Here is a 115,343-nt window from a genome sequence, read left to right as displayed (position 1 = left end):
CCTAAAAAAGTAAGCAATAAAGTGGCAATCACCATTTTCCTGTATGGCTTAACAAAAGGAGTTATTTTTTTATATAATAATGATATCTGCATTTATTTTTATTTCATGTCGTCTATCAAATATAAGAATTCTAAATTTGTGTTTTAAAGTACTCTTAATAATAATCTCTTAAAATATATCATCATGCAATTGGTTTTCGCGTCAAACAATCTTAATAAAATCAAGGAAATTCAAAGTATCCTAAACGGATCGATACAATTGTTAAGTTTAGAAGATATTGGCTGTCACGAAGAAATTCCTGAAACTGCAGATACAATCGAAGGAAATGCCATTTTGAAAGCCAATTATGTAACTGAAAAGTATGGTTATGATTGTTTTGCAGATGATACCGGATTAGAAGTTACGGCTTTAAGCGGAGCACCTGGCGTTTATTCTGCACGATATGCGGGAGAACAACGCAACGCCGATGATAATATGAACAAACTTCTGGAAGCTTTAGTTGATAAAGAAGACCGCAGCGCTCAATTTAAAACTGTTATCGCATTAAATTTAAAAGGGAAACAGCATTTATTTACCGGAATTGCAAAAGGAAGTATTATTCTTGATAAAACAGGAAATCATGGTTTTGGTTACGACCCTATTTTTCAACCGGAAAATTATACTGAGACTTTTGCTGAACTGGCCTCAGACGTTAAAAATAAAATCAGTCATCGTGCGAAAGCTACTCACCAACTAATTGATTTTCTGAATGCAGCAAAATAATTGTTTAGAATACAACATTTTACAGTCCAAAATTTATATTTCACGACGTATTTTTCCCGAATTTTCTGGATTGTCAGATAAAAATCATGCTACATGAAACATAACTTTTTGATAATCAAATCATAACAAATACATAATTCTTAAAATAGCATTAGTTTATCTGAATAATTAACAGTAATTTTGCACCCTATTTTAAATACATATATGAATAAATTTGAACAATTAGGATTGAATGAATCGTTACTGAAGGCGATTTTAGATCTAGGATTTGAGAATCCGTCAGAAGTACAGGAAAAAGCGATTCCCCTATTATTGGAAAAAGACACGGATATGGTTGCGTTGGCTCAGACAGGGACAGGGAAAACGGCAGCTTTCGGTTTTCCGCTAATTCAAAAAATTGATGCTGACAACAAAAATACACAAGCATTAGTTTTATCGCCAACACGAGAACTTTGTTTACAGATTACCAACGAACTTAAAAACTACTCAAAATACGAGAAAGGTATTAATGTGGTAGCAGTTTACGGCGGGGCTAGTATTACAGAGCAAGCTAGAGACATTAAAAGAGGGGCACAAATTATTGTGGCTACTCCGGGGAGAATGCAAGACATGATCAACAGAGGTTTAGTAAACATTAAAAATATAGATTACTGTATTCTTGATGAAGCTGATGAGATGTTGAACATGGGATTCTATGAAGACATCGTATCTATTTTATCAGATACTCCAGATCAAAAAAACACATGGTTGTTCTCTGCAACTATGCCACAAGAGGTTGCCAGAATTGCAAAACAATTTATGAGCGACCCGGTAGAAATTACTGTTGGAGCTAAGAACTCAGGTTCTGCAACAGTTTCTCACGAGTTTTACTTAGTAAATGCACGTGACCGTTACGAAGCTTTGAAACGTTTAGCCGATGCAAATCCAGATATTTTCTCTGTGGTTTTCTGTCGTACTAAAAGAGATACACAAGCTGTAGCAGAAAAATTAGTTGAAGATGGATACAGCGCTGCTGCATTGCACGGAGATTTATCTCAGGCGCAACGTGATGGTGTAATGAAATCTTTCCGTGGAAGACAAATTCAGATGCTTGTCGCTACTGACGTTGCTGCACGTGGTATTGACGTTGATAATATTACTCACGTAGTAAATTACCAACTTCCTGACGAGATTGAAACTTACAATCACCGTTCTGGACGTACTGGTAGAGCTGGAAAATTAGGAACTTCTATTGTAATTGTTACAAAAAGTGAGCTACGTAAAATTTCTTCTATCGAAAGAATCATCAAACAAAAATTCGAAGAAAAAACTATTCCTTCCGGAATCGAAATCTGCGAAATCCAGTTATTACACTTAGCAAACAAAATTAAAGATACTGAGGTTGATCACGAAATTGACAACTATTTACCAGCAATCAACAATGTTCTTGAAGGTTTATCTAAAGAAGAGTTGATCAAGAAAATGGTATCTGTAGAATTTAACCGTTTTATTGCTTACTACAAAAAGAACAGAGATATCTCTACTCAATCTGGAGAAAGACGTGAAAGAAGCGATTCTGAACCAAGAGAATTCAATAATAACGGAGCAGTTCGTTATTTTGTAAACATCGGTTCAAGAGACAACTTCGATTGGATGTCACTTAAAGATTATTTGAAAGAAACATTAGACTTAGGTCGTGATGACGTTTTCAAAGTAGATGTAAAAGAAGGTTTCTCTTTCTTTAACACTGATCCTGAGCACACTGAAAAAGTAATGGAAGTATTAAACAACGTACAATTAGAAGGACGTCGTATTAATGTTGAAATTTCTAAAAATGATGGTGGCGGAAGACGTGACCATAACGGACGTTCTGGTGGCGGAAGAAGCTCTGGAGGACCAAGAAGAGAAGGTTCTGGCGGTGGAAGTTTCGGACCAAGACGTGAAGGTTCTGGTGGCGGAGGTTTTAGAAGCGACAGAAGCTCTGCTCCTAGAGAAGGTGGTTTCAGAAGCGACAGAAACTCATCTGCTCCAAAAAGAGAAGGTGGTTTTAGAAGCTCAGCTCCAAGAAGCGAAGGTAGTTCAGACAGAGCTCCAAGACGTTCTGAAAGCTTTGGTGATTCACCAAGACCAAGAAGACCAAGAAGAGACTAATAAGTCAATATCTTAAAATATAAAATCCCAAATTCCAGACATAATTGGAATTTGGGATTTTTTTATATTAGAATCTTCCTCTCAATTGATGTGTCTTCTAATTCAAAACAATTTAGTTTAGATCTCCTTACTCCTTTTTAGTTGAATACCAAAGTAACACTTCTTGCTTTGTTAATTTTCTGATAATTATATTCGAAGACTGCGAAATATTTAATCCCTATTTAGTACTTTTAGTGCTTTAAATCAGGATATGAAATATTTCGCAGTTTTCTTTTTTACACTACTATCTACAATTGGTTTTGCGCAAGACAATGAGTCTACAGTACCTCAAAGAGTATCTGGTTACATTATCAACGATAATAGTAAACAACCTCTTGCTAATGTAAACATCATCAACACCAACAAAGTTCGTGGTGCAAAATCTGATGCCAAAGGATATTTTGAGATAGACGTTCAGCTTAATGACACGATTCACTTTTCGATTTTAGGATTTCAATCTCTTAGAATCAGAGTAACGAATGACTGGATAAAAAATAAAGTAACCAGAATTCAGCTTACAGAAAAAGCAATTGCCCTGGAAGAAGTTATCATTGCTCCTTTTAATTTAACAGGATATCTTGAAGTCGATTCTAAATTGATTCCAACTAAAGAGAACTATCGTTATAGTATTTCAGGTCTTACACAAGGTTATGAAGCGGGTGAATATTCTCCAAATGCTTTTGGAAAAGTATTAGGATCTATTTTTAATCCTGCCGATGTGCTCTATGGTTTCTTTGGAAAAAATGCGAAAGAACTCAAGAAATTAAAAGAAATGAGAAAAGACGATACTGTTCGAAATCTGTTAGAATCTAAATACGATCGCGAAACTGTCTCAGTATTGTTAGGCATTAGCAAAGATGAAATTCCTGAAATTTTACAGCGATGTAATTATTCTGAAGCCTTTATACAATCAGCAAATGATTTACAGATTATGGATGCAATTAATGGCTGTTACGAACAATATAAAGTCCTGAAACGAAATTAAAATTTAGCATTCTCTAATAAATTAATCCCTGATTACTCTAAGTGATCAGGGATTTTTATTTTAAAGTGTTTTTTATTTTTAAAAGCGTAGAAAAGCCGACCTTATAGCTCCCACACGTTATTGCGAAAAGTAATCAATAATATTAAGGTTCTGCTTAATTATCTGTAAGACAAATATGTTATATTTGATTTTTACTAAAACAGATATTTTCATACAAAGGCATCCTATTTAGTGGCTATCCTCTATTAAACAAAATTCGAATATAATGACAACATTTCCAGTATTAGCATCAACATTATCTGAAAAGGAATTGGGACTCTTTATAACTGAAAAATACCAACTAAACGAAAATTTTATTTGTAAATTATTTAGAACAGGTTTAAATCATACTTATTTTATTTCGGATAATGAAACTAAATTTGTTATAAGAGTTTATTGTTACAAATGGAGAACAAAAAAAGAAATTGAACAAGAATTAGAATTATTAATTTTACTCAAAAATAATTCCTTATCTGTTTCTCATCCAATTGTCGACAAAAACGGAAATTTTATTCAAGAAATTAATGCCCCAGAAGGAATTAGATATGTTGTTGTATTTTCTTATGCTAAAGGAGAAAAAATTCGCTTTATGTCTAATGAAACTTGTTATTCTATTGGTTCATTAATGGCTAAAATTCATAATATAACCGAAAATAAAAAAATTGACAGAGTAAACTATGATTTTGAAATGTTTTTAAATAGTTCATATAATTATTTAAAAACATTTTTTACCGAAGATTTAGATGAAATGAAATTCTTAAAAGAAATTGGTAGTAAAATACCAAAAAGAATAAAAGAATGTAATTTATTAGAAGATCAAAATGGAATAGTTCATTTGGATATTTGGTATGATAATTTGAGCGTTAATAATGAAAATGAAATCACTATTTTTGACTTTGATAATTGTGGAAATGGTTTATTAATTTTGGATGTTGGCTATTTTTGCAAACAATTATTTTTTATAGAATCCGACAAAAATGAATATGAATTAAAGGCTAAAAGTTTTTTAAATGGATACCAAAAAATAAGACATTTATCAGAAAATGAAATAAAGTTAATTCCAGAAGCGGGTGCGTCAATTTTTGTGTTTTATCTTGGAGTACAAGCACAAAGATTTGATTGGTCGAATATATTTTTGAGTGAAAATTATCTAAAAATGTTTGTCGGAAGAATACGGAATTGGTTGGAATACTATGAAACAAAGAATTAACTTTAACTAACAGCCACTACAACTGATTTTAGCAATAGACTTAATGGAAATTTGGGAAATCTGAAGAATGGGCGTAATTAATCGCAAAACCGTTGTACTACCGAAAATTTACAAACCATTTATGAAAAAACTGCAAAAAGTAACATTTTTATTTTTTTTACTTCTTATTTCTTGTAAGAACGATAAACCAGATTTATTCTTTGACAAGGAGCACGAAAAGATGCATCAAGAAGATGAAAAAATTTCAGAAGCATTTACAAATTTTGAAAATCTTTTAAATAAATTATATATTGAATCTGAAAAAAATCCAGATAAAGTTCTCAGGAAAGTAGACAGTTTATTAATCGTAAATAAGAACGAAAAAGATAAATACATATCACAAATTAAACCTAACATTAACCGTAGCTTACACAGTTTTAAAGCAGAATTATTTTATAAGATTGGTAAATACAAGGAATCAATCAACGAATTAAATACTGAAGATAACAAAACTGGAGATGCAGCTATCGCCTATGCTGCAAACTATGTTAAATTAAAAGACTTCAAGTCTGCTAAATCATTTATCGACAGCATTGGTACTTGTAATGGCAACTATTATGCGCTCGGAAATTATTATGAAAGCATAGGAGACAAGATCTCCGCTCTTAAAACATATAAATACAATCTTGAAGAAGACAAATCGAGAAAACATTTTATTTATTACATATGGACTCAAAAAAGAGTTGAAGAGCTTGAAAAAAATAAACCTCTACTCAATGAAGTTTTTTTCCCTACTGGAAATCCAAGTTTTGAAATTTGCGAGATTTGTAATGTCGACAATAAAAAACGACACAAGATTACACAATTATTGATAAAGATGCCTGAAAATCAAGATTGGTCTTCAACGGCCATTTTAGAATCTCCATACGACACTGGAAAAGGTTATTATTGGATTAGAGTAGAAGCTGGAAATAGAGAATTAAATTATTATGTAGACCAAAAAACTTTTGAAATAAAATACTTCAATCCAAAAACCAAAACTGTAATGACATTGGAAGACTGGCGGAAAGGGAAATAAAAACAGCATATCACAGCCACTACAACGAATTTGAACAATAAGCTTAATAGAATTGGTTTTGTATTTGAGATAACTTGACAATCAGAAGAATGGGTTTAACTTAGTCCCAAACCCGCTCTATAACAGCAAAACGTTGATAGCAATACCAAATAAACCTCAAAAATCATTAAAATGGGCGATTGGAATACTCTACATCACTTTGACGATAAAAAATTCTATTCAAAAATTGTTACTGACTTTAAAAGTAATGGAGAATTAATTAAAAAATATTTTAATTCAGAATTCGGAAAATATATAGCCTATGGAAATGATAAAAATGATGAACGAATTGCTGAAATATTAAGATTTAGTCAAGATTTAGACGAAGACTTTAAATCACACAAAACCTTACTCAATATACACACACGAAAAAAGGGAACAAGCGAAGAATATTCTATTTTTATTAAAAAACGCTATCAAGACGAAGAAGATTTTCAAAAAGCAAATGGGCAAGTAATAGAAGACATCAACCTCATTTTGACGTTAATGATTTTTTCAGAATGTGCTGCTTTTAACCCTCATTTAATTTTAGGCAGAAGTATATTTACCGGACGTGTTAATGCTAATCCAAATTCTGTTGCAGGAGAAATTATTTTCAATTTTACTGATAGCAATTTGGGAAGTATATTTTATAGTTCCCGTTCAAATTGTACCGGACTTATAAATTTGGTGACAAATGAAGATTTAAAACTTTTGTGGTTAGACAAAGAAAACTTATACCCTACTAACGAAGACGCAAAAAAATACTTTACAGATTTTTGTAAGTTCATAGAAATTGCTATCGAAAACAACTTAGGTGTCGTTTCTTGTACGAACATGAATGAAAGTATTTTGAAAATGATCCAATCCCCTTTATCTTTAAAAATAGACTTAGAAGCATTAGGACTGGAAAGCGTAATAAATTATGAATAAAAATCACTGCCATCAACAGCGACCATAACAGATTTGGGCAATAGGTTTAATGGGAAAATAATTTTGTCTTTGAGATGATTTGGAAGATCCGAAGAATGGGCTTAATTTAGTCCCAAACCCGCTGTAATGCCAAAACGTTATAGCACATTTTAAATACGTAACTTACAAATGGAAGAAATAGCAGAAAGAAAATTAATCGTAGATCTTGATCTTGCACCAATTGTAAATGATATTTACACGGGAAAGTGTGTCGTAGCAAACTCTGAAATAGTTATGCTTCTTAATTTTGACGAAGAAAACGAAAAGTTTGACGGATATACTATTGTGAAAAACAGTGATATTGAAAAATATAGAACATGGGAAGAAAACGATTATGCAGAATTGAAAAATGACAACTCAGAAAGTTTATTAGCTAATATTAATTTGAATGACTTTAAAGATTTAGAAAAATCATTGAAAAGCTTAGTATCCGAAGTAGTTTCAATTTTTACCTATGATAATGAAGATTCATTTTTTGTTGGTAAAATACTATGGGTAACAAATGATTCAGTTGAATTACATTTAATTGATGAAGATTCCAATTGGAGTGAAAACGAAATTATAAAACTAAATGATATTAGTTATCTTGGTTTTGAAACAGAATATGAAAGAAAAATAAAAAAAACCTTGTTATAACAGCCGTTGCAGCGAACAACTAAAAAAAATAATGAAAAAAATTTTACTTACTCTGTTAGTATGCTGCGGCATATTACAACATATAAATGCGCAAAGAATAGAAGAAAATAAGTTTGATTTTTCAGATGGCGTAACATATAGCATAAAAAGATTTTACAGCTCTAAATCTTCTGCATATGGAGATGCAGGATTTTATCAAACTAATTATTATCAAAAAGGACATAAATTTAAAACAGTATTGATACAATTCTCCAATACTACTAACTCAGACGTAGAAATAGATTTTCAAAAATTTTTCCTTATTGACAAAAACAACAAAAAATACGATATTCATCAAGTGGTACAAGGAATGAAGATAACTACAACTACCGAGAATTACAAAATGATTTTAAAAGCAGGAAAGACCAGATCTTTTATGGCTAAATTTTGGCCACTATTCCCAAATGATGAAAAAATAGAAAGAATGGAAGTAAATGGAAAACCCATACTTTTAAAAGAAATATAATTGATAAATTTCCAACTTAGATTGAAATTTATCTGAAATTATTTTGTTTTACTCTGCAGTAACACCAAAACATAATAATCAATACTTTCTTAAACTCAAATCCTTAATTTTATAAATTGGGGATTTTTTTATGCCTTTAGGATTATAAAAAACCTTACATTTACTATTAAAATAAATAATACAAACTAAATCAAGATATTATGGCTAAGAGTCAGGATGCTAAAAAAACAGCAAAAAAAGAACCGTTAAAAACGGCTAAAGAAAAGAAAGAAGAAAAAAGAGAGAAGAAAAATAGTCCTAAGAGAGATTAGTTTTCAGTCGCAGTCGCAGTTTTCAGTCTCAATGAGAAACTGAAAACTGTGACTGAAAACTGATTACTTTATTTAACCGGAATATTCGAAAGAATTTCTAACACAAATTTCCAATATTTTTGAGCCGAAGAAATACTTGCTCTTTCATCTGGTGAATGCGCACCATGGATTGTTGGTCCAAAAGAAATCATATCCATATCAGGGTAATTTGTTCCTAAGATTCCACATTCTAAACCTGCGTGACAAGCTACCACTTTTGGCTTTTCATTATTTTGTTTTTCGTAGATTCCAACCAAAGTATCTAATATTTCAGAATTTACATTTGGCGTCCATCCTGGGTAAGAACCAGATAATTCTACTTCGCAACCTACCAATTCAAAAGCAGAACGCAATGCATTTGCCAAATCAAATTTTGAAGTTTCTACAGATGAACGTGTTAAACATCCAATAGATATTTCACCATCTTTTACAATAACTCTGGCAATATTATTTGAAGTTTCAACTAAATCTTCCATATCAGCGCTCATTCTGTAAACTCCATTATGAGCAGCATAAATAGCGCGGATGATTCCTTCCTGAACACCTAAATCCATTACTTTTTCAGGTAAATCGCATTTTACGATTTCGATCGATAAATTAGGTTCAGTCGTTTTATATTCCGCTTTGATATCATTGATGATTTCCTGCATATCAAAAATATACGCTTCATCAAACATTTCAGAAATAATTACTTTTGCAACGCTTTCTCTCGGAATAGCATTTCTTAAACTTCCTCCGTTGATTTCAGCCACTTGCAAACCAAAGTTTTCAAAAGCATCAAATAACAAGCGGTTCATGATTTTATTGGCATTACCTAAACCTTTATGAATATCCATTCCTGAATGACCTCCATTAAGCCCTTTTACGGTAATAATATGTCCAACTGATCCTTCCAGAACTTCTTCTTCGTTATAGCTTCTTGTAGCCGTTACATCGATTCCACCAGCACAACCTATATCAATTTCATCATCTTCTTCTGTATCTAAATTCAAAAGAATTTGCCCCTGAAGAATTCCTCCTTTTAAATTTAAAGCTCCCGTCATTCCGGTTTCTTCATCAATAGTAAACAAAGCTTCGATTGCAGGATGCGGAATATCTTTACTTTCAAGAATAGCCATAATTGTAGCCACTCCTAACCCATTATCAGCTCCTAAAGTTGTACCACGGGCACGAACCCAGTCACCGTCTACATACATGTCGATTCCCTGAGTATCGAAATCAAAAACTGTATCTGCATTTTTTTGGTGCACCATATCAAGATGCCCTTGCATAACGATTGCTTTGCGGTTTTCCATCCCTGGAGTTGCCGGTTTTCTGATGATTACATTTCGAATTTCGTCTTCAAAAGTTTCTAAACCTAAGCTGCTTCCAAAGTTTTTCATAAACTCGATTACTCGTTCTTCTTTCTTTGACGGACGCGGAACAGCGTTTAAATCAGCGAATTTATTCCATAGCGCTTTAGGTTCCAGATTTCTTATTTCCTGACTCATTATATTTTGTTTGAAGTTTAACAATTAAGAGTTCCAAAGTTACAAAGTTTATATTTTTTTTCGCCACGAATTTCACGAATTAGCAATAATCTTCTTGAAATTAAAATACAATTTCACAAATACTATCTTATTTTGTAAAATTATAAACTAATAATTAGTGAAAGTTCGCGGAATTCGTTGCTAACTTTTTTTATAAATCAATATTGTATTTATATTTACGTATACAAAATTTAAACTGTGAAATCAAAATATCTTCTTCCTTTATTCCTGTTAATTCAAATTATCCTCTTAAAAATTCTGCGCTTTTTCCCTGAATTTATCGAACGATTTTACAGCAACGGATTGTACTCGAAAATCTCTCATTTTTCAAGAATTGTTTTAGGCAGAATTCCGTTTTCTGTGGGAGATTGCATTTATTCTATATTGATCATTTTTTTGATTCGATGGATCTGGAAAACCCGAAAAACCTGGAAACTGCAATGGAAAGATAATCTTCTTAAAGCTTTGAGCGTATTATCTATATTCTACTTTTTCTTTCATTTGCTTTGGGCATTCAACTATTACAGAGAACCTCTTTTCGAAAAAATGAAAATTCAAAGAGAATATACTGATGCTGAATTATTGGCTTTTACCAAAAAACTTATTGTAAAAACAAATGAAATTCAGTTCCAAATTAATAAAAATGACAGCACAAAAATCGTTTTCCCCTATTCACAGGAACAAGCCTTTCAGATGAATCTTAAGGGATATGAAAATCTTGCAAAAGAACATCCTTATTTTAAATATGAAATCATTAGCGTAAAAAAATCTCTTTTCAGCCTGCCTTTAACTTATATGGGATTTGGCGGATATTTGAATCCCTTTACGAATGAAGCTCAGGTAAATGATTTACTACCAATGTATAATTTCCCGCTTACAAGCTGTCATGAAATGGCACACCAAATGGGATTTGCCAGTGAAAGTGAGTGCAACTTTATAGGCGTTTTATCATCTGTTAAAAATGATAATTTATATTATCAATATTCAGGATATAGTTTTGCTTTGCGTTATTGTTTAGGCATCTGGCAAGCGAAAGATGAAAAAATATTTAAACAATTAAAGAAAACCGTTCATGTTGGAATCTTAAAAAACTATCAGGAAAGTCAGGATTTCTGGAAACAATATGATACTTTTATAGATAAAGGTTTTCATGTTTTTTATGATAATTTCCTAAAAACAAACAATCAAAAGGACGGAATGGAAGGGTATAGCAAATTTGTAGACCTAATGGTGAATTATTACAAAACGCGTGAATTATAAAAATTAGCTCACGGATATTACGGATTAAACGGATTTTTATAATTTAAAAACAAATTTTAAATATTCTATTAATTAATAAGCTTGCTATAATTCGGGAAATTTGTGAATTCGTGGCAAAAAAGCAAAAGAGTTTGTAACAAAAGTGATTTCAACACTACTAATACTTTATGAGCGAAAATCTAGAACAGTCATTTGTTGCGCAATTGCAGGCAAATCAGAATATAATCCACAAGATTTGTAGGTTATATACTGCCGGCGAAGATGCTCATAAAGACTTGTTTCAGGAAATCACCATTCAGTTATGGAAAGCTTATCCTAAATTTAGAGGCGACAGTAAATTTTCGACCTGGACGTATCGCGTTGCCTTGAATACCGCCATTACCTTATATCGAAAAACCAAACGAACCGTACCGACTGTAGAGTACGAGAGTCATCAGCATTTTATAAAAGATGTCGATTACAATTATGAAGAAGAAGAACAGATTAAACTGATGTACAAAGCGGTATATCAGCTTAATGACATCGAAAAAGCATTAGTTTTTATGTATTTAGAAGACAAAGATTATCAGGAAATAGCCGAAACTCTCGGAATCAGCGAAGTGAATGCACGTGTGAAAATGAACAGAATTAAAGGGAAACTTAAAAAAATATTAAATCCTTAAAAATTATTATGAAAGAACTGGATTTACTAAAAAAAGACTGGAAAAAGAACTCGGATTCTTTTCAACAAATTTCTGAAAAAGAGATTTATAAAATGATTCACAAACAATCTTCTTCAACCGTGAAGTGGATTTTGGTTATTAGCATTTTGGAATTTTTATTGTGGTCGCTCTCGAACGTATTTATCAATACCGATGATTTGTTGCGAAAAATGAATCATCCCGAAATAGTATTGGCTCTTGATATTTTAACCTATTTCAATTATATAGTTGTACTATTTTTTGTGATTAATTTTTATAAAAACTACAAAACAATTTCAACAACTGTCGCTACAAAAATGTTAATGAGTGCCATTCTAAGAACAAGAAAAACAGTTCAGTATTATGTATGGTATAATTTAGGAATGCTCGTGATCATATCTATATTCAGTTATTTTATCACCTTTGTTTACAATCCAGATATGAGCTTTTTAAGAGAAAAATTAGCCGCAGACGGAAAAGCAATGTTCTTTACTATGGGAATTTTAATCCTCACAATATTGGGCTTATTGGGTATATTCTGGTGTATTTACAGATTAATTTACGGAACTTTATTACGCAGATTATACGCTAATTATAAAGAATTGAAGAAAATTGATTTCTAAGAAAGGGACAAAGCTTTTTTTAAGTTGCTAAGATTCTAAGGCACTATCCCGAGGCTTCGGGACTAAGTTTTTTTTTAAAAACACTTTAACCTGAAACTTTTTTAATGTTCGCTTTCAGAAGCTTTATAACTCCATCTTCTCATTTCATTAAGCTCTTCTTCTACCTTGATTTCTTCGGCTGGAATGACTTTTAAAAATGACGGATGCTGTTCGATAGCGTATTCTACTTTTTCTACGATTTCATCAATTGTATCGTTTTCATAATCAATATCGAGAGGTTCTTTGATGATAAAGGATTGTAGAATTCCTTTTTTCTTCATTCTTAAACCTTTTTTATCAAACGAACGACGGAAACCATCAATAACAATAGGAATTACAATTGGTTTATGCTGTTTTATGATATGCGCTGTTCCTTTACGAACCGGTTTAAACGATTTTGTAGTTCCTTGCGGAAACGTAATTACCCAGCCATCTTCGAGTGCGATTCTAATATTCTCCGTATCATTTGGGTTAACATCACGTTTTTCTGTAACATCGACACCTTTTGAGCGCCAGGTTCTTTCTACAGTAATAGCACCAACATAAGCTAAAATTCTTGGCAATAAACCCGCTTGCATCGTTTCTTTGGCCGCCACGTAATAAATATTCATTTTGGGCTGCCACAGATAGCCAATATTCTTAATAGTATCTTGACGTCCGCTTAAACTTGCGTTAAAGACATGAAACATCGCGACAACGTCGGCAAAATAAGTTTGGTGATTTGATATAAACAAAACATTTGTATCCGGAAGCGTTTTAATGATTTCAGATCCTTCAATCTGTAAGTCATTAAAACCTCTATATCTTCGGTGGGTCATGGCTCCTAAAATTCGGATTAACCATTTCTTGATGAATAATATATGTCCAAAAGGATTTCGTTTAAACAATCCCATAGCTGTTTATTGTATTTTTATGTTAGAACGCAAACATACAAAAATTATTCTTTTAGCAGAACTATAAAGCAATTTCGGAAATAAATTGTTATTATAATGAATATCAAATTGTTAAATTTACTCTTTTACGAGTTTTCTTCAAAAGTAATTTTCAGGACATCTCTCAATTCACTTAAAATCATAGCAGTCGCACCCCAAACAATATGATTTTGAATATTAAACGCAGGAACTAAAATATTATTAGCATAAGAAGTTGACAATGTGGCTTCGACAATAATCTCATCGTTTAAAAATACAGACAAAGGTAATTCTATTATATCGGCTACTTCTCTAATATCCGGATAAAACGAAAGTTCTTCTTTGGCAATGCCTAAAAATGGATGCACCAAAAAATTACTTGGCGGAATATACATTGGGGTAAAATGCTTTACTACCTCTATTTTCTCGGGAGAAACACCCACTTCTTCATGAGTTTCCCTCAGCGCTGTTTCCTCGTAACCTGAATCGGTTGTTTCGTACTTTCCTCCTGGGAAAGCAATTTGCGAAGAATGAACTCCATTATAAGCATTACGAACAATTAGCACTAAATGTGTTTTTCCTTCTTTTGGATAAAACAACATCATTACGGCAGCAATTCTTGGATTCTCTATTTTTAAATCTAAATTCTTTAAGGCTTCTATGCGCTCTTTTGGAGCCATTTTTATATGTGAGGCGACTGCCGGTAGTTCAACTGGAATTAAATTAGGAACATATTGTAAAAAATCTTGAAAATCCATATTCAAAGTTTATTTTTGTATTTTCAAATAAAATATAAATATAGTTTAGAAAACGCGTTTCTACAAGCTTTCTAAAATCAAAGCCATAAAAATGTACAGTAAAGAAGAATCACAAAGAATAAAAAGAGAATTTTGGGTGGCTTTCGCCGAAAAATATCCTCGTAAATGGGTATTGTATGATACCAAGATTAAAGATTTCTCTTTTAAATTTTATGTAGACAATAAAAAAGCTCAGGTTTTAATTGACATTGAACAAAGAAGCGATGAAAAAAGAAATGCTTATTTTGAAAAATTAGAAGCTCTAAAAAATATTCTCGAAGAAGAATTTATTAAAGATTTGGTTTTCGAAAAAAATTATACTCTGGAAAGCGGAAAAACCATCAGCAGAATCTGGACTGAAATACAAGGTGTAGGTTTCAGCAATCGCAATAATTGGGATACTATTTTTGATTTCTTTTTCGAAAAAATGAATGCTCTGGAAATGTTTTACCTGGAGTATGATGACTTTATCAAGGATATTGATTCTTAGAGAAAGGTACTAAGGTGCTGAGATGCTAAGGCTCTAAGTTTTACAACAAACCAGATAGATTTAGAAATTTGTCGGGTTTATTGTTTTTAAATAATTTAAGACTATTATTTACCAACCCATTTTTTGAAATAATAACGTGAGAATAAAAATCGTTCCTATTAAGTAATAATTATTCCAGCCTTCTTTTTTTTTCTGATCTGCAGAAGCCTTTTTATTGTACTTATACCAGAAATAACCATTCGCTATTAAAATCAAAACATAAATTCCAATTAATAAATTACTCCAAATCATGATATTCGTTTTTTAATGTTTCTTCTTATCTACAATGCTTTATTTATATTTTTAAAGATTATTCAATTGAATCTTAAAGTATATAAATAACGTATTAGCATCAAATTTATAGCATTGTAGAAATTTATCATACTCTAAAAACGGGTAATATCAGTTTATTTTTAAAACCTAAACACTAAAAACATTATAAACAATAATATGATCGTCGTAATTAATATATAATTGCTTTCTGTAATCTTGCTTTTTTCGGGTAATAATAGATAGTTTACAGTCTCGCCCATCATTATCTTTACACATAAAAGAGTAAACAATATCAGTATCATTTTCCTCACGTTCGATATAATCAAGTATTTTAAAAAGCTGGATTTCCTGAGAATAAACTACAATTCTATGCTTATTGGTATCCAGAACAACTGATAAATTGACCAGATCAAGATTGGACCATTCGCCCCATTTACCTCTTTCATTTTTTTCTAAAACACTAAATCCCGAAGTTTTAAACTGATACGTTTGGCTGTAAGCTTGTTGCGAACAAAGCCCTAAAAAAAATAGTACTATATAGGTGCGGATAGAATTCATATTGTATTTTATGCAGATAATTAAAACTCAAATTTAGCCTTTTCCTGACGAGCAATTTCAAATTCGGTGATCATTTCTTGAATAATTTTTTCTACAGGTAATATTTCATGAATCAATCCTGCAATTTGTCCAATTTCGAGTTCGCCTTCTTCAAGATCGCCTTCAAACATTCCTTTTTTGGCTCGTGCTCTTCCTAAAAGCTGCACTAAATCTTCTTTGGATGGACATTTTTCATACAATTCCTGAACATCATTGTAGAACTTATTTTTGATCAAACGCACCGGAGCTAATTCTTTCAATGTCAATTGTGTATCACCTTCTTTAACCTTAACTATCGTTTCTTTAAAATTATTGTGCGAAGACGATTCTATCGATGCCGCAAAACGACTTCCTACCTGAACACCATCTGCACCAAGAATCATTGTAGCAAGCATTCCGCGTCCGGTTGCGATTCCGCCTGCCGCAATAATTGGGATCTGAATTTTTTCTTTCACCATCGGGATCAAAGTCAAAGTTGTGGTTTCATCGCGGCCATTGTGTCCACCAGCTTCAAAACCTTCGGCAACAATGGCGTCAACTCCGGCTTCTTGGGCTTTTAATGCAAAAACACTGCTACTCACCACATGTACAACTGTAATTCCTTTTTCCTTTAAAAAAGAAGTCCAGGTTTTAGGATTTCCAGCCGAAGTAAAAACGATTTTCACACCTTCTTCGATCACGATATTCATTATTTCTTCGATATTGGGATATAACATCGGAATATTAACCCCAAACGGTTTATCAGTTGCTTTTTTGCATTTCTGGATATGTTCCCTTAAAACTTCAGGATACATCGAGCCAGCACCAATTAAACCTAAACCTCCCGCATTACTAACTGCCGAAGCTAATTTATAACCGCTATTCCAGATCATTCCGCCTTGAATAATGGGATATTTTATATTAAAAAGCTGTGTAATTTTATTCATTCAAAAATGTAATTATTGTTTGATAATCTTTCCTGTTTTGTGCAAACCATCAGCATCAAAAGTATAAAAATAGAGTCCGCTTTTTAAAGCTTCAACAGAAAGAATCGGATTTTGACTGGTAATTTGTTTTTCGATTATTTTTTGACCCAAAACTGAGTAAATTGAAACAGAAGCTGCATTATTTTCAAACAAAAAAGAAACTGTAGTTTGAGCCGGATTAGGAAATACAGAAAAAACAGAAACTGAGGTTTTATAGTCTTCTACTCCTAAAGTCATCCCAAAATTTGGAATTCCGTAACCATAATTATTATCAGGATTAGCATATCGGTCTGAAGATTGCAGCACCATTTGCCTGATTTCTTTATTCGTTTTCGACGGAAAAGCCTGCCATAAACAAGCAATCATTCCCGCCATAATTGGGCACGAAAACGAAGTTCCGTTCACCGTTGTGATATTTCCTGCGATATCAGAGATTACAGCAGCAGTTCCCTGCGCCATAACATCGGGTTTAATTCTTAAGTCATAACTTGGTCCAATAGAACTAAAAGGCGACTTTGTTTTTGACCCCGTAACAGCACCAACTGTAATCACAGAAACAGCATCTGCCGGAGCACCTACATGAGGTTCTGCTGTATTTCCTTCATTTCCTGCCGAAGCCACTACTACAATTCCTTTACTAAAAGCAATTTCGGCACCACGCGAAATAAAATTCGTCGTACCATTCATATCACTGTAAGTATGACTATAATTGGCATTATCAAAACCAAAATACCCTAAAGAAGTCGTAATAATATCAACTCCCAAACGATCTGCCTCCTCTGCCGCTTCGACCCAATACGATTCTTCTACAGGGTTTTCTGTAGGATCGTATTCCGTAATAAATAAGTAATAATTAGCGTCAGGAGCAGTACCTACTAAAGCATTTTCTTTGTAACCGCCCATTGTAGAAAGTACCATTGTCCCATGGTCATCGCCAGTATAGAAATCATTGTTTCTATTCACAAAATCGTAACCGCCTAAAATTTGATGGTTATCGATAAGTTTCTTGAAAGGCTGAGCCGTATTCACTCCCGGAAAACCAGCATCCAAAACGGCTATTATTTTTCCTGAACCAGTATAATTTTGTTGATGCAAAACCTGACCGTTAAGCATTTGAATCTGGTTGGAAGAAGATCCGTAACTATAATTGATTGTTGTTTTGAGATTATCTTTTGATTGAAAGACCTGATTTTCTGAAACTTTTTTAGAAGTTGTATTGAGGTTTTTATTCGCAAAAACTACTTTATCTACAAATGATAATGTTTTTAAAGATAAAATATTGTTTTGAGTTCCGCGAATATGAAGCGCATTCAACCATTTCGATTGTGCCATTACAGTTATTCCTGAACTTAGTTTGACCTGATTGACATAGGTCGCTTCTAAAGGAACATCGGTAAGATTTAAGGGAATATTCTGATTGGTTCTTCGATCCAGCGCACGTTGCGTAAGCATCGTTAATGGATTATCTAAATACGTTTGTGCACTTGGCTTATCTTTAAAATAAACCCACGCATCTTCTTGCGAAAACATCACAGAACAAAACGCCAATAAAAGAAACGTAAAATAACACTTCATAGTTTACTTTTTTAAAAGGCAAAACCTTTGTAAAAAAGTATAAAGCTAAGAAATTACTCCCGAACCAACTAATTCATTATCGAAATACCAAGCCGCAAACTGACCTTCAGTAATTGCTGATTGTGGCTCTTCAAATTCAATATACATTCCGTCTTCAAATTGGTGTAAGGTTGCTTTTTGTAAAGGCTGGCGGTAACGAATTCTCACCATTACTTCCATAGTTTCACCAACTTGCAAAGCCAAATCAGTACGAATCCAGTGTACTTCAGATTTTTCTATAAACAAAGCTTTTTTAAACAATCCAGGATGCTGACTTGTTAGACCTGTATAAATGGTATTGGTTTCAACGTCTGTAGCGATGATAAATAACGGATCTGTTGTTCCGCCTACATTCAAACCTTTACGTTGTCCCACTGTAAAATAATGCGCTCCCTGATGTTTGCCCACTACTTTACCCATTGTTGGAAGATAATCACGTTTTTTAGCTTCTAATTTCAGTTCTTCCTGCAACGATAATCCAGCAGGTTTTTCGATAGCGTAAATTGGATCGTTTTTATCAATCTGAACAATTTTACCGTCTTTAGGCTGCAATTTTTGTTGCAGGAATTCCGGTAAACGAACTTTCCCAATAAAACATAATCCTTGTGAATCTTTCTTTTCGGCTGTTACTAAATCCATCTCGGCAGCGATTTCACGTACTTCAGGTTTTGTTAAAGCACCAATTGGGAATAAAGATTTCGCCAACTGATCCTGAGACAACTGACATAAAAAATACGATTGATCTTTGTTATTGTCAGCACCGGCAATCAATTGGTAAACAGGTTTTCCATCTACTTCGATTTCATTTTTTTGACAATAATGACCCGTTGCTACGTAATCAGCACCAAGACTTAAAGCAATTTTCATGAATACATCAAATTTGATTTCGCGATTACAAAGTACGTCAGGATTTGGAGTTCTCCCTTTTTCGTATTCGTTGAACATATAATCAACGATTTTTTCTTTGTATTCTTCGCTTAAATCGACAGTTTGAAACGGTATTCCGAGTTTTTCAGCTACTAATAAAGCATCATTACTATCCTCTAACCAAGGACATTCATTAGAAATAGTAACCGAATCATCATGCCAGTTTTTCATAAAAAGGCCAATAACTTCGTATCCTTGCTGTTGCAATAAATAAGCAGCAACACTCGAATCTACTCCACCGGAAAGTCCAACAACTACACGTTTCATTCTAAATCGTTTATATTTTTACAAGGGTGCAAAGATAAGTCCTATTTTTGATAATAGCGGTAGTTTTCATTAGTTTATATAATGGCATGGTAGATAAAATTGATTGCTTTTTTTAATTACTTTTAATGATCAATAAAAATGTCATGTACAAATACATTTGTAGTTTTATTTTTTTGCTTATCGTAACTTCTTTAAATGCACAAAGATACAGCGCTACTTTGTCTAATTATGAAGCTTATAAGGCGTTTAGAGGTAAACCGTTATCAGACAAATTTTCGAATATCGAATCGGTAAAAATTGTTTACGATCTAAAAAAACAAAAAATGTATTACTTCGATAGTACATTGATTCCGCTACATTATGATTTTGTCACCAACTACTTAAGCTACAGCCAGGATCTTGAAATTTTTAATAATGAAAATTACAGTGATACCGATAAAAACAGGAATTATTTGCTGGGAAATCTAAATCATATTAAAGGAACTGATAAGTGGGTTTTCGAATTGGCAGCTTCAGATCATATGCCAATTGCCCTGATTGAGCGCTTTTATAATTTAATCGTACAATCGACTTTTATAGGTTCTAATTTGAAATTCTATTTGAATAATCCCGAAAAGATGGAATGGTTTCAACAGAATAAATTTAAAATTCCTTGCGTGAAATCAGATTTTATTTTTAATGAAATAACCTATCAGGAAGTAGTTTCCGGAAGCAATGTTGGAATCCTGAAACAATATAAACTAAAGGATCTCGAAAGTACAAAACCAAATTCTGACGAAATTATAATTGTAGACGGAACACCGGATATTTTGCCTAATGTAAGAGGAATAATTGTTAATGAACTTCAGACACCCTTAAGCCATTTGGTACTTTTGGGCAAAAACCGAAAGATTCCGATTATGGCTTATACAAATGCATTAAAAGACAATAACCTTAAAAGATTATTGGGTAGAAAAGTAGAGCTAAAGATAGAAATCGATACTTTTTACGTTAAAGAAACCAATAAAAAAATTGTTCAAAAAGCCAATACAAAAAAGAAAAAACTCATTATTGACACCACTGTAACTTCGATGGTAGATCTCAGTAAAATACCTAAAAACGGAATTAATTATATTGGTTCAAAAGCGCAAAACTTAGCGTATTTAATTGCAATTTCTAAAGATATTCAATTCAAAACACCTGAAAACACGCATGCAATTCCCTTTTATTTTTATATAAAGCACGTTCAAAGTAAATCTATTTCACCTTTGATTAATGAGCTTTTAGCAAACACACATAAAGATTCGGCAGTTTGGGTAAAGCAACAATTAAAAAAAATCAGGGATGCCATAAAAAAAGAACCTATCAATCCTCAATTAATAGCAAAGCTAAATGAGACCTTTAAAAATGCTTCTTTCAAAAACTTCCGATTCCGTTCTTCAACCAATGCCGAAGATTTAGATGATTTTAATGGCGCAGGTTTATACGACTCAAAAACCGGAATTGTAGGCGACAGCGTGAAAACCTTCGAAAAAGCGATTAAACAAGTGTGGGCCAGTGTATGGAATGAGGGCTCTTATGGAGAAAGAGAACTTTTTGGTATTGACCAAAGAAATATTGCCATGGGAGTTTTAGTCCATCGTTCTTTTCCGGATGAACTCGCAAATGGCGTAATAATTACCAAAAACATTTTCCGTAAAAACTTTCCGGGCATTACGGTGAACATTCAAAAAGGAGAAAACTCAGTTGTAAAACCGGAAAAAGGAGAAGTTTGCGAACAATTTGTTGCGTATCATTTTAATATGGGAACTGATGATGACGATTTTGATATTGATTATACTTCGAACTCTAATTTAAACAACAATGAGCCTTTATTGAGCCGTAAAGAGATGAGTCGGCTTTTTCTTGTAAGCCAAAAAATTGAAGCTAAAATGTATCGTTACTGGAGAAAAAACAGATATCATCCGGTTGATATCGAATTTAAAATTGTGGGCAAAAACAGGGATTTATACATCAAACAAGTCAGACCCTTTAATGAATAATCAATAATAAACCAAAAGGTCGATTTCGTTAGAAACGGTATTGATCAGCACAATTTTAAAATCAAAATCCTCAACATTTATCTTTTGCTGAATCGATTTTCGAATGTTTTGATTGTTTAATGAAAAATCTCCTTCCAAAGGAATTTTTACATCGACTACATTCAAATACTTAGAGATTTTTTTACTGACCAAAATGGAAGCGGCAATGTAAAATCCAATAATAATTAATTGAAAAAACAACAAAACTTCGATCTTTTCGTACGGATACATTATATCTAAAATCGAGAGTGTTATCGTGGCAAAAAGAAAAATAATTGCATTTACAGTAAAAGATTGGGTTCTAAATCTTAATATAGAGAAAATCGCAAATAACCCGAATCCTATCCCCACTCCTATTTCGATTTTGGTAAACAAATAACAAAGCGAAAAAGTACAAAGACCAACAATAACCATCAACGGATTTATAGTTTCATTATCTTTTCTGTTAGAGAAAAAATACAAAATCAGAATTGAGAAAAACAACAATAAAAACCGCCCTATAAGTTCGTTTAATTCCATTGAATCAAAGTATTAGTGAATCAAATTTAAAAAATAGTTTGCCACGAATTGCACGAATTTTCAAGATTTTACTTTGCTGTAAATTTTGCAACCCGAAAAATCTATTATCTATTAATTTTTCCACTTATAATCTTTTGACCAATTATAAAACTTATCTAATTCAGATTGATTTTTTTTATGCCATTTTGCAACATCTTCGCTCTCTGAATCAACAAAAGCAATGTAAGCAAAAGCCTCAATGAATTTTTTATTTTTCATTTCAATAAAATAGGGAACAAAGGTTTCCCAGTAAAAACCAAAATTATTATTTTTTGTTTCCTCAAGTGAAGCACAAATAACCTCAAACTTTCTGATAAAATTTTCAACTTCTGTTTTTTTAATATTTTTTTTATCAAAATCTAAACCTGAAGCCATCGATAGAATCAAATCTGCTTGTGAAAAATCATTTTCTTTTTTTATACCAGTAGAATCAGACAGCACATTAGAATTAATATTTATAGTGATCGATTTTTCACCGGTTTTCTGAATTCCCTGCGTCAATAATTTTTTTATATTTTCAAGATTCTTTTTAGATCGAGATGTTTGAGGTTCTACAATTAAAAATCTTGAAAAAGCCAATATTGCAGGAATTCTATGTTCGCCCATTTCCAGAATTCCAATAGCATTTAAAGAACCTGCATGTTTGGGATTGATAAGAAGAGATTTTTGAAAACAAAGAATTGCTTCGCTATATCGATTACTATTAGTATAGCAAATTCCTTTATTAAATTGCAATTGATAATAATTTGGATATTTTTGAATCCCTTCCTGGTAAATAGTTAATGCCTCATCAGTCTTTTTAAGATGATCTAATGCATTAGCATAACTAACATATACATTTTTAAGATCTTCATTAGCATGGGTTAAAATAGCATGTTTAGAAACATCGATTGACTCCACATATTTACCTGCCGCGTTTAGTGACATCGCTTTTTCAGATAATGCCAGCAAGTTATTTTTATCAATTTCTAAAGCTTTACTATACTTATCAATCGCCCCGTTGTAGTCTCCTTTATCATGAAGGACAACACCTTCATTTATAAACTTCTCAGCATCAGGCTGATTTTATGCATACGCACTTGAGATAAATAAAAATAATAGTAAAGTTTTAAGTTTCATAGAGTTTAATATTTAGTCTATAAACTTAAGTATTTAAATTAAAAGATAAGTTTATAAATAAAAAAATCTAATTCATTTTAGGTTTCGAATCTACCTGATAGCTACTTTTCGGATCGCTCATATTGACTTCTTTGGTTAATTTACCTTTTAAGTAAAACTGCCACATATTTGCTTTTTTTCCGTTTACAAATTTTCCTTTTGATGCTACAACTCCATCTGCGTCATAAAAGACAGCCTCGCCGTTGTATTCATTATTTTTATAGGTACTTTGCTCTAAAAGAGTTCCGTTTTGACCGTATTTTTTATAGATTCCTTCTTTCGAACCATTTACATAATTCATTTCTTCGGCAATTTTTGAGTTGGGATAATAAACGGTTCTTAAACCTGCTAATTTGCCATTTTTATAATTTTCAAGCGTCATCAATACTTTAGAAGCTTTGTGATAATATTTCCATTCTCCCTCACGTGCTTTACCAACTTCTTTTCCTTCGCTTACTTTATTTTTATTCTGATCATAAAAAATAGTATACGAACTTCCGTCATTAGCCGTAAAATCACGTGTTGCTACAACATCACCTTTTTTAGTATCATCAAAAAATTTAAAAATACCGGTTTCTTTTCCGTGATCAAAAGTTCCTTCATAACGCTGACGTTTAGAAACTTCGTAAACACCTTTCCAAACACCGTCTTTTTTTCCGTTAGCATCTGTTTTATTAAAGTCCTGCGCCGATACTAAAACAGCATTTAAGAAAAGTAATGCAATTATTATTTTTTTATAAATCATTGTATTTTATTTTAAACTTTAACGAAATTCACTTTAATAAAGTATGTTTCAAAAATAAAAAAATCCCGACGAATCGAGATTTTTTTTATAAATAACTTATTATTTTTTATTCTGTTTTTTTGCAGCTTCCTGTTGCTCCATCACTTCCTGAAGACGTTGCTGAAACTTGTTTTGCTTTTTAGGCTCTTTTAATTTATTCTCCTGAATCTGAGCATGAATTTTATCTGTATCAACAATGTAATTTTTAATAACAAACATAATTCCGATAGTAATTAAGTTTGAAATAAAGTTATACAAACTCAAACCTGCACCATAACTATTGAAGAAAATTAACATCATTAATGGCGAAACATAAATCATGATTTTCATCATTTTAGCCATATCCGGCATACCTTCTTGCTGAGGCGCTGCCATTTGCTGATCTCCTGAAGTCATTTTCATATAGAAAAAAATCGCGATTGCTGCCAAAATCGGGAACAAACTGATGTGATCTCCGTATAACGGAATGTGGAATGGTAATTTTACAACAGCATCAAATGATGATAGATCGTCTGCCCAAAGGAAACTTTTTTGTCTTAACTCAAAAGCCGACGGGAAGAACTGGAATGACGCATACATAAACGGAAGCTGAATCAATGCCGGGATACATCCTGCCATTGGGTTTACCCCTGCTTTGTTGTACAACTTCATCGTTTCCTGTTGTTTCTTCATTGGGTCTTTTTTGAATTTTTCACCCAATTCTGTAATCTCCGGACGTAAAACTTTCATCTTAGCCTGAGACAAGAAAGACTTATACGTAATTGGCGACATCGCAATTTTGATGATAATCGTAAAGATGATAATTGCAATTCCGTACGGAATAAATGAAGCTAAAAATCCGAACAAAGGAATAAAGATCCATTTGTTGATCCAACCGAAAATTCCCCAACCTAATGGAATAATTTTTTCGAAATTTTTATCGTATGATTTTAAAACTTTGTAATCAGCCGGTCCAAAATACCAACTCATTTTATAATCAACTTCTCCATTAGTAAATGCTAAAGGAACGTTCGTTTTAAATTGTTTAGTAAAAATGGTATCTATTTTTTCATCATTCACCAAATTAGTAGACTCTAATTTAGCTTTTTCAAATGCTTTTTCAGTTAAAAGAATAGAAGTAAAAAAGTGCTGTTTATAAGCTATAAAACTAACTTTATCAACAGAATCTTCTTCATGCTTTCCTAAACCTGCATAATTGATTTTATGATCTCCGTGCTCATAATAAATTTCAGCATAACGGTTTTCATAAGAAATACTTTTTTCGTTTCTATATGTTTTTAAATCCCATTGTAAATCTAATGGTTTAGAAGAATTTAAAACTTTATTCAATCCTTGAGAACGAATATCAAAACCAACTAAATATTCATTTGATTTTAATACATATTTATATTCTAAAAATTCGTTAGCACCTGCTTTCAAACGCATAGTCAATATTTGATCTGTACCGTTTTTAGTCAGTGTTGGCTCAAAATATAAATCTTTAGAGTTTAAAGTTCTGTTATCCGTTGTTTGTAACTGGATATTTAAATTAGAATTATTGTCTTTGATTAATTCTACTAATTGTCCTGAATTTTTCTCAAATCTTTTGAATTCTTTCAAGGTTGCCTCAACGATGTAACCACCTTTGTTAGCAATTTTTAGTTTTATCTTATCGTTTTCGATAGTTGTAAAACCTTCTTTTGCAGAAGGAAGTGTAGCCGAATAAGCAAAACCACCTAATGTTTTTTGCAATTGCGCTAACTGAACTGTATCTCCCGGAGTTGTTGCAGCAACTGGTAAAACAGCTGTTTTAGTCTTATCAGTTTTTGCTTGTGCTTCTTGTTTGGCAACTAATTCTTTCTTGGCTTTTTCAGCAGCAATTTCCTTATCAGAAGGTTGGTTTTGGTACATAATCCAAACCAAAATTCCAAATATCAATACAAAACCAATGATTGAATTAAGATCAAATTTTTTTTCTTCCATTATAATTTAAAAAAGGTTATTCGTTACAGCGTATTAGTAATGAGTTGACCTCAAAAGTTACACTCTTTAGAATATTAATTATTATTTTTTATGCGCATTTACCGCAGCAGCCACAAAATTCACAAAAATTGGATGTGGGTTTGCCACTGTACTTTTGTATTCAGGATGATATTGTACACCAATAAAAAACGGGTGATTTTCAAGCTCTACAATTTCAACCAAACCTGTATCCGGATTCACTCCTGAAGCTTTTAATCCAGCTTTTTGCAATTCATCGGCATATTTATTATTGTACTCATAACGGTGACGGTGACGTTCTGAAATAGTCGTTTGTCCGTATATTTTGTGTGCTAAAGTATTTGGTTTAATATCACATTTCCAGGCTCCAAGACGCATTGTTCCGCCTTTATCTGTAACTGTTTTTTGCTCTTCCATTAAATTCACAACCGGATGTTTGGTTTTTTCATTCATCTCAGTAGAATTGGCATCAGCATAACCTAAAATATTTCTTGAATATTCGATAACTGACATTTGCATTCCTAAACAAATTCCGAAAAACGGTATATTATTTTCACGTGCAAAACGAACTGCTTCGATTTTTCCTTCGATACCTCTTTCTCCAAAACCAGGTGCTACTAAAACTCCGTCAAGAGGTCCTAATTTCTCTTCAACATTATCACTATTAATGTGCTCTGAGTGAATAGAAATTACGTTTACTTTGGTTTCATTTGAAGCTCCTGCATGAATAAACGCCTCTAAAATAGATTTGTAACAATCCTGCATTTCTACATATTTCCCAATCAGACCAATATTTACGGTATGTTTTGGATTTTTTAATCTTCGTAAAAAAGTATTCCAGTTTTTCAAATCCGGAGCCGCTTTTTTAGGTAAATCTAATTTCTTTAAAGCCACAACATCTAATCCTTCTTCAAGCATTAAATTTGGAACTTCATATATCGTCGAAGCATCAATAGACTGAATTACGGCTTCTCTTTTTACGTTGCAAAACAACGCTAATTTATTACGCAATTCATCAGAAAGTTCATGCTCAGTTCTACAAACCAGGATATCAGCTTTGATTCCGCTTTCCATCAATGTTTTTACAGAGTGTTGCGTAGGTTTTGTTTTCAACTCACCTGCAGCAGCCAAATAAGGAACTAAAGTTAAATGAATAACAATTCCGTTATTTTCTCCTAATTCCCAAACCAACTGACGAACAGACTCTATATAAGGTAGAGATTCAATATCACCTACAGTTCCTCCAATTTCAGTAATTACAATATCATAATCGCCGGATTTACCCAACAATTGCATTCTGTCTTTGATTTCGTTTGTAATATGAGGTACAACCTGAACCGTTTTTCCTAAAAATTCTCCTCTTCTTTCTTTTTCAATAACCGAAAGATAAACTCTTCCTGTAGTAACATTATTTGCCTGAGAAGTAGGAACATTCAGGAAACGCTCGTAGTGACCTAAATCTAAATCTGTTTCTGCACCATCATCTGTTACATAACATTCTCCATGTTCGTATGGATTCAACGTACCAGGATCCACATTGATATATGGATCGAATTTTTGAATAGTTGTACGATATCCTCTTCCTTGTAACAATTTTGCTAAAGATGCCGCGATAATCCCTTTTCCTAATGAAGAAGTCACACCGCCTGTAACAAAAATATATTTTGTTTGATTCATTCTGTTGTTGTTTGTATGTAGTTGTGTAAAAAACTTGGCAAAAGTACAAATTTAATTAGATATTTTGCCAATTAGAGAATGAGATAATTTGCAAAATTTTAATTAGAACGATTAGATGATTTCGTAATCGATAGTTTTAACTTTGAATTGGATGTTTTTTTGAATATTACCCTGTTAATTTTAAGTTTTCAGATTATGACAAGATTATAATATGAAAAAACAAATAATACGAACAATTACTAAATCAATTAACGAAACAAGGCATATGAAATCATAAATAAAACAACTAAAAAACCTATAAAAACAACAGAAATAACACCAGTACCTAATATTACACCTGTATTGGGGACCAATAAAGAACTATTGTTTTTTTTTGCCTGAGATACTCCTATCCTCCCAAATATTATACCCATAATCGCCAGAAAAACAGCCACTATTCCAAAAGGAATTGCAATCACAAGGCTTATAATACAAGTAATACCACTAAGCACTAAAAAAAATCCACCGACAACTGATAATATCACTGAAATAATACCGAAAAACTGACTAAAATTTGAACCTTTGGTATTATTTTGCATATTGTTTTTTATGTTAATTATTACAAAAATAAAAAAACACTCAGGTACACAATAAAGAATACTTCAAAGTTATTAACAAATAAATTTAAAAGGGATTTTTCAACTTATTTAAACTTAGAAAATTTTTAATATTGATTTGTATCTTATGAAGAAAAGTTAAATCCTTTGTTTTTTTATATCAATAAGGCTTCATGATAAAATTGATTGTAAAGAAATATTTTTCCAACAGACCAACACTCACTCCTTTATTTTTAGCTGAAACATAAATAACCAAATTATTTAAAATTGATAATACTTCTTTGTTAATGATTTCAGTCTCATTCGTATCTCCTCTAACTATTAACTTTCTTATGTCTAAACCATTTGCATCGTTAATTAGAAATTGAATAGATACACTGCCTCCATATTTAGACATAATTCTAGACCTCTGTAATCTTCTAGTTAAAAGCCGAACATATTTAGGGTTTAAATTATTTCCTTCTATAAGTAAATCTTTTTCCTCTTTATAGATGAATTTAGGTTTTTCTTCAACATCATTTACCGACATTATTGAACCGTTTCTTAAATTAGGGCAATTTTTTTTAATTAATTCTAATGCTTCTCCATCATCTAGCAAATAAGCTTGATAAAAATGCTCACAGGCATTGTCATTTTCTTCTAATTTTAATTCAGAAATAGCTAGATTAAACCAACAATCTTTATTTTTCAATCCAAGATTTGTCGCTTTTGTATAGATTTCTTTTGCTAATAAAAAGTCATTTTCAATAAAGGCTTTTTCTCCATCGATCAATAATTGATTAACCTCGATATTTTGCGAAATACAAATTTGAGTAAAAAGCAGAAAAGCAAACTTCATTACCGTATTCTTATAGGAAGATCGAAATAGAATTGAAAAATACGCAAGGTCTTGTTTCAGGTACTCGTAAGTTATACTTGATACGGAGTTAAGTTTTGGCATAAAAAAAATATTATAATTTTAAAACATCGACTTGTACACATTTACAAATTCAGTCTTGAATTTTGTGGTGTCAATTTGTTTTTAAAAATTATAATATTTTTTATGTATTCAAATATTATAATTTCAAAATATTGACTTGTACACATTCGCAAATTCAGTCTTGAATTCTGTGGTATCAATTAGTTTTTAAAAATTGTAATATTTTTATATACCAAACTTAAATAAAAAAATCGAAATAGCAAAAGATTTTTCTTACTATTTTATTTTAAAGGCTTAGGATACTGCTTTTTAATGTTTCTAATCAACTCCTCCAGACCATTCAATTTTAATTCGTAGACAAGTGCCAGTTGCTGCCCCAACTCACCATTAGGAAATCCTTTATTATGATACCAAACGACATAATACTCCGGTAAATCGATTAAAAATCGTCCTTCGTATTTCCCGAAAGGCATTTTGGTATGGGCTAATTTTATGAGAAGTTTTTTGTCTGGTTCCATATTTTTTTTTAAGAAGAAAGAAGCAAGAGAAAAGAATATAGACTGATTCTTTCTTCTTGCTTCTAATTAACGCAAAGCTATTATTTTTTGCCACAGATTAAAAGAATTAAAATGATTTTCACCATAAATAAAATACCTGAAGTCTGTATTCAAAAAATTACAGATAAAAAAATCACCACGAATTCACGAATTAGTTTTAAATATAATGCGTGAATGCGTGGCGAATATTTTTTAAACCCTAAAAAAAACTTAGAATCTTAGCCCCTCAGAACCTTAGCAACTTAATAGTGCCATCTCACGAAAGCTTCCATCGCTGCGTACGTTGCCAAACCTAATTCCTGGTACAAAGCAGCAGTTTCGGCATTTCTGTCTTCGGCTCTTTGCCAGAATTCACGGGCATCAGTTCCCTGAAAAACAACACCGTCTTTTTGCGATTGGTGTTTGAAGATTCCGTGACGTTTTGCCAAAACCTGATCCGGGCTCATTGGTACAGCCATTTCGACTTCGTCAATTCCCCATTCCTGCCAAGCTCCACGGTATAACCATAACCAGCAATCATCCATAAATGATTTTGGTTTAAGTGCTTTTACAGCTTCAAAAATAGCATCCAGACATACTTTGTGCGTTCCATGCGGATCTGCTAAATCTCCTGCAGCATATATTTGATGTGGCTTAATTTTTTCGATTAAATCCATCGTCAACTGAATATCTTCTTGTCCGATTGGTTTTTTCTCGATTGTTCCGGTTTCGTAGAAAGGCAATTCCATAAAATGAATCTGATCATCACTTAAACCAACAAAATGACTTGTTGCTCTCGCCTCGCCTTTTCTAATTAATCCTTTGATGTAACGAACTTCGGGAATATCTATTTCACTGTTCTTTTTATTCTCAAGGAAAGTTTGGGCTTTTTTGTAAATATCATCTGCTTCAGGACTTTTGATTCCGAATTTTTCATTGTAATCAATTACGAATCTTGCAAAACGCAACGCTTCATCATCCGCTACAGCGATATTTCCCGAAGTTTGATACGCAACGTGCACTTCATGTCCCTGATCTTGCAAACGCATAAAAGTTCCCCCCATACTAATAATATCATCATCAGGATGCGGACTAAAAATCAATACACGTTTTTTGGCCGGTTCTGCTCTTTCAGGACGGTTAGAATCGTCTGCATTTGGTTTTCCACCTGGCCAGCCTGTAATTGTATTTTGTAATTTATTAAAAATCTTAATGTTGATGTCGTATGCAGGACCAGAATCAGCTAATAAATCGCTCATTCCGTGTTCGATATAATCAGCATCTGTCAGCATTAAAATTGGTTTCTTAAGCTGAAGTGCCAATCCTAAAACTGCTTTACGAGTCAGTTTATCTGTCCATTCTACTTTTTCTACCAGCCAAGGTTTGTTAATTCTCGTAAGTTTTGAAGAAGCTTCTTTATCTAAAATAAAAACGGCATTGTTGTGCTCCTGCAAAAATGAAGCCGGTACTCTATTCGTAACTTCATCCTCTACAGATCTTTTTACCACATTTGCTTTTCCTTCTCCCCAAGCCAATAAGATGACTCTTTTCGCTTCCATGATTTTTTTAACTCCAAGCGTGATAGCAGTTCTTGGCGTATTACTCAAACCAAAGAAATCTTTACTTGCAGCAACTCTTGTAATATGATCTAAAGCGACCAAACGGGTTTTAGAGTTTTGTAGTGAACCTGATTCATTAAAACCTATATGTCCGTTACCACCAATTCCCAGAATCTGAAGATCAATTCCGCCAAGAGCTTCAATTTTAGCTTCGTATTCGTGGCAATAATCTGCGATTTGTTCTTTTGTTAAAAGTCCGTCTGGAACATGAGAGTTTTCAGGTAAAATGTCAACGTGATCAAACAGTAATTCTTTCATAAAACGAACATAACTATTGATGGAGTTTGGTTCCATTGGATAATATTCATCCAAATTAAAACTGATTACGTTTTTAAAACTCAAACCTTCCTCTTTATGCAAGCGAACCAATTCAGCGTACAATCCTTTTGGAGAAGATCCTGTTGCAAGTCCTAAAATGCAAGGCTTACTTTCTTTTTGCCTGGATTGAATTAAAGCTGCAATTTCCTGCGCTACTGCTTTTGATGCTTCACCAGAATTTTCGAAAACAATTGTATTGATGTTTTCAAATCGTTTCTCGAATCCTGTCGCTTTGTCTGTTTTACTTTTTAACATGATATAGTTTTTTTTAATTCCTCTCGTTACATTTTCCAACTTCGATATTTATGTCCTTTTATAGCGTAAAAAAGAATCATTAAATAAGATGGCAACAACATTAAATAGGCAATCTGATTTCCGCTTTTCGAAATTTCAACGGTTCCGTTTGCAATATTTGATGCGTTTATATTTTCTGTGATCAATCCGTATAACAAAGGAAAAATGGCTCCTCCTATAATACCCATGATCAAAATTGCACTTCCAATTTTAGTATAGCCTCCTAAATCTTCCAGCGCCATTGGCCAGATTGCAGGCCAGCACAACGCATTTGCCAGGCCCAGTAATGCTACTAAAAGTATCACGACCGGTAAATTTGGAATCCCGGGTAACTGAAACATTATTTTTGGCGAAATAAAAACAATTGCCAAAACTAAAATTACGCCTAAAACTCCTGATGCCTTTAGCGCCGTAACTTGCGAAAGATATTTAGGTATTAATGTGATTCCTAAAATATACCCCACAACCATTGCCGACATTGTGAAAGAAGTCAATTTTAAATAAAAATTTCCTTCTGTTCCGTAAACTCCTAATTCTTTTCCGAAACCTCCAATAGAATCTCCCGCTAAAACTTCGGCAGACAAATAGAGCATTAACGTGATTACTCCTAAAACCAATTGAGGGCGTTTGAACGCATTTCTCATTTGTTTAAAAATACTCAAATGGGTTACATTTCCTTCTTCATCCAAATCAATTTCAGGAAGTGGCGATAACTTCACTAAAAGCGCCAAAACCATTATAATTAATCCCATATAAAGGTAAGGTCTTTGCAATTGCAATGCAAGAGAATTTAATGCGTTTGATTTTGAAACCGAATCCAGCAATGCTATTTTATCTGCCGTAAACTCCTGCATATTAGACAAAACCAAAGCTGTTAATATCAGCGGAGCTACGAATCCTGCCATTTTATTTGCAATTCCCAAAACACTAATTCTCGCCGCAGCACTTTCTCGTGGACCAATAACGACCACATATGGATTTGATGCTGTCTGCAAAATGGCCAAACCGGTTCCCATTACAAATAATGCAATTAAAAACAATACAAAAGTTCGGCTTTCGGCAGCGGGATAAAACATAAATGCGCCCGCAGCAATGATCAATAATCCTAACGAAATACCATTTTTATACCCTACTTTTTCGATTACCCATGATGACGGAATTGCCATTACAAAATAAGCGATGTAAAAAGCAAAAGTTACAAAATAAGCCTGAGAAGAGGTTAACTCACAAGCCAATTGAAAAAATGGAATTAAAGGACCGTTGAGCCAGGTAACAAAACCTAGAATAAAAAATAAAGCGGTTAAAATGATCATCGGAATAATGGTACTCCTTTTTTCTATTTGTAATACACTTTCAATGTTTGACATATTTTTTTTGGTTGATTATTAATAGATTAGTACTTTTTTCTATCTAAAATAACGTCAACACTTTTGCAAATATATTGCAATTAAAATACAATTTAATGCATTTTTTTTGCAAATTTAAAATAAAAGTACTCTAATAAGTTGTACTTATTCGTAAATTAGATATCAATTTTTTGTTAATTTTTTCTAGGCTTGCCAGTCTAAAACAGGATAATATTGTTTTAAATATGCTTTGACATCGGCAATATCTTCTTTGGCCGTTAAATCCGGAACGTGCTCTGAAAACGGAATTCCCAAAGTGGTATTTGGATGTTCTTTTACTGAATTTAAAAGTACGGTTGGTAATTCTTTTTCGTCTCTTTCCGGATGAACGGGACAATTTTTAAGATGGGTATATAATGTACTTCCGTTGAATTTAAAAGCATTCATACTCACTCTTATTTTTCCTTCGACATCTTTGTAATCTGCTAAAACATCGGCAGAAGGTTTTTCGAGAATGTCTAATAATTGATTGTTATGATCTAATTTTGCAATAGCGAAACGCGAAATCCTTTCAGACGGAAACTCTAATGCATCACGATCGTAAGCGATAAAAGCATTAGGACTAGTTGTTTCTCTAAGTGCTAATAAGGCTTTCGCCGAATATAAATTGTCACTGTTACAAACAGAATATTGCTGCGAGGTTAATTCCGGAAATTGTTCTACAGCCTGAAACAAAGCATCGGCTGTGCCAAAGGGTTTTACTCTTCCTTCGGGAATATATTGTACGGCAAAGGAAATGTTGAGTCCGTGAAAATCATTATTAAGATTTTGACTTCCGTAAAATTCCTTAAACAACTCGCCTTGTTCTCCTATAATAATATAGATGTTTTTATATCCTGCTTTTTTGGCATTCAATAAAAGATAATCTAATAAAGGCCTTCCGCTTGCGCCAACACCAATTAAACCTTTACTTCTTTCGTTTGCCTGAGCGATTTCTTCTGCTGATAAATTATCAAGAACGGCTTCTTTTTTCATTCGGGATGATGCTCCACCTGCCAGAATAACTAAATTGTTGTGCATATTTATTTTTTAAATTTCAATATTTTCTATAATTCTCACGCCCGGATCTACAGCAACCGCGTAAGCTTCTTCTGCACCGGCTTTTAAAATAGCCTCGATTACCGCGGCTTCTTTTTCAGGATTGGCAATTACCACAATGCTTCCGCCACCGCCAGAACCTACAATTTTAGCTCCGTATGCTCCTGCACGCAAAGCTGCATTGATCATATCATCGATTCTTGGTACTGTAATTTTCAATAAATCACGTAAAACTTCATGATGCTGATTCATTAATACGCCAATTTTTTTGAGATCTAAAACAGGCTTTTCGAATTCTTTTAAAGCTTCTTTGGTATAATGGAAATTTTTTAGCGCGGCTTCAAAAAACGGAATCAATCGATCTGGTAAACAATTTCTGTAGCGATCTATATCTTCTATTTCAGAAGTATTCAAATCAAAATCAGGAAAATTTTGTTTTACAATGCCAATCGACATTAAAGCGTTTCCTTTTATTTCGCCAATCAATCCAATCGTTTCTTTGGGCACGCCCGAAACTCCTGTTATTAAACCTTTAAGATCTGATCTGATTACTTTAAACGAAAAAGGTTCTTTGGTATTAATATACACCACATTCCCTACCCCAATGCTAAAATGATCCATCATTCCGCCTGGTTCTCCGTGTTCTAAAACTTCAGATTCATATCCAACTTTGGCTATAAATTCAGGAGTAACTTCGTGATCAACTCCAAAAGCATCAATCAAAAATCGAATCCAGGCCATCAATAAAGCCGATGAACTTGATGTTCCTGAATTTATAGGAATATCCCCTGTAATGGTAATGGTGTAACCTACATTGGGCACACAACCATATCGTCGCAAAACGCGTAACGAAGAGGCAAAATAATCGCGAGGTTCTAATGTATCGAAAGTAGCATCGATATTAATAACCCTGATTTCGCCAATATCGATCATGTTAAGCACAAACGTATTTGCAGTATTTTGTTCGGCGGTTAGTTTTATATTTCGATCGATTGCACAGGCTATAACCGGCAATCCTAAATAATCCTGATGATCCCCAAAGAGGCACGTTCGGCCGGGAGCTAATGAAGTAATTTTTTTCACTTATAATTTTTATAATAAAACATTGCAATACAAATAATTACAACATTAATAGGTTAAGAATTTACGCTGTTTTTTTGGTTTTGATTCTACGAAACTATAGATTATATTTTTATAAACCAAGAAAAAAACTAAAAATGTGCTCGAACACACTAAATTAATGTTCTCGAGCACACTTATTAATTCGAACAATATTTTTTTAAATAATTAAAGCAAAGTTTCTATATTTGCTTATATGGATAAAAAGTACACTATTAAGGATATAGCAAAAATGGCCGGAGTTTCTAAAGGAACTGTAGATCGTGTTTTGCATAACAGAGGAAAAGTTTCTCCAACGGCGCTGGATAAAATTAATGAAGTCTTGAACGTCATTAATTATGAGCCTAACTTAATTGCCCGTAATTTAAAAAACACTAAAGTGTATCGTATTTGCGTTTTACTTCCGGATCCGGAAATAGATCCATATTGGCTGCCGTGCGTAAACGGAATTCAGGAAGCTAAAACAGAGTTTAAAGCGTACGGTGTTATTATAGAAACCCATTACTTTAATCCTGAAAGCAAAAAATCGTTTTTAAATGCGCACGAAACGATTCTTAAACAATCGCCAGACGCCGTTTTAATTGCTCCTTTATTTCATAAGGAAACGCTTGAAATCGTAAAACAATATGACGAACTCGAAATAATCGTAAACACTTTTAATAACCAAATTGAAAGCGAATCTATTAAGAGTTTTGTGGGGCAGGATTTGCATAAAAGTGGTCGTGTCGCCGCCAGTTTAATGAATTTGATTTTAACTGAGGGGCAAATTGCGATTGTACACATAGATGAAAGCGTAAAAAATGCAGTTCACATGCAGGAAAAAGAAAAGGGTTTTAGAAATTATTTCGACGAAAAGAAGATTGCCGATTTTTCTTTAACTACTTTAAAATTAAAACATCCTAATGTCGAAAGTAAATTTTCGGCCTTTTTGGAAGAAAATCCAAACCTGAAAGGGATTTTTATCACAACTTCTAAAGCGTATCAGATTGCTTCGATTTTAGCTCCTTTAAAAAATAAAAAAATTGCCATTATTGGTTACGATTTAGTCGAAAAGAATGTCAACTTCCTGAATCAGGGATTGGTGCATTTTTTAATTCATCAAAATCAAAAAAGACAGGCTTATTTAGGTGTTAGTACTTTGGTAGAGCATTTCTTATTCCGCAAAGATATCCCGGAAACAATCTTGTTGCCTATTGATATTATTAATGTGGAGAATGCTTCGTTTTACGTATTGTAAATTATTTGCCCACGGATGTAACGGATTCAAACTGGTTTACACGGACTTTTTTTATCTGTGTGGCAAAGTTTGCTCGCAGATTTAACAGATTTAGCAGATTTTTTTTATCAACCTTGTACTAAAAAACCAGCGAAAACCAGTTTGAATCCGTTTAATCCGTGGGCAAAACCTCTTAAACTTTGTCCCTTTGAACCTTTGAACCTTTGCCTCTTTTTCTAAACCTATTTCATTAAAACAAACTTCCCAAACGAAGAAGCGATATGAAAATTAGGCGTTTCAGTATTTGGGTTTACCCACGAAATCCAGGTGGGTTCGTATTGCAGATTTTCGACCAGAGCGAATTTTGCCCTGAAAACTCCGGCTTCAATTGTATTGTTCTGAATTAAATTTAAATCTTTTAGGGATTGAATACTAATTTTTCCTTCAACAATAAATGAAACTACATCCTTTGAAGTTTTTACTTCTATATCCTTTTTAGGCCATTTCCAGTTAAAATCAAAATTCTTTTCAGGAAGCGCTTTAAAATCCATTATTCGGCCTGATGTATCCATTTCAAGGCAATAATAAGGATTTAAGGATTCATTGGTTCTAAAAAACAGTTCTACCCGATCTGAGTTTCCTATACTCAGGAAACTATTGTCTTTTTGATCGATATAAATATCAGTATCAAAAACCCTAAAATTAAAATAGAAATTTTCGTGATCATGAAGCGCCTTAAATTCAATTTTCGAAAACGAATCATTTTTCCACGGAGAACAAAAATCAGTTAAACAATTTGCTTTTTCCCATACAGAAGAATTCAAAATTGGGTCGTTATTTATTTGTTTTTTTTCGATTAAAACTACTTGATATTCTTTTAAAATTTCGTGCATATTTTTTGGAAAAATTTAATTTAATGAAAATGACATCCTGAAGCATTTTAATCATTTTAAAAGGTAGAAAATCGACTTAAAAAAACTTCTTATAAAAATGCTAATATAAGTGAATCTTTTATTTAAAACCTAATCGCTTTTTTTATTGCACTTTTATTTAAAAAGTAAATAATAAGAAAAAACGGATCAATTTAAAACCTTTAAAAGTTTGATTTATTATTAAACAAATTAATTGATGATTGCGATATTCTTAGAAATACAAACAACTAGTTTTTATTCCTTAAAAATAAAATATCATAGTTGCGAATACGCCTAAAATAAAGCGATGTGCTTTTTGTGCTTTTTTTTAGAATAATCACATGATTTTATATTAAAAAAAACGTATCGTACAATTTTATGTGCTCGAGAACACTTTTTTTGTGTGTTCGAGCACATTTTTCGTGTTTTTTCTTGGTTAATAAAAATATAATCGATAGTTTCGTCGAATAATAATAAAATACAACGCATTTATTGGCTCTTTTTCATCGCTTTTAATCCTTTTCTCAACCAACCAAAAAGTGAGTCTTAAAGAGCCAGGAAACTTAAAAAAAACGACTAACAAAAAACACAATCATTAACCAAAACCAAACAAGAGTATGAACAAAGTATTCTCAAAAAAACCTAAAAATTTTAGGATGCATACTGTACTTGAAAAGAGTTTAAAAACAACAGTACTTTCCTTGTTGTCTTTAAGTTTTCAAATTACAACGGCAGCACCTTCTAAAGAGATTCCGGTAAATGAAATTAATTTACCTGCGTTTCAAAAAATCGTAAAAGGAAAGGTTGTAGATCAAAAAGGAATTCCGGTTCCAGGTGTAAATGTTGTTATAAAAGGCACAACAAAGGGAGTGCAAACTGATATCGACGGAAGTTTTGCTATTGAAGTTCCAAATGAGGGTACTATACTGGTTTTTACTTTTCTAGGAATGGAAGACCAGGAAATACCAGCAGGAAACAATGCTCTTAAAGTAGTAATGAAAGAAGCTGGCGAACAAATGAACGAGGTTGTAATTGTAGGTTACAGCAAGATCAAAAAAGAGAGCTTAACCGGATCATTACAAACTTTAGACAGTAAAAAAATTGTTGATGTAACGACTCCTTCTGTCGAAAACATGCTTGCAGGAAAAGCTTCCGGAGTATATGTAAATACAGGTGGAGGTCAACCGGGAGCGATAGCAAAAATAGTAATTCGAGGAAAAACCACCGTCAACGGAAGTACAGATCCTTTATGGGTAATTGACGGAGTTATTGTGGGGAATAGTTCTGCCAACATGAATCCATCTGATATTGAAACGTTGACGGTTCTTAAAGACGCTGCCTCTACAGCAGTTTACGGTTCGCAGGGAGCAAATGGTGTAATTGTCGTTACAACTAAAAGCGGAAAAACAGGAAAAGCTGTTATTAGTTTTTCTGCCAAAACTGCCATGACTACTTTAAACAACGGAAATTTTAAAATTATGAATGGCGCTCAATTATATGATTTATATGATTCATTCGAAAACAAACAAGCATTCGAGAATGTTTGGTGGTGGAATCCGGAATTAAGAAATAAAAACTTTGACTGGTGGGATAATGCTACCCAAACCGGTATTGCAGAAGATTATAATTTATCGATAAGTGGCGGAGGTGAAAACTTTAAAAGTTATGTTTCTGTAGGGGTTTATAAAGAAACCGGAGCGATTAAAGGTTATGATTACAAAAAATATAATGGTCTTATGAAATTTGAATACAAACCAAATACTTGGTTTACATTAAGACCACAAATAAATTTAACCCGAGAAACAACCTATGATCAACAACATAGTGTTGGTGCTTTGTACGGAAATATGCCTTGGGATAGTCCGTATATGGAAGATGGATCTTTGGTAGGAAACGCTCCAAACCCAACTTGGGTCAATACTACGGGATCAAACTATTTATATGATTTGCAATGGAATTACGGTGAATCTGAAAATTACACCGTGAGAGCTAATCTTGATTTTGATATTAAATTTACAAGCTGGTTGACTTTTTCTTCTGTAAACAATTATATTTTTGGCAATTCAAATTCAACTTATTATACAGATCCAAGATCTTCTGGCGGATTAGCTGTAAAAGGCAGAATCGAAGATAACTTTGATACTTATAACAGAATCTATACCAATCAATTATTAAAATTTAATAAATCATTTGGCAAACATAACTTTAATGCTATCGCAGGTTATGAGTGGAATGAATACAATAGAAAATTTAGTCAGGGAATTGCAACTGGAATTCCTCCAGGAATTGTAGCTCCGGATGCTGCTGCTGTTCCTGAAAAAGTAGGTGGCGGAAGACAGCAATGGGCTGTACAATCGTTATTATCAAATGTTAATTATTCGTATGATAACCGCTATTTGGCACAAGTATCTTTTCGTCGTGACGGAGCGTCTAACTTTGGTAAAAATGCACAATATGGTAACTTTTACTCTATAAGTGGAGGCTGGAACATTCATAATGAAGCATTCTTTCACGCAGATTATATCAACAACTTAAAACTTAGAGCTAGTTACGGTTCTGTAGGAAACCGACCTAACAGTTTGTATCCTCATCTTCCTTTATATTCTTTCTCAAAAAGTAGCTATAATGAAAGCCCCGGAGCACTAATATCGCAATTAGCTAATCCTGATTTAAGTTGGGAAAAAACGTTTACAGCTGGTGTTGGTCTGGATGTAAGCTTCTTTAAAAGAGTAAACATTACTTTGGATTATTATAATAAAAACACTTCTGATTTATTGTATTATGTACCACTTCCGGGAGTTATTGGAGTTACCGGGATATGGAGAAATGTAGGTGCGGTAAACAATAGAGGTTTTGAAGCTTCTATTAATGTAGACATCATTAAAGGAGACAATTTTAATTGGTCTGTAGATGCTAACATTGGTACGAATAAAAATAAGGTAACAAGCCTTTATGGAGACAGACAACAAATTATTGTAGGAGATGGTAGTGGTGTTGCGGGTTCAGCAAGCAAATTATTAACACCGGGTAAAGATGTTGACAGCTGGTATTTAACAGAATGGGCAGGTGTTGATCCTACAAACGGAAAACCACAATGGTACACTACAAATGCTGCCGGAGAGCGCGTAAAAACAAACAGTTACGCTGATGCTTCTAAAAATCAAAAGGCAATAGGAACTTATACTCCGGACTTTTTTGGAGGGTTCTCTACAACTTTAAATTATAAGAATTTTGACTTTTCGGCTATTTTTAGTTATTCTGTTGGAGGACAAATTTATAATTATGCCAGAGCCGAATTTGATTCAGATGGTGCTTATAATGACAGAAACCAAATGGTACTTCACAGCGGATGGAGCCGTTGGGAAAAACCGGGTGATATTGCAACACATCCTCAGGCACTTTATGATAACAGTAGCCAGTCGAACAAAGCATCTTCTCGTTTCTTAGAAACAGGAACTTACCTAAAAATGCGCAGTATTACTTTTGGATATAATGTACCTATTCAGCGTCTTCATATTTCGAACCTAAGATTGTATATCGCCGGAGAAAATCTTTTTACCATTAGTCATTATTCTGGTGTAGATCCTGAGCTTCCTCCTACTTACAATGATGCAACGCAGCAATATATTATTTCTGGTGTTGCTACACATGTGTATCCTTCAACACGCAAAATTGTATTAGGACTTAACTTAACTCTTTAAAACAAAATCATGAAAAAGATATTTATATTATGTATGGCGATTAGTTTCCTGTCCTCATGTGATTTAGACAGAGAACCATTTAATGCATACACAAAAGACAAAATAGAACAAGATAAAGTAGCTGCCGTAGAGGTTTTGTTAAATGGCTGTTACGCACAATTAAAAGGCTGGTCTGATGTTATGCACAGAGTTGGAGAGTATCCTGGCGATAATATTATGATTAGAGGAACTTCTACAGATTCATTTTACTCTTTTATTTCGTATCAGCATATTCCTAACAATGACAGGTTATCTGTCTTTTGGAATAACAGTTATAAAATCGTTTCACAATCAAGCGATTTGATCAAAATGATTTCAGAAGGAGAAAGTCCTGCTGTAAACCAACAACTTGGTGAAGCCTATTATTTAAGAGGTATGATTTATTTTTATTTATGCCGCACTTACGGAAGACCTTACGCACAATCACCTGAAACTAATTTAGGAGTGCCAATTGTAAATGGTTTACCTCCAGATTTAAATAATCTGAGATTACCAGACAGATCAACAGTAAAAGATACGTATGAGCAAGCAATTAGTGATTTGAAAAAAGCCGAATCTTTAATGACTGTTGATAGATCAGCGGCGTATGCTACTAAAGAAGCTGCTCAGGCAATGCTTTCGAGAGTATACTTATATATGAGTGGGACCTATGAAAATCCTAATCAGGAATACGCAACACAATCTATAGAATATGCGAATAAAGTAATTACAAGCGGAAAATATAAATTATTGAGTCGTGAAAGTTTTATGAAATTCAATACTTATGCACCAGATTCTGATGAGCAGACTGAAACCATTTTTGCTGTTAAAAGAGTAGCTTCAGAATTTTCAGGTTTCGATCATTATTACGGAATTGGCGGTATGTACGCTAATATTCAAGGTCAGGGCTGGGGCGAAATGTACGCTAGTGCAAAGTATCTCGATTTATTAAGAAAATCAGGTTTAAAGAAAGATGCGCGTTGGGCTTTTATTGATCCGCAATATACCACAGACGATGCAGGAAACAAAACTCAGGCATTCCGTTTTATTTATGACGTTAAAAATGCTACAGGTACACAAACAGGTTATAACTATATGCAACAACCATTAAAAACAAATCCTAATGGTACATTTTATATCACAATAGGAAATGCTGATTATAACTTAACTGCAGTAAATGCAGCCGAAAATCAATATTCGATTGAATATGAAGGCAAAACGTATACAGGCGAAAAAGATTATATGATGCTGCTAAACCGTGTGTATCCAATGTTCTACATTACAAAATGTTCTTTGCAAAATAACGACTCTCACCTCTACTCTCCTTCTATTTCAAGATTGGCCGAGATGTATTTGAACATGGCAGAAGCATATGTTAAAAAAGGTGATTATAATAGTGCTTTAACCAACTTAAACATAATTCGCGAAAGATCGATTGTTGGTGGCGGTTATACATCATTAAACAGTACAAATGCTGTACAACGAGTAGATGAAGAACGTCAGTTAGAGTTAGCGTTTGAAGCACATAGAGGTTACGATGTTTACAGAAATGGTCAAACGATGACGCGTCATTATCCTGGTCCTCATTTACCAATGACAGACTGGCCCGCTTCAAGCTTGAGAGTGGTTCAATATATTCCGCAATCAGAAATTAATGCGTATCCTGGAACTTTAACTCAAAATCCATAATTATTAGAATTGTTTTGTTTTTGAAGCCTCTCTAATTTGGTTGATTAGAGAGGTAATTTTAAAAAAGAAATAAACGAACTATCGATACCATGAAAAACTTATTTTACTTATTTTTTGCTTCATTACTTGTATCTTTTTCCTGTACAGAGAATAGCGAAATTACTGAGAAAGATTCTTCTTTAAAAAATCAAAAAAACAGTATTTCGCTCCCGTTAGCTGGAAACGCTTACAGCTCGAAACATTTAGAAAGCAACACTATTACGGATAACGGAATTGAAAACTGGACCAGTGCCGAAGAATTTTTTACCATTTATTTCAGAATTTCGAAAGGCGGAAGTTTTCAGTTAACTATTGAAGAATCGGTAGAAGTAGTTGGAAAATCAGAATTAGAATTTTCGATTAATAATGAAGCCAAAAAAGTAAAATTTGATACTTCAAAAAAAGCGGTAACAATTGGTACCTGGAAAATTAATCAGGAAGGTTATGTTGCCGTTAAGATAAAAGGAATCAGTAAAACAGGAGATCGTTTTCCTGCTATAAATCGCCTGACTATTTCGAGCGCAGATTATGACGGAAAAATATCCTATGTTCCAAATAATGAAGGCAATTTTTATCATTGGGGACGTCGCGGGCCATCGGTACATTTAAACTATCAGGTTCCTGAAAACATCAATGCAAAATGGTATTATAACGAAGTTACCGTTCCGGAAAACGAAGATAAAATTGGTTCTTATTTTATGGCTAATGGTTTTGGAGAAGGTTACTTTGGTATTCAGGTCAATTCGGCTTCAGAAAGAAGAGTTTTATTTTCTGTATGGAGTCCTTTTAATACTGATGATCCGGCCAGTATTCCTGAATCACATAAAATTAAAATGCTTAAAAAAGGCGAAAATGTTCACACAGGCGAATTTGGAAATGAAGGTTCTGGCGGTCAAAGCTATCTTAAATACAACTGGAAAGCAGGAACTACTTATAAATTTTTATTACAAGGATTCCCTCAAAACAATAATACAACCACGTATACTGCCTATTTTTATGCACCTGAATTGCAAAAATGGCTATTAATCGCTAGTTTTAATCGTCCTGAAACGAATACGTATTTAAAAAGATTTCATTCGTTCTTAGAAAATTTTATTCCGGAACAAGGCGATTTGTCTCGTAAAGTACTATTCAACAATCAATGGGTTTGTGATGATAAAGGAGTTTGGTCAGAGATCAATTCAGCTCGTTTTACAACAGATAATACTGGAGGAAAAGAATATCGAATAGATTTTGCAGGCGGACTCGACAATACTTCTTTTTATCTAAAAAACGGCGGTTTTTTCAACAACTATACAACACCAAAAACGATCTTTACAAGACCTTTAAACAATAAAAAACCAGAAATAAGTTTTGACACATTACCTTAAAAAGACGTTTTAAAAATAAACAATTTACAAAAACAATAATTCCCGATAATCAGCATTTAGATTATCATCATTTCAAATCAAATTAATTCATTATGAAAACTAGTATTTTAAAATTCATGTTAGTGGCCTGTCTGTTGTTTGGAGGAGCAATCGCATCGGCACAAATGATCAAAACCAAAACACCAACCCGTCCAAAAGGTCAGCAAGATGTTTTGCGTTTGGCTACTGCTCCAATTCCAACTGTTCGTGTTGCTTTTATTGGTTTAGGAATGCGTGGCCCGGGAGCTGTTGAGCGTATGACACATATTCCCGGAGTAGAAATCGTAGCGCTTTGCGATATGACAGAGAAAAACACACAATCGGCTAATGAAATTTTAACAAAAGCTGGTCTTCCTAAAGCTCAGGAATTTTTTGGAGATGAAAATGCCTGGAGAAAAGTTACTGCCTTGCCAAATGTTGATTTGGTTTACATCGCAACAGATTGGAAACATCATGCTTTAATAGGTGTTCAGGCAATGAAAGACGGAAAACACGTAGCAATCGAAGTTCCGGGTGCTATGACCATGAAAGAAATCTGGGACCTTATTGATACTTCCGAAAAAACACGTAAACATTGTATGCAACTTGAAAATTGTGTTTACGATTTCTTCGAATTAACGACATTAAATATGGCACAGCAAGGTGTGTTTGGAGAAATTCTTCATGCCGAAGGTTCTTACATTCACGGTCTTCAACCATTTTGGGGCGAATACTGGAACAACTGGAGAATGGATTACAACATCAAACACCGAGGTGATATTTACGCAACTCACGGTATGGGACCGGCTTGTCAGGCTTTGAATATTCACCGTGGTGATAAAATGAATTTCTTAGTTTCTATGGATACAAAAGCGGTAGGAAATCCTGCTTACATCAAAGAAAAATCAGGTCAGGAAATTAAAGATTTTAGAAACGGAGATCATACCATGACTATGATTCGTACCGAAAACGGAAAAACAATCCAGATTCAGCATGATGTTACGTCTCCTCGTCCGTACAGCAGAATGTATCAATTGAGCGGAACTAAAGGTTTTGCCAACAAATATCCGTTAGAAGGTTATGCTTTAGACGGTGCAGCATTAGGAGATGATGTAAAACCAAATCACGAAAAATTAAGTGCACATTCATTTGTTCCTGAAGATGTTAAAAAAGCATTGATGGCAAAATACAAGCATCCAATTGTAAAAGATATCGAAGAAAAAGCTAAAAAAGTAGGCGGTCACGGCGGAATGGATTTCGTGATGGATTACCGATTGATTCACTGTCTTCAAAAAGGACTTCCTCTAGACATGGATGTTTACGATCTTGCAGAATGGTCTTGCTTAGGTCCTTTAACAGAGATCTCACTTGATAATAACTCGTCTCCTGTAGAAATTCCTGATTTCACTCGTGGCGGATGGAAAAAATTACAAAAATTAGAGTTTTCAGAATAATAAATTTATTGGTTAGTTAGGTTAGCAAGAGAGCGCAATTCATAGTGCTCTCTTGCTTTTTATAAACATCATCAATTTCAAATAAAATGAAAAAAGTTTATTTAATTCTCTTGTTTAATTTCTTTATCCTTTCAGCATTAACAGCACAAGAAAAACAAACTTTTGCCATAAGCGATGGGAATTTTTTGTTGAATGGAAAACCAATTCAGATTCATTCAGGCGAAATGCATTATTCCAGAATTCCACAACCGTATTGGCGTCATCGTTTAAAAATGATGAAAGCAATGGGTTTAAATGCTGTGGCAACCTACGTTTTCTGGAACTATCACGAAATTACTCCCGGGGTTTGGGATTTTAAAACCGGAAATAAAAACTTAGCCGAATACATTAAAACAGCGCAGGAAGAAGGTTTATTTGTTATTCTTCGACCGGGTCCTTACGTATGTGCCGAATGGGAATTTGGCGGTTATCCTTGGTTTTTACAAAATGTTCCTAATATGGTGATTCGCGGCAATAACAAAGAATATCTAACTGCAACCAAAGCCTATTTTACCGAATTGTACAATCAAGTCAAAGATTTACAAATTACCAAAGGTGGACCAATTATTATGGTTCAGGGCGAAAATGAATTTGGTTCTTATGTCGCCCAACGTAAAGATATCCCGTTAGAAGAGCACAAAAAATACAGCGCCGCCGTTTTTCAGCAATTAAAAGATGTTGGTTTTGAAGTGCCATTTTTTACATCAGACGGAAGCTGGTTGTTTGAAGGCGGAGCTTTGCCGGGCGCTTTACCAACTGCCAATGGAGAAAGCGACATTGCAAAGTTAAAAGCCGTTGTCAATCAGTTTAATAATAATCAGGGACCTTATATGGTTGCCGAATTTTATCCTGGCTGGCTGGATCATTGGGCAGAACCTTTCCCGACACAAAAACCGGAACAAACCGTTCGTCAGACCAAAAAATATCTGGACAATCAGGTTTCTTTCAATTATTATATGGTACATGGCGGAACGAATTTTGGCTTTACCTCGGGTGCCAACTATGATAAAGAACACGATATTCAGCCAGACATGACTTCCTATGATTATGACGCTCCTATTAGCGAAGCGGGTTGGGCAACTCCAAAATACAATGCGTTAAGAGAATTATTAAAAACAAATGAAACTCCTACTATTCCTACCCAAATACCAGTAATCACTATCCCAAATATAAAGCTGACAAAAGCAGTAAATTTAGCCGATTTTAAATCGAAAATTACACCCGTTATTGAAGATAATCCGCAAACATTTGAACAATTAAATCAAGGCGATGGTTATATTTGGTACAGCAAAAAATTTACACAACCCATTAGTGGGAAATTAGAATTGAAAGGATTACGTGATTATGCCATTATTTATGTTAACGGGAAAAAAGTAGCAGAACTGAACCGATATTACAAAAAATACGATTGCGAAATCGAAGTTCCTTTTAATGCCACTTTAGACATTCTGGTCGAAAACATGGGACGTATTAATTATGGTTCTCAAATTAATGCCAACAATAAAGGTATCATTAGTCCTGTAGTGATTAACGGAGAAACCATTACCGGCGATTGGGAAATGTATAAATTACCAATGACCACGCCACCAGATTTAACAGCGTATAAAAACTCAGGCAAAATAAATCGTCCTACTTTATATCAGGGGTCTTTTAATCTCACTAAAACCGGAGATACCTTTCTGGACATGCGTGATTGGGGTAAAGGAATTGTATTTGTAAACGGAATTAATATTGGACGTTATTGGAGCATTGGCCCCCAACAAACATTGTACTTACCGGGATGCTGGCTTAAAAAAGGAAAAAACAACATTGTAGTTTTCGAACAAAAAAACGAAATTATCCAAAAAGAAATAAAGACTATGCTAACCCCAATTCTTGAAGATTTAAAACCTGAGAAAGGATTATAGAATCATTTCAGTAAACATAAAAAAGCCATCAGGAAATTATTCTTTGATGGCTTTTTTATCTAAAATCCGGTACTGATTTAAATTTAATAATTTTGATAAGTTTCACCAATAATTTTTGATGCTAATTCTTCACTAAACAATTTTAAACCTATTTTACTCATTTCATAATCGGTAGGAAGAGCAGTAGGTTTTTTATCCAGCAATGGCAAATATTCTGGATCAATTGCGCGTATATCCCCTTCCTGCATAGCATACGAATATTTAAAAATACTTGGCGCTTCAATTGTAAATGTTTTCGTTTTCTTTGAATAATTATCTACTATTTTTATCGTTCCTCCAATAAATGCCTCTTTAAACAAATCAATAATTTCCAATCTGCTTTTTAACAACCTACGTCTGGAAACAACAACTGGTCTTCTATCTCTATCTGGCACGTTTTCCTGAATTACAATTTCTTTTTCTTTATCAAAAACCGTTCTTTGAAGATCTCCTTTACTAATATCAAAATTCTCAACCGTAACTACCATATTAAAATCGTATTTCCCTTTAGCATCCTTTCCTATTGTTATCCAGTCCCCAAGATCTAAACCAGCAAGAACCTCTTTCTCTGTTACTGCATACTTTTTTATTGAATTAGCAAAATTTATAGTAACATAGTTCAGTCCGTTTTTATAGGCTTCATCTTTTAATTTTATTACTTCGTCTTTTTTATACCCGTTATCAAATTTTTGTAATTGTACATATACCTTATAAGCTTCCCTATAATCTTTTTTTGCATCTTGGGACGATGGGTATGTACGCCCCTCTGTATAGGTCTTTGCCACTAGATATACTAAATCACTGTACTTATCTTTTGTTTTTTTAACAAGTCCTGAGTAATCTTTTAGAGGAAAAACAAGCTCTCTTCCTCCATAATACATGGGCCCAATATCTTTAATAGAAGTTCGGACACGGTTATAATCATCTTGAAAGTACTTACACCTTTCATAAAGTTTCTTGGTTTTACTATTGACATCTATATTTATACGCCCATAATTAAAATCAACATCATCCTTGTATGTTTTTACGTCATACTCCAATATAGATTCTTCTTTTTCAAGATATTTTGCATAAGAATCTTCTATAATAGAAAGTGCACCGTTTCTCTTTTCCTCCGAGTTGTTTTTCTCTAAAATAGTAATAGCACTCCAAAATGCCTGATAATAATTTCCTGAGGCATAATATTCTTCCATGGTAGGGGTCTTCTCCACTCTCTTTATTTTAAATCCCCTACCTAGACGAAAACAAGAGGAAAATAGTACAGTAATAAGAATACCCAAAAGAATACTAAAAATTTTCAGCTTTTTCATTTTACAAATAATTAAAATACAACATTTGAGCAAGTTAAGTATAATAATTAAATCTTACGAATATTCCTACTATTTTAGTAATGATAATTATTTTTTATCAATAATGTTAGATCAATACAAAACCTGTGGAGATATGAAAATTAAGGATAAATTTTATCGCAGAGCGTACTACCATTTTTTATTTAATAATATGTTTAAAAACACAAAGTTCGCTTATGTAAAGTAAAAACAAACCTTTATATACTTTGCGTTTAAAATGATTTGTTATATAAAATATCATATCCTTTTTTCACAACAATATACTTTGAGGTTAATTTTAACCTTTTTATAAAACAGAAAAAGCCATTCAGTGTCGAATGGCTTTTTATTATTTGATCGCTTTACTATTACTTCCAGCTAAAAGTAATACGTTTTTCAATTTCACTGCTTAAACTTAAAAACACCGGACACGTCATTGCAGCACGTTCCAGGATAGTTTTATTTTTTTCATCTGCAACACCCTGCATTTCAAAAGCAATTTCGATCGCTCCAATTCTTCTTGGTTCAGCGTTCATTATCTTCGTTACTTCGGCAGTTGAGCCAATGAAATCTACGCCTAAATCACGCGCTTTGATTCCCATAATGGTCATCATGCAACTTGCTAAAGCATTGGCAACTGTATCTGTTGGAGAAAATGCTTCTCCTTTTCCGTTATTGTCTAAAGGTGCATCAGAAATGATTTCGCTTCCCGATTGCACATGAATTGATTTTGTTCTTAAATCTCCTAAATAGGTTACTGTTGATGTCATTAATTGGCTACTTTTAAAGTTAAGTCTGAATCGTAATATAAAATGTACACTCCTTTATTGGCGTGTCCACCATCTTCTTTTTTATAAAATTGAAATTTATTGTCAACTTGTTCCGTTGTCATTAAATCTGCTGTTTCCTGATATGTTTTTCCTTGCACCAAACGCATCATCGTATCAAAAGTAACATCAAATCCGCGTGTTGCATAAGTATTTGGATTTATCTTATTCTTCAATCTGTATTCTTTATCAAAGATTAAAACTCCTGGTTCATCGCTTTCACGAGTTACAGACGGATACATTAATTTCAGTTTTACTAAATTATCAAAACTAATTTCGTCAGTATCCAATGTGTTGTTTGGTTCTAAAATAACCAATTGTACCTGACATGTTTTTTGTGCATCCAGCAAAGCTTTAATGGTAGTTTTCACCATTGCCGTGTTTCCGGTTTCCATTACCACATAATTCATTCTGTTAGGTAATAGCAAACTTTTTAAGTTCGCTACATCAAGGCCTCCTGTTTCTGTCAAAGCTGCAAAAACAACACCTTTTTGGTTTTGTTTGATATAACTAATTACTGATTCTTTCTTTTTATCAACAACAGCAACGATATTTCCGTTTTTCGCACGCATATAATCAAACATCGCATTTCTCACCACATCATTAGATGGTATCGTCTGATATAAATTATCGATCGGGTTCGCTTTATCTTTTGATAATGGCGAAATCACCGGAACATTAAACAAACGTAATGTATTTGCTGTAGCCTCAGCATTATTTTGATAAAATGGTCCAATTACTGCATGGGCATCCTGCAATTTATTCTGAGCCATCAAAGTCGAAACATTTGATGTTGTTTTTGTTTCCTGAGAATCATAAATTACCACATCAATTGGCAATTTTAAGGTTTTAGCCGAGTCGATCGCCATCATTGCTCCTGAATAAAAATCAAGAGTCATATTCAAAAATTTATCGTTTTTAATTCGTGTAGCAGTACTTGTTGTATCATTCTGCATTTTATTCAAATTAAAAGGCAACAATAAAACTAATTTTTTACGATCATTTTGCCCTCTTTTCTTTGTAAGCTCTACTACTTCAGGACTAGCTGATACAGTTTCAGATTTTACTTTATCTACAATTTGTATAGAACCTCCGGTATTTGAATTTTCTACTGCTTTTTCAACAGGTTGCTGCTGTGGAATAATTGGAGCCGGAGCTAAATATCCTGCAGGAACTTTTAAAACCATTCCTTCTTTTACACCTTCAGAAAGTGACGGATTCAATGCCGTTAATTCTTCCTGAGAAATGTGAAAAGTTCTTCCTAAACTATAAAAAGTTTCCTTTGGTTTTACCTGATACTCCATATAAGTTATAGCCTTTTTAGCAGTTTCAACCGGTTTTGCAGTGTTAGTAACAACAGGACTTGAAGTCTCTGTTTTAGGCGCTTTTCCTTTTATGGTTAATCGGTATCCTACGGGTAAATTAGACACAATTTCAGGATTGCGTTTTTCTAATTCTTCAATGGTTATTCCGTATTGTTTAGCGATCGAAAACTTAGTTTCTTTTGCCACAACATCATGATACACATATTTTTCCTGAGCTTTTTCTTTCGCTGGTTTTTCAGCCGCTACCGAAGATTTTACTGCCGATTTTACAACTGATCCTTTTGCAGGAATCACCAGTTTTTGCCCAATCTGAACTCCGGTTTTTTCTAAAGTAGGGTTTGCCGCTTTCAAAGCTTCATCAGAGATACCATACTTTTTTTCGATACTATAAAAAGTTTCTTTTGGCTGTACTTCATGAATTATTTCTTTGGTATTACCGCCCGTTTTTGCCACAGCTGTTTCTGTTTTAACCGCTGCAGATTTTGCATTATTGGTAGGGATCAGTAAAACTGTATTGGGTTTTATACCACTTCTGGCATCGGGGTTTAATGCATAAATATCATAAGGCGTAACCTTAAATTTTACAGCAATCTGGTTAATCGTTTCTCCATTCGCAACGGTATATTTAATGACCTTTTCTTGTGAAAAAGCAGAAAATGTTACAAAAAAAACGAGAAACAATAATGTTGAATAATACTTCATAATAGACTTAAAACAATTTAATTTTTAATTCAAAACAAGTTACTAAAATCTCTTTAAAGCAAGATTCTTGCCACTTGTTATTTTATCGCCAATTATTATCTAAGATCAATTTCTACCTTAGCAATAACAACCTCTTTATATAACTCATCTTCTTCGTTTTTCTTGCATTTATAGAGCACTTCTTCCATATTTTGGTACATATCTGAGTAAACATAGTACGAAAGACTGTTGATATTAAAGAAGAAACTAGCGTTAAAATCACCAGAATCAATGAGTTTCATAATGAGCTTATCTCTCAGCGACGAGTCTGTAAATATACCTAAAACTAAGTAATAGCCGTTTGAAACTTCTTTAAGATTATCATAAACTTCAACTTTTACTGTTTTGTCTGCTCTAAGCGGATTTTCCTTAAGTTCACGCTTCATTTCTTCAAGCGAAATTGTTTTTGCAGATTCAGCAGAAGTTGATTTATCTTGTTTTTTAATGGCTTCATCCTGATACTTTTTCAATTTTATCAAAGCCAGTTTATCATCAAACTTGCGGGCTTCCATACTATAATAAGTCGCTTTGCTGATATGTCTTTTTACTTCGATTTTTTTCTGCGTATCAAGCGAATCAATCTTAGCAATTAAAAGTTGATTTTGCGCATCGCCCTGCTCCTGTTCTATTTTATATCTTTTTATTTCTTCTAATGAAAGTCTTTGCTGCAAAGAAGTAACGTTTGTATTTTTTTCGCTTTCGCGGATTTTCTTCTTGTATTCCTGATTTTCTTCAACAGCAATTTTTTCTACCTTATTCATTAAACCGGCATAGGCTTTTCGGTTTTCTGCCAATTCTTTTTTTAGTTGAGAAGATAATTCACTGGTTTTCCCGATGCTTTCATACGATCGTTTTTCTAATCTTTTTGATTCATCGACATTCAAAATGTCCATTCTTTTTAAATCGACCAAATCACTATTCATCGTGTTCACCAACGAATCTAATTTTGCCATTAAAATATCCTGTACATTTTTATTGGCTTCCAGAACCAAACGTAATTTTTCAACCGAATTTTCTTTAGAACCGTTCATGTCATTCAGATTCACTTTCAAATCATTAATCTTAATAATCTTCTGATTCATTTCTTTCTGAACAACCAATCTGTCTTTCAAATCTTCCAGTTCAACCGTTTTGGCTTTTCCTTTTTCGACTACAACTTGTTTTTCGGCTAAAGCCAACATCAATTCTTCGCTTTCGTTAGTTGGTTTTACTTCCTTGGTATTAATAGCTAATTTATTGCCAACAATTAATCCGTTTACAATTTCGGGATTTTGAGACTCTAACTGATCGATAGAAATATTGTATTTTTTGGCAATCGAAAATTTAGTTTCCTTTGGTTCAACCACATGAAAAACCGTTTCCTGATTGATCACGCGAACTCGTCCGTCTAAGGTTTTTCGTTTGTTTGGAATTGAAATCGTCTGACCAATTTGCAATCCGTTAATAAGAAGGTCTTTGTTTAGATTTTCTAAATCATTAACCGAAACATTATAGGCTCTCGCGATACTAAACAGTGATTCTTTGGCTACAACCTGATGCGTCACTTTTGAAGAAGTTGTGCTTTCAGTTTTAAGAAGATTTGGATTTTGCGGAATAATCAATTCCTGACCAATCTGAAGTCCGTTGGCCAAAATAGGATTTGCATTTTGAAGCGCTTCTACAGTAATATTATATTGTTTTGATAAACCAAAAAGGGTTTCTTTGGGACCAACAACATGAGTAATTTGCTGGTTTGAATTTTCTTTTTCTGCTGAGTGAACCGGAATCTTAATAATTTGATTGTCTTTGATTCCGCTCTGCGACTCGGGGTTGAGTTTGTAAATTTCATCAACAGAAACCTTGTATTTTTGGGCAATAAAATAGGCAGTTTCTCCTTTTTGAATTTTGTGTTCAATAATTGAATCTTGCGCAGTTATTTTGTTAAAAGACAAAATAAAGACAAGAGAAATCGTTAAAAATTCTCTCATAAATAGTAGGTTTAAAAAATTAAGGCGTTACAAATGTAACGCCTTAATTTGAAAAACAATACTATTCCCACTCAATTGTTGCTGGTGGTTTTGAGCTAATATCGTAAACCACGCGGTTCACGCCTTTTACTTTATTTATAATGTCATTCGACACTTTCATCAAGAAATCGTAAGGTAAATGAACCCAGTCAGCAGTCATACCATCTGTTGATTCTACAGCTCTAAGCGCTACTACTTTTTCGTAAGTACGCTCATCGCCCATCACACCAACACTGTTTACCGGAAGCAAAATTGCTCCAGCCTGCCAAACTTTGTCGTACAATCCCCAAGATTTTAAGCCGTCGATAAAAACAGCATCAACATCTTGCAAGATTTGAACTTTTTCAGGAGTAATATCTCCTAAAATTCTGATTGATAATCCTGGTCCCGGAAAAGGGTGTCTTCCTAACAATTCAGGATCTATTCCTAAAGTAGCACCAACTCTACGAACTTCGTCTTTAAACAACATTCTTAGTGGTTCTACAATTTTTAATTTCATATAATCCGGCAATCCACCTACATTATGGTGTGATTTAATCGTTGCCGATGGTCCTTTTACAGATACCGATTCGATTACGTCAGGATAAATAGTTCCTTGCGCCAACCATTTTACATCTTCGATCAAATGTGATTCATCATCAAAAACTTCGATAAATACACGACCAATAGTTTTACGTTTTGTTTCTGGATCACTTATTCCGGCCAATTCGCTTAAGAAACGATCTCCGGCGTCTACTCCTTTTACGTTCAATCCCATTCCTTTGTATTGATCTAATACATTTTGGAATTCGTTTTTACGAAGTAAACCGTTATTTACGAAGATACAATATAAGTTTTTACCAATGGCCTGGTGTAATAAAACTGCAGCTACAGTAGAATCTACTCCGCCTGACAATCCTAAAACCACTTTATCATTTCCTAATTTCTCTTTTAATTCTCCCACCATTTCCTCTACGAAAGCATTTGGTGTAAAGTTTTGAGGAACTTCTGCAATATCTACTAAAAAGTTTTTCAGCATTTTTGATCCATCTGTAGAATGGAAAACTTCAGGGTGATACTGAATTGCATAAGTGGTTTCGCCTTCAATTTTGTAAGCAGCATATTCTACATCATGCGTGCTTGCCAATTTCACTGCATTGGTTGGTAAAGCCTTGATACTATCGCTATGACTCATCCAAACCTGGCTGTTTTCTGAAACTCCGTTAAAGAAAGTTTCCCCTTCTTTAATATAAGATAAATTAGCTCTACCATATTCTCTGGTGTTCGAAGCAGCGACTTCACCTCCACTAAAATGGGCTAAATATTGTGCTCCGTAACAAACTGCCAACATAGGTAGTTTGCCTCGAATTTGAGATAAATCAGGATGTGGAGCATCTTCTGCACGAACAGAAAAAGGGCTTCCTCCTAAAATTACGGCTTTATAAGGTGATAAATCACTAGGAAAGTGATTGTAAGGGAAAATTTCGCAGAATATATTTAATTCGCGAACTCTACGCGCAATAAGCTGTGTATATTGCGATCCGAAATCTAAAATAAGTACGTTGTGTTGCATGCGCAAAAATACTTTTTATATTCGAATTTGAAAAATGGAATTTTGATTTTTTTTCTATATAGATTCTAAGTTTCTAAGGTGCTAAGTTTCTAAGTTGTTGGATCGTCAAAAAAACTTAGTTACTTAGCACCTTAGAAACTTAGTATCTTAAAAAAAACCAACATTCAAGAAACATCGTATTTAAACGAAAAACCATAACCATGAAATCAAAACTTATTGCTCTTTTTCTTTTTTTAACTGTCTTTGTAACCTCTTGCGATGCGGTAGACGACTTATTGACTTTTACTATTTCTAATGAAGCTTCTATTAAAATAAAAAGCAATTTACCTATCAATCTGCCATCAGAAATTATTACGCCTGATGTTACTACAAATTCTTCGGCTGAATTCAGTAACAACAAAACCAAAGCGAATTTGGTAAAAGATGTAAAAATAAGATCTCTTAAATTAATGATTTCTGATCCTTCAGATAAAACTTTTACATTTTTAAAATCAATTCATCTCTACATCTCCACAACTGATGCTGACGAAATCGAATTAGCCTATCAGGATAATATCAACTCTACAAGCAATGCACTAGATTTAATTTGTACCGATGCCAGACTAGATCAATACATTAAAGCCGATAAATATAAAATAAGAACTCAGGTTACATTAAAAGAAACCCTTACCAAAGATGTAACTGTAAAAGCAAATATGAAGTTTAGAGTAACTGCGGATCCATTCTAGTCTAAGTTGCTAAGGTTCTAAGTTACTAAGCTTCTAAGTTAAAAAAACTAAATCTTAGATTCTTAAAAACGAAGGTTCAAAGGTAAACAAAGTGCGAAAACTTTGTTCCTTTGAACCTTTTTTGCATTTTACCCAAAAAAAAACCTTAGTAACTTAGTACCTCAGAACCTTAGCCACTTAAAAAAAATCTTAGAGCCTTAGTAACTCAAAAAAAACTCAGTACCTTCAAAAAAAATCCCTAAATTTATAAAACCATACCAAAAACCGTTTTTACATCATAACCAAGTGTATCTTAAAATATAATCATTAAGAAAGTAAACCATAACCAATGTTTGTACTGTCTGAATATTAATTTTAAAAATATAATCCATGAGTAAAATAGTTGCAGAACAATTAGTTGACATGTTGGTAGAAGCCGGAGTAAAACGCGTTTATGCGGTTACCGGCGATAGTTTAAATCATTTTAATGATGCAATACGGAGAAACGGAAAAATAAAATGGATTCATGTTCGCCATGAAGAAGTAGGCGCTTATGCAGCTGCTGCCGAGGCCGAATTAGACGGTTTTGCGGTTTGTGCCGGAAGTTGCGGCCCGGGACATGTGCACTTAATAAATGGTTTGTACGATGCACATCGCTCGCACGTTCCTTTATTAGCCATTGCCTCGACCATAAATACGCCCGAAATGGGAATGGATTATTTTCAGGAAACCAACACCATCAAACTTTTCGACGATTGCAGTCATTATAATCAGATGATTATGACCGCAGAACAAGCTCCCCGAATTATACAAACAGCAATTCAGCATGCTTTGGGCAAAAAAGGCGTTGCGGTAATTGGTTTACCCGGCGATGTTTCTGAAATGAAAGCGGTTGAAAGCAATATATCTACCCAATTTTTTCATTGTAATCCGGTTATCAGACCTTCTGATCAGGAATTACAACTTTTAGCAAAAGCGATCAATGAGAGTTCCAAAATCACTTTATTCTGTGGAATTGGTGCCGAAAAAGCTCACGATCAGGTAGTACAATTATCACAGCATATCAAAGCGCCCGTAGGATATTCTTTCCGAGGAAAAATGAGTATTCAGCCTAATAATCCTAACGAAATAGGAATGACAGGTTTACTTGGTCAGCCTTCTGCTTATCATAGCATGCACGAATCGCATTTGGTTTTATTATTAGGAACTGATTTTCCTTACGATAAATTCATGCCTGGTGATAATAAAATTATTCAAATCGATACCAGCACAGAACGTTTAGGCCGAAGAGCCAATCTGTATATGGGATTATGCGGTGATGTCGCCAACACTATAGAAGCTTTGTTACCCCTTTTGGAAACCAAAACCGATGATAGTTTTTTACAGGCACAGCTAAAACTATACGCCAGCGTAAAAGAAAACATGAATACGTATATTAATGATAATGGCGGAGAAGACACAATTCAACCCGAATACGTTGCACATATCATTGATAAATTGGCGAGCAAAGATGCTATTTTTACTGTCGATACCGGGATGACCTGCGTTTGGGGAGCCCGTTTTATAAAAGGAACAGGAGAACGAAAAATGCTGGGCTCTTTCAATCACGGATCTATGGCCAATGCAATGCCAATGGCTATAGGAGCAGCTCTCGCACATCCTGAAAGACAAGTTATTGCCATGTGTGGTGATGGTGGTATCTCAATGTTATTGGGGGATTTAGCAACCATTAAACAATATGAAATTCCTATAAAAATTATTGTTTTTAATAATCGTGCTTTAGGAATGGTAAAACTCGAAATGGAAGTGAATGGCCTTCCTGATAACGAAACCGATATGGTAAATCCTGACTTTGGTTTAATCGCTCAGGCAATGGGATTTCAGGGCGTAAATGTTCACAAACCCGAAGAAGTTGAAGGAGCAATCGAAAATGCTTTCAGACATAATGGTCCTGTTTTACTGAATATTTTCACCAACCCAAATGCGCTGGCAATGCCACCAAAAGTAGAATGGGAACAAGTTGTAGGTATGGCAAAATCGATGACAAGACTAATGCTTGGCGGTAAAATGGAAGAAGTTTTAGATACTATAAAATCTAATTATAAGCATTTAAAAGAAGGCATCTAAAACTGATTTTTACACTTGAATACAAACACTAATTACACGAATTAGCACAAATTTTAAAACCTTTTTTGTTTGTGAAATTAATTTCACAAAATGAATTAGTGGCAATTCGTGACCCGAGCGATAGCGAACAGGCGGAGCAAATTCGTGTTTATACACCTAATCTCAAAATAAAAGAAATACATTTTTATGGACATCAATACAAATAAATCATATACTAAATATTACATTATTGCATGGGTATTTGGTTTGCTTTTCTATTTTTTAGATTATGTTATACGCTCCTCCCCGGCTGTAATGCTTCCTGAACTCTCGAATAGTTTTTCGGTAAGCGAGATCAGACTGGTTACTATTATAGGAACTTATTATTATACCTATTCTACCTGTAGTTTGATCGCAGGAATTGCCCTGGATCGATTTGGAGCCAAATATTCGCTCTTCGCCGGAGCATTTATTTTAGGAATTGGCTGTTTGCTGTTTATGATTTCAAGTCAGTTTAGCGGAGTGACTGGACGATTATTTCAAGGTGCCGGATGTGCCTTCGCTTTTCCGGGTTGTGTGTATTTGGCCAGTAAAGGATTCTCTTCAAAATCATTGGCAACTGCAATTGGTTTTACTCAATGTTTAGGAATGCTCGGCGGTTCAGCAGGACAATTTGTTGTAGGCCCTTTAATCGAAAAAGGAATGAACATTTATACCTTCTGGCTTTCTATTGGAATTTTTACTATAATCGTTGCTTTTGGACTTTGGTTTATAACTCCGGCAAACGTAGTCGAGAAAAAGGAAGAAACTATAGTAAAAAAACAAAGCTTGCTTGAACCTTATAAAGTTGTTTTTAGTAATCCTCAATCCTGGTTGTGCGGAGTCGTTTCAGGATTATTATTTGCTCCAACCACTATATTTGCTATGACTTGGGCAGTAGATTTTTTCCAGAAAGATCGTGCTTTCGACTTTCATAGTGCAACAATTTCGAGTGCGATGGTTGCTTTTGGCTGGGTGTTTGGCTGTCCGTTATTAGGATATATCACAGATAAAATAAACAAACGTAAACCTGTTTTAATATTTGGAGCGTTATTTATGATTTTGAGTCTGATTCAGTTATTGTATTTCCCCGATTTACTTCCTACGAAAATCAGTATGTTTTTGTTAGGCGTTGGTTCTGGTGCCGCAATGATTCCGTATTCTATAATTAAAGAAGCGAATCCTGACAATGTAAAAGGAAGTGCTACAGGAGCCATTAATTTTATAACTTTTGGAGTAACAACGCTTTTAAGTCCGTTATTCAGTCGTTTGTTCGGACAAACATTAAATGATACTACGGATAAAATTATGCATTTTCAACAAGCAGGTTTATTCTGGATAATTGGAATTTCGATAGCAATTCTGGTTAGTTTTCTTTTAAAAGAAACTGGCGAAGGAAAACCGAATAATACTCCTGAACTGGCGAAAGATTGATAATTATTAAAACTAAAAAACACGAATTAGAATAAGATGCAACGAACTGATTGTATCTTATTCTTCTTTTGTTACTATTATCGAAGCTTTAAAACCTGCCGCAAGATTATCCCAATAATCATTGGTTACTAATTGTCCTTTGTCATCATAAACTCGAATTTCAGCAGTATTCCCTCCTAATGCCCCAATATTTAATGCTTGAAAATCTAATTTATTAAAACCATTAGCCAGATCAATTTTCACATCTATAAAATTAGACTGCAAAATTATCTGATCTCTAATAACCTGATCGTTAGACAAAACCTTTACCATATCGCCATCTATTGCGCCAAAATCGCGAAATTTTACAATAAAATATTTCGATTTTGTTCTAAAATCTCCCAGCGAAATATTTCTTTTTACTAAAGTTCCCCTGCCCTCTTTTAGTCCGGCATCTTTTAGCGCCTTATCTAAATCTTTTTCCATTTTTGGCACATAACGATCACCCGGATTGGCAAAATCAGTTTCAGTAGACATCGTAAATTTACTTTTCTCTGCCCCTACCTGCAATTGCGATTTTGGAGTGATACTGGTATTATCAAAAACGTTTGGCGTTTTTATACTTGGTATATCCATATTATCAGCCTGAGGATCTTTAACCTCTGGTATTGGAGTCTTCTTTGGCTTTGCACCAAATTTAGGTGCTGCGATAGGTCTGTATTTAGTACCAAATTCAGTTTGAGCTGAAACAGTGACAGCGGTAAAAAATAATATGAAAAATAAGATGTGCTTCATTGAAAAAAGTATTATCGAATCGGCTTTTAAAAATTTTATAAGATTAAAGCATAGCATCACAAAAATAGCATAATTTAATTAGGCGCTACAACTTTAAGACTATTATAACAATATATTAGGCTAATTTTTGGAAAGCAAAAAACCTGCCAAAATATAAATAAAAAAAATCCAATCAGCTTTTACACCAATTGGATTTTAAAATTCTGTCTATCAAATTTTAAACAAAAAATCTATTGCTTTTCAATTACTGCTGTAAGAGTTGCAGGATCAAGTGTTTTTGTGTTATTCACAGCATCCAAATATGTAAAATCACCCACTGTAACCCCTGCTTCAATGTAAGGAATGATTGTAACTGTTTGATATATTGTACCATCCGTAGATTTTACCGTAAACCTAATATTAAAACTCCCCTGCTCATACTTATTATATGAAATCTGTGAAGTGTTTTTTAAATCGTAATATACAGACATCATCCATTTATTCCCATCGTTTAATTCTGTTTTTCTAATTGTTAAAGCAAAATCAGTTGGATTAAAGGTATTGCCTGTTGATGGTAGATAGTCATCATCATTACTACTTGAACTACAATTTACTAATAAGATTGACATCGTCAATACAAGAACAAGACTAAAGGTTGATTTTAAAAAAGATAATTTCTTCATAATTTAAAGATTAAAAGGTTAAATTCCACAATTAATTGTAGGTTTATTTTTGCAATTATAGAAGAAATAATTGCAAAACCCTACTAAAAAGTAAGATTTAACTCAAACAAAACAAATACTGATTCATATTTCTTAAAACAAGAGTATTAATACAAAAATGCTCTTTTTACTTTGACATTTAATAAGTTATGAGTAACTTCAAGATTTTAATTTATCTTTATAAAAATACAAGCAAATGGACTATATTGACTATTATAAAGTATTAGATATCACAAAATCGGCTACTGAAGCCGAGATTAAAAAGGCCTATAGAAAACTGGCCAGAAAATATCATCCTGACCTGAATCCGAATGATAAGGAAGCAGAGAAAAAATTCAAGGAAATAAACGAAGCCAATGAAGTTTTAAGCAATCCCGAAAATCGTAAAAAATACGACAAATACGGAAAAGACTGGAAGCATGCTGATGAATTCGAAAAAGCAGGTTACGATCCCAACCAACAGCAACAATATTCCAGACAACAGCAAGGCGGTAATCAAAGTTATTCTGATTTTGGCGGAGGAGATTTTTCAGGAAGTGATTTTTCTGATTTCTTCAATTCTATGTACGGTTCTTCAGGAAGAAGTTCAAGAGGTCAGGCAAAATACCGCGGACAGGATTTTAATGCTGAATTGCAACTTGACTTAGCTTCAGCTTATACTACGCACAAACAAAACCTAACGGTAAACGGCAAAAATATCCGAATTACAATTCCGGCCGGAGTCGAAAACGGACAAATTATAAAAATTCCTAATCATGGAGCACCGGGCGCTAATGGCGGACCAAACGGGGATTTATATATTACTTTTTTAATTGATAACAATTCAGAATTTAAACGAGAAGGCAATAATTTATATGCTGATGTTGACCTGGATTTATACACGGCCATTTTAGGAGGCGAAATTTATGTGAATACTTTTGACGGAAAAGTAAAAATAAAAGTAGCCCCGGAAACTCAACCCGGAACGAAAGTAAAACTGAAAGAAAAAGGATTTCCTGTGTATAAAAAAGACAATCAGTTTGGGGATTTATACATTACTTATACGTTAAAAGTTCCAACAAAATTATCCGCAAAAGAAAAAGAATTATTCGAAGAACTAGCTAAATTAAGAAATCATGAATAGTAAAAACTTAATTCAGATAAAACAGTTTTGTCTGTATCACGAAATTGAAAATACTTTTATAACAGAGCTTCATAATTATGGTTTAGTGAAAATTATTTTTCTGGAAGAAGACGAATATCTACAACCGGAACAATTACCCGCCGTAGAAAAAATGATACGCCTGCATTATGACCTTAAAATCAATTTAGAAGGTATTGATGTCATTGCAAATCTTTTAGACAAAATCGAAGCATTGCAGCAAAACCTTACTGTTACCCAAAATAAACTTCGCCTTTACGAGCAGCATCAAATTGAGTAATAAAGATTTTGTTTCACGCAGATTTTGCAGATTTGAGCAGATTTATTTTAATTATAATCTGTGTAGATTTGCTTAAATCTTTTTAAATCTGCGTGAAAGACTTTTGCAAATTTTGCGTCTCTGTGAGAAAAAGATTAAACATAATTTACTAAAAGAAAGATTAACTTAATGATAGTGACCGATAGCTATCGTGAGTGATAAAAAATCATCTTTTATTTCTACTCAAAATATCACAAAAAAGAACGTTTTACGAATTGATTTCAATCTAATTTGGTTCTTTATCAGTTGTATATTTTATAAATTGCAGCGAAATTAACTAACCGGAATTTGATTTAAAATCGAAGAAACAAATTCAATAAAATATAAAGAAATGAAAAGAGAAAACATCTTAACAGGATCACCTTGGGAGGACAAAATGGGATATTGCCGCGCGGTAAGAATTGGTAATATCATTGAAGTTTCAGGAACTGTGGCAATTGTTGATGGCGAAAAAGTAAAAGCCGATGATGCTTATGCTCAAACCTACAACATCCTGGAACGTGTTGAAAAAGTTTTGGAAGATTTGAATGTTGGAATGAAAGACGTAATCAGAACCCGAATTTTCACTACCGATATTACTTCTTTTGAAGAAGTAGCAAGAGCTCACGCTTCATTTTTTAAAGATATAAAACCTACAACTGGTTTTTATGAAATCAGCAAACTCGTTGCGCCTGAATATTTAGTAGAAATCGAATTTACAGCAGTTGTACAGTAACTATTTTTCAACTACAAATTGCACAAATTTTCGCTAATTCTTTTTATTACAAATTATTAATTTGTGAAAATTTGTGCAATTTGCGGTTAAAACTTTTCATTATTTTTTGTTACAGATTAAAGATTCAAAAAAGACACTTTTTTTATTTTTCTCAATTAAAAAGCTATTAATTAGTGAAAATTAGTGAAATTCGTGGCAAACTTTTTACGCTTAATGACTTCTCAAAAACTAAAAGAAATATTCCCGACCACTTTCAAATGGATTTTAATATGCGTTTTGATAGGTATTCTATCCGGATCTGCATCAGCGTTTTTCCTGGTTGCTTTAGAATTTGTAACACAATTTAGAATTCACCACGACTGGATTATCTGGCTTTTGCCTTTCGGCGGATTATTGGTAGGTTTTAGCTACTATTATTGGGGAGAATCTGTTGCAAAAGGCAATAATTTATTACTCGAAGAATACGAAAATCCCAAAAAAGTTATTCCGTTCAAGATGGCTCCTTTAGTGCTTTTAGGAACTTTAATTACTCATTTATTTGGAGGTTCTGCCGGTCGTGAAGGAACTGCTGTTCAAATGGGAGGAGCAATTGCCGATCAATTTACCAAGATTTTTAATTTAGATAATTCCGAAAGAAAAATTCTAATTATCCTCGGGATCAGTGCCGGTTTTGCATCGGTTTTTGGAACTCCGTTAGCGGGCGCTATTTTTGCTTTGGAGGTTTTATACTTTAGTAAAATCAATTTCAAAAGTATTATTTTATCCTTTTCAGTAGCTTACGTTGCTTATTTTACTGTAGAATTCTGGCAGGTAAAACATACGCATTACAGTATTCCAGTTATTCCTGAAATTAGCATTTCAACTTTATGCTACGTTATTATCATTGGAGTTTTATCAGGTTTTGCAGCTTTATTATTTTCCAGAAGTACACATTTTTGGGGTTCACTTTTTTCTAAAATTAAATATCCGCCACTACGTCCTTTTATAGGAGGAATAATTCTGGCGATTGCCATAGCAGGTTTTGGTTTAACAAAATTTGCAGGATTAGGTGTTCCGGTTATTGTAGATTCATTTTCGAATGCCAATATGTGGTATGATTTTTTACTTAAAATTTTATTCACAGGATTTACTTTAGGAGCAGGTTTTAAAGGTGGCGAAGTAACTCCATTATTTTTTGTAGGCGCCACTTTAGGAAGTGCCTTATCCTTAATAATTCCTTTACCAATAGCGCTTCTGGCAGGTTTAGGATTTGTAGCTGTATTTTCGGGAGCAACCCACACGCCTATCGCCTGCACTATTATGGGAATGGAACTTTTTGGCATTCAACCCGGATTATTTATTGCCATTGCCTGTACAATTGCTTATTTTTCTTCGGGCTCTGTGGGAATTTATAAATCGCAAATTGTGAAAGGGGCGAAATACAAGCTATATCAGAGATTGAATTTTTATTTTTAAATTTCAAATTCCAAAAAATAAATTCCAAATTCCAACAAAAAAATAAATCAGTCTTATTCTAATGCTTTTTGTGCACCTCTGAGCTTTCTTTGAGAATCTCTGTGAAATAAAAAAACTTAAATTCCAAAAAGCAAATCCCAAATTCCAAAAAGAAAAAATCCGTTTAAAATCCGCGTTTTCGCTTTAGCGAATCCGTTTCATCTGCGTACCATTATTACTTTTTTTCAATCAACTCTATTTCAGAAAACTGAAAACTGAGACTGATCCCGATAGCTATCAGGAGCGACCGAAAACTGACAACTAATAAAAGTGTGTTAATCTGTAAAATGATTTCAACATTACATTAAAAAAATGTAAATTCGCACACTATGAAAATACAAGATATTCAAGCGATACAATTGTTACTCGCTACCCCAAAGAAAATCGCCATAATTCCACATAGAGGCCCTGACGGGGATGCTATGGGTTCAACCTTAGGTTTATACCATTTTTTATTAAAAAACAATCATCAGCCAACTGTGATTGCTCCCAATGATTTTCCTGATTTTTTAGCCTGGTTACCAGGTTCTGAAACGGTAAAAATCTTCGAAAAAGACACTGAAAACTGCACCAAAATATTAGAAGAAGCTGAGCTAATTTTCACATTAGACTTTAATGCTTTTCATCGTACAGGCGAAATGGAACATACTTTAGCAAAGCTAACGGCTCCGTTTATCATGATCGACCACCACCAAAAACCGGATGATTATGCAGCTTATACCTATTCCGATACTTCGTTTGGATCAACTTGCGAAATGGTGTATAACTTCATTTCTTTTTTAGGTAGAAAAGAAGATTTAGACAAAACCATTGCCACTTGTATCTATACCGGAATATTGACGGATTCAGGTTCTTTCCGTTTTCCGGGAACAACAGGAAACACGCACAGAATTATTGCAGAGTTAATTGATTTAGGAGTCGAAAACACTCAGATTCCTGTTTTATTATTTGATAATAGTTCATACAGCCGTTTACAATTATTAGGTCGCGCTTTACAGAATATGAAAGTGCTTGAGGAACACAAAACATCCTATACTACACTTACTCAGGCAGAACTGGATTCCTTTGATTATGTAAAAGGTGATACTGAAGGAATCGTTAATTACGGACTAAGTATAAAAGGTATTGTTTTTACTGCTATTTTTATCGAAAATAAAGACGAAAAAATTATCAAGATTTCTTTCCGTTCACAAGGCGGATTCGACGTCAACCAATTTGCAAGAGATCACTTTAATGGTGGCGGACATAGCAATGCGGCCGGCGGAAGATCTGACGTTTCGATGGAAGAAACCGTGAAGAAATTTGAAGATTTAGTAAATAAACTAAAAATATAACCCCATATGAACTACTTAAAACTAAGCATTTACACCCTACTTTTTGCTGTTTTATTGGTGAGCTGTAAACAACACGAAGAAGCCAGAAGACCTATTTCTCAGGCTTCGGGTACTTTCATGAAGAAATCGGTGGACAGAAATAAAAAATTAGTAGCCAACGAAGAAGAGGTCATTAAAAAAATAATCAAAAGCAATCCGAAAATAAAATATTACGCTACAAGAAAAGGATACTGGTTGTATTATGACGAAAAAAACACAACAGATCTTTCGACACCTAAAAAAGGAGATATCGCTTATTTTAATCTGGAAGTAAAAGACATAGACGGTAAAATTATTTATTCTGAAGCTGATCTTGGCCCTCAAACTTATTATGTAGACAAACAGGAAATCATGATGGGATTGCGCGATGGTATCAAAATGATGCATAAAAATGAAACCGTAACTTTCTTATTTCCTTCGCATATTGCTTACGGATATCACGGAGACAACAAAAAAATAGGAACCAATCAATCCTTAATTTGCACGGTTACACTTCGTAATTTCGTACCGGATCCGGCGGCTAAACCAACGCCTGTAGCGGGTCAGACTGCCACTACAACCACTACAGCTGCTGCAAAACCTGCAACACCAAAACCTGCAGCTCCAACTAAAAAAGATACAATAAACCCATAAAAACAACATTTTAAAAATGAAAAAGAGTATTCTATTATTACTAGCTGTTACCGTTAGCTCATTGTATTCTTGCAAAGACGAGCACAGCAACCTACCTGATGGTTTATATGCAGATATTGAAACCAATAAAGGGCACATTATTGTTGAATTAGATTACACAAAAGCACCAGTTACTGTAGCTAACTTTGTAACATTAGCCGAAGGTAAAAATGAGTTTGTAACAAAAGATTATTTAAAAAATAAACCTTTTTTTAATGGATTAAAATTTCACAGAGTTATTGAAAATTTCATGATTCAGACTGGAGATCCTGAAGGAACTGGTTCAGGAGATACAGGATATAAATTTAAAGACGAAATAACGGATTTAAAATTTGACAAAGCAGGAGTTTTAGCAATGGCCAATAATGGACCTGGAACAAACAGCAGTCAATTTTTTATCACGCACGTTGAAACTCCCTGGTTAGACGGAAAACATACTATTTTTGGTCATGTTGTAGAAAAAGGTCAGGAAATTGTAAATCAGGTAAAACAAGGCGATACGATCGTTGCCGTAACAATTATCAGAAATGGTGAAGCCGCTAAAAAGTTTGATGCTGTAAAAGTATTTCACGATTATTTCTCTGAAATTGCCAAAGAAAAGGGTAAATACGCCGGAGTTCAAAAAGAAAAAGTAGCATATTTTGCCTCTGTTAAACCAAAGACAACTAAAACAACTTCAGGTTTAGAATATTTAATTACTGAAAAAGGAACAGGTAAAAAACCAACTGCAGGAACTCAATTATACATTAATTATTCAGGTTTCTTAGAAGACGGAACTTTGTTTGACTCAAGCGTAGAAGAGGTAAATAAAGCTTTCGGAAAATTTGATGCAGCAAGAGCAGATCAACACGGTTACCAGCCTATCCCTTTTCAGGCAGGTCGTAAAGATGGTATGATTCCTGGATTTATCGAAGGAATCGAGCAACTTTCATTTGGAGATAAAGCAATACTTTTTATTCCGTCGCACTTAGCTTACGGAGCAACTGGTGCAGGAGGAGTTATTCCGCCAAACGCTAACATTATTTTCGAAATTCAATTATTAGAAAAGCCACAATAAATTATTTATAAAATCAATATAGACTTAAATTCTAAATCATGAAGTTTAAATTTCTATTTTTATTTTGCCTGGCAGTAGTAAACATTCAGGCTCAGACAAAGAAACCCGTAGCAAAACCAAAAGCGCCTGCAACAAAAGCAGCGACAAAAGTGGCTCCGGCAACCAATCCAAACGATGGAATTTTTGCTACCATATCAACTACAAAAGATGATATTGTTCTATCATTAGAATACATCAAAACTCCTGTAACGGTAGCTAATTTTATTTCTTTGGCAGAAGGAAATAATCCTAATGTAAAAGTAGAAAGACTTAAAGGAAAACCTTTTTACGACGGATTAAAATTTCACAGAGTAATCAATGACTTTATGATTCAGGGTGGAGATCCGGACGGAAACGGTTCTGGAGGTCCTGGATATTCTTTTAAAGATGAATTTGTTGAAGAATTAAAATTCGAAAAAGGCGGTGTTCTTGCAATGGCAAATTCTGGCCCTGCTACAAACGGAAGTCAGTTTTTTATCACACATAAAGAAACTCCTTGGTTAAACGGAAAACATACTATTTTTGGTCATGTAGTTTCAGGAATGGATAATGTAAACAAAATTGTTCAGGATGATATCATGACAAAAATTACCATTACCCGCAAAGGCGATGCTGCTAAAAAGTTTAATGCTGTAAAAGTTTTAGCTGATGATGCAAAAAAGCAAGAATCTAAAAAAGCTGAATCGCAAAAAGTCGTAACTGAAAAAGCAGCTTATTTTGCTGCTACTAAAGCAAAAGCCACTACAACTGCATCAGGTTTACAATATGTTGTTACTAAAAAAGGAACTGGTGTAAAAGGTGCCGAAGGTTCTAACATTTATTTCCACTATGCAGGGTATTTTGAAAATGGAAATCTTTTTGACAGCAGTATTGCAAGCGTTGCAAAAGCGTATGGCAAATATGATGCAAACCGCGATGCTCAAAAAGGATATCAGGCTTTCCCGTTTACAGTAGGTAAAAAAGACGGAATGATTCCTGGTTTCATCGAAGCATTAGACATGATGACTGATGGAGAAAAAGCAATCTTCTTTCTTCCTTCAAATTTAGCTTACGGAGAAAAGGGTGCCGGAGGAGTTATTCCGCCAAACTCTACTTTGGTTTTTGAAATTGAAACATACCAAAAACAGCCTTTAACAAAATAAGATTTTTATTTTATCAGAATATATTCAAACCCATCGAAATTCTATATTTTGATGGGTTTTTTATTTCATACAATTATATCAAATTCACAATATTAGCATATAAATTAAGCCGAAAACCAAACTCATAATAATGTTTAATAGCATTTTCTATTAAATCCTAAACAAAATAACTTACCTTTGCCGGCTTTATTTTTTTAATCTAAACAAGTTAAGATGTCACAAAACAATGTATTAAAGGGAGTATTTTTAGTAGCAATAGGTGCTACAACTTACGGAATGTTAGCTACTTTCGTAAAAATGGCCTATTCAGAAGGATATACAACTGCCGAAGTAACCACATCTCAATTTATATTAGGAATCATTGGTATTTTATTGATAAACGCTTTTCAAAAAGCAAAACATAAGGATAAGGTTGTAAAAGCGACCAAAAAAAATATATTCAGTTTAATGCTTGCCGGTACATCATTAGGTATGACAAGTTTATTCTATTATCTGGCTGTAAAATATATTCCGGTTTCTATTGGTATTGTTTTATTAATGCAAACCGTTTGGATGGGAGTTTTACTGGAAATGTTTTTAGAAAAAAAATTACCATCAAAACAAAAAGTAATTGCTGTAATTATTGTACTTATTGGTACTGTTCTGGCTACCAATATCATTCATAATGATGTAGATCTTGACTGGCGCGGTCTTGCCTGGGGAGTTTTGGCAGCAGCCTCATTTACTACAACTATGTTTACGGCAAATAGCGTTGCTACAGAGATTTCATCAGCACAACGTAGTTTATATATGCTTTTAGGAGGATCGGTAATTGTATTTTCATTCGCAATTGCTACTCAGGTTACTCCTTTTAACTTTGAGATCTTCATGAAATGGGGAATTATCTTAGCTCTTTTCGGAACTATTATTCCTCCTATGCTTATGACTGCAGGTTTCCCATTAACCGGAATTGGTTTAGGAAGTATTGTTTCAGCACTTGAACTTCCTGTTTCCGTAATGATGGCTTATGTATTATTAGACGAACAAGTTATTCTTTCTCAATGGATTGGAATTGTCCTGATCATTCTTGCCATAATTATTATGAACGTCAATTTTAAACGTAAAAATTAACTTATTTTATCCGGATCTAAAAAAAAGAGACTTGTAATGTAATAATTGTTAATTTTTTTATAAATTCGTGATAAACATTTAATTATCATGAATTTACCTTGGCATTTATATTTAATGGCAGCGCTCTATATTATTGCCGGATTAAATCATTTTAGAAATCCCGGAATGTACATCAGAATCATTCCGCCCTTTTTCTCGAACCCCAAATTAATAAATATTTTAAGCGGAGTTGCCGAAGTTGTTCTTGGCATACTCCTGATGATTAGTTACACAACAAATTTTGCTGCGTGGGGAATTATAGCATTATTAATAGCTGTATTTCCTGCGAATCTTTTCATGTATCAAAATAAAAAAGCAAGTTTTGGTTTACCAAATTGGATTTTATTTGTACGTTTGCCCTTACAATTTGTTTTGATTTTTTGGGCATACCAATATACCCTTTAACAATCAACTATTAATTAAATTATTTTATTATGAAAAAATTATTTGCAGAGTTCTTTGGAACTTATTGGCTAGTTTTTGGAGGTTGTGGAAGCGCACTTTTTGCTGCTGGAATTCCTAATTTAGGAATTGGATTTGCAGGAGTTGCATTGGCTTTCGGTTTAACAGTACTAACGATGGCGTATGCTGTAGGGCACATTTCTGGCGGACATTTTAATCCGGCAGTTTCATTTGGTCTATGGGCCGGCGGAAGATTCCCGGCAAAAGATCTTTTACCTTACATTATCTCACAATGCGTTGGTGCACTTGCTGCTGCCGGAACATTATTCATCATCTGGTCAGGAAAAGCAGGAAATGCAATCAATAATACACAAGCCGGAGCTTTTGCTTCAAATGGTTACGGAGCGTTCTCTCCCGACAACTATTCTATGGCATCAGCATTTATTGCAGAATTTGTTCTAACATTATTCTTCTTATTAGTAATCCTTGGCGCTACAGATAAATTTGCAAACGGAAGATTTGCCGGTATAGCAATTGGTTTGGCATTAACTCTAATTCACTTAATCAGTATTCCTATTACGAACACTTCTGTAAACCCTGCAAGATCTTTATCTCAGGCAATTTTTACAGGAGGCGAGCCACTAGCACAAGTTTGGTTATTTTGGGTTGCACCAATTTTGGGAGCCATTGTAGCCGGATTTTTATACAAAACGTTGTTACAAAATCACGACGCAGCTTAATCAAATTCAATTTAACTAAAAAAACATCATATGGCATTTTTATATTTTTTACTTATCGGAGCAATTTCAGGATGGCTTGCTGGCCAAATCTGGAAAGGTGCAGGTTTTGGATTATTGGGTAATATTATCGTCGGGATCATTGGCGGAATTATTGGTGGCTGGATTGCCGGCAATCTTGGCATTGGCGGCGGCGGACTTCTTTGGCAAATTTTAATTGCTGTTGGAGGAGCCTGGGTATTACTCTTTTTAATCAGCCTGATTAAAAAAGCATAAAAAAACACCTTATAACTTACTTTTAAAGAGAAAATCTGATATATTTATATTCGGTTTTCTCTTTTTTTATATGCCTGTATTTCAAATTAACCTATTCATAGAAAACAGATTACAACTTTTATCAATCTAAATTTTACTTATGGATGATATTATAGCATATTTCAGCACGATTCCGTCTACCCATCGAAGTTTAATTCTGGTGGGAGGAATTACTATCTTTTGGCTCATCGAAAACACCTTCCCGCTGTTTCAAATGAAATACAGAAAATGGCAGCACGCAGGAATCAATTTCTTTTTGACATTTACTACCATTATTGTAAATTTTGTGTTGGCTTTTATCCTCATTACAACGGCGAACTGGACAACAGAAAATCATTTTGGAATACTGCAATGGATACCCGCAATACCAATTTGGCTGTATACCATTACAGGACTTCTTTTATTAGATTTAATTGGGGCTTATTTAGCGCATTTCGTTCAGCACAAAATAAAATTTCTCTGGCGTTTTCATATCGTACATCATACCGATACCTGGATCGACACCACAACCGCCAATAGACATCATCCGGGAGAAAGTGTTATTCGGTTTATATTTACTACTCTGGGCGTTCTAATTGTAGGAAGCCCTATGTGGATGGTTTTTTTATACCAAAGTTTATCCGTTATTTTCTCGCAGTTTAATCATGCTAATATTTCTTTGCCTCCTAAATTTGATGCCTTTTTGAGTTATTTTATCATTTCACCCAATATGCATAAAGTACATCATCATTATGTTTTACCTTATACTGATAGCAATTATGGGAATATTTTTTCAGTTTGGGATCGGCTTTTTGGCACTTTTACCACCCTTTCAAAAGAAGAAATAATCTACGGAGTCGATACACATATGGGACCTGAAGAAAACAATAAATTGCAAAATTTATTGCAAATTCCGTTTCAAAAATCAAGATCTGCAAAAAACAGTTAAAATCATTAAAAAAAACATCTCAGATCGAACCAACTAATTATTTTTTTTATTAATATTGATACTTAAATTGAAAATCAATCTATTAATCATTAACCCCTATTTTGAATTAATTTTCACGTGATGAAAAAGAGTAACCGCAAAGAATTGAATTGGGAGCAAACCGAAAAACTTGTTTCGTTAGCCTTAGAAGAAAAAAATCCATTTGAGATCATTAAAAAGGAATTTGGATTGGCAGAAAAAGAAGTTCTGGAAATCATGAAAAAGAAGATGCCACTTGAAAAATTTGAAATGTGGAAAAAAAAGGCAATTGCAAATAAACCAAAACCAAAACCAGTTAAAATAGATGATTTTGACGAAGATCTGGATGGTAAATATTATATAAAAAATAAGCTAGACTAAGGCAGAACTCCTGAAATTCAGGAGTTTTTTTATTACTTTTAATCTTAGTGTAACTTTTTGATAATTTACAAGTCATATACGAATAACTAAATTCAAACAAATGAAAAAAATACTTTACACCTTAGCTCTTGCAGCGACCCTTTGGAGTTGTAAAACAGGAAGCTCATCTGGTGCCGCAAATGTTGTAGGTGTTAATATTGATCTTATCGATGTAAAAGATGACAAAGTACTGGTAACCGTTACCCCTCCTCAAATAAAAACCGACCAAGTAATTTATAGTATCCCAAAAACAGTTCCTGGAACTTACTCTACAGATAACTACGGTAAATTTTCAGATGATTTTAAAGCTTTTGATGCAAAAGGCAACCCATTAACAGTAAAAAGAATCGACGATAATTCATGGTCAATTGCTGATGCAAAAAAATTAAAAAAAGTAACTTATTTAGTAGGTGATACTTTTGATACCGAAAAAGGAACCGGATTTGGTAACGACGATGTTTTTTCGCCAGCTGGAACCAATATCAATGCAGGAATCAATTTTATGGTGAACACGCATGGTTTTGTAGGTTATTTTCAGGATAAACTAGATGTACCTTATAAAGTTACCATCACACATCCTGAAACAATTTGGGGAGCAACTTCAATGAATGACGAAGACGCAAGTAATACAAGCGACGTTTTTACAACGCCTCGTTATGCTGTTTTAGTCGAAAACCCAATCATGTATTCTAAACCGGATTATACAACGTTTAATGTAAACGGAATGGATATTTTAATCGCTGTTTACTCTCCAACAGGAAAATTTACTGCCGAAAGTATTACTCCTGAAATGAAAACAATGATGACGGCGCAAAAAAACTTTTTAGGAAAAGTAAATGCGACTAAAAAATATACTGTTTTATTGTATTTGTCAAGTATGGCAAAAGATGATGCTCACGGTTTTGGAGCTCTGGAACATCCTACTGCAACTACCGTTGTTTTACCGGAATCTATGCCAAAAGAAAAATTGGTAGAATCAATGAAGGACGTTGTTTCTCACGAGTTTTTTCATATTGTAACTCCACTTACTGTTCACTCAAAAGAAATTCAGTATTTTGATTATAATGCCCCAAAAATGTCTGAACATTTATGGATGTACGAAGGAGTAACAGAATATTTTGCAAATCTTTTTCAAATCAATCAGGGATTAATTGACGAAGCCGAATTTTATACTCGTATTGCTGATAAAATCGAACAGGCAAAAAGCTTAAACGATACAATGTCGTTTACTGTAATGAGTAAAAATGTATTAGAGCAACCTTATAAAGATCAGTACCTAAATGTGTACCAAAAAGGAGCTTTAATTGGTATGTGCATCGATATTATCATTAGAGAAAAAAGCAATGGCGAAAGAGGAATTCTGGACCTAATGCACAAATTAGCTAGTGAATATGGTGTAGAAAAACCATTTAATGATGATGAGCTTTTTGCAAAAATCACACAGCTTACTTATCCTGAAGTGGGCGAATTTTTGACTAAATATGTTCAGGGAACAACTCCAATTCCTTACGATTTTTATTTGGCAAAAGTTGGAGTTGGCAAAGCCTCAGAAAAAGTTCCGGGATCAATTTTCATAAAAGGGCAAAATCCATATATTACTATTGATAAAGCAACTAAAGTAATAAGCGTTCGTAAGGATCTTGATTTAAACGTATTTTTTACCAGTTTAAATCTTAAAGCAGGAGATCAAATCCTAACTGTAAACGACAAAGCGTACAACTTAGACAATATTTATGATTTGATTACCGAAAGTGAAAACTGGAAAGAAAACGATCTTATCACGATTAAAATCAAACGCGACGGAAAAGAACAAACCATCAAAGGAACTGTAAAAGTACCATTCGAAGAAAAAGAAACTTTTAAAGCAACAGATGCTTCAAAAGAGAAACTTAAAAATGCATGGTTAAAAGGATAATTTCTTTTCATCAAAACATAAAAAAACCGACAAGTGATTGTCGGTTTTTTTTGTTTTAGTTTGTCAGAATAAGTATTAAATAATAAAAATAAGGAGCTATTTCCTGCTGTCCACTGTATCTTTTGTGGTGAACCCCACCACAAAAGGATGCCGTTCCCATCAGGGCTAGGGATTTAGGCGTTTTAAGAACTTTAGTGTATTACCTGCTCTTAGATTATGACATCAAGCAAAAAACCGACAATCACTTGTCGGTTTTTTGCTTGATGTCCATTCAACTTTGTCAAAGTTTAAAACTTTGACAAAGTTTTTAAGCGCATTTCTCTTATTTCTTCACCGGAAATTTCCAGTCAAATTCGTCTTTATCATTGATGATTGCTCCAACTTCAAACTTCACAACTTCATCAAATTCAGTTTGAAGAATAAACCAATTGTCTTCGTTGAAATAATTTTCGAAAGTATCAAAAGTCTCCTGAGTGTATTTTGTAATTCCTTTTGTAGCCAAATCTTTCTTTACATCAGCAATTTTTCTTCCAATTAATTTGAATCCAAAAACTTCTAACTCATTGCTCGAAGCTACTAAATAACCCAATTTCAAGTCTTCTTCCTGATAAAATGTCAATCTGATTTTGTGTGCATTGTATACAAAAATCACATTATCATCTTCGTCTACATAATTTTTATCCGGTTTTCCCCAAGCAGCAGTTACATCGTTTTGCCTCATTCCGAAAAGCAATTTATCAATTCCCGATTTTAGATTTATTTTCATATTTACTTTTTATTTAAAGTGCAAATTTCGTGAAGTTTTTGCAAAGTCTGTTATGATTCTTTTTTATTATTTTTTTCGCCACGAATTTGCATAAATTAAATCTGCTAAATCTGCGAGAGAAAAAAGTTAGCCACTCCCGATAGCTATCAGGATAAAGGATTAAAATACTTTTTTGCCACGAATCACACGAATCACGCGAATTATCACGAATTTAATACGGTAATAAAATAAGAATACAATTGTCAGGCTGAGCGAAGTCGAAGCCCTCATCGACCTAAAGCCCTTCGACTTCGCTCAGGGTGACAATAACAAAAAATCCGCGTAAACCCGTTTCATCCGTAAAACCCGTGGGCAACATTAATTCTGGTAATTCTTCTTGTTTGGTTTAGCACTCATATAAAAAGTAATTTTTCCACCATTAATAACATCCGAATGTTTCAGGAAAGGTTTCTCTAATTGTTTTCCGTTTAAAAGCACTTTACTCACAAACACATTTTTATCTGATTGATTTACGGTTTCGACTTCAAAATTCTTTTCGTTTTCTAAATTAAAAACCGCTTTTTTAACCAATGGACTTCCCAAAGCATATTCATCAGAACCCGGCGCAACTGGGTAAAACCCTAAACTGCTAAAAATATACCAGGCACTCATTTGCCCAAAATCATCATTTCCTCCTAAACCATCGGCACCATTTCTATACATTTTTTTCAAAATCATTCTAATTTTGTCTTGCGCTTTCCAAGGCGAATTAGTCCAATTGTATAAATACACTACATGATGCGAAGGTTCATTTCCGTGAACATAATTACCTATTATTCCGTCTCTGGTAATATCTTCTGTGTTTTCAAAATACTTGTCAGGCAAATGCATGCTAAACAACGAATCAAGGCGAACATTAAACTTGTCGTTTCCTCCCATCATTTTGATCATATCTGCAGGATCTTGAGGAACATACAAACTATAATTCCACGAATTTCCTTCAATAAATCCTTGTCCGTGCGTGTCCAGCGGATCAAACTCTTTTTTGAAAGTTCCGTCGTTTAATTTAGGACGCATAAAACCTGTTTTAGCATCGTAAACGTTTTTATAATTTTTAGATCTTTCTATAAATTCATTATAAATTTCTGTTTTCCCCAATTTCTTAGCGGCCTGAGCAATTGCCCAATCATCATAGGCATATTCTAAAGTTTTAGATACCGAAGCTCCATTTTTATCTTCAGGTACGTAGCCCATTTTCATGTAATATTCTAATCCGTCATAATACGGGACTTTTGCTGTATTTACACAAGCCTGAAGTGCTTTTTCAGGATCAAAATTTCCATTTCCTTTTACAATTGCATCGGCAATTACAGAAACCGAATGATAACCAATCATACACCAGTTTTCATTGGCATAATGCGACCATATCGGCAACATTTTATGTGCACTTTGGTCTGAATGCGCCAACATCGAACTAATCATGTCTGAGTTTCTGGCTGGTTGCACCAAATTGAATAATGGATGTAAAGCCCTGTAAGTATCCCATAACGAATAACTCGTATAATTTTTAAAGTTCTCTGCTTTATGAACATTCATATCCAAACCTTTGTAATTTCCGTCTAAATCCATGTATTCTGTTGGACCTAAAAAGGCGTGATACATTGCCGTATAAAAATTCACCAAATCTTCTTTCTGAACGGTTTCTACCTGAATTTTATTCAATTCATTGTTCCAGACTTCCTGACTTTGTTTTTTCACTTTTTCGAAATCCCAACCCGGAACTTCTTTTTTCATGTTTTCAAGCGCTCCGGCAGAACTTACGGGAGATAAAGCCATTTTTATTTTGATCTTTTCTCCTTCATTAGTATTAAAATCAAAAAACAATTTTAAATTTTGACCTGCCATTTCCGGAAAATTTTTTGTTTGATCAAATCTTCCCCAAAAACCTCTGTAAACACTTTTTTCAAGAGGAGCTTGTCCGTAACTTTTAATTGGTTTACTAAAAGACATCGCAAAATAAACAGTTCTGGTTCTTGCCCATCCATTAGTTTGGCGATATCCTGTAATTAAAGTATCATTTTCTACTCGAACAAATGTCCATACATTCTTTTTATCATAATTATAAATTCCGGAAGTCAGGTCGAGAATAATATGTGCTTCATCCGACTTTGGAAATGTATACTGATGCATTCCCACACGCGTTGTTGCCGTAAGTTCTACCTTAATTTTATGATCTTCCAGCAATACGCTGTAATAAGCAGGTTCTGCTTTTTCGGTCGAATGAGAAAATGATGATCGATAACCTGATAATGGTTTTGAAGCTACTCCGGGATTCAGTTGCAATTTTCCGGTTGTAGGCATTATTAGAAAATCGCCTAAATCTGAATGTCCTGTTCCGCTAAAATGCGTATGACTAAAACCTACAATGGTTTTGTCCTCATATTGGTATCCTGCACAATATTTATAGACGTCTCCGTTATATTTTCCGTTTAAACTGTACGCAATAGTATCAGTTTCCGGACTTAATTGTACGCTACCAAACGGAACGGTTGCTCCTGGATAAGTATGTCCCATTTTAGCTGTACCAATCATAGGATCTACGTACTGAATTAAATTACGTTTTTCTATTGCTTTTTTCTGAGCATTTACTCCAAAGCCAATTACTAAAAATGAGAATCCAAAGAGAAAACTTTTGCAATTTATTCTATTCATCAGGTATTTTTATTTAAACATTAAATTTTCTACAAAACAATATCAGGCACTTACTAAAACGTTTTTCTAATAATTCCAGGTTAGAAAAATACAACAAAATCTGCTTTTTAAAAAATATAAAATTTAGAGAACTAAAAAGCTTTTAAATATCTTTGATTGATCAAAAAATACCATGCTACACATGAAAAAATATTTTCTATTCTTGTTGTTTTTTTACTCCATATTGAGCTTTTCGCAAAAAACAGAAAGTTATAAATTAACAAAAAGTGAGATAAAAGAAAGAGAACTCGATCAGGTTTCGGATTTCCCTATTTACAAGGCTTTTGAATGTTCTGATAAAGGCGGCGTATATAATTTGCTTTTGTGCGAAAATCAAAAAATTATTTCTAAAAAAGATACTTTAAGCACCAAAATTCAAGCTATTTATACCATGGCTGATCATGGCGGTTTTTTAGAAAAATGGAGAATTAATGACTTGCTTGAAAACACTGAACCTAAAGAAACTAAGATTTGGTTCTGGACCAAATACTGCAGCACCAAAGATCTTGACGGCGATGGCTATATCGATCCTGTAATTGTTTACGGAACCAGAAATGAAAATAATGAAATAAAACGCATTAAAATTATTACGGTTTATAAGAATAAAAAATATGTAATTCGCGCCGTAGAATGCGACCTGGATTATTGCCGAAGTTTTAAAAAAGATGCTAGCTGGAATTCTTTACCACCAAAAATAAAAACTCATATTGATACTTTAGTTGTAAAGATGAGAAAAGAACAAGATCTTATTTTGCAAGATGGGTAGAAGTTTTAAATTCTAATTTTTTAAATTCTAAATTCTAATCTAAATCTCGATTTAAATTCCAAATTTCAATTTAAATATTGGGTAAATCTTTGCTAGACTGGATTAAAATCCAGCCCTACAATATTTGGCGAGCCTATGGCTCTTTTCTACTTGATTGTCTAGACTGGACTGATCCCGAAGCTTCGGGACAGCACTACAATATTTGGCGAGCCTATGGCCCTTTTTTCCTTGATTGTCTAGACTAGACTGATCCCGAAGCTTCGGGACAGCACTACAATATTTGGCGAACCTATGGCTCTTTTTTTCCTTGATTGTCTAGACTGGAGTGATCCCGAAGCTTGGGGACAGCACTACAATATTTGGCGAGCCTATGGCTCTTTTTTAAAGCTTTTGTTTTAGGTTTGCTTTTACTTCGTCGAACCATTCGTTTTTAAGAATACTCAGAACGATGGAATCACGGCGTATTTCTTTATCTATTGTGGGCATATGGCTGCGTAAAACACCTTCGACTTTGCAACCGATGCTTTTCATGGCAGCGATACTTCGCTTGTTGTCATTATCTGCACGGAATTCTACGCGCTCCATTCCGAGGGTTTCAAAAGCAAATTGTAATAGTAAGAATTTACAATGTTTGTTGAGTCCGGTGCCTCTAAAAGCAGAACCGTACCAAGTGTAGCCTAACTGAAGTGTTTTGAATTCAAGATTCATATCGTAAAAACGGGTTGAACCTGCGTATTTTTGAGTCTTTTTATCGAAAACAATAAACGGAAATTCTTTTTGATTTTCTCGTGCTTTTATCGCCAGCTGAATATATTTGATCAGATTCTCTTTTCCGTCTGCTCCTACTAATGAATATTTCCAGGTTTCTGGTTCGTTAATCGATATTTCTAATAAATTATCAACGTCTGATTCTTGTAAAGGACGTAATAAAACTAAATCGTCTTCTAAAATGATATTGTCTGAGAAACTGAAAATTGGTGTTGTCATAAGCTATTTTTTTGTGATGCTCTGTGTGAATCTTTGCGTGACTTTGTGTAAAAACTTTTCCACAGAGATGCACGAAGTATTTCACAGAGACTCACAAAAGGTATAAAAGAAAAAAACTATTCACTCATTTCGTCATATCGCTCCGGCACTTGCGGATCGTACAACGGTAATTTGAATTCTTCCATTACTTCTACCAATTTATTCATGGTTTTACCTTCGGTGCCATAACAGTCGATTTTGATGCTTTGTGGGGTTGTGATTACCTGAAAAGCGCCTTTTCCTGTAGTATTTTGCCAGCTGTTTTCGTCTACTTTTTCCCATTTAGAAAAAACAGAATTGATTCGGTTCATGATTACCTCAACCGGAAGTATTTCAAGACCTTCTACTGTTTCTTTTTCTACAAGAGCTTCGTAAACTTCGTGGTGGTTTAGGTAAACTTCTTCTAAATATTTCCAAAAAAGTAATTCGTACATAGCCTGGTGTTTTTTAGCCCCGATAGTAGTGAAAATCCTTTTATTTTTTTCTTTAAAAAATAAAAGATTGTAACGGATAGCGGGATTAGCTCCTAAAAAAAGCTAATGGTTATTATTTTTATAACGAATGCAATCCAAATCAGCATTGCGTAAGACGCACTGCTGTGCGCCTCTACACATTACCTGATGAATAAATTCTAATTTTTCTTTTAAGAATAAGTTCAGAATCTTTGTAACTTAGAATCTTAGCAACTCAGAACCTTAGCACCTTAAAAATATTAATATTCGAATGTTCCGTATTCGCTGGTGATCGTTAGTTTTTTAGCATCGGCTGCTTCTACTCTACCTACGATTTGTGCGTCGACATTGAACGATTTTGAAATCGCAATAATATCTTGTGCAATGTTTTCAGGAACGTAAATTTCCATACGGTGACCGCAATTGAAAACCTGATACATTTCTTTCCAATCGGTTTTTGATTGTTCCTGAATTAACTTGAACAATGGCGGAACAGGGAATAAATTGTCTTTTATAATGTGTAAATTTTGAACAAAATGTAAAATTTTAGTTTGCGCTCCTCCACTGCAATGCACCATTCCGTGAATTTCGTTTGGAGTATAAGTGTCTAAAATTTTCTTGATAATTGGCGCGTAAGTACGAGTTGGAGAAAGTACCAACTGACCTGCGTTTATTGGGCTGTTTTCTACCTCATCGGTTAGATTTACCTGACCTGAATAAATTAATTCTTCGGGAACAAGTACATCATAACTTTCTGGATATTTTTTAGCTAAATATTTACCAAAAACGTCGTGACGGGCAGATGTTAATCCGTTACTTCCCATTCCGCCATTATAGCTTTTTTCGTAAGTTGCCTGACCAAAAGAGGTTAAACCTACGATTACGTCGCCTGCTTTTATGTTTGCATTGTCTACAACGTCGCTGCGTTTCATGCGAGCGGTTACGGTAGAATCTACAATTATGGTACGAACTACATCTCCAACATCGGCAGTTTCTCCGCCTGTTGAATGAATGGTTACGCCAAAAGATTTTAATTCGTTGATTAATTCCTCTGTTCCGTTGATGATTGCCGAAATAACTTCTGCAGGAATTAAGTTTTTGTTTCTTCCAATAGTAGATGAAAGCAAAATATTATCTGTCGCGCCAACACATAATAAATCGTCGATATTCATGATTAAGGCATCCTGAGCAATTCCTTTCCAAACCGAAATATCGCCTGTTTCTTTCCAGTACATATACGCCAAAGACGATTTTGTACCAGCGCCGTCAGCGTGCATTATTAAGCAATATTCTTCGTCCTGTGTTAAATAATCAGGTACAATTTTGCAAAATGCTTGAGGAAATAAACCTTTATCGATATTTTTTATGGCGTTGTGTACGTCTTCTTTTGATGCCGAAACACCTCTTTGTGCGTACCTTTTGCTAGAATCTGAACTCATGAAACTTAGTTTGTGTTGATGTGGTGCAAAGATAATCCCTTTTTTTAATTCTCAGGGCTATACTATTTAAAATTGAATATTTGACGCACAAAAAAAATTCGGCAGGTTTTATAGCGCTGCCGAATTTCCTGAGTAAAATTGGTTATAAAATTTTGGCTCCTAAAAGTTACTCCCAGTCGGGCATTGCTGTTCCTGAAAATAATACTACTCTGGAATTGACAACTCCTACTGTGGTTTTTACAATATTTTTTATCGAAATACCATCATTTGAGGTATTGGTAAAAATTAATTCGGACTCGTTTGGAGAATATCGTACATCGAGATCGTTTGTTCCGGATATTTTCTCTGTTATAATTTGTGTAGAATTTCCGGATGCAAAACTGTATTCGAAAATTTTAGAATCTAATTGTCGGTAATTTGAACTTTCGAATCCTGTAACATCTCGGGTATACACTAATTTTTGTCCTGTGATGGAAAAGTTTAGGCCGCCTACTGCTCCGTTTTGACCAGAAAGAACTGTCGCTATAACCGCGCCAGCAGTATTAATTACATAAACCTCGACATTATATCCGTTGGCATCATTTACTTTTAAAGCGATTTTCGATCCGTCTGCGCTCCAGTCACACTCTGATATGAATTTGCCATTTGGTGTTTGGAATATTTTGGTCAAACCGCTTCCGTCATTGTTGATTTTGTATAATTTATCGAAATTAGGATAAATCAATTCACTTCCTGAAGCGTTCCAGGAATACCCTATATAATCTGAATTGAATCCGGCAATTGGCACTGAACTGGTTAATTTTTTAATTCCCGTTCCGTCAAAATTCATGGTATAAAGATCATTTTGGGAACCATTTGTTCCTATAAAGGCAATTTTCTTTACCAGATTATTTCTTCTTGGGCGCCAGTAATTTCTGTCTGAACTTGTTAATTGATATTGTTTACCTGCATCATCGGCAGTAAAAATCACATTATTATCGTTTATGTTTTTTACAAACAAATATCTTGTCGCCGGAAAAGCAATTGTAGTAAAGGTACTTACGGTGCTTAAAACAGGTGTATTTACACCATCTGTAACTTCAATTTGCCAGTAGTATTTTGCTCCAAAGATCAAATCTGTCAATGTAAGTTTGTTCGCTTTTATAGCGTCATAAACTTTTACCTCGCTGTTACTGTCGTTTCTAAGGGTTATTTTAAAAATTAATTCATCTTTGTCCGGATCTGTAGCTGTCCAAGTCAGGTCTAATGTTACTGCCTGAGCCGTACTATTATCAACCGGACTTACTAATACGGGAACTGTTGGCGGTTTGTTATTGGCTGATGCTTTTTTGAGTTCAAAAACCACTTGTGATGTATTATTTGCAGTAACCGTTGTGGCTTCAAATTTTGCTATAAAACCATCTTTTTGAGCCTGAAAAGAATATTCGCCCACCTTCACGTTCGAAACTGTAAATTTACCTTCGGCATCTGTAAAAACGGTACTTGTTGTGGGGCTTGAAAGGATTTTTACATTTTCCATTGGTTCAAAAGTATCTGCATTCACCACTCTTCCGCTAACGGTACCATATGCCGATTCTCCTATTTTCTCTTCACTGCATGAAACCAAAAACAATAAAAAAAGTACGCTTGCTATTTTGTATAAATACTTCATTATTAATTTGTTTTTAAATTTAAACTTCATCGTTATATTTTTAAATTCTGATTTTCACAATTCCTTATTTTTTCTTTTTCCCAAAATAATAAGTAAGTCCTAACCCGAATTTATAATAGTAATCGTCACGGGTTCCTGCTTTTATATAGTCGACATTATCACTAAAATTAATGTTTTGCTCTCCAAACAATTTGATTCCAATTTTGTCTGAAATCAGATATTCAAGTCCTAAACCGTATTGAATTTTACCATAGGCATTCTCGAATTTCCTGTTTGTTGCATATCCACCGCCTCCGTAGAGATAAGGAGTAAAACGATCTTTGGGGAGTAAAATCCATTCGAGATTAAGATCATAAGTGATATAACCTACGTCGAGTAAATTTGTGTTGGCGAGATTGACCACGTTTGTAGAAGCGCTTATATTAAAGCTTGGAATTATAAAATACTTTAAAGCGCCGCGACCAAAAGGCCGTAAAAGCGGATCTTGATAATCGCCATCCATAAGGGTCGCACCGCCGGAAATTTCGATAGCAAATTTGCTTCTTCTGTTTTCTAATTCTCTTCCGTAAAGCGCGGTTACATCAGCCGTTTTGGTTTCTTCGGCATATGCTTTTAGTAGATTATCAACTTCAAATTTTGGTGCATCTGCTTCCCAGATATTATCTTTTATACCTTCCAGAACCAAAGATTCTACTGCTTTTTCGATGGCTTCGGTAACCGCCATATGTACGGGTTCGTTTGTGGTGTATCCGGTTTCAACTTCTAATAGTCTTTTAAAATTTACATATCGAAACAAACTTTCATCAATAGCCTGAGACAAAATAGTTTTAGAGATATAAACTGATTTTAAAATTTTTCCGTTAGATGTTGAAATCATTCTCAAATAAACCGTAACACGATCCTGACGGTATTTTACAGAAGCTCCGGCTCCAAAATATCGTGCCCCGAAACCTCCGGTAATAATATTAGAATCATATGAAACTATTCCGCCCTCTAATAAAACCCCTGCATATAATAAAGGGGTTAACTGAGGTTCGTTTGGATTGGCATTTTTCACATATTCCTGACGCGTTGCCCGAATAAGATTTCGTTCCTGCAATAAATTACCAATATTTTCACGCTCGATGGGTATAAACCATTTAGAATCTTCCAGCGCTTTTATCAATATAGAAGTGGCGCCCTGGGTCACGGCAGTACTAAAACTGCTTCCGTTTTCCTGTGGTTTATATTGTCCGGTCTGGTCTCTGAATTTATAGACACCCACGACAACTTGTTCTTTGGGTTTTGGCAGATCTTTTAATAATGAAGTGGCAGGAGTTCCTTCTCCTAAAACTGCTTTTTGCACGCCGGTTGGCTGATTATAATAAGCACCGCAACCCGAAAAAAGTAATCCGGATACTATAAATAAGTAGTGATGTAATCTCATGTTAGTGATTTGGGATAATTACTTGAGTTTGTTCGCCGGTATTGGTGTCTAAAATATTTAGGGTAAGCCCGTCTGCAGATGGGTAAACATCAACTGAATAGCTCCCGAAAGTATAAGAACCTTCTTTTATGCCATCAGTACCAAATTGTTGCTTGTAGAGTGTACTTGAAATCTGACTCAATAATTGCGAATTTAAATTGGCTTTAAATCGCTCTAAATCAGTTTGTGTTTTTGTTTCGGCTGTTTTATCTTTTTGCTTATTCTGAGCTTCGGCACTACTCAAAAGCCATTGATAGTTAAAGGTATCTCCTCCAAAAGCCGGATTGACTGGTTTATAAACTAATGCCTGAGCATTTATAAACGGAGAAATAAGCAGGAATACTGCCAGGGTGATTATAAATTTCATGTCGCTAATAATAAAATTAATACTGAGTGAAATATTTGCGCTCTTTTTCTTTTTCTTTCAGGTAAGTGAAGGTGGCATTTACAGATTCTTCTGCAACTGCATCCAAAAATTCATCATCCGGCCTTGCCAGAAACTCATAAATAACTTCGTTGTCGATACTTATGGTTATGGATGTATTTCTTGCAAAACTATATTCTTCACCTATTGTGACTATTTTTTCAGCGTTGATTCCAATATCATTGTATTTGTAATAATACCTGTCGTAAAAATCTTTTCCCATTTTGGTTTTAGTATCGTCTGTAATAATTCCTCTTAACACAAATCCGTCAACAGGCAATACAATTACTTCTACATCTTTTTTTTTTCTTCACCCAAAACCACACGATCCTTCGCTATTATTTGCTTGTCTTCATCATAAAACAATAATAAAACGACTACCTCATCATCCTCAGACAGATTAATCTGAGATGTAGATAATTTTTGCTTTTCGTTTGGCTGTAAGGTAAAAACACCAACCTGGTCATTATTAGACTGATTATTACTTTTATTATTATTTTTTATAACAGACATTCTATAGGCAGCACCTCTGATGACATCAGTAAGATTTTCAGCTGTACCCGTAATTTTTACATTACCCTCTACTTTTTCAATTTCCAGTTTTGCTTTTATTTTGTCTTGGGGGACCTGACCATATACTATGGCAGTAAAAACCAGAAATACGAATGTGATATGTCGATATAAAAAACGCATGTTTAAATTTATTTATTAATAAGAATTACTGAAGCGCCATTTCCTGTCTGGGTAATTTTCATATTTTTTGACAGTGAATTGGTTCCAATACTTTGAATGTTTTGATTGTCTCCTTTTTGGATCATTTCCATATTTACATTATAATTGGTATTCAATGTAAAATCAGAAATTTTATTGTTATCTCCTTGCTGTACAAAATTTTGAGTAATTGATTTTGCTTTTTTATCTAAAAACAATTGATTACTATCTCCGTTTTGATTTATAGCAACCTTGATTTCATTCGATTTTAAATTTGCTATTACTTTATTCAAATCCCCAATTTGCTGAATATTAATACCCGATTGGATTTTTTGATTTAAATCATTTTGAGCTTTTTTATCCATTGAAGAAACTACACTAAAAGCCACTTGTTTTGAATTAAAAACAGAGGAGCTATAATTTTTAAAATCTGAGTTATCCTCTTTTTCCTGCGCATATAATACGGGAGAAAAAACTAAAAGGATCACAATATTTAAAATGAAAGTTTTCATCTTTATTGATTTAGATTAAAAAAATGAGATAGTCACGTTCTATGACTATCTCATTTATATTTTATGCTATTAGTTAGTCTGAGTAACTACAATTGTATTTGAGTTTCCTTTTGAGAATGCAATACTAGCATGAGATGCTCCGGTTTGAGTCACAGTCGCTTTGTTTAAGTTACCAATTTGCAAAGTATCTTCAGTTAACTTAGTACCGTTTTGTACAGATGTAGCTTTGTTATCATCACCATATTGATAGTGGTTTGAAGTGTTTTTGTTCGCTGCAGAAGTACCGCTTGGAGAAGTTTGAGTTTGTGTAGACTCGTTTCTTTGACCTCCTTGACTTGCATATGCTACGTTGTTATCACCTTTTTGTGTTTGCCAAGCTTTATTGTTATTATGAGGACCAACCGGAACAGTTACACCATTAGCATGTCCGATTTGAGCAGCAGTAAAAGGAGCACCTGTTGGTTTCTCATTACCTGTTGTACCCTGATCTACAGTAGCAGTATTACTGTCTCCTGTTTGTGTTTGCCAGGCTTTGTCAAATCCACCTGTTGAACTTGGTGCGTTTACAATTTGATCTTGCCAGATTGTAGCTCTGTTGCTATTCCCTTTTTGTGTTTGATAAGCTTCGTTATCATGGTTGCTTTGAGAAATAAAAGCCCCATTACCATTACCATTTTGTTTCACATCAGCTTTGTTGTCTTTTGCTGCATACAATCCTGGTTGAATTCCCTGAAAAACTTCAGATTTGTTGTTATCTCCTAATTGATCAACAAGAGATCCGTTATTTGAACCATTTTGAGTAACAAGACCCTGGTCAGAGTTTCCTACCTGATTCACTGATGAAGTGTTTCCCTGCGCAATAGCTGCAGCCCCTACAAACAGCATCGCTGAGATGCTTAAAATTACTTTTTTCATAATAGATATATTTAATTGGTTATTAATACAACTTATTATGTAGGTCAGTGTGATTTGGGGGAAATCAGGCCATCAAAAACGTCATTCGAAAATAAAATCAGAAGACTTATTTTCTTTCTTCATGACCAAAATTAGAAAACTTATCGAAAACCAAATCAAGTATAAATACCTATTTTACAATAACATAACGACTTTTCGATGAACTGTAAAACTATCTCGATGAACTACTGAAATGCCAAAAAACGTAAGTAGGAAATTACTTAATTATTACAATTTCCTTACATTTATACCCTCTCATCTGCTAAAAACAATGTTAATCTTACTTTATTTTAACATTAAAACAAAAAAAAGCCCACCGTAATTCGATGGGCTTAATAGAACTGTTCAATTGTTATTATTTGGTAAACAATAACTCTCTGTACTTGGTTAATGTCCAGCTTTCGTCGTCTACAAGTAACTCTAATTTATCACAATGGTTACGAATATCTTCAAAATAAGGCTTCACTTTATTGCAATACGCTTCGGCCATTTTTTGTGCATCGGTCAAATGATTGGCGGTTCTTCTTTCGTCAGTCATGGCCAATACTTTAGAATTAATACCTTCAATATGGCCTGAAATTTCTTTAATCAAAACGATTTGCTCTTTTGCAATGGTTTCGAATTCTTTTCCAAAGATTTCTTTCAAACCTTTTACATTCTCAATTAAAGTATTTTGGTAACGAATTGCTGTTGGGATAACGTGGTTTCTTGCAATGTCACCCAAAACTCTTCCTTCAATCTGGATCTTTTTAGTGTATTCTTCTAATTCTATTTCGTAACGCGCTTCGGCTTCTACATGGTTTAGAATTCCTAATTCAGAAAACAAATCCAAAGCTTGTTTCGAAACTTTGGCCTTAATTGCTTCCGGAGTAGTTTTAAAATTACTTAAACCTCTTTTTGCCGCTTCTTTTTCCCAACTGTCACTATATCCGTCACCTTCAAAAAGTATTTTTTTAGATTGTTTAATGTATTCTCTTAAAACATTAAAAATAGCATCATCTTTTTTCATGTCTTTCGACTCGATCAAAGTATCAACTTCTATTTTAAAGTCTTTTAATTGTTTGGCTACAATCGCATTCAAAGTGGTCATCGCGTTCGAACAGTTTGAATTTGATCCCACTGCTCTGAATTCCCATTTATTTCCGGTAAAGGCAAAAGGCGAAGTTCTGTTTCTGTCTGTATTATCAAGCAGAACGTCCGGGATTTTACCTACTACATTCAGTTTTAAATCTGTTTTTTCTTCAGGAGACAATTTTCCTGTTGTCACACTTTCTAACTCAGATAAAACTTTTGTTAATTGTGCCCCAATAAAAACAGAGATAATTGCCGGCGGTGCTTCATTTGCTCCTAACCTGTGATCGTTACTTGCTGTTGCGATCGCCGCTCTTAATAAAGTTTCGTAATCATTAACTGCTTTTATGGTATTAATAAAGAAAGTCAAAAATTGTAAATTACTCATTGGCGTTTTACTCGGACTCAATAAATTAACTCCTGTATCTGTTGCCAGTGACCAGTTATTGTGTTTTCCTGATCCGTTTACTCCTTTAAAAGGTTTTTCGTGAAATAATACTTTAAAGTCGTGACGCTCGGCCACTTTTTGCATCACATCCATTAATAAGGAGTTATGATCTACCGCAAGATTGGTTTCTTCGAAAATGGGTGCCAGCTCAAACTGATTTGGTGCTACTTCGTTATGACGTGTTTTTACCGGAATTCCCAACAACATACATTCCTGCTCTAAATCTCTCATATAAGTAAGGGCACGAGTTGGAATAGAACCAAAATAATGATCATCTAATTGTTGCCCTTTTGCAGACGTATGTCCTAATAAGGTTCTCCCGGTCATCATCAAGTCAGGACGGGAATTGGCCAATGCTTTATCAATAAGGAAATATTCCTGCTCCCATCCTAAAGTAGCCGTTACCTTTTTTACATTTTTATCAAAATATCTACATACTTCTGTCGCTGCTTCATCTATAGCAGATAAAGCTCTTAACAACGGAATTTTATTGTCTAATGCTTCTCCTGTATAAGCAATAAATACAGTCGGAATACATAAAGTAGTTCCGTAAATAAATGCCGGAGAAGTGGGATCCCAGGCCGTATATCCTCTTGCTTCGAATGTATTTCTGATTCCGCCATTCGGGAAACTAGATGCATCCGGTTCTTGTTGTACCAGTTGCGCTCCGCCAAATTTCTCTACAGGATCACTTCCGTCATATGAAACTTCAAAAAAAGCATCGTGTTTTTCTGCTGTTGTTCCTGTAAGCGGCTGAAACCAGTGTGTATAATGAGTAACACCTTTAGATAAAGCCCATTCTTTCATTCCCATGGCGATATAATCTGCCAGTTTTCTGTCTATTTTAGTTCCGTGCTGGATGGCATCTCTAACTCCCTTTAAAGCATCTGAAGTCAAAAACTGCTTCATAGCTTTTTCATTAAACACATTTGCGCCAAAAATGTTAGATTTTCTATCGATTTCTTCAAAATGTACTGGCTTTCTTGTAGAAGCATCTCTCAAGGCCTGGAAACGTAATGTTGACATGTATAATAAGTTTAAAATTTGTAATAATTTTTACTAAAAAATGATCGACAAATATAAACAAATAAAAAGGCTGTTTATAGGATAAATTTGAGATTTTTATTCGACGATTTTTCAATGTAAGATGCTTTTTTCAAAGAATAATGAATTTGATTTAAAGAAATGTAACAAAATACATCAGTATTCTTCATTAAATAAACATTTTTTCATAATTCCTTAACCCTGATTTATAAAAAACAGCTGTAATTTTTACGAATTTATTTTTTAATAGTGTTAAAAATTGCTTTTTTAAAAATATACCCCTCAGAAAATTGCGCTTATCCAAAAAATAATAGAGACATAAACAAAACAGCCCCCTAATTTTTACGGCTAAAAAAATAAATCTATATTTGACCCAACGAAAAAAACAAAAAAATTAATTTATATTATTATGGCTAAAATTAAGTTAGAGTACATTTGGTTAGATGGATATGAACCAACTCAAAATCTTAGAAGTAAAACTAAAGTTGAAGAGCATGAAAATTTCAAAGGAACATTAGAAGAACTTGGAAACTGGTCATTTGATGGTTCATCAACAAAACAAGCTGAAGGCGGATCTTCTGACTGTTTATTAGTTCCTGTTGCAATCTACCCTGATCCAACTCGTATAAACGGATACCTTGTAATGTCAGAAGTTATGTATGCTGACGGAGCACCACACCCTTCTAACGGTAGAGCTACAATTGATGATGATAATGATGATTTTTGGTTTGGTTTCGAACAAGAGTATTTCATCATGGATACTAAAACTTTATTGCCATTAGGTTTCCCTGTTGGAGGATATCCTGCTCCACAAGGTATGTACTACTGCTCTGTAGGTGGAAAAAACACTCACGGAAGAAAATTAGTAGAAGAACATGCTGACCTATGTATCGCTGCCGGACTTAACTTTGAAGGTATTAACCAAGAGGTTGCCTGCGGACAATGGGAATTTCAATTATTCGCTAAAGGTGCTAAAAAAGCCGGAGACGAAATTTGGGTTGCCCGTTACTTACTAGATCGTTTGACTGAAAAATATGGTTACTATATCGAATACCACCCAAAACCACTTGGAGATACTGACTGGAATGGTTCAGGTATGCATGCTAACTTCTCTAACGAAGTATTAAGAACATGTGGATCTAAAGAAACTTACGAAAAAATATGTGAAGCTTTCCGTCCTGTTGTTGCAGAACACATTGCAGTTTACGGAGCTTACAACGACCAACGTTTAACTGGTAAACACGAAACTGCTTCTATTCACGATTTCTCTTACGGAGTATCTGATAGAGGAGCTTCAATCAGAATTCCTTTATACACTGTTCAAAAAGGATGGAAAGGATATCTTGAAGACAGAAGACCAGCTTCAAACGGAGATCCATACAAAATTGCTGCAAGAATTATCAAAACTGTAAAATCAGCGCTATAATTCAAAGCTTAGATTATATCTTAAAAGTGCCATCGTAATTGTTGGCACTTTTTTTTATTTATCATCATTTTGAAAGTCACAAAACTTTGTCAAAGTTTAAAACTTTGACAAAGTTCTTATCTTACTCAAACCTCACCGCCACAAGAGTTAAGATAGCGAAGTTTTATTCAGAATTTCAACATAAGTTTTCGATAATAAATTTTTAAGTTAAACTTCAAAAACTATCTTTGTAAATCATTTAAAAAAAGTATCATGATAGTCTGGATTTTGTTTTTATTAGCCGTTGTTTTTATTCTTGCTTTAGACTTGGGTGTTTTCAATAAAAATCCCCATATTATTAGTACCAAAGAAGCAAGTAAATGGACACTTATTTGGGTGACTTTATCATTTCTGTTTTCGGGAGTAATTTACTGGCTTTACACTACTGATTATATTGCGAATCCTGACAATCTAAAACCAGCTGTAGCTTCTATGAAGTTTATTACCGGTTATTTGATTGAGCTGTCTTTAAGTGTAGACAATATTTTTGTTATTGCGATTATTTTCGCTTCGTTCAAAATACCACAAAAATACCAACACCGCGTTTTATTCTGGGGAATCCTGGGCGCTGTAATCTTCCGCGGATTAATGATTTTCTTTGGAGTAATGCTTATTAATAAATTTGCATGGACTACCTATGTATTTGGACTTTTCCTGCTTTTTACTGCAATAAAAATGTTGTTCTCCGGAGAAGATGATGATTTCCAGCCCAAAGATTCTTTTGTATATAAAACATTAGGGAAAATTATTCCGATCACTGCTGAAATGGATGGAGAAAAGTTTTTCATTTCGACAAAAACTGCCAAAAGAGCTGCAACTCCATTATTTGTTGCTTTGATTGTAATAGAAGTTATGGATGTTCTTTTTGCTGTAGATAGTGTTCCGGCAATTTTAGCGATTACATCAGATCCGTTTTTGGTATTCAGTTCTAATATATTTGCTATCCTTGGATTACGTTCTATGTATTTCTTCCTGGCGAATATGCTGGCAAAATTCAGTTACTTAGAATATAGTCTGGTAGCCATTTTAGCCTTTGTGGGATTAAAAATGTTACTTCACGAATGGATTCATGTTCCAGAATGGGCTTCATTAGGATTTATTGCACTTTCGCTTTTAGTAGGGATTTTAGTTTCTCTTAAATTCGGAAAAGAAAAAGAACTTACTGATACTGATTTAGAACAGGAATAATATTCCTGAAACATATATTTATAAAAAAAGGAAATCTTGCGATTTCCTTTTTTAATGTTTAGAATTAGATAAAAATAAATATTATACTACAATTTAACGATTAAAAATAAGATAATACTTTTATATTCAATACATTTAGCTCATTATAAATTTTTAAAAGCCTTATCATGAGAAAAAATTACATGTATCTCGTTTTATTATTATTTAGCACAATAATGTTTGGACAGAAAGTCACTTTAACGCCAACAGTTGTAAATGGATCAAACGTTAACAATGGACCTATTAACTTAGGTGGTTCAACTTCTTCAACAATAGCTTTAAATGTTAAAGTAGAAACCCCCACAAATAGTCCAGATAATGGAACTATTAGTATCTATTATGAAAAAAGTCCTGCTTTGGGTGCTAACATAGCTAGAGGTGGTAACGGAGTATTTTTAAATTTTGGCGGAGGAAAAATTGGAATTATTAACTTCGTTATCTATCTAGATAGCGCAGACTTTAATACTTCAGGAGGTAATATATATGCCGAATACAAAAATTATGCTGGAGCAACTTACAAAAGTTCCAATATCGCTGTCATAAAAGATGGCACATCTCCACCTCCACCTCCATTACCTTACAAGTTTATTGAAATAGTACCTTATGGAGGAACTCCTATTTTACCCTTATTCCATGAATACTCTTATGTCGCATCTCAAGAATGGGCTTATGGCGACCAAATAATACAACCAGGGTCACCGTTTTATCAGGGCGGTGAATTAAGAGAAAAGACCACTTTTGATGATGGCACAATCTCATACAGTGGCAAAGTTATTTTCAATATAGTTAATTTCCTGCCACAATTCGATAATCTATATGTAAATAATACAATCACGGGTAACCAATATTTAACAACTGGACAAGTCCCTGAGATGATTGTAGGCAATGAACCTACGGAAAGTCACACTATAAAAGCAACAGGGGGCGGACGCCAACGAGATCAATCCGTTAGAAACTCGTTAAAAAGCTATAACATCCAATGGCAATCGAGAATTAAATACCCTTCTACCTGGACCAATATGAGTGCTGTTTTTTTCTCAATGTATGGCTGGAGAGATATTTCAGGAGCTACACAAATGAATTACTTACCTCCTCAGACAAATACAGGAATGGAATATAGACGGTTAATATTAGAAGACCCAAATGATAAATCGAGCTATAGAAGATGTGCAGCAAGTAATGTTATTGAAATAATACCTTTAATAGCTAATGCTACAAAGAATACAATATGTTGTGATCAAACAGTAAGTTCAGATAATCTTGCAAGTCCATTAAATGGTGATTTTCATAACTTCTCATATTACCAATGGCTTGTCTCTCAAGACAATGTAAATTGGGATCCTATTCAAAATGGAACTACCCAAAATTATACGCCAACACCACTAATGGAAGATACACGTAGAACTCCTAGTTTCCAAATACAATATTACAGAAGAATCTTATTCGATTATGAGAAAAGTACAAATTACACGAGCAATACTGTACAAATTAATTTCGAAGCTCGAGCAAATAATACAAATGAATCTATAAAAATATTTCCAAATCCAGCAACGTCAATTATAAATATTGAAGACACAAATAATAGAACATATGGAGGATCTCAATTAGAAGGCGCAAGTATCATTATTACAAACTTTTTTGGCAATATAGTAAATTCAAATAATTTCACTTTAGTTAACTCTAAACTAGCTACTGTCGACATTTCAAATTTACCTGCAGCAATTTACATTGTAAATATCTCACGAAATAATAGAATTATTTATACAGGTCAGTTCATTAAAAATTAAAATTTCAATAAAAAAAAAGGAAATCGTAAGATTTCCTTTTTTTGTTTTCATTGTAGTAATTAGTTTAATTTCGTAACATTACTGTCATCAATACCATATTTCTTAATAACTGCATAATAATCTGAATAGTCAGCTTTATTTGTAGATTTAGCCGTAGTAACTATAGGATTGTTACCAGGAACAACTACAATACGAAATATTTGATTAGTCCTTAAATCAGCTGGTATTGGATTTGCAATTAAATCCAATCCTTCTGTATAAATTTTAACATCATCTTGAGTAAAATCAAATTTATAGCTAAAATAAAGCCCTCCGTCTGTGTAATAGTGAGAATCAGGAAGAATTGTCCAGACATCTAAATTAGTAGTAGGAGAGAATCCAGCATATCTATATACTAAAACGACATCACCTGGAAAAATTCGTGATTTAAAATTAAAATCAAAATCAGAATTAGCAGTCGCACTAAAATTTACTTTTTCAACTTCAAAAACGTTAGCGGCAACCGATTCACCCGGAGGTCCTTGATCGCCTTCACAGCTAGAAAACACGATTAATCCAACAACTGCGAATAAGGTAAGTATCTTTTTCATAATTTTTATTTTTTAAGTTTATATATAAAGGTATTCCAAAAATCAAACCAAAAAAAGCTTTTTGAGTGATTCCTTACTAAAAGTTGTATTATTTTTTTGCAACCACCTGATTTTTAAGCAAGATTTTATTAAAAAACAACACATGATAAGGTAGTGAATTTTCCCAATAATCCCAAGTATGTGCTCCCGGACGCTCTGTATAATCGTGATCTACTTTATTATACACTAATCTTCGGTGTAATTCTCTGTTGGGTTCTATCAAAAAATCATCAACTCCACAATCAATAATTAGAGGTAGTTTATTGGCTTTTATTTTATCCAGCATTCCCATTACAGCATATTGTGCGTACATTTCTGAGCTATCGCTTTTATCTCCAAAAACGGGCTGCATCAGTTTTACAACCTGTGCCGAAGATTCACGATTGAGCATTGTACTCATATCTACGGCACCGCTCATACTTCCGGCAGCGCAAAACAATTCAGGATGTTTGGCAGATAAGTATAATGCGCCATGACCTCCCATAGAAAGGCCTGTTATTACTCTTCCGTTTCGGTTACTTATCGTTCTATAGGTTTTGTCTACTTTTTGAACCACTTCCTGTGTAATAAAAGTCTCAAACTGACTTCCTTTATTTACCGGACTGTCCAAATAAAAACTGAATGTCTCTCCTTCGGGCATTACAATAATAATATTATACTGATCAGATAAATTTTGAACTAATTTTTTGTTTGGCGTATTTTTCAGCCAATCACTAAAATGACCGTAAGCACCATGCAATAAATACATCACCGGAAACGCCGATTTGCTTTTTGCATACGAATTAGGCAACACTACCGCCGCTTTGTAGGTTTTGCTCATGGCTGTACTGGCAACTTGTAAAGTATCTACTTTTGCGGCATAACTCATTGAAGAAGCGCATAAAAGAACAGCAAATACTAAAATTCTAAAGTTTTTCATAGTTATATTTTTTCTTTTTTGGGATTGTAAATATAGTTTTTTCCGCGTAAATTATATGAAAAATCCGACTGGTTTTTCGATAATGAAAGGTTGCCACTAATTGCACGAATTTTCACGAATTGGATTATGAATAATTTGTTGCGAAAAAAAAAAGCCACAGATTAAATGATTAAAATGATTTTTTTAGCTGCGAAAAGGCCAAAAATCAGCATCCATTTAATTCGTGAAAATTCGTGGAATTCGTGGCAAAAAAATATACACAGATTAAAAAATCATTTTAATCATTTAATCTGTGGCAAAAAAAAAAAAAAAAAAAATCCGCGATAACCAGTTTAATCCGCTTAACCCGCGGCCCATTACATCCTAAAACAAAAAAACCATTCGCCGCAACGAATGGTTTTAAATATAAATTAGATTATTTCTTACCAGATTACTACTCGCAAACTATCCGGCTGATACATTTTATCTCCTTTTTTGACATTGAATGCTTTATGAAATTCAGGGATATTACTCAAAGGTCCATTCACTCTAAATTGTTCCGGCGAATGTACATCGGTCATGATTTGATTGATTTTCGATTCGTCTCTTCTGTTGATCATCCAGGAATACGCATAAGCAAGGAAATAACGTTGCTCCGGAGTTAATCCGCTAATTTTTTCCTTGTTTTTAAATTGTGTTGTTTTCTGGAATGCCTCATAACCCATAATTACGCCGCCTAAATCAGCAATGTTTTCACCTTGAGTGGCATCTCCATTTACATTTTTGCCCAATATTGTATATTTATTATATTGCTCTACTATCAATTTCGTTTTTGCTTTAAATTTTTTCAAATCTTCAGCTGTCCACCAATTGTTTAGATTTCCTTTCTCGTCATATTGACTTCCCTGATCATCAAAACCATGTGTAATTTCATGCCCGAAGAAAGAACCTCCAATAATTCCGTACAAAATAGCATCGTCCGGCATACGTCCTTCATAACCCGGAACAATAATATTACACGCTGGAATTACAATTTCATTGTTACTTGGGTTATAGTATGCATTGTAAGTTTGCGGCTGCATCACCCATTCGTTTCTGTCTACCGGTTTCCCGTATTTGTTGATCATGTATTTATAATCCCAAATATTGGCACTCATAACATTCCCACAATATGATTTTCGATCTATAGAAAGTGCACTCATATCTTTCCATTTATCAGGATATCCCAATTTCATGACCATTTTACTCAGCTTGAATAATGCTTTTTGCTTGGTAGGTTTGCTCATCCAATCCAGTTTTTTAATGTGCGAAGCAAATACATCACGAATGTTGTTTCCAACCTCCAATAATTTCTCTTTGACACCTTTTGGCATATAATCACTCACATAAACCTGACCTATTAATTCTCCTAAAGAAGAATCTGTTTGCTCTACTACTCTTTTCCAACGTGGTTTTTGAGTTGCTACTCCATTTAACGTTGTGGCATAAAACTTGAAATTTTCTTTTTCGATAGCAGCATTCAGATAAGGAGCGTATGAACTTACAAGATTCCACTTCAAATACGTTTTCCAATCTTCGATCGAATATTTTTTAATCGTAGTATTTAGGGCTGTAAAGAATTCCGGCTGTCCTACTATTACAGTATCTGCTTTTGCAATACCTAAAATTGGCAATACTTTTTTCCAGTCGATATCAGGTGTAAGCGAATTGAATTTTTCTACCGAAAGTTTGTTGTAATTTTTTATAGGATCACGAAGTGCTTCTAATTTTCGTGATGATTTTGCCAATTCGGTTTCGAGTTTCATAATCGTTGCAGCATTTTTTACCGCAATCGCCTCTTCATCTCCCGTAAATCGCATCATCGTTTTAAGATGTGCTACATAAGCTGTACGAATTTCTACATTTCGTTTGTCTGTATCGAGATAATAATCTCTTTGTCTCATTCCTAAACCGCCTTGCCCGAAAAACAACGCATATTTTGTACTGATTTTATCGTCTTGCGAAACATAAAATGTAAAAGCCGGATCTGCTCCTACGGTTTGCAAATGCGCAATTGTATTGATTAATCCTGAAACATCTTTAATTTCGTTGATTTTTTTAATCTCGGCATTTAGCGGAGACAAACCTGCTTTTTCGATGGCAATCGTATCCATTCCTGAAGCATAAAAATCACCTATTTTTTGTTTGTTACTTCCTTTTGCTGCCGATTCGTCTTTGGCCGAGCTTTCGCAGATATTTTTAATCTGTCCGTTGATTGTATCAATTACAGTTCTCATAATTCCGTTATTGCTGTCTGTTTTTGCAATAGGATTTTTTTTGAACCAGCCATTATTAGCATAATTAAAAAAATCATCTGCCGGATTGATGGTGGTGTCGCGATTGGTAATTAAAGGATCTGAAAATGCGACTTCTTTTTTGTTACAGCTAAAAAAAGTCATTCCGATAAGGAGGAATGTAACAGGTTTTCTAAATAAACTCATTCGGTTATAAATTTTGGTGATGGATTAAATCTATTATTTGGATTGTTATAATTTAAAAATAACAAGCATGTAAATATAATTTTTATAACAACAAATTTAAAAAAATTCCAAAGTTTAATTTAAATTCCAATACTGAACTTAATAGTGATTGGTGAAAATTTTAATTTTTAAATTCCAAAAAAAGCTTCAACTACGCTCAGCTAGACATAATAAAAAAGTTTGCCACGAATTCCACAAATTAACACGAATTAATATTTTCCTTTTACTTAGAAAAAATTAGTGCTAATTTGTGGAATTCGTGGCAAAAAATATAAAGCTTCCTCCTATGGAATTAGCTAATAATTATTTTGTGTTCGTGACGGTATTGCGAAGCGCTTTTACCGGTGTATTGTTTGAAGGATTTACTAAAATGACTGAAATTATTAAAGCCGCTTTCGTAACATACTTCGTTTATGCTTATTGGTTTTTCGGCCAATAATTTTGATGCGTGTACCAAACGATATTCGTTTACAAACTCCGTAAATGTTTTGTTCGAAATCTTCTTAAAATAACGGCAAAACGAAGGTGTTGTCATACTTACCAAGCTCGAAACTTCGTCTATTGCAATAGATTCCTGAAAATGATCTTTCACGTAGTTAAAAACAACATTAATACGATCATTATCCTGCGTTTGCAATTCCAACGAAAATCCGTCGGCATTCAGCACAGTATATTCTTCAGAAGAATCTAATTCGTCTAAAACACTCAAAAGCGTCAATAAACGTTCAAACGGAAGCTGGTGTTCCATCATCTCGATTTTCTTACCGATTCTTTTTTTAGTTTCTCCGCCAAAAGCAATTCCGGCTTTTGCCTGACTAAAAAGATTCTGTACCTTTTTCATTTCGGGAGCAACAAAAAAATCATTCCCTAAAAACTCAGGTTTGATATGAATAACGGTTTCATTAATATTTCCCGTTTGTTCATTTGTAAAACCACAATGTGGCAAATTAGCACCTATAAGTATCAAACTACCATTTGTATAATAAGAAACATGGCTTCCTATTTGTCTTTTCCCCGCTCCACCATTTATATAAACCAACTCGATTTCTGGATGATAATGCCATAAATGAGCTTTACTATTGGTCTTTTCGGCGTGCTTTGTGTAGGTAAAAGAACTTCCGTATGAGTTTGATATCACTTCAAGAGCTGGGGCAATTGTCTTCATGATAATTTCTTTAAAAAATAATAGCAAATTTAACAAAAATGCCTAATATAATTTAAAAATTAACCTATAACGGTTTCGTAAATAAGAATTTTGCATAATAATCATTAAAAGTTAAATCATCAAGTTCCCGAATTTGATGGATTTTTTTAATGATCCGTATTTTTTTGGTAGATTTTTTTCATAAATCGTATTTACTAGCGACTTTAAATACAGATACCTCTTATTTGTAAGAATAATAGAGCTTTTACACAAATGTTAATTTTATTGAATAATTGAAAAATAATAGCCGAATTAACAAAAACACCTAATATAATTCAAAAATTAACCTATAACGGTTTCGTAAATGAGAATACAGCACATAAATTGGAAAATACAGTTGTGAAAAAAAAGTAATCCCTACAGTAATTTAGCATCAGAAAATTAGAACAAACAATTTAAAACGAAGTGTTATGAAAAAGATATTAAAATTAAGTTTAGTGATCGCAGTACTTTTTACTGGAATGAGTACTTATGCAATTGATGGTAATGATAATGGAGCAGCTGATTTTAACCTTCATGTATTAAAGGCTAATGGAAAGCTAATTACGTTTGCTTTAAACCAGGTTAAAAAAGCAAGTATTAGTATTTATGATAAAAACAATACTTTAATCTATTCTGAAAATGCTTTTGGGAAAGATGGTATTTTAAGAACTTTTAGTTTAGAAGAACTTCCAGAGGGAACTTACTTCTTACAAGTTGAAGACAGCGTTAAAAAAGTAAGACACGAAATTACAATTACTGATGATACATCTGTATTATCTTCAAAAGCAGTTTCGTCAGCATATAAAGCAAATACAATTGCTCAAAATTCAAGCGTAGCAACACGCTAAAAAAGTTTATACTTCTCATAAAGTATAAAAATGAGGTTAGATAGTTAGTAAAGTTAAAAACGTGATTGTTTTGAAACAGCTCTTTGTGGTTATTGAGCTGTTTTTTTTGTGCCATACTTTTTTGAATTTGCCGCAAAGGCACTAAGACACAAAGTTTTTATTTATAAAGTTTTATTTAACCGCAAAGACCGCAATCCCGATAGCTATCGGGATACGCAATGGTTCGCAAAGATTTACACAACGTTCGTAAAGCTAATTTAAAAAAAGCTTTGCGAACTTTGTATTTTTTATAAAACCCTTAAAGTTTAATCTTTGCGGTCTTTGCGGTTAAATAAATCTTTGCGGTAAAATAATCTACTTCAAAATGAGATTTAAACACAGAGAACACTAAGAGTTTTATCTAAGAGTACGCTCAAAAACACGGAGTTCACAAAGCTTTGTCAATATAAAGCTTAAGTTCCGAAGATACCGCGTTTGAAAATCCCTCACAAAATAAACGAAGTATTATTATGAAAAAGATGGCTCTAGCCCCGATAGTCCCGAAGCTTCGGGAGAAAATCCTTTTTTGTTCGCCGCGGCGGACACAAAAGATTGAAACGGATAGCGGGATTAGCTCCCGAAAAAAAGATTTGCTTTTTATCATAGATCGAAATGACAAAAATGAGCATAAAAAATCCGTTTTTATCTGCGTTTTCGCTTTAGCGAATCCGTGTCATCCGTGTACCATCTCAACATTAATCCACAAAACTTTTGTAAGAAAACAAGAACAACCAATATTATCTCAATTTAAACAAAACATTAAAAAATAATAACCAAATTAACAGAAACGCTAAAAATAACTTAAACTTTAACCTATAACGGTTTCGTAAATGAGAATATAGCATCGAAATCGGAAAATAGAGTTGTGATAAAAAACATACATCCGAACTAATTTAGCATCAGAGAATTAGAACTATTAATTTAAAACTAAATACCATGAAAAAGATTTTAAAATTAAGTTTAGTATGTGCGGTACTTTTTTCAGGAATGAGTACTTATGCAATTGACGGGAATGAAGATTTTAATCTTCACGTATTAAAGAATAATGGAAAACTAATTACGTTTGCTCTTAATCAGGTAAAAAAAGCCAATTTATCGATTTATGATAAAGAGGGTACTTTAATTTATTCTGAAAGCGCTTCAGGTAAAGATGGAATTTTGAGAACTTTTAGCTTAGAAGAGTTTCCTGCCGGAACTTACTTCTTAGAAGTTGAAGATAATGTAAAAAAAGTGAGACACGAAATTACTATAACTGATGATGCAACTGTATTATCAAAAAAAGCAATTTCATCGGTTTACAAAGCAGGTTTTTCTGCTAAAAATTCAAGCGTAGCAGTACGCTAAAAAGTTATACTGAAAAGTATAAAAATGAGGTTAGATAGTTAGTAAAGTTTAAAACGAGAAATTCGTTTTTAGAACAGCTCTTTGTGGTTATTGAGCTGTTTTTTTATGCCCAATTTTTTCCAGTAACCTCTAGCTATTTTATTTTTAGAAAACTATTCTTAATAAATATAATACTTTGATTATTACACCATTAAAAAACAGGAACTAAAAAACATCCAAAAGCCCAGTAATTACGTACATAGTTCAGCCAAAGCGCAGAAACATCTTTAATTCAGCAATTTAGACATAGAAAAAAGTGATTTTTTTGCATAAAATTAAATTTCAATTTGTAGTTTTGGGCGTTCCACAAACAGTAATTAACAATTTAAAAAAAACATGACAAATTTTACCAAAATGGGCTTAGTTGTTGCCGCATTTTTAACAACAATCTTTACTTACGCAATTGATGGAAAAGGGGATTATATTTTGAATATAAAAACCGGAAACGGAAAAGTAATTAGCTTTACTTTGAACAACGTTGAGAAATCAGTTTTTTCTATCTACGACGAAAACCATAATTTAGTGTACACAGGATCATCTGCTACAGATAAATTAGAGATTTCGAAAACTTTAAGTTTAGAGGCATTTCCTGCCGGAACTTATACTTTAGAAGTAAACGAAAATGGTAAAGTTGCGAAACACGATATTGCTGTTTCTGCTAAAAAATCAAAAACTATTAAGCTTGACGAATCAGTAAACGAAAGTCCTGGTTTCCGTCGTTAATTGTTTTTTACTTAAAACTGAAAAGCATCGGCCGTGGCTGATGCTTTTTTTTGTTATATAAAAAGTGATTTTATGAATAATGAAATATTTAATACAAAACTATAATAAAACAAAAAATTGTGAGTTATATAACTGATTTACATAATTTTGCAAATAAGAATAAATACAATTCAATTTTTTTATTGTTTTAAGAATTAAGTATTTTTCAAATTCATTCAAAATGTCTATGCAACAAAAACTAGCTATTTTAATATCATTGACTGCTTTTTCATTTCGGGTTGCTGCCCAGACTGAAGAATTTTACACTACTGATAAAATTAGCGACAAATATGCTTATGTCGACGTAATTAAAACTTATGAAAATGTTGCCGCAAAAGGATACAAATCTGTAGACCTGTTTCAAAAGTTAGGAAACTCCTCTTATACGCATTGCTATTTTGAGAAAGCAGCAGTATGGTACGGCGAACTATTTGCTATGACTTCAGATTTAGATCCTATTTATTACTATCGCTACGCAGAATCTTTGCGATCTCTTTCTCAAAATGAAAAAGCGGATGCATTGATAGAAAAACTAAAAAGCAAATCTAATGCAATGGTAAAGCGTAAAATATAGTGGATTTTGTTTCTTTAGGAACTTAAAATGAAAAAACTCGCATTGCTGAGAGTTTTTTATTGTTTTACTCAAAATAGAAAAGCATTTATTAAAGCTGAATTCTTTTATGCGAATCTATCAGAAGATTTATTTTTACTTTTTTAAAATTTAATTTTGAAATTTTTATTGGTATCAATAAATATCTTAAAATCTTCTTCTGTTTTTATTGGATAATCACCTAATAAAAGGCTTTTTTTGGGATCTTTTTTGTTAAAGACTACCATAAACTTATCATTAACATCTGGTGAAGAAGGTAATTTATAATCTAGAGCATCATAATTATTTACGTATCTAATATTATTTACTACATAAGAATATGTAATAGAACTAAAACGAACATTATTTCCTACTGGAGCTCTATAAAAAAAGACATCAATATTTCCAATTGCATAATCGTAATTACCTAAATCTTTTTTAATTTTATTCTTGGTCAATTCTTTCCCCCATAAAACCATTATCACACCAATAATTACAATTAAAAGGAGAGTATATTTTTTTTTATCCATATCATTATCCCCTAAATTTATTTTGAAAAAAATTATAACTGGAATTATTTTAAACTGTAATAATTCTACAGCTACTTTCACTTCAATTAGAAATTTTCCTTGCTTCTGATGGCATAAATGTCCCGCTCGTGCATATCAACTTAATTTCTGATATATAAAGTTTGGGTTCACAAACACAAATGAGCGAATAAATCTCTCTTGAAAATATTATTTCCCTTTAAGTAATTGTTCTAAATATTCGATTTTATCTTGTTCTGCTTTGAGCAAACGTTCGTACAGTTTTTTATTTTCTTCTACCGCTTCCATTAATTTGTCTAATGGATTGAAAGTACATGTATTATAATGATTAAAATTATTATCTGAATCATTAAAAGTATTAAAATAATTAATTGCCAATTCTTCCGAAAAATTCTTAATGGCTTCAACCGTCACACCCAATGCTTTTGCCACTTCAACAAGTCTTTCTTCTTCGATGGTTTCGCTGTTTTCAATAGCAGATATTGTTTGCTGGCTTATCCCTAAAGCTTGGGCCAAAGCTTCCTGTTTCATATCACGAAGTTCACGAATACGGCTTATTTTACGCCCTATATGATTTGGTTTTGTAAGTGTGCTCATAATTCAAAGATAATAATTAAGTGTGAAAAACTTCAACTGGTAAAAAACTTATTTAGACAGTAGGATACCAGCCAAAACGGTTTGGTACGATACAATCTGTTTCTTACTTCGCTGAACCAAACAAAAGTACGATTTTTCTCTCTATAAAATTATACCCGCAAATTTGTAAAACGATCAACAAGACACAAATAATAAATATACGCCCTATGGAAACTAATGAAACAGATACTTTAACGAGACTTAAAAAATTAACTGCATTATATTTTCGCACCTTACAACCTGCCAACGATCAACAAGAAACTTACATCGCTCAAATTAAGTTTTTAAATTACTTTGAATTAGGTTGCGCTATTACCGATATGATAAAATTATGTATTTTGGCACTTGATCACGATATGCACAATGTGAACGAAAAGAAAAACCAATCTATAAATGTGGGGCTTATTTTAGAAACCGTCCTGCAAATGTTCCCTTTGAATGAAATGGAGTTTTTGGGCTATGTTGGGGAAATGGTTGGAGAATGATTTTCTTTTTTTGCTATTTCAAAACGGTATAAACATAGCCCGTGGTTTCAACCACGGGAGCGTCATATTGTCTTTCTCGTATTGTGTCCCCGTGGTTGAAACCACGGGCTATATTTGATAATAGGATTTTTATGGTTTTGCTAGTGCTAATGAATTATGAGAACAAATTTCTTTGTCATGGACGGATTTTAATCCGTCCCTACAATATGTTTTGTTCCTTCGGAACTTTTTTTAAACTTTATCAAAAATAGTCACAATATTCTCATTTCGACGAAGGAGAAATCTTCGCTGGTAACTCCTCAACAGTGCTTGCTCAGCGTTTGGAGATTTCTCCCTTCGGTCGAAATGACAAACTTTATGGTGCTTTATTGTTTTACTGCTGGCGCTAATGAATTTTGATTACGAATTTCTTTGTCATGGACGGATTAAAATCCGTCCCTACATTATGTTTTGTTCCTTCGGAACTTTTTTTAAACTTCATCAAAAATAGTCACAATATTGTCATTTCGACGGAGGAGAAATCTTCGCAAGTAACTCCGCAACGAAAATTCAATCTTTATAGAGCTACTCGTGGGGATTTCTCCTTCGTCGAAATGACAAAACTGTGAGGATATAATTTGGTTTTACGAACAGAAAACTTGAGCGAATAAGAAAAAAGTATGTATTTACACTTAATGTTAATCATTAAGCTTTTAATATATTTGAATTACGTTGCGTGAATAAGAATTAAAATATATGAATCAAATATTTAATTCTATTACTATGAATAAACGCAAATGTATCATGGGCAACAGAGTAAAAAATTAAACAGTAAATTCTACAATAATGAAAGAAAAGATATTTACTAATGAAACTGATGAAGCTGTTTTAGAGCAAATAAACAGTAAAATCATGAAGCATACTATTCAATTCTTAAATGAGGTAAATGGTAAACTCAAACCATTTGGTTCTGGTGTCTTTGCTAAGATTTATAATGATTATTTTATTATAACGGCATCACACGTTGCAAGTTTCTTTGAAGATCATCCTAATGAATATTTAAGAATTAGAGTTAGTAACAAACTTTTTATACCTGTATTAGGTGAAGTAAAATATTCAATTATTGAAAAAAGTGAACCTATTGATTTGGCATACATTAAGCTTGACAAACAAACGACATTCAATTTGTCAAAAGCTTACATTCCTGTTACTATAGAAAAATTTCGACACCACAACAATTTATTAAATGGAACCAATTATTGTGTACTTGGTTATCCCGCTATCAATATTACTAAAGAAGAAAAATCTTTTAATACAGGCGCAACATTTTTTTTGGGTAGTCCTCCTACTAATGATAAGCCATATCAACTTTATAAGTTCAACAAAAGAGACCACATGATATTGAATGTAAAAGGAAAAGGTACAAATGTTAATACTAATAAAAGAGATAAAATAATTCCTCAATTTCATGGCATAAGTGGCTGTGGACTATGGCTTTTATTGATTTATGATAACCCTGCGACAGGCAAAACTGAAGTTGATTATAGATTAGTAGGCATAATGACCGAATTTAGAACTGGAAAGTACTTTTGCGTAATTGCCAATAGGATATGGTTAATAATTGAAGCTTTTAAAATGGCGGAAAAATTTACGTTTAAAGAAAAATTTATAAAAAAAGGATTCGTTGCCTAACGACTTTTACTATTTGGTCTGAGAACTTTTTATTAAAATAAAATCCTCTCATTTCTGAGAGGATTTTCATATTGAATAAACGTCCGATAATTTAGGACATTTGAAATAAAATTCTACATATTCCTTCTATACTGCCCGCCAACTTCAAACAATGCCGAAGTAATCTGACCCAGCGAACAAACCTTTGTAGCTTCCATTAAATGGTCGAATAAATTTTCGTTTTTAATGGCGGCTTCCTGTAGTTTGTTGAGATGCTCGTTTACTTTTGCTTCGTGAAACTGGTGTAAGTTATCCAGCATGGTAATCTGATATTGTTTTTCTTCTTCGGTGGCGCGAATTACTTCTGCCGGAATTACCGTTGGAGAACCTTTTGAGCTTAGGAATGTGTTGACACCCACAATTGGGAAATCGCCGTTGTGTTTCAGGGTTTCGTAATACAAACTTTCTTCCTGAATTTTAGAACGTTGGTACATCGTTTCCATTGCACCTAGAACTCCGCCACGTTCTGTGATTCGGTCGAATTCTTGTAGAACGGCTGCTTCTACCAAATCTGTTAATTCTTCGATGATAAACGAACCTTGAATTGGGTTTTCATTTTTAGCCAGACCTAATTCTTTATTAATAATCAACTGAATCGCCATTGCTCTACGCACAGATTCTTCGGTTGGTGTTGTAATCGCTTCATCATAAGCATTTGTATGTAGCGAATTACAGTTGTCGTAAATCGCATACAAAGCCTGCAAAGTGGTTCTGATATCATTAAAATCAATTTCCTGTGCGTGTAACGAACGTCCTGAAGTTTGAATATGATATTTTAGCATTTGCGCTCTTTCGTTGGCCCCGTATTTGTTTTTCATGGCTTTTGCCCAAATTTTACGTGCCACGCGACCAATAACCGAATATTCAGGATCTACTCCGTTCGAAAAGAAGAACGATAAATTTGGTCCAAAATCGTTGATGCTCATTCCGCGGCTTAGGTAATATTCCACGTAAGTGAAACCATTAGAAAGCGTAAATGCCAATTGCGTAATTGGGTTCGCTCCTGCCTCGGCAATATGATATCCTGAAATGGAAACCGAATAGAAATTACGAACGTTTTTGGTAATAAAATATTCCTGAACGTCGCCCATTAATCGCAACGCAAATTCGGTGGAAAAAATACAAGTGTTTTGCGCCTGATCTTCTTTTAAAATATCAGCCTGAACCGTTCCACGAACTTGTGATAATGTTCTGGCTTTTATTTCATTATACACTTCCTGAGGCAAAACCTGATCTCCTGTAACGCCCAAAAGCATTAAACCTAAACCATTGTTTCCTTCCGGTAAATCGCCTTGATATCTTGGGCGTTCTAATCCGCTTTCTTTATATATTTTGTTGATTTTTACCTCAACTTCTTTTTCTAATTCGTTCTCCTTAATATAATACTCGCATTGCTGATCGATTGCTGCATTCATAAAGAAACCCAATAACATTGGCGCGGGCCCGTTTATGGTCATACTTACAGAAGTTAAAGCATGAACCAGATCGAAACCTGAATACAATTTTTTAGCATCATCCAGACAACAAATCGAAACTCCGGCATTTCCAATTTTTCCGTAGATATCAGGACGAATATCAGGATCGTTTCCGTATAAAGTTACACTGTCAAAAGCTGTTGAAAGACGTTTTGCAGGCAATCCTGCGCTTACGTAATGAAAACGTTTGTTGGTTCTTTCCGGTCCGCCTTCTCCCGCAAACATTCTTGACGGATCTTCGCCTTCACGCTTGAACGGATACAATCCTGAAGCAAACGGAAATTCTCCCGGAACATTTTCCTGTAAATTCCAACGCAGGATATCGCCCCAGGCTTCGTATTTAGGCAAAGCAATTTTCGGGATTTGTATGTGTGATAAACTCTCAGTATGTGTCGCGATTTTAATTTCTTTATCACGCACTTTAAACGTATACACCGGATTTTTGTATTTGTTTACTTTCTCATCCCAATTCAGGATAATTTCCCAATTGTACGGATCTAAATCCATTTTTACTTTATCAAACTGATTCAGTAAAAGATTAAGAAATATTCTATTTTCGTCAAGTCCTTGGGCTGCGCTCAGGGTGACACTATCTTCATCAATTCCTGCTTTATTAATTTGCGGAATTTTTCCTGAAACTGATTCTATGGTTTTAAAGATTCCGTATAATTTTTGAGCTACTTTTTGTTGCGAAAGCGCACTTTCATCATACGATCTGTTATTCTCTGCAATTTCAGATAAATAACGCGTTCTGTGTGGCGGAATCACGAAGATTTTCTCACTCATTTCGCGCGTGATTTCAAAAGTCGATTTTAGATCTGAATCTGTTTTTTCAACAATCTTATCCATAATCGCTTTATACAGCGTGTTCATTCCCGGATCATTAAACTGCGAAGCAATGGTTCCGAAAACTGGCATATCATCAGGATTTTTATCCCAAAGATTATGATTTCTTTGATATTGTTTTTTAACGTCACGAATGGCGTCAAGTGCGCCTCTTTTATCGAATTTATTCAAAGCCACCAAATCAGCAAAATCAAGCATGTCGATTTTTTCTAATTGTGTTGCTGCACCAAATTCCGGTGTCATTACATATAAGGATACATCAGAATGATCCATAATCTCGGTATCTGATTGTCCAATTCCTGAAGTTTCAAGAATAATCAAATCGTATTTTGCAGCTTTTAAAACCTGAATCGCTTCGGCTACATATTTTGACAATGCCAAATTCGACTGACGTGTCGCCAGCGAACGCATATAAACACGAGGATTATTAATCGCATTCATTCGGATTCTGTCTCCTAAAAGCGCTCCGCCTGTTTTACGTTTCGAAGGATCGACAGAAATTAATCCGATTGTTTTTTCAGGGAAATCAATTAAAAAACGACGAACCAATTCATCTACCAAAGATGATTTTCCCGCTCCACCCGTTCCTGTAATTCCCAAAACCGGAATTTTAGAATTGGTATTATTGGTATGAATCTGATCGAAAACCGGTTTTGCAATTTCAGGGAAATTCTCAGCTGCCGAAATTAATCGTGCAATTGCAGTTGGAATTTTATTTTCGATATGATCGATTTCTCCGTTTAGTTTGTCTCCAATTGGATAATCAGAACGTTCTACCAAATCGTTGATCATTCCCTGCAGCCCTAAAGAACGGCCATCATCCGGAGAATAAATTCTTGTAATACCATATTCGTGTAATTCTGAAATTTCGCTTGGCAGGATTACTCCGCCTCCACCGCCAAAAATCTTGATATGCCCTGCCCCTTTTTCGTGGAGCAAATCATACATATATTTAAAGTACTCATTGTGTCCGCCCTGATAAGATGTCATGGCAATCGCATTTGCATCTTCCTGAATAGCGGTATTTACCACCTCTTCGACACTACGATCGTGCCCCAGGTGAATCACCTCAACCCCAGTTGACTGAATAATACGACGCATAATATTGATCGCTGCATCGTGTCCGTCAAAAAGTGATGCTGCAGTAACAATTCTTACTTTATTTTTAGGAATATATGGTATTTGTTGTTCCATTTTATGAATATGATAATTTTAAGGGAGCAATTTACAAAATATTATAATATTTGGTTATCGTAATATCTTTTTCTTAACAAAAAAAAGAATATTTTTTTTATAGAGAGGGGTAACAATTTCAATCGTTATCGTATATATCCTATATAAGTCTTATAGAAAAGTTAACAACATGGTAATCTTGAAAAATTTAATTTAAATACAACAACTTGTTTTCCAGATACCTAAAGTAATTTAGCATGGTAGAAAAGCCCCAAATTTTTACCCAAAAACTTTTATTCTCAAGTAATAAACGTAAAAATTTAAAAAATGAAAACATTATTCCAATTCACCGTAATTTTAAGTTTGACTTTCTTTGTATCTTCTTTTAATACAGTAGAAAACGACATTCTATCCTATAAAAAAACTGCATCCGGCACAACTGTTTACACTAATTCAGATGCTGATAATGTAGAAGAACTTTCAAATGATTTCTTTAAAAGATATTCTGATTTAAAAAAATATAAATCTGATGTCATGTCATTATACAAAAACAGAACTTTGGGAACTATTTGGTTTGACGAAGATAACATTAATGAATTTGGATCTGTACTTTACGAAAAAGCAAAAAAAACAAACGACTTAATTATTCCTTATCAAAAAGAAATTGATGACCTTTTTTCATCCTCAGAAACAAAAATTTCTAAAACAGATGCTGATATGCTTATAAGCTCTTTATATATTGCTTATGCTAAAAAAAGTATTATTGATTCTAAGAAAAAAGTATCTTATGATGCCATGCTGAAAGATTTCTTAAATTACAGCACTATCGAAGAAGCAAATGCCTCAACAGCCACTGCAGATGTAAAAGTAGAATATGATCAATATTACAAATTGCAGGATGTTCTAAAAAAATATAAAAAACTAGACCGAACTAATAAATGGAAACCTATTGTTCCGGCAGAAACACCTTATAAAGATTTACGTCCGGATGCTGTTTCGAACACTATTACGCAAGTTAGAAATCGATTATACTTATTAGGAGATTTAAAAACAGATTCTAAAAGCGACGTTTACGATCGTGAATTGATGGATGCTGTAATGAAATATAAAGTCCGTAATGGTTTTAAACCTAACTATATTCTTGCAGAAGAACATATTAAAGAAATGAATATTCCGCTTTCTGATAAAATGGAAACACTAAAACTTAATATGGAAAGATGTCGTGCTATTTCGGCTCAAATTGCCGCTAGTGATGAATATGTTTTAGTAAACGTTCCTTCGTATGAATTAATTTATGTTAAAAACGGAAAAGTTCAATTGACCTCGAGCGTTTTTGTTGGTGCGCCATTGACTAAAACTACTATTTTTAACAGTGAAATTGACAGAATCGTTTTTAGCCCTTACTGGACAGTGCCACAAAGTATTGTGAACAACGAGTTAAAAGGTAAAATAGCCTCAAATAAAAATTATCTTGCCGAAAAAAATATGGAAATAGTAAATGGTCAGGTAAGACAAAAACCAGGCCCTGATAATTCTTTAGGATTGGTAAAATTTATGTTTCCAAACCCGGATGACATCTATTTGCACGATACACCATCTAAAACTTTATTCGATTTTGAAAAAAGAACTTTTAGCCATGGTTGTATCAATGTAAAAATGGCAAAAGAATTAGCAGTTGCAATGCTTCAGGATTATCCAGAATGGAATCAGGCCAAAATTGATAAAGCCATGGAAGGTAAAACAGAAAACAGTTTTAAACTTTCTAAAAAAATACCTATTTACATAACTTATTTTACTTCATTAGTAAATGAAAATGGCGAAATTGGTTTCTATCAGGATGTTTATGAAAAAGATGCTGAGTTAAGCCCTGAAAAAGCTATCAGTCTAAATTAATTTGTCAAAAATAAAGAATCAATCGGAAACTCATTTAGTTGGGTTTCCGATTTTTTTTATCCGCTTAAAAAATACCTTAAACTACTACTTTTAAACCTTTTACGTCCTAAAAATAAATTTACATTTACTGACCTTTGCAAAATATTATACCACTATTTATTTTTTTTAATTTAATACTATGAAAACGAATAATACAGAAGGACTGACGATGTTTGAAATAAATGTATTAATACAACAAGGAGGAAGATTTGTAATTTTTCCGAATACCATTTCGAAACTGGTTAAAAAATTTAAATGTTCAAATATTTATTTTATTCGTCCAGAAGAAAAAACTTTTAAATACGCCTTAAAACATTTTTTTGTTAATCTGGCTGTAAGCTGGCGCGCTTTTCCCTTGGCACCAATTTATGTGGTCACATCTTTATACTATTTAATTAAAGGAGGAAAAGACTATACCCAAACAATATTGAGCGAGTTAAATAGAAATAATCCAGTTTACAATCCTAACACACAATACTTACAGTTTAATTAATTTATTTGTCTTAAAGCAGTAATTAAAAAACTTTTTATGATAACAATACTTAAGTACCTGCGCATGTTTTAGATAAAAATCAACAGGTATCAAACAGTCGTTCTGATGAGAATATAAACTTTATTTGAAGGAAAAACTAAAATTTTTTGCAGGTCAATTATCAAAAAATGAAAAAAATAGCAGCACTTCTTTTTATCTCAACTCTTTCTTTTGTTTCTACTAAATGCGTAAAAGCGCAAAATACTCAAAATGATACTTTAATATGTAAGTATGATGAAGTAGCTCCTTACCATGAAGAATTTGCTGCTGTAAAACTAAATAATAAATGGGGGTTTATTAATACAGAGGGTAAAGAAATAACTCCCATAAAATACGATAATGTTACCTGGTTTGATGAAAACATGGCACATGTAGAACTAAATCAAAAGCATGGTTTTATTAATACAGATGGTAAAGAAATTATTCCCTTAAAATATAGTAATGTCACTTCTTTTTTTGAAGGTATTGCATACGTTCAAATAAATGAAAAATATGGCTTTATTGACAAAACCGGAAATTTAATTATTGATGCCAAATACAATGAAGTAAATCTTTTTCATCAAGGTATTACTATTGCAAAACTTAATAAAAAATGTGGCGTTATTGATATCAGTGGCGAAATAATCATTCCATTTATTTATGATGAAATACAAATGGATCAAACAAAAAAACCGTTTGTGTTTGCGGTGCGACAGGATACGAAATGGGCATTGATTGATTTTAAAGGTAAAGCAATTACTCCTTTTAAATATGATGGTTTATCTGGATTTGCAAACGACTTAGAGGACTTGTGCATAGCAGAACTAAAAAATAAATGGGGATACATTGATAATACAGGGAAAGAAATTATCCCAATTATTTATGATAATATTTCCCGCTTTAAAAACGGATATGTTAAAGTAGAATTAAATAAAAAAATGGGGTTCATTGATAAAACAGGCAAAAACCTAACTCCGCTAAAATATGATGTCCTTTGGGATTTTGATGGTGATTTTGCTTACGTAATGCTTAATAAAAAATGTGGTTTTATTAATAAAAATGGCCAAGAAATAACGCCCCTAAGATATGATTTTGATTATTATACAAAAGATCAGGGCGCACGTTATTTCCATAATGGTTTTGCTCCAATATATGCAAACAAAAAATGGAGCTTTATAGATACAAGCGGCAAAGAAATTACAACTCTCAAGTATGATAATATTGCAAATTTCAGAGAAGGAATGGCTTATGTAGAATTAGGTACAAAAAGTGGTTTTATTGATACAGCAGGCAAAGAAATCATTCCCTTAAAATATGATATTGCCGATTTTTCGAAAACCTATTTTAATGACGGCTTGGCAATTGTTCAAAAAGAAGGCAAATGCGGCTATATTGATAAAACGGGTAAGATTATAATTCCTACTATTTACAGCGTTGCAAATGAATTTGAAGATGGTTTTGCGAGAGTAGTATTTAATGGTAAATGGGGAGTAATCAATAAAAAAGGAGAAACTATTCTGCCATTTCAATACGATGACATTTCAAGTGTTGTAAGCGAAGGGAAATTTATGGTAATGAAAAACACCAAATGGGGTTTTATTAATGCAGCAAGAATAAAAGACTAATATAATGAGTACTAAAAACAAATCAGCCCTACTTCTCATTCTAAGTTTAATGGTACTG

The 115,343-nt window shown here is 33.6% G+C and carries 100 protein-coding genes and 1 pseudogene (2 of these 101 cut by a window edge); 51 read left to right on the top strand and 50 right to left on the bottom strand.

What is annotated here, in order from left to right; translation table 11 throughout:
* Positions 1–92, bottom strand: the start of a protein-coding gene (locus tag LNP81_RS13850) for an ABC transporter ATP-binding protein (RefSeq protein WP_230036747.1). The gene continues 1,687 nt to the left of window position 1, outside the view; the window shows 92 of its 1,779 coding nt (coding positions 1–92); the start codon lies at positions 90–92; the stop codon falls past the left edge of the window.
* Between the two features lie 91 nt (positions 93–183).
* Between LNP81_RS13850 and LNP81_RS13845 the strand changes: the two genes are divergently transcribed.
* The 8 genes from LNP81_RS13845 (at position 184) to LNP81_RS13810 (ending at position 8,353) form a co-directional block, all read left to right on the top strand.
* Complete coding sequence (locus tag LNP81_RS13845; protein WP_230036745.1) at positions 184–762, top strand: non-canonical purine NTP diphosphatase; 579 nt, start codon at positions 184–186, stop codon at positions 760–762.
* A gap of 204 nt (positions 763–966) precedes the next feature.
* The gene (locus LNP81_RS13840) at positions 967–2,892 is read left to right on the top strand and encodes a DEAD/DEAH box helicase (RefSeq protein WP_230036743.1); all 1,926 of its coding nucleotides are present in this window, start codon (positions 967–969) and stop codon (positions 2,890–2,892) included.
* 250 nt (positions 2,893–3,142) lie between these two features.
* Positions 3,143–3,916: a carboxypeptidase-like regulatory domain-containing protein gene (locus LNP81_RS13835; protein ID WP_230036742.1), complete on the top strand. Its 774-nt coding sequence runs from the start codon at positions 3,143–3,145 to the stop codon at positions 3,914–3,916.
* Between the two features lie 265 nt (positions 3,917–4,181).
* Positions 4,182–5,165 (top strand): phosphotransferase, encoded by a 984-nt coding sequence (locus LNP81_RS13830; RefSeq protein WP_230036740.1) that lies wholly within the window; start codon positions 4,182–4,184, stop codon positions 5,163–5,165.
* A gap of 121 nt (positions 5,166–5,286) precedes the next feature.
* Positions 5,287–6,222, top strand: a complete 936-nt coding sequence (locus LNP81_RS13825) for a tetratricopeptide repeat protein (RefSeq protein ID WP_230036738.1) — start codon at positions 5,287–5,289, stop codon at positions 6,220–6,222.
* A 171-nt stretch (positions 6,223–6,393) separates the two neighbouring features.
* Positions 6,394–7,173 carry a hypothetical protein gene (locus tag LNP81_RS13820; protein WP_230036736.1) on the top strand — a complete coding sequence of 260 codons (780 nt, stop codon included), beginning with the start codon at positions 6,394–6,396 and terminating at the stop codon, positions 7,171–7,173.
* Between the two features lie 168 nt (positions 7,174–7,341).
* Positions 7,342–7,848, top strand: a complete 507-nt coding sequence (locus LNP81_RS13815) for a hypothetical protein (RefSeq protein ID WP_230036734.1) — start codon at positions 7,342–7,344, stop codon at positions 7,846–7,848.
* A 31-nt stretch (positions 7,849–7,879) separates the two neighbouring features.
* Positions 7,880–8,353, top strand: a complete 474-nt coding sequence (locus LNP81_RS13810; RefSeq protein ID WP_230036731.1) for a hypothetical protein — start codon at positions 7,880–7,882, stop codon at positions 8,351–8,353.
* Between the two features lie 379 nt (positions 8,354–8,732).
* Here LNP81_RS13810 and LNP81_RS13805 read toward each other — a convergent pair whose 3' ends face one another.
* Positions 8,733–10,193 (bottom strand): aminoacyl-histidine dipeptidase, encoded by a 1,461-nt coding sequence (locus tag LNP81_RS13805; RefSeq protein WP_230036729.1) that lies wholly within the window; start codon positions 10,191–10,193, stop codon positions 8,733–8,735.
* A gap of 237 nt (positions 10,194–10,430) precedes the next feature.
* Between LNP81_RS13805 and LNP81_RS13800 the strand changes: the two genes are divergently transcribed.
* The 3 genes from LNP81_RS13800 (at position 10,431) to LNP81_RS13790 (ending at position 12,795) form a co-directional block, all read left to right on the top strand.
* The gene (locus LNP81_RS13800; RefSeq protein WP_230036727.1) at positions 10,431–11,492 is read left to right on the top strand and encodes a DUF3810 domain-containing protein; all 1,062 of its coding nucleotides are present in this window, start codon (positions 10,431–10,433) and stop codon (positions 11,490–11,492) included.
* 167 nt (positions 11,493–11,659) lie between these two features.
* Positions 11,660–12,154, top strand: a complete 495-nt coding sequence (locus LNP81_RS13795) for an RNA polymerase sigma factor (protein ID WP_230036725.1) — start codon at positions 11,660–11,662, stop codon at positions 12,152–12,154.
* Positions 12,155–12,162: 8 nt separating this feature from the next.
* Positions 12,163–12,795 (top strand): hypothetical protein, encoded by a 633-nt coding sequence (locus LNP81_RS13790; RefSeq protein WP_230036723.1) that lies wholly within the window; start codon positions 12,163–12,165, stop codon positions 12,793–12,795.
* A 101-nt stretch (positions 12,796–12,896) separates the two neighbouring features.
* On the opposite strand, the gene LNP81_RS13785 is transcribed toward LNP81_RS13790, so the two are convergent.
* Positions 12,897–13,727: a lysophospholipid acyltransferase family protein gene (locus LNP81_RS13785; protein ID WP_230036721.1), complete on the bottom strand. Its 831-nt coding sequence runs from the start codon at positions 13,725–13,727 to the stop codon at positions 12,897–12,899.
* Between the two features lie 125 nt (positions 13,728–13,852).
* Positions 13,853–14,503: an NUDIX hydrolase gene (locus LNP81_RS13780; RefSeq protein WP_230036719.1), complete on the bottom strand. Its 651-nt coding sequence runs from the start codon at positions 14,501–14,503 to the stop codon at positions 13,853–13,855.
* Between the two features lie 91 nt (positions 14,504–14,594).
* Between LNP81_RS13780 and LNP81_RS13775 the strand changes: the two genes are divergently transcribed.
* On the top strand, positions 14,595–15,032 hold the full coding sequence (locus LNP81_RS13775; protein ID WP_230036717.1) for a DUF4268 domain-containing protein: 438 nt from the start codon (positions 14,595–14,597) through the stop codon (positions 15,030–15,032).
* Positions 15,033–15,140: 108 nt separating this feature from the next.
* On the opposite strand, the gene LNP81_RS13770 is transcribed toward LNP81_RS13775, so the two are convergent.
* From LNP81_RS13770 to mnmA, 5 genes are all read right to left on the bottom strand, one after another.
* Entirely contained in the window at positions 15,141–15,323 is a 183-nt protein-coding gene (locus tag LNP81_RS13770) for a hypothetical protein (RefSeq protein ID WP_230036714.1), read from the bottom strand.
* Positions 15,324–15,491: 168 nt separating this feature from the next.
* Positions 15,492–15,902, bottom strand: a complete 411-nt coding sequence (locus LNP81_RS13765) for a hypothetical protein (RefSeq protein ID WP_230036712.1) — start codon at positions 15,900–15,902, stop codon at positions 15,492–15,494.
* A 20-nt stretch (positions 15,903–15,922) separates the two neighbouring features.
* Positions 15,923–16,867: an NAD(P)H-dependent flavin oxidoreductase gene (locus LNP81_RS13760; RefSeq protein WP_230036710.1), complete on the bottom strand. Its 945-nt coding sequence runs from the start codon at positions 16,865–16,867 to the stop codon at positions 15,923–15,925.
* Between the two features lie 12 nt (positions 16,868–16,879).
* Entirely contained in the window at positions 16,880–18,481 is a 1,602-nt protein-coding gene (locus tag LNP81_RS13755) for a S8 family serine peptidase (RefSeq protein WP_230036707.1), read from the bottom strand.
* 45 nt (positions 18,482–18,526) lie between these two features.
* Positions 18,527–19,714 carry a tRNA 2-thiouridine(34) synthase MnmA gene (gene mnmA / locus LNP81_RS13750; RefSeq protein ID WP_230036705.1) on the bottom strand — a complete coding sequence of 396 codons (1,188 nt, stop codon included), beginning with the start codon at positions 19,712–19,714 and terminating at the stop codon, positions 18,527–18,529.
* Between the two features lie 125 nt (positions 19,715–19,839).
* Between mnmA and LNP81_RS13745 the strand changes: the two genes are divergently transcribed.
* Positions 19,840–21,735 (top strand): PEP/pyruvate-binding domain-containing protein, encoded by a 1,896-nt coding sequence (locus LNP81_RS13745; RefSeq protein ID WP_230036703.1) that lies wholly within the window; start codon positions 19,840–19,842, stop codon positions 21,733–21,735.
* Here the strand turns inward: LNP81_RS13745 and LNP81_RS13740 are convergent, their stop codons facing one another.
* The 13 genes and pseudogenes from LNP81_RS13740 to LNP81_RS27465 form a co-directional block, all read right to left on the bottom strand.
* Positions 21,736–22,293, bottom strand: coding sequence for a DUF4956 domain-containing protein (locus LNP81_RS13740; RefSeq protein WP_230036701.1), 558 nt, complete (start codon positions 22,291–22,293; stop codon positions 21,736–21,738).
* A gap of 111 nt (positions 22,294–22,404) precedes the next feature.
* Positions 22,405–23,259, bottom strand: coding sequence for a tetratricopeptide repeat protein (locus LNP81_RS13735; protein WP_230036699.1), 855 nt, complete (start codon positions 23,257–23,259; stop codon positions 22,405–22,407).
* Positions 23,260–23,286: 27 nt separating this feature from the next.
* Positions 23,287–23,373, bottom strand: a pseudogene (locus LNP81_RS27535) (tetratricopeptide repeat protein); the annotation flags it as partial.
* 145 nt (positions 23,374–23,518) lie between these two features.
* Complete coding sequence (locus LNP81_RS13730; RefSeq protein ID WP_230036697.1) at positions 23,519–24,235, bottom strand: toxin-antitoxin system YwqK family antitoxin; 717 nt, start codon at positions 24,233–24,235, stop codon at positions 23,519–23,521.
* A gap of 99 nt (positions 24,236–24,334) precedes the next feature.
* On the bottom strand, positions 24,335–26,236 hold the full coding sequence (gene yidC / locus LNP81_RS13725; protein ID WP_230036694.1) for a membrane protein insertase YidC: 1,902 nt from the start codon (positions 26,234–26,236) through the stop codon (positions 24,335–24,337).
* Positions 26,237–26,317: 81 nt separating this feature from the next.
* On the bottom strand, positions 26,318–27,931 hold the full coding sequence (gene pyrG / locus LNP81_RS13720; RefSeq protein WP_230036692.1) for a CTP synthase: 1,614 nt from the start codon (positions 27,929–27,931) through the stop codon (positions 26,318–26,320).
* 248 nt (positions 27,932–28,179) lie between these two features.
* Positions 28,180–28,509, bottom strand: a complete 330-nt coding sequence (locus LNP81_RS13715) for a hypothetical protein (RefSeq protein WP_230036690.1) — start codon at positions 28,507–28,509, stop codon at positions 28,180–28,182.
* A gap of 178 nt (positions 28,510–28,687) precedes the next feature.
* Positions 28,688–29,365, bottom strand: coding sequence for a tetratricopeptide repeat protein (locus LNP81_RS13710; RefSeq protein WP_230036688.1), 678 nt, complete (start codon positions 29,363–29,365; stop codon positions 28,688–28,690).
* 362 nt (positions 29,366–29,727) lie between these two features.
* Positions 29,728–29,964 carry a DUF3820 family protein gene (locus tag LNP81_RS13705; RefSeq protein ID WP_039117105.1) on the bottom strand — a complete coding sequence of 79 codons (237 nt, stop codon included), beginning with the start codon at positions 29,962–29,964 and terminating at the stop codon, positions 29,728–29,730.
* 281 nt (positions 29,965–30,245) lie between these two features.
* Complete coding sequence (gene nagB / locus LNP81_RS13700) at positions 30,246–32,174, bottom strand: glucosamine-6-phosphate deaminase (RefSeq protein WP_230036686.1); 1,929 nt, start codon at positions 32,172–32,174, stop codon at positions 30,246–30,248.
* 26 nt (positions 32,175–32,200) lie between these two features.
* Positions 32,201–33,580 (bottom strand): sugar MFS transporter, encoded by a 1,380-nt coding sequence (locus LNP81_RS13695; protein WP_230036684.1) that lies wholly within the window; start codon positions 33,578–33,580, stop codon positions 32,201–32,203.
* 183 nt (positions 33,581–33,763) lie between these two features.
* Positions 33,764–34,639 (bottom strand): sugar phosphate nucleotidyltransferase, encoded by an 876-nt coding sequence (locus LNP81_RS13690; RefSeq protein WP_230036682.1) that lies wholly within the window; start codon positions 34,637–34,639, stop codon positions 33,764–33,766.
* A 9-nt stretch (positions 34,640–34,648) separates the two neighbouring features.
* Positions 34,649–35,740, bottom strand: a complete 1,092-nt coding sequence (locus LNP81_RS27465; protein ID WP_230036680.1) for a mevalonate kinase family protein — start codon at positions 35,738–35,740, stop codon at positions 34,649–34,651.
* A gap of 232 nt (positions 35,741–35,972) precedes the next feature.
* Here LNP81_RS27465 and LNP81_RS13680 point away from each other — a divergent pair, with 232 nt between their 5' ends.
* Entirely contained in the window at positions 35,973–37,013 is a 1,041-nt protein-coding gene (locus tag LNP81_RS13680; RefSeq protein WP_230036678.1) for a LacI family DNA-binding transcriptional regulator, read from the top strand.
* A gap of 221 nt (positions 37,014–37,234) precedes the next feature.
* Here the strand turns inward: LNP81_RS13680 and LNP81_RS13675 are convergent, their stop codons facing one another.
* Entirely contained in the window at positions 37,235–37,885 is a 651-nt protein-coding gene (locus LNP81_RS13675) for a sugar-binding protein (protein ID WP_230036676.1), read from the bottom strand.
* 635 nt (positions 37,886–38,520) lie between these two features.
* Here LNP81_RS13675 and LNP81_RS13670 point away from each other — a divergent pair.
* From LNP81_RS13670 to LNP81_RS13650, 5 genes are all read left to right on the top strand, one after another.
* Complete coding sequence (locus LNP81_RS13670; protein WP_230036674.1) at positions 38,521–41,604, top strand: SusC/RagA family TonB-linked outer membrane protein; 3,084 nt, start codon at positions 38,521–38,523, stop codon at positions 41,602–41,604.
* Between the two features lie 9 nt (positions 41,605–41,613).
* Positions 41,614–43,311, top strand: a complete 1,698-nt coding sequence (locus LNP81_RS13665; RefSeq protein ID WP_230036671.1) for a RagB/SusD family nutrient uptake outer membrane protein — start codon at positions 41,614–41,616, stop codon at positions 43,309–43,311.
* A gap of 89 nt (positions 43,312–43,400) precedes the next feature.
* Positions 43,401–44,720 (top strand): DUF3472 domain-containing protein, encoded by a 1,320-nt coding sequence (locus LNP81_RS13660; RefSeq protein ID WP_230036669.1) that lies wholly within the window; start codon positions 43,401–43,403, stop codon positions 44,718–44,720.
* Positions 44,721–44,836: 116 nt separating this feature from the next.
* A complete protein-coding gene (locus LNP81_RS13655; protein WP_230040914.1) occupies positions 44,837–46,192 on the top strand; it encodes a Gfo/Idh/MocA family protein in 1,356 nt (451 codons plus the stop codon).
* An 86-nt stretch (positions 46,193–46,278) separates the two neighbouring features.
* Positions 46,279–48,138, top strand: coding sequence for a glycoside hydrolase family 35 protein (locus LNP81_RS13650; protein ID WP_230036666.1), 1,860 nt, complete (start codon positions 46,279–46,281; stop codon positions 48,136–48,138).
* Positions 48,139–48,221: 83 nt separating this feature from the next.
* On the opposite strand, the gene LNP81_RS13645 is transcribed toward LNP81_RS13650, so the two are convergent.
* The 5 genes from LNP81_RS13645 to guaA all read right to left on the bottom strand — a co-directional run bounded on the left by LNP81_RS13645 (position 48,222) and on the right by guaA (position 55,956).
* A complete protein-coding gene (locus LNP81_RS13645; protein ID WP_230036664.1) occupies positions 48,222–49,487 on the bottom strand; it encodes a hypothetical protein in 1,266 nt (421 codons plus the stop codon).
* Between the two features lie 386 nt (positions 49,488–49,873).
* A complete protein-coding gene (locus LNP81_RS13640) occupies positions 49,874–50,275 on the bottom strand; it encodes an OsmC family protein (RefSeq protein ID WP_230036662.1) in 402 nt (133 codons plus the stop codon).
* On the bottom strand, positions 50,275–52,359 hold the full coding sequence (locus LNP81_RS13635) for a LysM peptidoglycan-binding domain-containing protein (protein ID WP_230036661.1): 2,085 nt from the start codon (positions 52,357–52,359) through the stop codon (positions 50,275–50,277). The genes LNP81_RS13640 and LNP81_RS13635 overlap by 1 nt, the downstream gene beginning before the upstream one ends.
* 95 nt (positions 52,360–52,454) lie before the next feature.
* Positions 52,455–54,365, bottom strand: coding sequence for a lytic transglycosylase (locus LNP81_RS13630; protein ID WP_230036659.1), 1,911 nt, complete (start codon positions 54,363–54,365; stop codon positions 52,455–52,457).
* A gap of 61 nt (positions 54,366–54,426) precedes the next feature.
* Positions 54,427–55,956: a glutamine-hydrolyzing GMP synthase gene (gene guaA, locus LNP81_RS13625; protein WP_041519335.1), complete on the bottom strand. Its 1,530-nt coding sequence runs from the start codon at positions 55,954–55,956 to the stop codon at positions 54,427–54,429.
* A gap of 200 nt (positions 55,957–56,156) precedes the next feature.
* Here guaA and LNP81_RS13620 point away from each other — a divergent pair, with 200 nt between their 5' ends.
* The 3 genes from LNP81_RS13620 to LNP81_RS13610 all read left to right on the top strand — a co-directional run bounded on the left by LNP81_RS13620 (position 56,157) and on the right by LNP81_RS13610 (position 60,242).
* On the top strand, positions 56,157–56,684 hold the full coding sequence (locus LNP81_RS13620; protein WP_230036657.1) for a hypothetical protein: 528 nt from the start codon (positions 56,157–56,159) through the stop codon (positions 56,682–56,684).
* A gap of 369 nt (positions 56,685–57,053) precedes the next feature.
* A complete protein-coding gene (locus LNP81_RS13615; RefSeq protein WP_230036655.1) occupies positions 57,054–58,790 on the top strand; it encodes a thiamine pyrophosphate-dependent enzyme in 1,737 nt (578 codons plus the stop codon).
* 186 nt (positions 58,791–58,976) lie between these two features.
* Positions 58,977–60,242, top strand: a complete 1,266-nt coding sequence (locus LNP81_RS13610) for an MFS transporter (RefSeq protein ID WP_230036653.1) — start codon at positions 58,977–58,979, stop codon at positions 60,240–60,242.
* Positions 60,243–60,299: 57 nt separating this feature from the next.
* Here LNP81_RS13610 and LNP81_RS13605 read toward each other — a convergent pair whose 3' ends face one another.
* Both LNP81_RS13605 and LNP81_RS13600 read right to left on the bottom strand, forming a co-directional pair.
* Entirely contained in the window at positions 60,300–61,016 is a 717-nt protein-coding gene (locus LNP81_RS13605; RefSeq protein ID WP_230036651.1) for a hypothetical protein, read from the bottom strand.
* 230 nt (positions 61,017–61,246) lie between these two features.
* Entirely contained in the window at positions 61,247–61,678 is a 432-nt protein-coding gene (locus LNP81_RS13600; protein ID WP_230036649.1) for a hypothetical protein, read from the bottom strand.
* A gap of 235 nt (positions 61,679–61,913) precedes the next feature.
* Between LNP81_RS13600 and LNP81_RS13595 the strand changes: the two genes are divergently transcribed.
* The 15 genes from LNP81_RS13595 to LNP81_RS13525 all read left to right on the top strand — a co-directional run bounded on the left by LNP81_RS13595 (position 61,914) and on the right by LNP81_RS13525 (position 75,553).
* On the top strand, positions 61,914–62,840 hold the full coding sequence (locus LNP81_RS13595) for a DnaJ C-terminal domain-containing protein (RefSeq protein ID WP_230036647.1): 927 nt from the start codon (positions 61,914–61,916) through the stop codon (positions 62,838–62,840).
* The gene (locus LNP81_RS13590) at positions 62,833–63,138 is read left to right on the top strand and encodes a chaperone modulator CbpM (RefSeq protein WP_230036645.1); all 306 of its coding nucleotides are present in this window, start codon (positions 62,833–62,835) and stop codon (positions 63,136–63,138) included. Before LNP81_RS13595 ends, LNP81_RS13590 begins: the two co-directional genes overlap by 8 nt.
* Before the next feature lie 370 nt (positions 63,139–63,508).
* Positions 63,509–63,892 carry a RidA family protein gene (locus LNP81_RS13585; RefSeq protein WP_230036643.1) on the top strand — a complete coding sequence of 128 codons (384 nt, stop codon included), beginning with the start codon at positions 63,509–63,511 and terminating at the stop codon, positions 63,890–63,892.
* Positions 63,893–64,105: 213 nt separating this feature from the next.
* The gene (locus tag LNP81_RS13580; RefSeq protein WP_230040913.1) at positions 64,106–65,347 is read left to right on the top strand and encodes a voltage-gated chloride channel family protein; all 1,242 of its coding nucleotides are present in this window, start codon (positions 64,106–64,108) and stop codon (positions 65,345–65,347) included.
* Between the two features lie 368 nt (positions 65,348–65,715).
* Entirely contained in the window at positions 65,716–66,720 is a 1,005-nt protein-coding gene (locus tag LNP81_RS13575) for a DHH family phosphoesterase (RefSeq protein ID WP_230036641.1), read from the top strand.
* Positions 66,721–66,726: 6 nt separating this feature from the next.
* Positions 66,727–67,392 (top strand): gliding motility-associated peptidyl-prolyl isomerase GldI, encoded by a 666-nt coding sequence (gldI, locus tag LNP81_RS13570; protein WP_230036639.1) that lies wholly within the window; start codon positions 66,727–66,729, stop codon positions 67,390–67,392.
* A 16-nt stretch (positions 67,393–67,408) separates the two neighbouring features.
* Entirely contained in the window at positions 67,409–68,488 is a 1,080-nt protein-coding gene (locus LNP81_RS13565) for a peptidylprolyl isomerase (RefSeq protein ID WP_230036637.1), read from the top strand.
* Positions 68,489–68,526: 38 nt separating this feature from the next.
* A complete protein-coding gene (locus LNP81_RS13560) occupies positions 68,527–69,669 on the top strand; it encodes a peptidylprolyl isomerase (protein ID WP_230036635.1) in 1,143 nt (380 codons plus the stop codon).
* 213 nt (positions 69,670–69,882) lie between these two features.
* Positions 69,883–70,779, top strand: coding sequence for an EamA family transporter (locus LNP81_RS13555; RefSeq protein ID WP_230036633.1), 897 nt, complete (start codon positions 69,883–69,885; stop codon positions 70,777–70,779).
* Between the two features lie 87 nt (positions 70,780–70,866).
* Positions 70,867–71,223: a DoxX family protein gene (locus LNP81_RS13550; protein WP_230036631.1), complete on the top strand. Its 357-nt coding sequence runs from the start codon at positions 70,867–70,869 to the stop codon at positions 71,221–71,223.
* Between the two features lie 29 nt (positions 71,224–71,252).
* A complete protein-coding gene (gene aqpZ / locus LNP81_RS13545; RefSeq protein WP_230036629.1) occupies positions 71,253–71,960 on the top strand; it encodes an aquaporin Z in 708 nt (235 codons plus the stop codon).
* Positions 71,961–71,990: 30 nt separating this feature from the next.
* Positions 71,991–72,233: a GlsB/YeaQ/YmgE family stress response membrane protein gene (locus LNP81_RS13540; protein ID WP_230036627.1), complete on the top strand. Its 243-nt coding sequence runs from the start codon at positions 71,991–71,993 to the stop codon at positions 72,231–72,233.
* A 139-nt stretch (positions 72,234–72,372) separates the two neighbouring features.
* The gene (locus tag LNP81_RS13535) at positions 72,373–73,200 is read left to right on the top strand and encodes a sterol desaturase family protein (RefSeq protein ID WP_230036625.1); all 828 of its coding nucleotides are present in this window, start codon (positions 72,373–72,375) and stop codon (positions 73,198–73,200) included.
* 120 nt (positions 73,201–73,320) lie between these two features.
* Positions 73,321–73,599: a DUF2805 domain-containing protein gene (locus LNP81_RS13530; RefSeq protein WP_055098339.1), complete on the top strand. Its 279-nt coding sequence runs from the start codon at positions 73,321–73,323 to the stop codon at positions 73,597–73,599.
* A gap of 100 nt (positions 73,600–73,699) precedes the next feature.
* Positions 73,700–75,553 (top strand): M61 family metallopeptidase, encoded by a 1,854-nt coding sequence (locus LNP81_RS13525; RefSeq protein ID WP_230036623.1) that lies wholly within the window; start codon positions 73,700–73,702, stop codon positions 75,551–75,553.
* A 322-nt stretch (positions 75,554–75,875) separates the two neighbouring features.
* Here LNP81_RS13525 and LNP81_RS13520 read toward each other — a convergent pair whose 3' ends face one another.
* Positions 75,876–76,319 (bottom strand): hypothetical protein, encoded by a 444-nt coding sequence (locus LNP81_RS13520; protein WP_230036621.1) that lies wholly within the window; start codon positions 76,317–76,319, stop codon positions 75,876–75,878.
* Between the two features lie 357 nt (positions 76,320–76,676).
* The gene (locus tag LNP81_RS13515) at positions 76,677–79,010 is read right to left on the bottom strand and encodes a GH92 family glycosyl hydrolase (RefSeq protein ID WP_230036618.1); all 2,334 of its coding nucleotides are present in this window, start codon (positions 79,008–79,010) and stop codon (positions 76,677–76,679) included.
* A 181-nt stretch (positions 79,011–79,191) separates the two neighbouring features.
* Here LNP81_RS13515 and LNP81_RS13510 point away from each other — a divergent pair, with 181 nt between their 5' ends.
* A complete protein-coding gene (locus LNP81_RS13510; protein ID WP_230036616.1) occupies positions 79,192–79,815 on the top strand; it encodes a M949_RS01915 family surface polysaccharide biosynthesis protein in 624 nt (207 codons plus the stop codon).
* A gap of 381 nt (positions 79,816–80,196) precedes the next feature.
* Here LNP81_RS13510 and LNP81_RS13505 read toward each other — a convergent pair whose 3' ends face one another.
* The 11 genes from LNP81_RS13505 to LNP81_RS13455 form a co-directional block, all read right to left on the bottom strand.
* Positions 80,197–80,802 (bottom strand): GNAT family N-acetyltransferase, encoded by a 606-nt coding sequence (locus LNP81_RS13505; protein WP_230036614.1) that lies wholly within the window; start codon positions 80,800–80,802, stop codon positions 80,197–80,199.
* A gap of 116 nt (positions 80,803–80,918) precedes the next feature.
* Positions 80,919–81,275, bottom strand: coding sequence for a hypothetical protein (locus tag LNP81_RS13500; protein WP_230036612.1), 357 nt, complete (start codon positions 81,273–81,275; stop codon positions 80,919–80,921).
* Positions 81,276–81,553: 278 nt separating this feature from the next.
* Entirely contained in the window at positions 81,554–82,732 is a 1,179-nt protein-coding gene (locus tag LNP81_RS13495; protein WP_230036610.1) for an AIR synthase related protein, read from the bottom strand.
* Between the two features lie 166 nt (positions 82,733–82,898).
* Positions 82,899–84,383 carry a carboxypeptidase regulatory-like domain-containing protein gene (locus tag LNP81_RS13490; RefSeq protein WP_230036608.1) on the bottom strand — a complete coding sequence of 495 codons (1,485 nt, stop codon included), beginning with the start codon at positions 84,381–84,383 and terminating at the stop codon, positions 82,899–82,901.
* A 64-nt stretch (positions 84,384–84,447) separates the two neighbouring features.
* Positions 84,448–85,809, bottom strand: a complete 1,362-nt coding sequence (locus LNP81_RS13485) for a CsgG/HfaB family protein (protein WP_230036606.1) — start codon at positions 85,807–85,809, stop codon at positions 84,448–84,450.
* A gap of 1 nt (position 85,810) precedes the next feature.
* Positions 85,811–86,215, bottom strand: coding sequence for a curli production assembly/transport component CsgF (locus tag LNP81_RS13480; protein ID WP_230036604.1), 405 nt, complete (start codon positions 86,213–86,215; stop codon positions 85,811–85,813).
* A 16-nt stretch (positions 86,216–86,231) separates the two neighbouring features.
* Complete coding sequence (locus LNP81_RS13475; protein ID WP_346432755.1) at positions 86,232–86,534, bottom strand: CsgE family curli-type amyloid fiber assembly protein; 303 nt, start codon at positions 86,532–86,534, stop codon at positions 86,232–86,234.
* A gap of 29 nt (positions 86,535–86,563) precedes the next feature.
* The gene (locus LNP81_RS13470) at positions 86,564–86,965 is read right to left on the bottom strand and encodes a hypothetical protein (RefSeq protein WP_230036600.1); all 402 of its coding nucleotides are present in this window, start codon (positions 86,963–86,965) and stop codon (positions 86,564–86,566) included.
* An 8-nt stretch (positions 86,966–86,973) separates the two neighbouring features.
* The gene (locus LNP81_RS13465) at positions 86,974–87,495 is read right to left on the bottom strand and encodes a hypothetical protein (RefSeq protein WP_230036598.1); all 522 of its coding nucleotides are present in this window, start codon (positions 87,493–87,495) and stop codon (positions 86,974–86,976) included.
* Positions 87,496–87,564: 69 nt separating this feature from the next.
* On the bottom strand, positions 87,565–88,410 hold the full coding sequence (locus LNP81_RS13460; RefSeq protein WP_230036596.1) for a hypothetical protein: 846 nt from the start codon (positions 88,408–88,410) through the stop codon (positions 87,565–87,567).
* 394 nt (positions 88,411–88,804) lie between these two features.
* Positions 88,805–90,994, bottom strand: a complete 2,190-nt coding sequence (locus LNP81_RS13455) for a glutamine synthetase III family protein (RefSeq protein WP_230036594.1) — start codon at positions 90,992–90,994, stop codon at positions 88,805–88,807.
* Positions 90,995–91,421: 427 nt separating this feature from the next.
* Here LNP81_RS13455 and LNP81_RS13450 point away from each other — a divergent pair, with 427 nt between their 5' ends.
* The 3 genes from LNP81_RS13450 (at position 91,422) to LNP81_RS13440 (ending at position 95,491) form a co-directional block, all read left to right on the top strand.
* Positions 91,422–92,438 carry a glutamine synthetase beta-grasp domain-containing protein gene (locus LNP81_RS13450; RefSeq protein ID WP_230036592.1) on the top strand — a complete coding sequence of 339 codons (1,017 nt, stop codon included), beginning with the start codon at positions 91,422–91,424 and terminating at the stop codon, positions 92,436–92,438.
* 252 nt (positions 92,439–92,690) lie between these two features.
* On the top strand, positions 92,691–93,665 hold the full coding sequence (locus LNP81_RS13445; RefSeq protein WP_078008263.1) for a TerC family protein: 975 nt from the start codon (positions 92,691–92,693) through the stop codon (positions 93,663–93,665).
* Positions 93,666–93,832: 167 nt separating this feature from the next.
* The gene (locus LNP81_RS13440; RefSeq protein ID WP_230036590.1) at positions 93,833–95,491 is read left to right on the top strand and encodes a T9SS type A sorting domain-containing protein; all 1,659 of its coding nucleotides are present in this window, start codon (positions 93,833–93,835) and stop codon (positions 95,489–95,491) included.
* A gap of 59 nt (positions 95,492–95,550) precedes the next feature.
* Here LNP81_RS13440 and LNP81_RS13435 read toward each other — a convergent pair whose 3' ends face one another.
* From LNP81_RS13435 to LNP81_RS13420, 4 genes are all read right to left on the bottom strand, one after another.
* Complete coding sequence (locus LNP81_RS13435) at positions 95,551–96,081, bottom strand: hypothetical protein (protein WP_230036588.1); 531 nt, start codon at positions 96,079–96,081, stop codon at positions 95,551–95,553.
* Between the two features lie 88 nt (positions 96,082–96,169).
* Complete coding sequence (locus LNP81_RS13430) at positions 96,170–97,039, bottom strand: alpha/beta hydrolase (protein WP_230036586.1); 870 nt, start codon at positions 97,037–97,039, stop codon at positions 96,170–96,172.
* A 422-nt stretch (positions 97,040–97,461) separates the two neighbouring features.
* A complete protein-coding gene (locus LNP81_RS13425; protein WP_230036584.1) occupies positions 97,462–99,498 on the bottom strand; it encodes a M13 family metallopeptidase in 2,037 nt (678 codons plus the stop codon).
* A gap of 331 nt (positions 99,499–99,829) precedes the next feature.
* On the bottom strand, positions 99,830–100,702 hold the full coding sequence (locus LNP81_RS13420; protein WP_230036582.1) for an AraC family transcriptional regulator: 873 nt from the start codon (positions 100,700–100,702) through the stop codon (positions 99,830–99,832).
* Positions 100,703–101,151: 449 nt separating this feature from the next.
* Between LNP81_RS13420 and LNP81_RS13415 the strand changes: the two genes are divergently transcribed.
* The 4 genes from LNP81_RS13415 to LNP81_RS13400 all read left to right on the top strand — a co-directional run bounded on the left by LNP81_RS13415 (position 101,152) and on the right by LNP81_RS13400 (position 104,329).
* Positions 101,152–101,571 carry a T9SS type A sorting domain-containing protein gene (locus LNP81_RS13415; protein ID WP_230036580.1) on the top strand — a complete coding sequence of 140 codons (420 nt, stop codon included), beginning with the start codon at positions 101,152–101,154 and terminating at the stop codon, positions 101,569–101,571.
* Positions 101,572–102,546: 975 nt separating this feature from the next.
* Entirely contained in the window at positions 102,547–102,954 is a 408-nt protein-coding gene (locus tag LNP81_RS13410) for a T9SS type A sorting domain-containing protein (RefSeq protein ID WP_230036578.1), read from the top strand.
* A 375-nt stretch (positions 102,955–103,329) separates the two neighbouring features.
* Positions 103,330–103,716 carry a secretion protein gene (locus LNP81_RS13405; protein ID WP_230036576.1) on the top strand — a complete coding sequence of 129 codons (387 nt, stop codon included), beginning with the start codon at positions 103,330–103,332 and terminating at the stop codon, positions 103,714–103,716.
* A 220-nt stretch (positions 103,717–103,936) separates the two neighbouring features.
* Positions 103,937–104,329 (top strand): flagellar motor protein MotB, encoded by a 393-nt coding sequence (locus LNP81_RS13400; protein WP_230036574.1) that lies wholly within the window; start codon positions 103,937–103,939, stop codon positions 104,327–104,329.
* Positions 104,330–104,469: 140 nt separating this feature from the next.
* Here the strand turns inward: LNP81_RS13400 and LNP81_RS13395 are convergent, their stop codons facing one another.
* Both LNP81_RS13395 and LNP81_RS13390 read right to left on the bottom strand, forming a co-directional pair.
* Positions 104,470–104,955 carry a hypothetical protein gene (locus LNP81_RS13395; RefSeq protein WP_230036572.1) on the bottom strand — a complete coding sequence of 162 codons (486 nt, stop codon included), beginning with the start codon at positions 104,953–104,955 and terminating at the stop codon, positions 104,470–104,472.
* A gap of 126 nt (positions 104,956–105,081) precedes the next feature.
* Positions 105,082–105,489: a helix-turn-helix domain-containing protein gene (locus LNP81_RS13390; RefSeq protein ID WP_230036570.1), complete on the bottom strand. Its 408-nt coding sequence runs from the start codon at positions 105,487–105,489 to the stop codon at positions 105,082–105,084.
* Positions 105,490–105,695: 206 nt separating this feature from the next.
* On the opposite strand from LNP81_RS13390, the gene LNP81_RS13385 reads away from it, so the two are divergent.
* On the top strand, positions 105,696–106,013 hold the full coding sequence (locus tag LNP81_RS13385) for a hypothetical protein (protein ID WP_230036568.1): 318 nt from the start codon (positions 105,696–105,698) through the stop codon (positions 106,011–106,013).
* A gap of 825 nt (positions 106,014–106,838) precedes the next feature.
* Complete coding sequence (locus tag LNP81_RS13380; protein ID WP_230036566.1) at positions 106,839–107,684, top strand: hypothetical protein; 846 nt, start codon at positions 106,839–106,841, stop codon at positions 107,682–107,684.
* Between the two features lie 113 nt (positions 107,685–107,797).
* Here LNP81_RS13380 and LNP81_RS13375 read toward each other — a convergent pair whose 3' ends face one another.
* Positions 107,798–111,238 (bottom strand): methylmalonyl-CoA mutase family protein, encoded by a 3,441-nt coding sequence (locus LNP81_RS13375; protein ID WP_230036564.1) that lies wholly within the window; start codon positions 111,236–111,238, stop codon positions 107,798–107,800.
* 306 nt (positions 111,239–111,544) lie between these two features.
* On the opposite strand from LNP81_RS13375, the gene LNP81_RS13370 reads away from it, so the two are divergent.
* The 4 genes from LNP81_RS13370 to LNP81_RS13355 all read left to right on the top strand — a co-directional run.
* Positions 111,545–113,110 carry a L,D-transpeptidase family protein gene (locus tag LNP81_RS13370; RefSeq protein WP_230036562.1) on the top strand — a complete coding sequence of 522 codons (1,566 nt, stop codon included), beginning with the start codon at positions 111,545–111,547 and terminating at the stop codon, positions 113,108–113,110.
* Positions 113,111–113,288: 178 nt separating this feature from the next.
* The gene (locus LNP81_RS13365) at positions 113,289–113,642 is read left to right on the top strand and encodes a hypothetical protein (protein ID WP_230036560.1); all 354 of its coding nucleotides are present in this window, start codon (positions 113,289–113,291) and stop codon (positions 113,640–113,642) included.
* 167 nt (positions 113,643–113,809) lie between these two features.
* The gene (locus tag LNP81_RS13360) at positions 113,810–115,285 is read left to right on the top strand and encodes a WG repeat-containing protein (protein WP_230036558.1); all 1,476 of its coding nucleotides are present in this window, start codon (positions 113,810–113,812) and stop codon (positions 115,283–115,285) included.
* A gap of 4 nt (positions 115,286–115,289) precedes the next feature.
* A protein-coding gene (locus tag LNP81_RS13355) for a hypothetical protein (RefSeq protein ID WP_230036556.1) crosses the window boundary here: on the top strand, positions 115,290–115,343 show its 5' end (the start). Its footprint extends 105 nt past the window's final position; 54 of the gene's 159 nt are visible here — the first part of the coding sequence; it begins with the start codon at positions 115,290–115,292; the stop codon falls past the right edge of the window.

This window comes from Flavobacterium piscisymbiosum, from assembly GCF_020905295.1.
Lineage (GTDB): Bacteria > Bacteroidota > Bacteroidia > Flavobacteriales > Flavobacteriaceae > Flavobacterium > Flavobacterium piscisymbiosum.
Note: the sequence above shows the minus strand (reverse complement) of the source record. Positions and strands in the feature narration are given on the sequence as shown.

Excerpts from the sequence above, each read along its gene's own strand:
- LNP81_RS13845 (WP_230036745.1), top strand. The coding sequence starts at position 184 with ATGCAATTGGTTTTCGCGTCAAACAATCTTAATAAAATCAAGGAAATT.
- LNP81_RS13840 (WP_230036743.1), top strand. The coding sequence starts at position 967 with ATGAATAAATTTGAACAATTAGGATTGAATGAATCGTTACTGAAGGCG.
- LNP81_RS13835 (WP_230036742.1), top strand. The coding sequence starts at position 3,143 with ATGAAATATTTCGCAGTTTTCTTTTTTACACTACTATCTACAATTGGT.
- LNP81_RS13830 (WP_230036740.1), top strand. The coding sequence starts at position 4,182 with ATGACAACATTTCCAGTATTAGCATCAACATTATCTGAAAAGGAATTG.
- LNP81_RS13825 (WP_230036738.1), top strand. The coding sequence starts at position 5,287 with ATGAAAAAACTGCAAAAAGTAACATTTTTATTTTTTTTACTTCTTATT.
- LNP81_RS13820 (WP_230036736.1), top strand. The coding sequence starts at position 6,394 with ATGGGCGATTGGAATACTCTACATCACTTTGACGATAAAAAATTCTAT.
- LNP81_RS13815 (WP_230036734.1), top strand. The coding sequence starts at position 7,342 with ATGGAAGAAATAGCAGAAAGAAAATTAATCGTAGATCTTGATCTTGCA.
- LNP81_RS13810 (WP_230036731.1), top strand. The coding sequence starts at position 7,880 with ATGAAAAAAATTTTACTTACTCTGTTAGTATGCTGCGGCATATTACAA.
- LNP81_RS13805 (WP_230036729.1), bottom strand. The coding sequence starts at position 10,193 with ATGAGTCAGGAAATAAGAAATCTGGAACCTAAAGCGCTATGGAATAAA.
- LNP81_RS13795 (WP_230036725.1), top strand. The coding sequence starts at position 11,660 with ATGAGCGAAAATCTAGAACAGTCATTTGTTGCGCAATTGCAGGCAAAT.
- LNP81_RS13790 (WP_230036723.1), top strand. The coding sequence starts at position 12,163 with ATGAAAGAACTGGATTTACTAAAAAAAGACTGGAAAAAGAACTCGGAT.
- LNP81_RS13785 (WP_230036721.1), bottom strand. The coding sequence starts at position 13,727 with ATGGGATTGTTTAAACGAAATCCTTTTGGACATATATTATTCATCAAG.
- LNP81_RS13780 (WP_230036719.1), bottom strand. The coding sequence starts at position 14,503 with ATGGATTTTCAAGATTTTTTACAATATGTTCCTAATTTAATTCCAGTT.
- LNP81_RS13775 (WP_230036717.1), top strand. The coding sequence starts at position 14,595 with ATGTACAGTAAAGAAGAATCACAAAGAATAAAAAGAGAATTTTGGGTG.
- LNP81_RS13770 (WP_230036714.1), bottom strand. The coding sequence starts at position 15,323 with ATGATTTGGAGTAATTTATTAATTGGAATTTATGTTTTGATTTTAATA.
- LNP81_RS13765 (WP_230036712.1), bottom strand. The coding sequence starts at position 15,902 with ATGAATTCTATCCGCACCTATATAGTACTATTTTTTTTAGGGCTTTGT.
- LNP81_RS13760 (WP_230036710.1), bottom strand. The coding sequence starts at position 16,867 with ATGAATAAAATTACACAGCTTTTTAATATAAAATATCCCATTATTCAA.
- LNP81_RS13755 (WP_230036707.1), bottom strand. The coding sequence starts at position 18,481 with ATGAAGTGTTATTTTACGTTTCTTTTATTGGCGTTTTGTTCTGTGATG.
- mnmA (WP_230036705.1), bottom strand. The coding sequence starts at position 19,714 with ATGAAACGTGTAGTTGTTGGACTTTCCGGTGGAGTAGATTCGAGTGTT.
- LNP81_RS13745 (WP_230036703.1), top strand. The coding sequence starts at position 19,840 with ATGATCAATAAAAATGTCATGTACAAATACATTTGTAGTTTTATTTTT.
- LNP81_RS13740 (WP_230036701.1), bottom strand. The coding sequence starts at position 22,293 with ATGGAATTAAACGAACTTATAGGGCGGTTTTTATTGTTGTTTTTCTCA.
- LNP81_RS13735 (WP_230036699.1), bottom strand. The coding sequence starts at position 23,259 with ATGTCACTAAACGCGGCAGGTAAATATGTGGAGTCAATCGATGTTTCT.
- LNP81_RS13730 (WP_230036697.1), bottom strand. The coding sequence starts at position 24,235 with ATGATTTATAAAAAAATAATAATTGCATTACTTTTCTTAAATGCTGTT.
- yidC (WP_230036694.1), bottom strand. The coding sequence starts at position 26,236 with ATGGAAGAAAAAAAATTTGATCTTAATTCAATCATTGGTTTTGTATTG.
- pyrG (WP_230036692.1), bottom strand. The coding sequence starts at position 27,931 with ATGAATCAAACAAAATATATTTTTGTTACAGGCGGTGTGACTTCTTCA.
- LNP81_RS13715 (WP_230036690.1), bottom strand. The coding sequence starts at position 28,509 with ATGCAAAATAATACCAAAGGTTCAAATTTTAGTCAGTTTTTCGGTATT.
- LNP81_RS13710 (WP_230036688.1), bottom strand. The coding sequence starts at position 29,365 with ATGAAGTTTGCTTTTCTGCTTTTTACTCAAATTTGTATTTCGCAAAAT.
- LNP81_RS13705 (WP_039117105.1), bottom strand. The coding sequence starts at position 29,964 with ATGGAACCAGACAAAAAACTTCTCATAAAATTAGCCCATACCAAAATG.
- nagB (WP_230036686.1), bottom strand. The coding sequence starts at position 32,174 with ATGTTAAAAAGTAAAACAGACAAAGCGACAGGATTCGAGAAACGATTT.
- LNP81_RS13695 (WP_230036684.1), bottom strand. The coding sequence starts at position 33,580 with ATGTCAAACATTGAAAGTGTATTACAAATAGAAAAAAGGAGTACCATT.
- LNP81_RS13690 (WP_230036682.1), bottom strand. The coding sequence starts at position 34,639 with ATGCACAACAATTTAGTTATTCTGGCAGGTGGAGCATCATCCCGAATG.
- LNP81_RS13680 (WP_230036678.1), top strand. The coding sequence starts at position 35,973 with ATGGATAAAAAGTACACTATTAAGGATATAGCAAAAATGGCCGGAGTT.
- LNP81_RS13675 (WP_230036676.1), bottom strand. The coding sequence starts at position 37,885 with ATGCACGAAATTTTAAAAGAATATCAAGTAGTTTTAATCGAAAAAAAA.
- LNP81_RS13670 (WP_230036674.1), top strand. The coding sequence starts at position 38,521 with ATGAACAAAGTATTCTCAAAAAAACCTAAAAATTTTAGGATGCATACT.
- LNP81_RS13665 (WP_230036671.1), top strand. The coding sequence starts at position 41,614 with ATGAAAAAGATATTTATATTATGTATGGCGATTAGTTTCCTGTCCTCA.
- LNP81_RS13660 (WP_230036669.1), top strand. The coding sequence starts at position 43,401 with ATGAAAAACTTATTTTACTTATTTTTTGCTTCATTACTTGTATCTTTT.
- LNP81_RS13655 (WP_230040914.1), top strand. The coding sequence starts at position 44,837 with ATGTTAGTGGCCTGTCTGTTGTTTGGAGGAGCAATCGCATCGGCACAA.
- LNP81_RS13650 (WP_230036666.1), top strand. The coding sequence starts at position 46,279 with ATGAAAAAAGTTTATTTAATTCTCTTGTTTAATTTCTTTATCCTTTCA.
- LNP81_RS13645 (WP_230036664.1), bottom strand. The coding sequence starts at position 49,487 with ATGAAAAAGCTGAAAATTTTTAGTATTCTTTTGGGTATTCTTATTACT.
- LNP81_RS13640 (WP_230036662.1), bottom strand. The coding sequence starts at position 50,275 with ATGACATCAACAGTAACCTATTTAGGAGATTTAAGAACAAAATCAATT.
- LNP81_RS13635 (WP_230036661.1), bottom strand. The coding sequence starts at position 52,359 with ATGAAGTATTATTCAACATTATTGTTTCTCGTTTTTTTTGTAACATTT.
- LNP81_RS13630 (WP_230036659.1), bottom strand. The coding sequence starts at position 54,365 with ATGAGAGAATTTTTAACGATTTCTCTTGTCTTTATTTTGTCTTTTAAC.
- guaA (WP_041519335.1), bottom strand. The coding sequence starts at position 55,956 with ATGCAACACAACGTACTTATTTTAGATTTCGGATCGCAATATACACAG.
- LNP81_RS13620 (WP_230036657.1), top strand. The coding sequence starts at position 56,157 with ATGAAATCAAAACTTATTGCTCTTTTTCTTTTTTTAACTGTCTTTGTA.
- LNP81_RS13615 (WP_230036655.1), top strand. The coding sequence starts at position 57,054 with ATGAGTAAAATAGTTGCAGAACAATTAGTTGACATGTTGGTAGAAGCC.
- LNP81_RS13610 (WP_230036653.1), top strand. The coding sequence starts at position 58,977 with ATGGACATCAATACAAATAAATCATATACTAAATATTACATTATTGCA.
- LNP81_RS13605 (WP_230036651.1), bottom strand. The coding sequence starts at position 61,016 with ATGAAGCACATCTTATTTTTCATATTATTTTTTACCGCTGTCACTGTT.
- LNP81_RS13600 (WP_230036649.1), bottom strand. The coding sequence starts at position 61,678 with ATGAAGAAATTATCTTTTTTAAAATCAACCTTTAGTCTTGTTCTTGTA.
- LNP81_RS13595 (WP_230036647.1), top strand. The coding sequence starts at position 61,914 with ATGGACTATATTGACTATTATAAAGTATTAGATATCACAAAATCGGCT.
- LNP81_RS13590 (WP_230036645.1), top strand. The coding sequence starts at position 62,833 with ATGAATAGTAAAAACTTAATTCAGATAAAACAGTTTTGTCTGTATCAC.
- LNP81_RS13585 (WP_230036643.1), top strand. The coding sequence starts at position 63,509 with ATGAAAAGAGAAAACATCTTAACAGGATCACCTTGGGAGGACAAAATG.
- LNP81_RS13580 (WP_230040913.1), top strand. The coding sequence starts at position 64,106 with ATGACTTCTCAAAAACTAAAAGAAATATTCCCGACCACTTTCAAATGG.
- LNP81_RS13575 (WP_230036641.1), top strand. The coding sequence starts at position 65,716 with ATGAAAATACAAGATATTCAAGCGATACAATTGTTACTCGCTACCCCA.
- gldI (WP_230036639.1), top strand. The coding sequence starts at position 66,727 with ATGAACTACTTAAAACTAAGCATTTACACCCTACTTTTTGCTGTTTTA.
- LNP81_RS13565 (WP_230036637.1), top strand. The coding sequence starts at position 67,409 with ATGAAAAAGAGTATTCTATTATTACTAGCTGTTACCGTTAGCTCATTG.
- LNP81_RS13560 (WP_230036635.1), top strand. The coding sequence starts at position 68,527 with ATGAAGTTTAAATTTCTATTTTTATTTTGCCTGGCAGTAGTAAACATT.
- LNP81_RS13555 (WP_230036633.1), top strand. The coding sequence starts at position 69,883 with ATGTCACAAAACAATGTATTAAAGGGAGTATTTTTAGTAGCAATAGGT.
- LNP81_RS13550 (WP_230036631.1), top strand. The coding sequence starts at position 70,867 with ATGAATTTACCTTGGCATTTATATTTAATGGCAGCGCTCTATATTATT.
- aqpZ (WP_230036629.1), top strand. The coding sequence starts at position 71,253 with ATGAAAAAATTATTTGCAGAGTTCTTTGGAACTTATTGGCTAGTTTTT.
- LNP81_RS13540 (WP_230036627.1), top strand. The coding sequence starts at position 71,991 with ATGGCATTTTTATATTTTTTACTTATCGGAGCAATTTCAGGATGGCTT.
- LNP81_RS13535 (WP_230036625.1), top strand. The coding sequence starts at position 72,373 with ATGGATGATATTATAGCATATTTCAGCACGATTCCGTCTACCCATCGA.
- LNP81_RS13530 (WP_055098339.1), top strand. The coding sequence starts at position 73,321 with ATGAAAAAGAGTAACCGCAAAGAATTGAATTGGGAGCAAACCGAAAAA.
- LNP81_RS13525 (WP_230036623.1), top strand. The coding sequence starts at position 73,700 with ATGAAAAAAATACTTTACACCTTAGCTCTTGCAGCGACCCTTTGGAGT.
- LNP81_RS13520 (WP_230036621.1), bottom strand. The coding sequence starts at position 76,319 with ATGAAAATAAATCTAAAATCGGGAATTGATAAATTGCTTTTCGGAATG.
- LNP81_RS13515 (WP_230036618.1), bottom strand. The coding sequence starts at position 79,010 with ATGAATAGAATAAATTGCAAAAGTTTTCTCTTTGGATTCTCATTTTTA.
- LNP81_RS13510 (WP_230036616.1), top strand. The coding sequence starts at position 79,192 with ATGAAAAAATATTTTCTATTCTTGTTGTTTTTTTACTCCATATTGAGC.
- LNP81_RS13505 (WP_230036614.1), bottom strand. The coding sequence starts at position 80,802 with ATGACAACACCAATTTTCAGTTTCTCAGACAATATCATTTTAGAAGAC.
- LNP81_RS13500 (WP_230036612.1), bottom strand. The coding sequence starts at position 81,275 with ATGTACGAATTACTTTTTTGGAAATATTTAGAAGAAGTTTACCTAAAC.
- LNP81_RS13495 (WP_230036610.1), bottom strand. The coding sequence starts at position 82,732 with ATGAGTTCAGATTCTAGCAAAAGGTACGCACAAAGAGGTGTTTCGGCA.
- LNP81_RS13490 (WP_230036608.1), bottom strand. The coding sequence starts at position 84,383 with ATGAAGTATTTATACAAAATAGCAAGCGTACTTTTTTTATTGTTTTTG.
- LNP81_RS13485 (WP_230036606.1), bottom strand. The coding sequence starts at position 85,809 with ATGAGATTACATCACTACTTATTTATAGTATCCGGATTACTTTTTTCG.
- LNP81_RS13480 (WP_230036604.1), bottom strand. The coding sequence starts at position 86,215 with ATGAAATTTATAATCACCCTGGCAGTATTCCTGCTTATTTCTCCGTTT.
- LNP81_RS13470 (WP_230036600.1), bottom strand. The coding sequence starts at position 86,965 with ATGCGTTTTTTATATCGACATATCACATTCGTATTTCTGGTTTTTACT.
- LNP81_RS13465 (WP_230036598.1), bottom strand. The coding sequence starts at position 87,495 with ATGAAAACTTTCATTTTAAATATTGTGATCCTTTTAGTTTTTTCTCCC.
- LNP81_RS13460 (WP_230036596.1), bottom strand. The coding sequence starts at position 88,410 with ATGAAAAAAGTAATTTTAAGCATCTCAGCGATGCTGTTTGTAGGGGCT.
- LNP81_RS13455 (WP_230036594.1), bottom strand. The coding sequence starts at position 90,994 with ATGTCAACATTACGTTTCCAGGCCTTGAGAGATGCTTCTACAAGAAAG.
- LNP81_RS13450 (WP_230036592.1), top strand. The coding sequence starts at position 91,422 with ATGGCTAAAATTAAGTTAGAGTACATTTGGTTAGATGGATATGAACCA.
- LNP81_RS13445 (WP_078008263.1), top strand. The coding sequence starts at position 92,691 with ATGATAGTCTGGATTTTGTTTTTATTAGCCGTTGTTTTTATTCTTGCT.
- LNP81_RS13440 (WP_230036590.1), top strand. The coding sequence starts at position 93,833 with ATGAGAAAAAATTACATGTATCTCGTTTTATTATTATTTAGCACAATA.
- LNP81_RS13435 (WP_230036588.1), bottom strand. The coding sequence starts at position 96,081 with ATGAAAAAGATACTTACCTTATTCGCAGTTGTTGGATTAATCGTGTTT.
- LNP81_RS13430 (WP_230036586.1), bottom strand. The coding sequence starts at position 97,039 with ATGAAAAACTTTAGAATTTTAGTATTTGCTGTTCTTTTATGCGCTTCT.
- LNP81_RS13425 (WP_230036584.1), bottom strand. The coding sequence starts at position 99,498 with ATGAGTTTATTTAGAAAACCTGTTACATTCCTCCTTATCGGAATGACT.
- LNP81_RS13420 (WP_230036582.1), bottom strand. The coding sequence starts at position 100,702 with ATGAAGACAATTGCCCCAGCTCTTGAAGTGATATCAAACTCATACGGA.
- LNP81_RS13415 (WP_230036580.1), top strand. The coding sequence starts at position 101,152 with ATGAAAAAGATATTAAAATTAAGTTTAGTGATCGCAGTACTTTTTACT.
- LNP81_RS13410 (WP_230036578.1), top strand. The coding sequence starts at position 102,547 with ATGAAAAAGATTTTAAAATTAAGTTTAGTATGTGCGGTACTTTTTTCA.
- LNP81_RS13405 (WP_230036576.1), top strand. The coding sequence starts at position 103,330 with ATGACAAATTTTACCAAAATGGGCTTAGTTGTTGCCGCATTTTTAACA.
- LNP81_RS13400 (WP_230036574.1), top strand. The coding sequence starts at position 103,937 with ATGTCTATGCAACAAAAACTAGCTATTTTAATATCATTGACTGCTTTT.
- LNP81_RS13390 (WP_230036570.1), bottom strand. The coding sequence starts at position 105,489 with ATGAGCACACTTACAAAACCAAATCATATAGGGCGTAAAATAAGCCGT.
- LNP81_RS13385 (WP_230036568.1), top strand. The coding sequence starts at position 105,696 with ATGGAAACTAATGAAACAGATACTTTAACGAGACTTAAAAAATTAACT.
- LNP81_RS13380 (WP_230036566.1), top strand. The coding sequence starts at position 106,839 with ATGAAAGAAAAGATATTTACTAATGAAACTGATGAAGCTGTTTTAGAG.
- LNP81_RS13375 (WP_230036564.1), bottom strand. The coding sequence starts at position 111,238 with ATGGAACAACAAATACCATATATTCCTAAAAATAAAGTAAGAATTGTT.
- LNP81_RS13370 (WP_230036562.1), top strand. The coding sequence starts at position 111,545 with ATGAAAACATTATTCCAATTCACCGTAATTTTAAGTTTGACTTTCTTT.
- LNP81_RS13365 (WP_230036560.1), top strand. The coding sequence starts at position 113,289 with ATGAAAACGAATAATACAGAAGGACTGACGATGTTTGAAATAAATGTA.
- LNP81_RS13360 (WP_230036558.1), top strand. The coding sequence starts at position 113,810 with ATGAAAAAAATAGCAGCACTTCTTTTTATCTCAACTCTTTCTTTTGTT.